88 protein-coding genes (2 of these 88 cut by a window edge) are annotated in these 115,343 nt (G+C 67.9%); 30 read left to right on the top strand and 58 right to left on the bottom strand.

Annotation, left to right across the window (positions count from 1 at the left end; translation table 11 throughout):
* Positions 1–273: the 3' end of an SDR family NAD(P)-dependent oxidoreductase gene (locus tag EV649_RS32015; protein ID WP_130387390.1), read on the top strand. The gene continues 438 nt to the left of window position 1, outside the view; 273 of the gene's 711 nt are visible here — the last part of the coding sequence; its start codon lies off the left edge, out of view; it ends in the stop codon at positions 271–273.
* On the opposite strand, the gene EV649_RS32010 is transcribed toward EV649_RS32015, so the two are convergent.
* On the bottom strand, positions 236–2,134 hold the full coding sequence (locus EV649_RS32010; protein WP_241998925.1) for a hypothetical protein: 1,899 nt from the start codon (positions 2,132–2,134) through the stop codon (positions 236–238). The two genes, EV649_RS32015 and EV649_RS32010, sit on opposite strands and share 38 nt — an antisense overlap.
* Before the next feature lie 84 nt (positions 2,135–2,218).
* Between EV649_RS32010 and EV649_RS32005 the strand changes: the two genes are divergently transcribed.
* From EV649_RS32005 to EV649_RS31985, 5 genes are all read left to right on the top strand, one after another.
* On the top strand, positions 2,219–2,707 hold the full coding sequence (locus tag EV649_RS32005; protein ID WP_130387389.1) for a pyridoxamine 5'-phosphate oxidase family protein: 489 nt from the start codon (positions 2,219–2,221) through the stop codon (positions 2,705–2,707).
* Positions 2,708–2,770: 63 nt separating this feature from the next.
* Positions 2,771–3,409, top strand: coding sequence for a GntR family transcriptional regulator (locus EV649_RS32000; protein WP_130387388.1), 639 nt, complete (start codon positions 2,771–2,773; stop codon positions 3,407–3,409).
* A gap of 33 nt (positions 3,410–3,442) precedes the next feature.
* On the top strand, positions 3,443–4,642 hold the full coding sequence (locus tag EV649_RS31995) for an amidohydrolase (RefSeq protein WP_130387387.1): 1,200 nt from the start codon (positions 3,443–3,445) through the stop codon (positions 4,640–4,642).
* Positions 4,639–5,490: an MFS transporter gene (locus EV649_RS31990; RefSeq protein ID WP_130387386.1), complete on the top strand. Its 852-nt coding sequence runs from the start codon at positions 4,639–4,641 to the stop codon at positions 5,488–5,490. The genes EV649_RS31995 and EV649_RS31990 overlap by 4 nt, the downstream gene beginning before the upstream one ends.
* Positions 5,491–5,654: 164 nt before the next feature.
* A complete protein-coding gene (locus EV649_RS31985; RefSeq protein WP_130387385.1) occupies positions 5,655–8,444 on the top strand; it encodes a glycosyltransferase in 2,790 nt (929 codons plus the stop codon).
* A 12-nt stretch (positions 8,445–8,456) separates the two neighbouring features.
* Here EV649_RS31985 and EV649_RS31980 read toward each other — a convergent pair whose 3' ends face one another.
* From EV649_RS31980 to EV649_RS31970, 3 genes are all read right to left on the bottom strand, one after another.
* Positions 8,457–9,275 carry an aldo/keto reductase gene (locus EV649_RS31980; protein ID WP_130387384.1) on the bottom strand — a complete coding sequence of 273 codons (819 nt, stop codon included), beginning with the start codon at positions 9,273–9,275 and terminating at the stop codon, positions 8,457–8,459.
* A gap of 19 nt (positions 9,276–9,294) precedes the next feature.
* Positions 9,295–11,274 carry a protein meaA gene (locus EV649_RS31975; protein WP_130387383.1) on the bottom strand — a complete coding sequence of 660 codons (1,980 nt, stop codon included), beginning with the start codon at positions 11,272–11,274 and terminating at the stop codon, positions 9,295–9,297.
* Positions 11,275–11,349: 75 nt separating this feature from the next.
* Positions 11,350–11,673, bottom strand: a complete 324-nt coding sequence (locus EV649_RS31970; protein ID WP_130387382.1) for an STAS domain-containing protein — start codon at positions 11,671–11,673, stop codon at positions 11,350–11,352.
* A 128-nt stretch (positions 11,674–11,801) separates the two neighbouring features.
* On the opposite strand from EV649_RS31970, the gene EV649_RS31965 reads away from it, so the two are divergent.
* Genes EV649_RS31965 through sppA form a run of 3 tightly spaced genes read left to right on the top strand, consistent with a single transcriptional unit; the run spans position 11,802 to position 15,217 of the window.
* Positions 11,802–12,134: a hypothetical protein gene (locus EV649_RS31965; protein WP_130387769.1), complete on the top strand. Its 333-nt coding sequence runs from the start codon at positions 11,802–11,804 to the stop codon at positions 12,132–12,134.
* Positions 12,135–12,176: 42 nt separating this feature from the next.
* Positions 12,177–13,532 (top strand): CU044_5270 family protein, encoded by a 1,356-nt coding sequence (locus EV649_RS41310; protein ID WP_198682809.1) that lies wholly within the window; start codon positions 12,177–12,179, stop codon positions 13,530–13,532.
* A gap of 32 nt (positions 13,533–13,564) precedes the next feature.
* On the top strand, positions 13,565–15,217 hold the full coding sequence (gene sppA / locus EV649_RS31955) for a signal peptide peptidase SppA (protein ID WP_130387381.1): 1,653 nt from the start codon (positions 13,565–13,567) through the stop codon (positions 15,215–15,217).
* On the opposite strand, the gene EV649_RS31950 is transcribed toward sppA, so the two are convergent.
* Positions 15,218–15,799, bottom strand: coding sequence for a cob(I)yrinic acid a,c-diamide adenosyltransferase (locus tag EV649_RS31950; RefSeq protein WP_130387380.1), 582 nt, complete (start codon positions 15,797–15,799; stop codon positions 15,218–15,220).
* A 49-nt stretch (positions 15,800–15,848) separates the two neighbouring features.
* Between EV649_RS31950 and murA the strand changes: the two genes are divergently transcribed.
* A complete protein-coding gene (gene murA / locus EV649_RS31945; protein WP_130387379.1) occupies positions 15,849–17,135 on the top strand; it encodes a UDP-N-acetylglucosamine 1-carboxyvinyltransferase in 1,287 nt (428 codons plus the stop codon).
* Between the two features lie 12 nt (positions 17,136–17,147).
* Entirely contained in the window at positions 17,148–18,320 is a 1,173-nt protein-coding gene (fabV, locus tag EV649_RS31940; protein ID WP_130387378.1) for an enoyl-[acyl-carrier-protein] reductase FabV, read from the top strand.
* Here fabV and EV649_RS31935 read toward each other — a convergent pair.
* Positions 18,307–20,808, bottom strand: coding sequence for a DEAD/DEAH box helicase (locus EV649_RS31935; RefSeq protein ID WP_130387377.1), 2,502 nt, complete (start codon positions 20,806–20,808; stop codon positions 18,307–18,309). The two genes, fabV and EV649_RS31935, sit on opposite strands and share 14 nt — an antisense overlap.
* Positions 20,809–20,945: 137 nt before the next feature.
* Between EV649_RS31935 and EV649_RS31930 the strand changes: the two genes are divergently transcribed.
* Complete coding sequence (locus EV649_RS31930; RefSeq protein WP_130387768.1) at positions 20,946–22,169, top strand: SGNH/GDSL hydrolase family protein; 1,224 nt, start codon at positions 20,946–20,948, stop codon at positions 22,167–22,169.
* Between the two features lie 59 nt (positions 22,170–22,228).
* Here the strand turns inward: EV649_RS31930 and EV649_RS31925 are convergent, their stop codons facing one another.
* From EV649_RS31925 to EV649_RS31860, 14 genes are all read right to left on the bottom strand, one after another.
* Entirely contained in the window at positions 22,229–23,848 is a 1,620-nt protein-coding gene (locus tag EV649_RS31925) for an extracellular solute-binding protein (protein ID WP_130387376.1), read from the bottom strand.
* The gene (locus EV649_RS31920) at positions 23,845–24,753 is read right to left on the bottom strand and encodes a carbohydrate ABC transporter permease (RefSeq protein ID WP_130387375.1); all 909 of its coding nucleotides are present in this window, start codon (positions 24,751–24,753) and stop codon (positions 23,845–23,847) included. Before EV649_RS31920 ends, EV649_RS31925 begins: the two co-directional genes overlap by 4 nt.
* Positions 24,750–25,613 carry an ABC transporter permease subunit gene (locus tag EV649_RS31915; protein WP_130387374.1) on the bottom strand — a complete coding sequence of 288 codons (864 nt, stop codon included), beginning with the start codon at positions 25,611–25,613 and terminating at the stop codon, positions 24,750–24,752. The genes EV649_RS31920 and EV649_RS31915 overlap by 4 nt, the downstream gene beginning before the upstream one ends.
* 270 nt (positions 25,614–25,883) lie before the next feature.
* The gene (locus EV649_RS31910; protein WP_157996358.1) at positions 25,884–26,834 is read right to left on the bottom strand and encodes an MBL fold metallo-hydrolase; all 951 of its coding nucleotides are present in this window, start codon (positions 26,832–26,834) and stop codon (positions 25,884–25,886) included.
* 4 nt (positions 26,835–26,838) lie between these two features.
* Positions 26,839–27,615, bottom strand: a complete 777-nt coding sequence (locus EV649_RS31905) for an enoyl-CoA hydratase/isomerase family protein (protein WP_130387372.1) — start codon at positions 27,613–27,615, stop codon at positions 26,839–26,841.
* Positions 27,612–28,799, bottom strand: coding sequence for a CoA transferase (locus EV649_RS31900; protein WP_130387371.1), 1,188 nt, complete (start codon positions 28,797–28,799; stop codon positions 27,612–27,614). The genes EV649_RS31905 and EV649_RS31900 overlap by 4 nt, the downstream gene beginning before the upstream one ends.
* Positions 28,796–29,542, bottom strand: coding sequence for an SDR family oxidoreductase (locus tag EV649_RS31895; protein ID WP_130387370.1), 747 nt, complete (start codon positions 29,540–29,542; stop codon positions 28,796–28,798). The genes EV649_RS31900 and EV649_RS31895 overlap by 4 nt, the downstream gene beginning before the upstream one ends.
* Before the next feature lie 16 nt (positions 29,543–29,558).
* A complete protein-coding gene (locus EV649_RS31890; RefSeq protein WP_130387369.1) occupies positions 29,559–31,391 on the bottom strand; it encodes a right-handed parallel beta-helix repeat-containing protein in 1,833 nt (610 codons plus the stop codon).
* A 5-nt stretch (positions 31,392–31,396) separates the two neighbouring features.
* Positions 31,397–33,256: a right-handed parallel beta-helix repeat-containing protein gene (locus EV649_RS31885; protein WP_130387368.1), complete on the bottom strand. Its 1,860-nt coding sequence runs from the start codon at positions 33,254–33,256 to the stop codon at positions 31,397–31,399.
* Between the two features lie 28 nt (positions 33,257–33,284).
* Positions 33,285–34,079 (bottom strand): ribonuclease activity regulator RraA, encoded by a 795-nt coding sequence (locus tag EV649_RS31880; RefSeq protein WP_130387367.1) that lies wholly within the window; start codon positions 34,077–34,079, stop codon positions 33,285–33,287.
* Between the two features lie 8 nt (positions 34,080–34,087).
* A complete protein-coding gene (locus tag EV649_RS31875; protein ID WP_130387366.1) occupies positions 34,088–36,007 on the bottom strand; it encodes a hypothetical protein in 1,920 nt (639 codons plus the stop codon).
* Complete coding sequence (locus tag EV649_RS31870) at positions 36,004–36,882, bottom strand: carbohydrate ABC transporter permease (protein WP_130387365.1); 879 nt, start codon at positions 36,880–36,882, stop codon at positions 36,004–36,006. The genes EV649_RS31875 and EV649_RS31870 overlap by 4 nt, the downstream gene beginning before the upstream one ends.
* A complete protein-coding gene (locus EV649_RS31865) occupies positions 36,879–37,748 on the bottom strand; it encodes a sugar ABC transporter permease (RefSeq protein WP_198682807.1) in 870 nt (289 codons plus the stop codon). Before EV649_RS31865 ends, EV649_RS31870 begins: the two co-directional genes overlap by 4 nt.
* Positions 37,745–39,022 (bottom strand): extracellular solute-binding protein, encoded by a 1,278-nt coding sequence (locus EV649_RS31860; RefSeq protein WP_130387364.1) that lies wholly within the window; start codon positions 39,020–39,022, stop codon positions 37,745–37,747. Before EV649_RS31860 ends, EV649_RS31865 begins: the two co-directional genes overlap by 4 nt.
* Before the next feature lie 177 nt (positions 39,023–39,199).
* Here EV649_RS31860 and EV649_RS31855 point away from each other — a divergent pair, with 177 nt between their 5' ends.
* From EV649_RS31855 to EV649_RS31835, 5 genes are read left to right on the top strand one after another with little or no spacing between them, the layout of a single operon-like run.
* Positions 39,200–40,315: an FCD domain-containing protein gene (locus EV649_RS31855; protein ID WP_198682806.1), complete on the top strand. Its 1,116-nt coding sequence runs from the start codon at positions 39,200–39,202 to the stop codon at positions 40,313–40,315.
* Positions 40,308–41,075 carry an amidohydrolase family protein gene (locus tag EV649_RS31850; protein WP_130387362.1) on the top strand — a complete coding sequence of 256 codons (768 nt, stop codon included), beginning with the start codon at positions 40,308–40,310 and terminating at the stop codon, positions 41,073–41,075. The genes EV649_RS31855 and EV649_RS31850 overlap by 8 nt, the downstream gene beginning before the upstream one ends.
* Positions 41,072–43,504: a glycoside hydrolase family 95 protein gene (locus tag EV649_RS31845; protein WP_130387361.1), complete on the top strand. Its 2,433-nt coding sequence runs from the start codon at positions 41,072–41,074 to the stop codon at positions 43,502–43,504. Before EV649_RS31850 ends, EV649_RS31845 begins: the two co-directional genes overlap by 4 nt.
* Positions 43,501–46,251 carry a hypothetical protein gene (locus EV649_RS31840; protein ID WP_130387360.1) on the top strand — a complete coding sequence of 917 codons (2,751 nt, stop codon included), beginning with the start codon at positions 43,501–43,503 and terminating at the stop codon, positions 46,249–46,251. The genes EV649_RS31845 and EV649_RS31840 overlap by 4 nt, the downstream gene beginning before the upstream one ends.
* Before the next feature lie 2 nt (positions 46,252–46,253).
* Positions 46,254–46,715: an HIT family protein gene (locus tag EV649_RS31835; RefSeq protein WP_130387359.1), complete on the top strand. Its 462-nt coding sequence runs from the start codon at positions 46,254–46,256 to the stop codon at positions 46,713–46,715.
* Between the two features lie 15 nt (positions 46,716–46,730).
* On the opposite strand, the gene EV649_RS31830 is transcribed toward EV649_RS31835, so the two are convergent.
* Positions 46,731–47,465: an SDR family oxidoreductase gene (locus EV649_RS31830; RefSeq protein ID WP_241998924.1), complete on the bottom strand. Its 735-nt coding sequence runs from the start codon at positions 47,463–47,465 to the stop codon at positions 46,731–46,733.
* A gap of 79 nt (positions 47,466–47,544) precedes the next feature.
* On the opposite strand from EV649_RS31830, the gene EV649_RS31825 reads away from it, so the two are divergent.
* Positions 47,545–47,922 carry a helix-turn-helix domain-containing protein gene (locus EV649_RS31825; protein WP_130387358.1) on the top strand — a complete coding sequence of 126 codons (378 nt, stop codon included), beginning with the start codon at positions 47,545–47,547 and terminating at the stop codon, positions 47,920–47,922.
* A gap of 117 nt (positions 47,923–48,039) precedes the next feature.
* Here EV649_RS31825 and EV649_RS31820 read toward each other — a convergent pair whose 3' ends face one another.
* The 5 genes from EV649_RS31820 to EV649_RS31800 form a co-directional block, all read right to left on the bottom strand.
* Positions 48,040–49,644 carry an HNH endonuclease signature motif containing protein gene (locus EV649_RS31820; protein ID WP_130387357.1) on the bottom strand — a complete coding sequence of 535 codons (1,605 nt, stop codon included), beginning with the start codon at positions 49,642–49,644 and terminating at the stop codon, positions 48,040–48,042.
* Between the two features lie 77 nt (positions 49,645–49,721).
* Entirely contained in the window at positions 49,722–52,622 is a 2,901-nt protein-coding gene (locus tag EV649_RS31815) for a glycoside hydrolase family 2 TIM barrel-domain containing protein (RefSeq protein ID WP_130387356.1), read from the bottom strand.
* The gene (locus EV649_RS31810; protein ID WP_130387355.1) at positions 52,619–54,649 is read right to left on the bottom strand and encodes a beta-galactosidase; all 2,031 of its coding nucleotides are present in this window, start codon (positions 54,647–54,649) and stop codon (positions 52,619–52,621) included. Before EV649_RS31810 ends, EV649_RS31815 begins: the two co-directional genes overlap by 4 nt.
* Before the next feature lie 96 nt (positions 54,650–54,745).
* Positions 54,746–55,753, bottom strand: coding sequence for a LacI family DNA-binding transcriptional regulator (locus EV649_RS31805; RefSeq protein ID WP_130387354.1), 1,008 nt, complete (start codon positions 55,751–55,753; stop codon positions 54,746–54,748).
* Between the two features lie 27 nt (positions 55,754–55,780).
* The gene (locus EV649_RS31800; RefSeq protein ID WP_130387353.1) at positions 55,781–57,166 is read right to left on the bottom strand and encodes a glycoside hydrolase family 28 protein; all 1,386 of its coding nucleotides are present in this window, start codon (positions 57,164–57,166) and stop codon (positions 55,781–55,783) included.
* Positions 57,167–57,326: 160 nt separating this feature from the next.
* Between EV649_RS31800 and EV649_RS31795 the strand changes: the two genes are divergently transcribed.
* Genes EV649_RS31795 through EV649_RS31785 form a run of 3 tightly spaced genes read left to right on the top strand, consistent with a single transcriptional unit; the run spans position 57,327 to position 61,439 of the window.
* Positions 57,327–58,727 (top strand): glycoside hydrolase family 28 protein, encoded by a 1,401-nt coding sequence (locus EV649_RS31795; RefSeq protein WP_198682805.1) that lies wholly within the window; start codon positions 57,327–57,329, stop codon positions 58,725–58,727.
* Between the two features lie 10 nt (positions 58,728–58,737).
* Positions 58,738–60,168, top strand: a complete 1,431-nt coding sequence (locus EV649_RS31790) for a glycoside hydrolase family 28 protein (protein WP_130387352.1) — start codon at positions 58,738–58,740, stop codon at positions 60,166–60,168.
* Complete coding sequence (locus tag EV649_RS31785; protein WP_130387351.1) at positions 60,165–61,439, top strand: glycoside hydrolase family 28 protein; 1,275 nt, start codon at positions 60,165–60,167, stop codon at positions 61,437–61,439. The genes EV649_RS31790 and EV649_RS31785 overlap by 4 nt, the downstream gene beginning before the upstream one ends.
* Positions 61,440–61,441: 2 nt before the next feature.
* Here the strand turns inward: EV649_RS31785 and EV649_RS31780 are convergent, their stop codons facing one another.
* Both EV649_RS31780 and EV649_RS31775 read right to left on the bottom strand, forming a co-directional pair.
* Positions 61,442–62,683, bottom strand: coding sequence for a hypothetical protein (locus tag EV649_RS31780; protein WP_130387350.1), 1,242 nt, complete (start codon positions 62,681–62,683; stop codon positions 61,442–61,444).
* Between the two features lie 6 nt (positions 62,684–62,689).
* The gene (locus EV649_RS31775; protein ID WP_130387349.1) at positions 62,690–65,128 is read right to left on the bottom strand and encodes a pectinesterase family protein; all 2,439 of its coding nucleotides are present in this window, start codon (positions 65,126–65,128) and stop codon (positions 62,690–62,692) included.
* A gap of 179 nt (positions 65,129–65,307) precedes the next feature.
* Between EV649_RS31775 and EV649_RS31770 the strand changes: the two genes are divergently transcribed.
* Positions 65,308–66,327, top strand: a complete 1,020-nt coding sequence (locus EV649_RS31770; RefSeq protein ID WP_130387348.1) for a LacI family DNA-binding transcriptional regulator — start codon at positions 65,308–65,310, stop codon at positions 66,325–66,327.
* Between the two features lie 183 nt (positions 66,328–66,510).
* Here EV649_RS31770 and EV649_RS31765 read toward each other — a convergent pair whose 3' ends face one another.
* Positions 66,511–69,225, bottom strand: coding sequence for an alpha-L-rhamnosidase (locus EV649_RS31765; protein WP_130387347.1), 2,715 nt, complete (start codon positions 69,223–69,225; stop codon positions 66,511–66,513).
* Entirely contained in the window at positions 69,222–70,934 is a 1,713-nt protein-coding gene (locus EV649_RS31760; RefSeq protein ID WP_130387346.1) for a beta-L-arabinofuranosidase domain-containing protein, read from the bottom strand. Before EV649_RS31760 ends, EV649_RS31765 begins: the two co-directional genes overlap by 4 nt.
* A 123-nt stretch (positions 70,935–71,057) precedes the next feature.
* On the opposite strand from EV649_RS31760, the gene EV649_RS31755 reads away from it, so the two are divergent.
* Genes EV649_RS31755 through EV649_RS31745 form a run of 3 tightly spaced genes read left to right on the top strand, consistent with a single transcriptional unit; the run spans position 71,058 to position 74,628 of the window.
* On the top strand, positions 71,058–72,065 hold the full coding sequence (locus tag EV649_RS31755; protein ID WP_130387345.1) for an alcohol dehydrogenase catalytic domain-containing protein: 1,008 nt from the start codon (positions 71,058–71,060) through the stop codon (positions 72,063–72,065).
* Positions 72,062–73,333, top strand: coding sequence for a RuBisCO large subunit C-terminal-like domain-containing protein (locus EV649_RS31750; RefSeq protein ID WP_130387344.1), 1,272 nt, complete (start codon positions 72,062–72,064; stop codon positions 73,331–73,333). The genes EV649_RS31755 and EV649_RS31750 overlap by 4 nt, the downstream gene beginning before the upstream one ends.
* 2 nt (positions 73,334–73,335) lie before the next feature.
* Complete coding sequence (locus tag EV649_RS31745; RefSeq protein ID WP_198682804.1) at positions 73,336–74,628, top strand: four-carbon acid sugar kinase family protein; 1,293 nt, start codon at positions 73,336–73,338, stop codon at positions 74,626–74,628.
* Here the strand turns inward: EV649_RS31745 and EV649_RS31740 are convergent.
* The 12 genes from EV649_RS31740 to EV649_RS31685 are packed head-to-tail and all read right to left on the bottom strand — an operon-like array spanning position 74,600 to position 91,502.
* Positions 74,600–75,751, bottom strand: a complete 1,152-nt coding sequence (locus tag EV649_RS31740; protein WP_130387343.1) for a glycoside hydrolase family 28 protein — start codon at positions 75,749–75,751, stop codon at positions 74,600–74,602. The genes EV649_RS31745 and EV649_RS31740 overlap by 29 nt on opposite strands.
* Positions 75,744–77,816, bottom strand: coding sequence for a hypothetical protein (locus EV649_RS31735; RefSeq protein WP_130387342.1), 2,073 nt, complete (start codon positions 77,814–77,816; stop codon positions 75,744–75,746). Before EV649_RS31735 ends, EV649_RS31740 begins: the two co-directional genes overlap by 8 nt.
* A complete protein-coding gene (locus tag EV649_RS31730; protein ID WP_130387341.1) occupies positions 77,816–78,991 on the bottom strand; it encodes a DUF5605 domain-containing protein in 1,176 nt (391 codons plus the stop codon). The genes EV649_RS31735 and EV649_RS31730 overlap by 1 nt, the downstream gene beginning before the upstream one ends.
* Positions 78,988–80,391 carry a DUF5060 domain-containing protein gene (locus tag EV649_RS31725; protein ID WP_130387340.1) on the bottom strand — a complete coding sequence of 468 codons (1,404 nt, stop codon included), beginning with the start codon at positions 80,389–80,391 and terminating at the stop codon, positions 78,988–78,990. Before EV649_RS31725 ends, EV649_RS31730 begins: the two co-directional genes overlap by 4 nt.
* A complete protein-coding gene (locus EV649_RS31720) occupies positions 80,388–81,452 on the bottom strand; it encodes a sialidase family protein (RefSeq protein ID WP_198682803.1) in 1,065 nt (354 codons plus the stop codon). Before EV649_RS31720 ends, EV649_RS31725 begins: the two co-directional genes overlap by 4 nt.
* A complete protein-coding gene (locus EV649_RS31715) occupies positions 81,449–82,936 on the bottom strand; it encodes a hypothetical protein (protein ID WP_206751595.1) in 1,488 nt (495 codons plus the stop codon). Before EV649_RS31715 ends, EV649_RS31720 begins: the two co-directional genes overlap by 4 nt.
* Positions 82,937–82,964: 28 nt before the next feature.
* A complete protein-coding gene (locus tag EV649_RS31710) occupies positions 82,965–83,972 on the bottom strand; it encodes an oligopeptide/dipeptide ABC transporter ATP-binding protein (RefSeq protein WP_130387337.1) in 1,008 nt (335 codons plus the stop codon).
* A complete protein-coding gene (locus EV649_RS31705; RefSeq protein ID WP_130387336.1) occupies positions 83,969–84,967 on the bottom strand; it encodes an ABC transporter ATP-binding protein in 999 nt (332 codons plus the stop codon). The genes EV649_RS31710 and EV649_RS31705 overlap by 4 nt, the downstream gene beginning before the upstream one ends.
* Before the next feature lie 9 nt (positions 84,968–84,976).
* Positions 84,977–86,119, bottom strand: a complete 1,143-nt coding sequence (locus EV649_RS31700; protein ID WP_130387335.1) for an ABC transporter permease — start codon at positions 86,117–86,119, stop codon at positions 84,977–84,979.
* A gap of 6 nt (positions 86,120–86,125) precedes the next feature.
* Positions 86,126–87,124 carry an ABC transporter permease gene (locus tag EV649_RS31695; RefSeq protein WP_130387334.1) on the bottom strand — a complete coding sequence of 333 codons (999 nt, stop codon included), beginning with the start codon at positions 87,122–87,124 and terminating at the stop codon, positions 86,126–86,128.
* Positions 87,124–89,094: an ABC transporter substrate-binding protein gene (locus tag EV649_RS31690; RefSeq protein ID WP_157996357.1), complete on the bottom strand. Its 1,971-nt coding sequence runs from the start codon at positions 89,092–89,094 to the stop codon at positions 87,124–87,126. The genes EV649_RS31695 and EV649_RS31690 overlap by 1 nt, the downstream gene beginning before the upstream one ends.
* Positions 89,095–89,126: 32 nt before the next feature.
* Entirely contained in the window at positions 89,127–91,502 is a 2,376-nt protein-coding gene (locus EV649_RS31685; protein ID WP_130387332.1) for an Ig-like domain-containing protein, read from the bottom strand.
* Between the two features lie 229 nt (positions 91,503–91,731).
* Between EV649_RS31685 and EV649_RS31680 the strand changes: the two genes are divergently transcribed.
* Positions 91,732–93,489 (top strand): beta-L-arabinofuranosidase domain-containing protein, encoded by a 1,758-nt coding sequence (locus EV649_RS31680; RefSeq protein ID WP_130387331.1) that lies wholly within the window; start codon positions 91,732–91,734, stop codon positions 93,487–93,489.
* A complete protein-coding gene (locus tag EV649_RS31675; protein WP_130387330.1) occupies positions 93,486–96,329 on the top strand; it encodes a glycoside hydrolase family 2 TIM barrel-domain containing protein in 2,844 nt (947 codons plus the stop codon). The genes EV649_RS31680 and EV649_RS31675 overlap by 4 nt, the downstream gene beginning before the upstream one ends.
* A 13-nt stretch (positions 96,330–96,342) precedes the next feature.
* Here EV649_RS31675 and EV649_RS31670 read toward each other — a convergent pair whose 3' ends face one another.
* From EV649_RS31670 to EV649_RS31595, 16 genes are all read right to left on the bottom strand, one after another.
* Entirely contained in the window at positions 96,343–96,972 is a 630-nt protein-coding gene (locus EV649_RS31670) for a glyoxalase superfamily protein (RefSeq protein ID WP_130387329.1), read from the bottom strand.
* Between the two features lie 117 nt (positions 96,973–97,089).
* Complete coding sequence (locus EV649_RS31665) at positions 97,090–99,195, bottom strand: DUF6351 family protein (protein ID WP_198682802.1); 2,106 nt, start codon at positions 99,193–99,195, stop codon at positions 97,090–97,092.
* Positions 99,196–99,294: 99 nt separating this feature from the next.
* The gene (locus EV649_RS31660; RefSeq protein WP_130387328.1) at positions 99,295–100,281 is read right to left on the bottom strand and encodes a methyltransferase domain-containing protein; all 987 of its coding nucleotides are present in this window, start codon (positions 100,279–100,281) and stop codon (positions 99,295–99,297) included.
* A gap of 396 nt (positions 100,282–100,677) precedes the next feature.
* On the bottom strand, positions 100,678–101,109 hold the full coding sequence (locus tag EV649_RS31655; RefSeq protein ID WP_130387327.1) for a DUF2550 domain-containing protein: 432 nt from the start codon (positions 101,107–101,109) through the stop codon (positions 100,678–100,680).
* Positions 101,110–101,209: 100 nt separating this feature from the next.
* On the bottom strand, positions 101,210–101,611 hold the full coding sequence (locus tag EV649_RS31650; protein WP_130387326.1) for a F0F1 ATP synthase subunit epsilon: 402 nt from the start codon (positions 101,609–101,611) through the stop codon (positions 101,210–101,212).
* A 1-nt stretch (position 101,612) separates the two neighbouring features.
* Entirely contained in the window at positions 101,613–103,067 is a 1,455-nt protein-coding gene (gene atpD / locus EV649_RS31645) for a F0F1 ATP synthase subunit beta (protein WP_130387325.1), read from the bottom strand.
* 5 nt (positions 103,068–103,072) lie between these two features.
* The gene (locus EV649_RS31640) at positions 103,073–103,984 is read right to left on the bottom strand and encodes a F0F1 ATP synthase subunit gamma (RefSeq protein WP_130387324.1); all 912 of its coding nucleotides are present in this window, start codon (positions 103,982–103,984) and stop codon (positions 103,073–103,075) included.
* 6 nt (positions 103,985–103,990) lie between these two features.
* A complete protein-coding gene (gene atpA / locus EV649_RS31635; protein WP_130387323.1) occupies positions 103,991–105,628 on the bottom strand; it encodes a F0F1 ATP synthase subunit alpha in 1,638 nt (545 codons plus the stop codon).
* 92 nt (positions 105,629–105,720) lie between these two features.
* The gene (locus tag EV649_RS31630; RefSeq protein WP_130387322.1) at positions 105,721–106,518 is read right to left on the bottom strand and encodes a F0F1 ATP synthase subunit delta; all 798 of its coding nucleotides are present in this window, start codon (positions 106,516–106,518) and stop codon (positions 105,721–105,723) included.
* Complete coding sequence (locus tag EV649_RS31625; protein WP_130387321.1) at positions 106,518–107,090, bottom strand: F0F1 ATP synthase subunit B; 573 nt, start codon at positions 107,088–107,090, stop codon at positions 106,518–106,520. The genes EV649_RS31630 and EV649_RS31625 overlap by 1 nt, the downstream gene beginning before the upstream one ends.
* A gap of 30 nt (positions 107,091–107,120) precedes the next feature.
* Positions 107,121–107,342 carry an ATP synthase F0 subunit C gene (gene atpE, locus EV649_RS31620; protein ID WP_198682801.1) on the bottom strand — a complete coding sequence of 74 codons (222 nt, stop codon included), beginning with the start codon at positions 107,340–107,342 and terminating at the stop codon, positions 107,121–107,123.
* A gap of 94 nt (positions 107,343–107,436) precedes the next feature.
* On the bottom strand, positions 107,437–108,219 hold the full coding sequence (atpB, locus tag EV649_RS31615; RefSeq protein ID WP_130387319.1) for a F0F1 ATP synthase subunit A: 783 nt from the start codon (positions 108,217–108,219) through the stop codon (positions 107,437–107,439).
* Positions 108,220–108,349: 130 nt separating this feature from the next.
* Positions 108,350–108,565, bottom strand: coding sequence for a hypothetical protein (locus tag EV649_RS31610; protein WP_130387318.1), 216 nt, complete (start codon positions 108,563–108,565; stop codon positions 108,350–108,352).
* A 90-nt stretch (positions 108,566–108,655) separates the two neighbouring features.
* A complete protein-coding gene (locus EV649_RS31605; RefSeq protein ID WP_130387317.1) occupies positions 108,656–109,120 on the bottom strand; it encodes a hypothetical protein in 465 nt (154 codons plus the stop codon).
* Positions 109,121–109,324: 204 nt separating this feature from the next.
* Complete coding sequence (locus tag EV649_RS31600; protein ID WP_130387316.1) at positions 109,325–110,443, bottom strand: MraY family glycosyltransferase; 1,119 nt, start codon at positions 110,441–110,443, stop codon at positions 109,325–109,327.
* Positions 110,443–111,291, bottom strand: coding sequence for an L-threonylcarbamoyladenylate synthase (locus tag EV649_RS31595; RefSeq protein WP_241998922.1), 849 nt, complete (start codon positions 111,289–111,291; stop codon positions 110,443–110,445). Before EV649_RS31595 ends, EV649_RS31600 begins: the two co-directional genes overlap by 1 nt.
* Positions 111,292–111,400: 109 nt before the next feature.
* On the opposite strand from EV649_RS31595, the gene EV649_RS31590 reads away from it, so the two are divergent.
* The 3 genes in view from EV649_RS31590 to EV649_RS31580 are tightly spaced (at most 19 nt apart) and all read left to right on the top strand, a layout consistent with a single transcriptional unit that may run on beyond the window.
* Positions 111,401–112,426 carry an adenosine deaminase gene (locus EV649_RS31590; protein ID WP_130387315.1) on the top strand — a complete coding sequence of 342 codons (1,026 nt, stop codon included), beginning with the start codon at positions 111,401–111,403 and terminating at the stop codon, positions 112,424–112,426.
* Between the two features lie 17 nt (positions 112,427–112,443).
* Complete coding sequence (locus EV649_RS31585) at positions 112,444–115,251, top strand: BTAD domain-containing putative transcriptional regulator (protein WP_130387314.1); 2,808 nt, start codon at positions 112,444–112,446, stop codon at positions 115,249–115,251.
* 19 nt (positions 115,252–115,270) lie between these two features.
* Positions 115,271–115,343, top strand: the start of a protein-coding gene (locus tag EV649_RS31580; protein ID WP_241998920.1) for a hypothetical protein. 848 nt of this gene lie beyond the right edge of the window; the window shows 73 of its 921 coding nt (coding positions 1–73); the start codon lies at positions 115,271–115,273; its stop codon lies off the right edge, out of view.

The following is a 115,343-nucleotide window of genomic DNA, read 5'->3' as shown; positions in this document are numbered from 1 at the left end:
GCCGCGTTCTCGCTCACTCAGTCGCAGCGGGCACTGCTCGCTCCGCGGGGTGTCCGGGTCCACGCCGTCCTCACCGGCCCGACCGACACCGAGATGTCGCGGGACCTCGACCTGCCGAAGGCGCCGCCGGCGTCGGTCGCGCGGGCGATCTTCGACGGCGTCGCGGCCGGCGAGGAGGAGATCTTCCCGGATCCCCTGTCCGCGGGGCTGGCTCCGAGCTGGGCAGGCGGTCCGGTCAAGGTGCTCGAACGTCAGAACGCCGCGCTGCTCTGAGGGCGTAGACGAGGGCCCAGTCCTGGTCGTTCGCGAGCGGGTCTGCGATGTGGGCGGGCTGCCCGTTGACGCAGCTCGGGTACACGAACGCGCAGGTCGCCGATCCGTCCGCGGCGAAGCTGACCAGGTTCGCGCGGAGGATCGCGTCCTCCGCGCGATCCAGCCACGCGGCCTGCTCGGGCGTCACGAGTTCCCGCGGCCAAGCGGCGTACACGACCGCGCTCAACGCGGACCAGTAGTGCGGGAAGACATCGCCCCACAGGCGCAGCCGGCCGAACCAGTAGCCGTCCCAGTGCCGGATCGCCACGTGCCGCAGCCGTACGTCGGGCTGGTCGGCGGCGAATGCGGTCAGCCACGGGAGGCGACGGGTCAGCTCGGCGCCGTCGATCTGGTCCGGCGCGATTTGGTATGCCGAAACGAGCAGCTCGAGAAGCGGGGCGACCATCGACTGCTCGTAGTTGACCTCGTGCGGCGGCAGCTCGTCGCCGTACCCGATGAAGGTCTTCGTGTGCCGGACGAGGTGCTCGTGCAGGCCGAGTTCGCTCAGCAGCGGGCCGAGGTCGAAGGCGAGGAAGTGGTCGCCGCCGAGTTCGTAGTACCGGTTCAGGATGCGGGTCGCGCCGGCGCGATCGCCCTGGCCGAGCAGGAAGCGCGCGAACCACGGGAAGTTGTAGAGCCGTACGGCGTTCTGGTGGATGCTGTCGTCCTGGATCGTGCCTTGCTCGTCGAGCAGATGCTCGCGGACGAACTGCTCGTAGCCGGCCAGCGCCTCGTCCAACTCAGCACGGTCGCCCCAGCCGCGGTCGCGGACCTCCTGCAGGAGAAGGGCCATCCCGACACGCTCGCGGGCATCGGACCAGTCGCGCCAGGCGCTCGACAGGACGGTGAGACCGCTCTCGTTGTCGTACGGCACGAACGCGTACTGACGGCTGTCGGGAAGCTCCGGTCGCCGTTGACGGTCGAGGACGAAGCGGACGCGGCGCTCGGCGATCGTTCGCAGCGGCTCGTGGAAGAGGACCGCGATCCGGGACCTGCCGTCGGGCGCCTCGACGTACTTGAGGCCGGGCTCGGTGCTGGTGATCTCGCGCCCGTCGTGGAGCTGGATCGTCTCGTCGACCTCGGCGGCGAGGCGGTCGGCGTCGATGAGCGGTGTGCGGTCCGCGTGGAAGGCGGGCAGGTCGTCGTACCAGGCCAGCTGCCAGGTCCAGCGGTACGACGCTCCCGGTGCGAGCGTGATCGCCGGTTGACCACCCATCGCGTCGGGTACCCGTGCGTGGTCGGTGACGTGGAGGTAGAGGTGGCCGCGGATGTTGCTGCTCGTGCCGGGCTCGCGGGACTCGACCGAGTACGCCCAGAGCTCGCCCTCCACGAGCTGCAGCCCGAGCCCCGGTCCGCTGCCGTCCATCGGCACCGCCCAGACCCACGCGTCCGCCCCGCCGGTCCAGACGTGCGCGTGCACCGCGCCGGTCAGACTCTCCCGGCTCGACGTGTAGACATCCCGGTACGGCGTACTGATCGCGAGGGATCCGATCTCGATGGTGTCTTCGCTCGTGTTGCGGAGCTCGTACGTCTCGGTCCACTGCTCTCCGAAGCGACGGCCGACGCGGAGCTCCAGGCCGCCGAACCGGTACATCAGGTCGATGCCGCTGCTCCGCCACCGGGTGAACGCCGGGGCGTCGAACCGGTGCGCGCCGCGGCCGGTGATCACGAAGCCCTTGCCCCAGGCATGCAGGCTGTCGTGCACTGCACCATCAGCGCCCTCATCCAGCAGCACGCGGCGCCCGTCCGGGTGCAGCACCTGCGCGACCGACCCGTCGTCGGCGAGCTGGACCGTTCCGCGACCGAATTCAAAACTTTCCACGATTCGCCAACCTATCGATGTCGAGAACCGTGCGGCGGCTCCGTCCCCCTGATGAGAACCAGCCTCCTCAGATTGGAAACCGAGATGAACCAGCAGCAGATTGCCGAGATCCTCGCCAAGCCGTACGCGCAGCAGCTCCTGAACGGCTCCGAGCCGGCCCGCTTCGCGTACGACGGCCTGGACGGCGACCCCCGCGTGATCCCGATCGGGTTCTGGGTCGAGGGCGACCAGATCGTCATCGCCACCGTGCCGAAGGCCGCCAAGGTCGCCGCGCTCCGCAAGAACCCGAAGGTCGCGCTCACCATCGACACCGGCGCGTTCCCGCCCAAGGTGCTGCTGCTCCGCGGCACCGCCGAGCTCACCACCGTCCCGGGTGTCCCCGAGGGCTACCTCATCGCCGGCCACAAGGTCATGACCGACGAGCAGTACCCGGGCTGGGTCGAAGGCGTGAAGGCCCTGTACGACGAGATGGTCGTGATCACGGTTACGCTCACATGGGCCAAGCTGCTCGACTTCGAGACCACGATTCCGAAGGCCGTCGAGGACCTCATCAAGGAGAAGTCGGCCGGCTGATTCGCCCGGCCGGCCGTCGGTACGCCATCCTTGGAATGGCATACCAAAAGCTGGAGAGGGTCGATGAGCGAAAGTCGGGAGTCCGAGACCGAACGGGTCACGCGGCAGCTGCGGGGCGAGATCCTCGACGGCGTACGGCGGCCCGGTGAGCGGCTCGTCGAGCGGGAGTTGGCCGCTGCACTGGACGTCAGCCGGGTGCCGGTGCGGGAGGCCCTGAAGGCGCTCGTCAGCGAGGGCTTGGTGACGTTGCGGCCGCGCTCGTGGGCGGTGGTGCGGACGTTCACCGACTCCGACATCGCCGATCTCACCGAGGTCCGGGAGGCGTTCGAGCCGCTGACGTTCCGGCTCGCGGCGGAACGGCGTACCCGGGAAGGACTCAACCGGCTGCGGGCGGTTCTGGACGAGCAACTGACCGCGGCGCGGGCCAAGGACGCCGTCGTCGCGCGGCGGAAGGCGGCCGACTTCCACGAGATCGTGACCGAGCTGGCGTCCAACGAGTTGCTGGTCGAGATCGAGCGTCCGTTGCGCAGCCGGATGCGCTGGCTGCTGACCCAGCACGACGACCTGATCGCGGTCGCCGGCCAGCACCTGGAGCTGTTCACCGCGATCGCCAACCGGGACGTCGCGGCCGCCGAACGACTCGCGACCGAGCACCTCGCCCAGTCGCACGTCCTGTTCCGGAGCAGCCGCGGCATGGACTGAAGAGCCCTCTCAGTTTGGTATACCATTCTCGGCATGACCTCTTTGCTGCTTGCTGACGTGCGCCCTTGGGGCGGCGACGCGGTCGACGTGACGATCATCGACGGCCTGATCTCGGACCTCTCTCCCGCCGGGAACAGCACAGACAGCAGCACGGAGACCGAGCAGCGCATCGACGGGCGCGGGCTGCTGGCGCTTCCGGGGTTCGTCAACGCGCACGCGCACGTCGACAAGAGCTGGTGGGGCCAGCCGTGGGTGTCGTACGGCGGCCAGCCGACCACGCAGGGCCGGATCGCCCACGAGCGCGCCGAGCGGGACAAGTACGGCATCCCGAGCGTGGACGGGGCGAAGGCCGTGCTGCGTGAGTTCCTCCGGCACGGTACGACGGCGACACGCACACACGTCGACGTCGACCTCGGCGTCGAACTACGTGGCATCGCGAACGTTCTCGAGGCCGCGGCGGCGCTGGGCGGCGCTATCGACGTGGAGATCGTCGCGTTCCCGCAGGACGGCGTACTCCGGCGGCCCGGCGTACTCGACCTGCTCGACAAGGCCGCGGCCGAAGGGGCGACGAGCATCGGCGGGCTTGACCCGGCGACGATCGACCGCGACCCGGTCGGCCAGCTGGACGCGCTGTTCGAGATCGCGGCCCGACGCGGGGTCGGGATCGACCTGCACCTGCACGACCACGGCGATCTCGGCGCGTTCCAGTACGAACTGATCGCCGAGCGAACCGTGCAGGCCGGCCTGCAGGGCAAGGTGAACGTGTCGCACGGGTTCGCCCTCGGCGAGCTGGCCCCGGCGCGACAGAGCGAAATGGTAGACCAACTCGGCGAGGCCGGGATCTCCTGGACCACGGTCGCTCCGGCCACCTCGGCACCGCTGCCGTTCCGCGAGATGCGCGCGGCGGGCGTCCCGATCGGTCTCGGCACCGACGGCATCCGCGACCTCTGGTCGCCGTACGGCGATGGTGACCTGCTGCAGATCGCCCGCGGGTTCGCGCGGCTGCACGGGCTCCGCACTGACGAGGACCTGACGTACGCGGTCGAGCTCGCGACGACGTACGGCGCCTCCTTCGTGCACCGCGAGAACCACGGCCTCACCGTGGGCGCTCGCGCCGACATCGTGCTCCTCGACGCCGAGAACGCGCCGGACGTGCTGGTCCGCGCACCGCGTCGTGAGTACGTGATCGCCGGCGGGCAGGTCGTCGTCCGCGACGGCGAACTCCAGGTGTGAGTACCGGCACTGCTGTCGGGCGGACGCTGGGCTCGCTCCGGGACAACCGGGCGTTCCGGCTGTTCTGGTTCTCGAACCTGTTCTTCTTCGGTGGCGTGTGGACGCAGACGCTCGTGCTCGGGTGGCTCGCCTGGGAGGCCACGCACTCTGACTTCCTGGTCGCCGTCTACACGGCGGTGCGGTTGGCTCCGTTGCTGCTCGGTCCGTTCGGGGGTGCCTTCGCGGACCGGCACAACCGGGTGCGCCTGCTGATCGTCGCGGCGTCGTGGGCGCTGGTGGCGGTCAGTGCCGTTGCCACGCCGGCGTCGCTCGGCAAGGCGTCGTACTGGGTGCTCGTGGTCGGCGGGCTGGCGATCGGGCTCGCGCAGTCGCCGTCGCTAGGGCTGAACGCGGCCGGACTGGGATGGATGCTGACCTGCGCCGGCGTCGGCGGGCTGACCGGTTCGCTGGTGATCGCCTGGCTCGGCGACTTCCGGTTCAAGGGCGGCATGTTCGTGGTGGGTACGGCGATCTGGGGCACGCTGTGGTCCCTGTTCGCGCTGTCCCACGACACGGTGGTGTCGTTCGTGCTGATGACCGCGATCGGGGTGATGAGCGCGGCGTTCGGCGTACTGCAGACGACGCTGCTCCTGATGACCACCGACGAGTCTCTGCACGGCCGCGCCCTGGGCGTGCAGGAGTTGGCGATCGGCATCATGCCCATCGCCTCCCTGGCCATCGGCGCCTTCGCCGAGCACTACGGCGTCGGCATCACCACGCTCGTGAGCGCCGTACTCCTGGTCGCCGCCGTCGCCACCCTCGGCCTCTGGACGCCCGCCCTCCTGCGCTACAGCGGTGCCCTTCGGTAACAAATGGGCATTCCTGGCAACCAACTGAGAGTCCCACTGCATCTATAGGTTGAGTCCGGGGGGACTCGGAACAACCGCACAGGCCATGGGAGTGGTCTGTCCTAATACCGGTCTAGTCCTTAAAAGTCAAGACTGGACAGGCGATCTGGTGGGGGGAAGACACTGTGGATCGGAACTCGGACCCGCGCGACGGAATGCCGGCGCGGCTCGACGCACCCGTCCGGCTGCTCGTTGGTCCGGCCAACTTCGCGGGTCAGGGCACTCGGTGGGCCCGCGCGCTCGAGGAGCGGGTGCCCGCCACGAAGGCGACCTCGTTCGCCTTCTTCAAGGGAGTGCTCGACTACAAGGTCGACTACGGCGTGCCGGCGCGCACGTACCGGCGCAATCCTCGGTGGCGGCTGAACTTCTACAACCATGTCGTGCGCAACTACACGCACGTGCTGCTCGAGGCGGCCAGGCCGATCTTCGGTCCCTTGCACGGACCGGACGGGTCCTTCGAGATCCCGCACCTGCTCGCCAAGGGTCTGCAGGTGGGGCTCATCGCCCACGGTTCCGACGTGCGCATTCCCAGCCGGCACGCGGAGACCGAGCCGTGGTCACCGTTCCCCGACCTCGACGACGAGACCGTCGAGCTGCTCGAACGCAATTCCACCCGTGCCGTCGAGCTGTTCACGTCGTACCCGGGCCGCGTGTACGTCTCCACGCCCGACCTCCTCGACTACGTCCCCAACGCGGTCTGGTGCCCGGTGATCGTCGACCCCGACACCTGGCGCAGCGACTCCCCCGTGCTCGAGCACAAGAAGCCGGTCGTGGCGCACGCGCCGAGCAAGTCGGCCATGAAGGGTTCCGAGCTGATCGACCCGATCATGGAGAGCCTGGCCGAGCGGGGCCTGATCACCTATCGCCGCGTCGAGGGTGTCGACCCGGCGGACATGCCGGCCGTCTACCGCGACGCCGATATCGTCCTCGACCAGTTCCGCATCGGCAGCTACGGCGTCGCCGCGTGCGAGGCCATGGCGGCGGGCCGCATCGTGGTGGGGCACATCGCTCAGGACGTCCGGGATCGCGTGACCGCGGACACCGGGCTCGACCTGCCCATCGTGGACGCGACCCCCGACACCGTCGAGCAGGTCGTGCTCGACCTGATCGCGCACCCGGAGCGCGGCCGCGAGATCGCCGCGCGCGGACCGGACTTCGTCGAGCTGGTGCACGACGGCAGCTGGTCGGCCGACGCGCTGGCCGCGCTTGTCGAGCAGTCGAGCCAATCAAGTCCAGTGCCGGTCGACTGGAAGCCGTCGTGGATCCGGCCGAAGGTCGTGATGATGGCCGGCAACGACATCGTCGTCGACGCCCGCGTGCTCAAGTACGCGCAGACGGTGGCCAACTGGGACCTCGACGTCACCTGCATCGGCCTCCCCGGACGCCGCTTCAGGGGCCTCCGCTACTTCGGCAAAGTGCAGGTGTTGTGCCCGGTCATCCCGTCGAAGGTGCTGTTGACGGGGTGGCGCAAGCGGCTGGCCAACCTCAAGACCAACCTGAGGCCGTGGTTCAGGACCGAGGCCGAGTACATGCTGGCCTACGGCCGTTGGCAGTACGCGAGTCGCGAGCTGCGCGGCGACCGCGGCCGCGACCGCCGTGACCATGAGCGCGCCGGCGGCGAGTCCGGGCCCAAGCGGTCCTTCCTCGATCGGCTGCAGCGGGCGATGCGCTGGCGGTCCCTGCGACTGCACCGCGCGATCCTGCAGGCCCGCGCGTACTCGTTCCGGCGTACCAAGCGCGCCGTCGACATCACCGACCTGGGCATCGGCAAGCGGCGCGAGCGGATGCTCAGGCTCTATCGCTACTTGCCGTCGGGCCGCTGGCGCCGGGTGATGCCCGAGCTGGTCGACCAGGAGCTGACGCTGGGCCCGCTGCTCGACCGCCTCCTGATCGAGGTCATCCACGTGCACGACGTGTTCATGCTCGGCATCGCGGCGCGCGCGGCGCACCGGGCAGCCCTCGACGGGCGGACGATCAAGATCATCTACGACGCCCACGAGTACATCCCGGGTGTGCCGGTGGTGGCTCCGCGGCGAGTCGCGGCGTACAGCGATCTCGAGCGCGAGTTCATCCGCGACGCCGACCGCGTCATCACGGTGTCCGAGCCGCTGGCGCAATGGCTGAAGCGCGACCACAAGCTGGCGAGCCTGCCCGACGTCGTGCTCAATGCGCCGGTCGAGCCGCCCGAGGACGCCGAGGTCATCGGTCTGCGCGAGCAGCTGCGGCTGCCCGAAGACGTACCGCTTTTGGTGTACGGCGGCGGCGTCAACCGTGCCCGCGGCGTCGGGACGGCTGTCGAGGCGCTGACCCAACTGCCCGGCGTACACCTCGCGATCGTCGCGCGGCCCAACTCCGTCACCGTGGAACTGGAGGCCCGTGCCGTCGAACTGGGCGTGGCCGACCGCGTGCACCTGGCGCCGTTCGTCGCTGCCGAGGTCGTGCCGCTGTACCTGCGCTCGGCCACCATCGGCCTCAGCCCGCTGCTGCACGCGCCGAACCACGACATCGCGGTGACGAACAAGTTCTGCGAGTACATCGGCGCGGGGCTGCCCATCATCACCAGCGACACCCCGGCGCAGGCCGACCTGGTGAAGGAGCTCGACCTCGGCGCGGTCTACCCCGCGGGCGACGTCGACGGCCTCGTGCTGGCAGTCCGGACGGTGCTGGCCGACCGCGACCGGATCGCCCAGCGCATCGCCGACGACCCCGAACTGCAGCACCGGTTCTCTTGGGCCGCGCAGGCCGAGGTCCTCCGGTCGGTGTACGCCGACGTGCTGGGGACCCTGCCCGGCGCCGCGTGGGCTCCCGGCGCCACCGTCGTACGCAAGCTCCTCCCCGGCCCGCCCGAAGTGCCGGAGACGAAGTGGCGCGCCTTCAGGGAGAAGATGGCGAAGAGCAGGAGCTTGCTCGTCTGAGGCGTGCCGTGATCAGGACCACCACTTGCCGCTCTGGGACAGGGCGTCCGCGGTCAGGTTCGTGGTGTCGAGCGCGTCGAGGTCGGCGACCGCCGCGTCGTCCAGCTCGAAGTCGAAGACGTTGAAGTTCTCGACGATGCGGTCCTGGTGGATGGACTTCGGGATGACCGAGAGGCCTTTCTGGATCGCCCAGCGGATCAGGACCTGCGCGGGAGTGTGGTCGGTGGCTTCGGCGATCCGGGCGATCACCGGGTCGCCGAGGTGGCGGCCGGTGCCGAGCGGGCTGTACGCCTGCGCGACGACATCCGCCTCCTCGCAGGCCTCGACGAGGTCCTTGCGGTACTCGAACGGGCTGAACTGGATCTGGTTCGCGGCCGGCTGAATGCGGGCGATCTTGCCCAGTTCCTGCAGCTCGGCGGCACTGAAGTTGGAGATGCCGATGCCCTTGGTGAGGCCAGCGTCCACGGCCGCTTCCATGGCCGGCCAGGCCCAGGTCGGCCCGCCCTGCGGCCAGTGGATCAGGTAGAGGTCGAGGTAGTCGGTCCCGAGCCGCTCGAGGCTCTTCTCCGCCTCGACCCGCGCGTCCTTCCCGCCCGGGTAGAACTTCGTCGTCAGGAAGATCTCTTCGCGCGGCACCCCGCTCTCCCGGATCGCCTTCCCGACACTGGCCTCGTTCCGGTAGGCCTGCGCGGTGTCGATCAGCCGGTAGCCGGCCTCGAGCGCCCAGGTGACGGCGCGCTCGCACTCCGCCCCGTCATCCACCTGCCAGACCCCCAGCCCAAGCACCGGGATCTCAGTTCCATTGGACAGCTGCCGAGTATTAGCGGTCATGCATTCCTTCTACCACGCCCTACAACTTGTTGGCGTGGCGTATCACGTCGACGACGTCGGACATCATGCCGGTGAGGTCGTAGTCCTTGGGGGTGTAGACGGCGGCCACGCCGGCGGAGCGGAGCGAGTTGGCGTCGGCTTCGGGGACGATGCCGCCGACGACGACCGGAACGTCTTCCAGGCCGGCCTCGCGGAGGCCTTCGACCACCTGCGGGACCAGTTCCATGTGGGATCCGGACAGGATCGAGAGGCCGACACAGTGGACGTCCTCGGCGACGGCCGCGGCGACGATCTGCTCGGGGGTGAGGCGGATGCCTTGGTAGATGACCTCGAAGCCGACGTCGCGGGCGCGGACCGCGACCTGTTCGGCGCCGTTCGAGTGGCCGTCCAGGCCGGGCTTGCCGACCAGGAAGCGGAGGCGCCCGCCCAGCTCGGAGGACGTGGCGGCGACTTTCTCACGGACCGCGGCGATCTCGGCGCCACCACCAGATACCCCGACGGATCCGGCGACACCGGTCGGTGCGCGGTACTCGCCGTACATCTCCCGCAGTACGCCGGCCCATTCCCCGGTCGTCACGCCGGCGCGAGCGCACTCGAGCGTCACGGGCATCAGATTGTCGGTGGTCTTCGCAGCGGCACGCAGCTTCGCGAGCGCCGCCTCGACCGCCGACGCGTCGCGAAGGCTGCGCCACTTCTGCAGTGACTCCAGCGCAGCCGATTCGGCCGCCGGGTCGACGGTCTGGATCGCGGTGTCGAGGTCGGCGGTCAGCGGCGACGGCTCGGTGTTCTCGAACTTGTTCACCCCGACGACGATCTGCTCGCCGGACTCGATCCGCTGCCGCCGCTCGGCATGCGATCCGACGAGCGCCTGCTTCAGGTATCCGCTCTCGACGGCGGCGACCGCACCGCCCATCGCCTGCACGCGGTCGATCTCCTCCTGCGCGCCGGCGACCAGTTCGTCGACCTTCGCCTCGATCACGTGCGACCCGTCGAAGATGTCGTCGTACTCGAGCAGGTCGGACTCGTACGCCAGCACTTGCTGCATCCGCAGCGACCACTGCTGGTCCCACGGTCGAGGCAACCCGAGCGCCTCGTTCCACGCCGGCAACTGGACCGCCCGTGCGCGCGCGTTCTTCGACAGCGTGACCCCGAGCATCTCGAGGACGATCCGCTGCACGTTGTTCTCCGGCTGCGCCTCGGTCAACCCGAGCGAGTTCACCTGTACGCCGTACCGCAGCCGCCGGGCCTTCGCGTCCGTCACGCCGTACCGCTGCAGCGTCAGCTCGTCCCAGAGCCGGACGAACGCACGCATCTTGCACGTCTCCTCGATGAACCGCACACCGGCGTTCACGAAGAACGAGATCCGCTGCACCACGTCTCCGAACCGCTCCGGCGCGACCTGCCCGCCGTCCCGCACCCGGTCGAGTACGGCGATCGCCGTCGACAGTGCGAACGCCAGCTCCTGCACGGGCGTCGCGCCGGCCTCCTGCAGGTGGTAGCTGCAGATGTTGATCGGGTTCCACTTCGGCATGGTGGCGACCGTGTACGCGATCAGGTCGGTCGTCAGCCGCAGCGACGCGTCCGGCGGGAACGCGTACGTCCCGCGCGACAGGTACTCCTTGACGATGTCGTTCTGCGTGGTCCCGGTCAGCTCGTCCGGCAGTGCACCCTGCTCCTGCGCGGCCACCTGGTAGAGCGCGAGCAGCCACATCGCGGTCGCGTTGATCGTCATCGACGTGTTCATCTGCGCGAGCGGGATCTGGTCGAACAACGCCCGTACGTCGCCCAGGTGCGCGACCGGTACGCCGACCTTCCCGACCTCACCCTTCGCGAGCGGGTGGTCCGCGTCGTACCCGGTCTGGGTCGGCAGGTCGAACGCGACCGACAGCCCGGTCTGGCCCTTCGCGAGGTTCCGCCGGAACAGCGTGTTGGACTCCGCCGCGGACGAGTGGCCCGCGTACGTCCGCATCACCCAGGGTCGATCCTTGTCGGTCGCCATGTACCCGAGAGTAGGACTCTGTGCCCTTGTGAGTCGCCACCTCGTGACTGGTGTCACCAGGGGCGTGGATCACACTCACGCACTGATGGGCAGGGGTGTTCTCTCGACATTGAGGACGCGGTGCAGGCGGGTGACCGCGAGGATGCGGACGACCGACGGCATCGGGTGCCAGAGGACCAGTTGCCGGCCGAGCGTCTGGGTGCGGCGGTGGGTGGCGACCAGGAGGCCGAGGCCGGTCGCATCGACCGCGTCGACCTCTTCCAGGTCGACGATCACGTCGCCGTCGGAGGCGTCGATCAGGTCGTTGAGAGTTTGACGGACGTCGCCGACAGTGCGCACGTCCAGGATGCCGGTCAGGTGTACGACGTTGTCAGGCTTGCTGTGGGTCGGTGCGAGCATGTCCGTGCCCTCCCGCTCTTCCGGCGGCCCCCGAGTTGATCGGCCGCGTGGCAGCGTCTGTGATGGTAAAGACTCCCCGGAGACACGGAAGGTTGCCAAGAGCTCAGGATCTTTTGTTTCGCGAGACAATGGTGTCCGTGTTCGCCGAGGATTACTTCCTGTTCCCGGTGGTGGCCATCGCCCTGGCCGGTCTGATGGTACTGCTGTGCCGCTGGGCCTTCTCGAAGGCGAAGGGCGGGTCGCTCGTACGCCGGGTCGACCATCGCCCGGCCGACCGGGACGCCTTCGGCCTGCTCATCGACATCCGCACCGTGCCGAACTACAACGACGCCCGCGTCCTGGTCAGCCGCCTGAGGGACTTCGGCATCAAGGCCACCGCGGCCCGCACCACCGACGGCTGGACGGTCTATGTCTGGCCGAAGGACGAGGCCGCCGCCCGCGGTCTGCTGGAAACTCCTTGAGCACCTTGTCCTCCTGAGAGCGGTCTCAGGCGTCACTCCACCATGACGTCAGAAGCTGGGCTCGCGTTTCCGTGGCGCGACGTCGCACCCGCACAGACGGACGACGGATGGGTGCTGGAGGCGTCGGTACGCGAGCCCGAGCGATTCGCGGTGATCTTCGACCGGTACTTCGGTCAGGTGCACGGGTACGTCGCCCGGCGGCTGGGGACCGATGTCGCCGACGATCTGGCGGCGGAGACGTTCCTGATCGCGTTCCGGCAGCGGGACCGGTTCGACCGGCGAAGCGGGGTTGTACGGGCGTGGTTGTACGGGATCGCGACCAACCTGATCCGGCGGCATCGGCGTGACGAGGTACGGGCGTGGCGGGCCGCCGCGAAGCTGCCGGCGCCAGTACCTGCAGGAGCGCACGAGGACCGGGTGGCCGCCCAGGTGACGGCACAAGGCGCCTCTCGTGAGCTTGCGGCCGCGTTGGCGAACCTGAACGCGAAGGACCGGGAAGTCCTCTTGCTGGTGGCGCTAGGACAGTTGACGTACGACGAGGTGGCAGACGCGCTCGGGATCGCGTACGGGACAGTGTGCTCACGGCTGTCGCGTGCCCGCCGGGCGGTTCGGGCAGGGGCGCTGGTGCTGGGCCGGGACGGGCAGGAGGGTGCGGTGCCGGTTGGGCCTGCGACTACTACTGCGCCGCGGTTGACGGCTGCGGCCGAGGTGTTGATAGCGCTCGCCGTACGGCAGGAGAAGGACGAGAAGGTGTCGGGCAAGTACTTCCGTGTGCGGAGCCTGCAGCTCACGACGGGGAAGTACGCGCGCCGATCGATTACCGAGAGCTGGATGCCGATGAAGCCGGGCGTCGCGTCCTGGTTCGGCTGGGTGGATCTGAACGACAGGGGTTCAGTACCTGTGGTGAACAAGATGTCGTTCCGCGACGTCCCGCCCGGGTACTACCTGACCGGTGACAAGCCGCTGAGCGCGAAGCAGATCGCTGCCCTGCCGACCGATCCAGCAGCGCTCCGCAGGGCCCTCCTGACGCCAGGACTGAGCTCAGCCGACCAGGACTTCGCTGTCTTCTCAGCAGCCGGACGACTCCTGTTCGAGATGCCGTCGCCACCGAAGCTCCGCGGCGCCGCACTGCGGGTACTGGCTGCGCTACCAGGCACTCAGATCCGCACCGGTGCCAAGGACCCCATCGGCCGCACCGGTACCGAGGTCAGCACCACCACGAGCCACATCAGGCCCGGCACCACGAGCTTTGGAACCGCGGTGACCTACATCATCGACCCCGCCAGCGGCCGCCTGCTCAGCTCCACGGTCCGCGGACTCAAGACGGGCTCGACGGTCGTGCTGGAGTCCGGCTGGACCGACGACAAGCCGACACCGCCCTCTACTGCCGTCCGCTAACCGGCACTTTGGTGTGGGTCTAGGGTCGGGGTATGGGGACTCTGCTCGAGCTGGACCTGACCCGCGGCGTACTCGAGACGCCGCCCGCTTCGCCTGTGGCGGCGTTCCGTGCGCGCCACCTGCCGACACTGCGCGAGCTGGTGGGCGCGCTGCGGAAGGGGGCCCGTGACGACGGTGTGGTCGGCGTAGTGGCCCACATCGGCGGCAACCGGCTGTCACTCGCCCAGGTGCAGGAGCTGCGTGAGGCGGTGGCGGACTTCCGTACGTCGGGCAAGGCGGCCGTCGCGTGGACCGAGTCGTTCGGCGAGACCGGACAGGGCACCGTGCCGTACTACCTGGCGACGGCGTTCGACGAGATCTGGCTGCAGCCGTCCGGCGACCTGGCCATCACCGGTGTGTCCGTGCAGGCGGTCTTCGTCCGCGGCGCGCTCGACAAGGCCGGTGTGATCCCCCAGTTCGGCAAGCGGCGTGAGTACAAGACCGCTGCGGACACGTTCACCGAGCGGGAGATGACCGCGCCCGCTCGCGAGATGGCGTCGCGGCTCGCGGAGTCGGCGTACGAGCAGATCGTCGAGGGCATCGCCGTGCGGCGGCGTCTGGACAGTGCACGGGTCCGAGAGCTCGTCGACAGTGCGCCACTGCCCGCACAGGACGGCCTGGACGCCGGATTGGTCGATCGCCTCGGCTACCGGTCGGACGTGTACGACGAGCTCGAGAAGGAGCTCCAGTACGACGACAGGCTGCTGGCCGAGCGGTACATCCGGCGTGGTCCGCGGACGCTCGACGAGGTACGCAAGAACCTCCCGTGGCCGCAGAAGCCGCTGGTGGCAGTTGTCCGCGTGACAGGTGGCATCTCGGTCGGCCGCAACTCCAACAGCCCGATGGGTGGTCCTGGCTCTGGCTCCGACACGGTCGGAGCCGCACTGCGGGCTGTGTCGGACAACGAACGCGTCAAGGCAGTAGTGCTGCGAGTCGACAGCCCAGGTGGTTCGTACGTCGCCTCGGACGCGATCCGCAACGAGGTACTGCGGCTGCGCTCAACGGGACGACCCGTGATTGCGTCAATGGGCGGTGTGGCCGCATCCGGTGGATACTTCGTCGCGATGCCGGCCGACGTGATCGTCGCGCAGCCCGGCACGATCACCGGGTCGATCGGAGTCCTCACCGGCAAGGGCGTCGTACGTGATGCGCTGGGGCGGATCGGCATCTCCCGCGAGGCCGTGTCCGAGGGCGCGAACGCACAGATGTACTCGGCGCAGGAGGAGTTCACCGACGAGCAGTGGGCGCGGTTGGAGGAGACACTCGACCGCATCTACAAGGACTTCGTCGCCAAGGCCGCACAGGATCGCGGCCTGCCCGAGGAGCAGCTGGAGTCGCTCGCCCGCGGACGGGTCTGGACCGGTGCCGACGCGCACAGCCACAAACTGGTCGACGAGCTGGGCGGCTTCCAGCACGCGCTGACGCTCGCCTGCAACCGGGCCGGTCTGGACCGCGACGAGATCGCCGTGACCGCCGTACCGCACCGCAACCTGCTCAGTCAGCTGAAGGCGCCTACGACGACCGATGATCTGGCTGTCAGTGCGGCGCCGTTGACGCTCGACGGCCTGACCACCGGTCTCTACAGTGCGCTGGGTTTGCCGCCGGCCGGCGTACTCCGGATGCCCTTCAGCTGGGAGATCAACTAACTAACCGCGCTCGCCGCCCGGGACCCAGAGGACGTCGCCGCCGGAGGACAGGTTCGCGACGCGGCCGAGGATGAAGAGCAGGTCGGACAGCCGGTTCAGGTACGTGATCGCAAGCAGGTTGACCGACGGGCCGTGCGCCTCGACGGCGGCCCAGCCGGCCCGCTCGGAGCGGCGGACGACCGCGCGGGCGACGTTCAGGTACGCCGCGCCCTCGGTGCCACCGGGCAAGATGAACGAGCGGAGCTTGGTCAAACGACTGTTGTAGTCGTCGCACCAGCCCTCGAGCCGGTCGATGTAGTCCTGGGTGATGCGCAGGGTCGGATACTCCGGATCGGGCGCGATCGGGTTGCACAGGTCCGCGCCGACGTCGAACAGGTCGTTCTGGACGTGGGTCAGCAGGACCACGAGCGCAGTGTTCAGGTGCCCGGCCGCGATGGCCACGCCGATCGCGGAGTTCGCCTCGTCCACCTCGCCGTACGCCGCCAGCCGCGGATCCGTCTTCGAGGTGACGGAGTTGTCGCCGAGGCGGGTCTCGCCCGCGTCTCCGGTGCGGGTGTAGATCCGCGTCAAGTTCACAGCCATGCCAGGACTCTACGCAAAGCCTCGGGCGGTCAAACGCTACAGTCGACCGGTGGAACGGTTTCGGATCGCGGGTGAGGCACGGCTCGACGGCACTGTCGAGGTGGCCGGAGCGAAGAACAGTGTGCTCAAGCTGATGGCGGCAGCGCTGCTGGCAGAGGGTACGACGACGCTGCGGCAGGTGCCGGGCATTCTCGACGTCACGTTCATGGCGCAACTCCTGGACACCCTCGGGTGCGAGGTGACCGTCGACGCGGAGCAGCGGCTCGCGACGATCGCCGTACCGGGCACGATCGGGCACCAGTGCGACTACGACCTGGTCCGCAAGCTGCGCGCGTCGATCTCGGTGCTCGGTCCGCTGCTGGCCCGCTGCGGTCAGGCGGAGGTCGCGCTGCCGGGCGGCGACAACATCGGTTCCCGCGGCCTGAACATGCACGTCGCGGGCCTGGAGTCGATGGGCGCGAAGGTGCACATCGAGCACGGCTTCGTGATCGCCGAGGCCCCGCAGGGGCTGCACGGCGCCGAGGTCTGGCTGGACTTCCCGAGCGTCGGCGCGACCGAGACGATCATGATGGCGGCCGTGCTCGCGCGCGGCACGACGATCATCGAGAACGCCGCCCGCGAGCCGGAGATCCAGGACATCGCGGCGATGCTGGTCGAGATGGGCGCGCAGATCGACGGTGCCGGCTCGCCGCGGATCGAGGTCACCGGCGTGAGCGGCCTGCTCAAGCCGGTCGACCACGTTGTCGTCCCGGACCGGATCGTGTCCGGCAGCTGGGCGTTCGCGGCCGCCATCACCAAGGGTGACATCACGATTACCAACGGGCACGCGGAACACCTCGAGCTGCCGCTCGACAAGCTGCACAAGGCCGGCGCGGAGATCACCGTGCTGAACCCCGGCTTCCGGGTCCGGATGCACGACCGGCCGAAGCCGGTGGACGTGGTCACGCTCCCCTACCCCGGGTTCGCCACCGACCTGCAGGCGTTCGTGATCGCGCTGAACGCGATCAGCGACGGCGCGGCGATGGTCACCGAGAACCTGTTCGAGGGCCGGTTCACGTTCGCGCAGGAGCTGACCCGGCTGGGTGCGCAGATCCAGACCGACGGGCATCACGCCGTGGTTCGCGGCGTACCGCGGCTCTCCGGCGCTCCGGTGGTCGCCTCCGACATCCGCGCGGGCGCGGCGCTGGTGCTGGCCGGTCTCGCCGCCGAGGGCGAGACGCTCGTGTCCGCCGCCCACCACGTACACCGCGGCTACACCGACTTCGCCGGCAACCTCCGCCGCCTCGGCGCGGACGTCGTGGTCGAGCCGGACGATGCGGAGATGTACTGGAGCTAATAGGGTCTCCGTATGACTGAGCGTGTGGTGAAGCCGGTTGGGCGGGGATTCCTGTTTCTCGATTCGCATCCTGCGGGGTGTGCGCGGGTGGTGCGGGAGATGGCGGCGGAGGTCGAGCGTCGTACGCCGGAGCGCCGTACGGCGCTTGTGATCGGGTCGAGTTCGGGCTACGGGCTCGCGACCACGATCGCCGGCCTCGCGCGGTACGGGATCGACGGCATCGGCATCTGCTTCGAGAAGGCTCCGACGGCACGACGTACGGCGACCGCCGGGTGGTACCGCACCGCGGAGACCGCCGCGCTCGCCGCCGAACTCGGCCGCTCGTGGAGCTTCGTGAACGCGGACGCCTTCGCGGACACCACCAAGGACGAAGTACTCGACCTGGTCGCCGAGCAGCTCGGCGGGATCGACCACCTCGTCTACAGCGTCGCCGCACCGCGCCGCACGGACCCGCGCACCGGCGAGACGTACCAGTCGGTGCTGAAGGCCATCGGTGCCGAGCACACAACGAAGAGCCTCGCGTTCGACGACGGTGCGCCGGTGCTTCAGGAGGTCGGCATCGAGGTCGCGAACGACGACGAGATCGCGCAGACCGTGAAGGTGATGGGCGGCGAGGACTGGACCCGGTGGATCACCGCGCTCCAGGACCGCGACCTGCTCAAGCCCGGCTTCAACACCGTCGCCCTCACCTACATCGGCTCCGAGCTGACCGGTCCGCTCTACCGCCAGGGCTCGATCGGCGCGGCCAAGGCGGACCTGGAGCAGACCGCGCTGAAGCTTGCCGCGGACGGGGTGACCGCGATGACGTCGGTCAACGGCGCCGCCGTCACGCAGGCGTCGTCCGCGATCCCGGGCATCGGCCTGTACGTCAGCCTCCTCCACAAGGTGACCGGCCTGCAGACGCCGGTCGAGCAGTCGATCGCGCTGTGGGACCAGCTCACCGGCGAGTCCCCGCTCGACCTGGACGACGAGGGCCGCATCCGGCTCGACCGCTGGGAACTCAACGACGACGTACAGTCCGCCGTCCGCACACAGTGGGAGTCGGCGACCCAGGACAACATCGCCGACGTCGCCGACGCCGCGTGGTTCCTGACCGAGGTACGCCGCCTGTACGGCTTCGACGTACCGGACGTGGACTACGCCGCTGAGACCGAAGTCGACGTGGAGTGGCCTACAAAGGCTTGAAAGACACCATTTCAAGAACTAGTTCGCCGGCCTCGTCGGAGGCGTTGAGGTCGACGCTGGCGGTGATGCGCCAGTCGTGGTTGCCTTCGGGGTCGTCGATGATTTGCTGGACTTCCCAGTAGCCGGGGTGCTCCTCGACCATGAAGAGGGCGGGGCCGCGGGCGGCGGGGCCGGTGCCTACGACGTCGTGCTCGGCGTAGTACGCCGTACCGGCCTCGGCCCAGCGGCCCGCGTCCCAGCCGGCTGCGTTGTCTAGCTGCCCGAGTTCGGCCCAGCGGTGCAGGGCGAGTAGCTCGACGCGGCGGAACATGGCGTTGCGGACGAGGACGCGGAAAGCCCTGGTGTTCAAGGTGATCCGGCGCGGACCCGCTGGGACCACCTCGGCCTGCGGGACGTCGGTGGGGTTGGTCAGCTCCTCCCACTCGTCGAGCAGGCTGGAGTCGGTCTGGCGGACCACCTCACCGAGCCACTCGATCAGGTCGGTGAGATCCTCGTTCACCTTGTCCGGCGGGACTGTCTGCCGCAGCGCCTTGTACGCGTCGCTCAGGTAGCGAAGGACGATGCCCTCCGAGCGCGCGAGGCCGTAGTACTGGATGAACTCGCCGAACGTCATCGCCCGCTCGAACATGTCCCGTACGACGGACTTCGGCGACAGCCCGGCCTCGGCGACCCACGGGTGCGTCTGCCGGTACATCTCCAAGGTTGCCTCGAGCAACTCTTCGAGCGGTTTCGGCCAGCTGATCTCGTCGAGCAGCTCCATCCGCTCCTCGTACTCGATGCCGTCGGCCTTCATCCCTTGCACGGCCTCACCCTTGGCGTGGTGCAGCTGCGCCATCAGGATCGCGCGCGGATCCTCCAGCGTCGCCTCGACCACCGACACCACGTCCAGCGCGTACACCGGGTCCTCGGGGTCGAGCAGGTCCAGCGCGGCCAGCGCGAAGGTGGACAGCGGCTGGTTCAGGCTGAAGTCCTTCTGCAGGTCCACGGTCAGCCGCAGCGACCGGCCGTTCTCGTCCGGCTCGTCGAGGCGCTCGACGACACCGGCGGTGAGCAGCGTCCGGTAGATCTGGATCGCGCGGCGGATCAGCCGGATCTGTGCCCGGGAGTCCTCGTGGTTGTCCTGCAGCAGGTGCCGCATGCTCGCGAACGCGTCGCCGTCGCGGGCGATCACGTTCAGCAGCATCGCGTGACTGACCCGCATCCGCGACTGCAGCGGCTCGGGGTCGGCGGCGACGAGCCGGTCGAAGGTGTCCTCACCCCAGGTGACGAACCCCTCCGGCGGCTTCTTGCGCTGGACCCGGCGCTGCTTCTTCGGGTCGTCGCCGGCCTTCGCGAGCAACCGGACGTTCTCCACGACGTGGTCCGGCGCCTGGACGACGACGGTTCCGGACGTGTCGTACCCGGCCCGGCCGGCGCGGCCGGCGATCTGGTGGAACTCGCGTGCCTTGAGGATCCGCTGCCGACGTCCGTCGTACTTGCTCAGAGCGGTCAGCAGGACGGTGCGGATCGGCACATTGATGCCGACACCGAGGGTGTCGGTGCCGCAGATGACCTTCAGCAACCCCGCCTGCGCCAGCTGCTCGACCAGCCGCCGGTACTTCGGCAGCATGCCGGCGTGGTGGACCCCGATCCCATGCATGATCAGCCGCTGCAGCGTCCTGCCGAAGCCCGGGCTGAAGCGGAAGTGCCCGATCAGCTCCTTGATCTTGTCCTTCTCTTCCTTCGTGCAGACGTTGATGCTGGTCAGCGCCTGGGCGCGTTCCAGGGCAGCGGCCTGCGTGAAGTGCACGACGTACACCGGGGCCTGGTGCGTCACCAGGAGCTCGGCGAGCGTCTCGTGCAGCGGCGTGGTGACGTACTTGTAGATGAGCGGGACCGGGCGCTCGCCGGACGCGACGATCGCTGTCGCACGGCCGGTACGGCGGGACAGGTCGATCTTGAACCGCTCGACGTCACCGAGGGTCGCGGACATCAGCACGAACTGCGCCTTCGGGAGCTCGAGCAGCGGCACCTGCCACGCCCAGCCGCGATCCGGCTCGGAGTAGAAGTGGAACTCGTCCATCACCACCTGGCCGACGTCCGCGTCCGCCCCTTCGCGCAGGGCGATGTTCGCCAGGACCTCCGCCGTACAGCAGATGATCGGCGCGCCCGCGTTGACGGAGGCGTCGCCGGTCAGCATGCCGACCTTCTCCGCGCCGAACACGTCACACAGCGCGAAGAACTTCTCCGACACCAGCGCCTTGATCGGCGCCGTGTAGAACGTCCGCTGCCCGTTCGCCAGCGCCGCGAAGTGCGCGCCGGTCGCCACCAGACTCTTCCCCGAGCCGGTCGGCGTCGACAGGATCACGTTCGATCCCGTCATCACCTCGATCAACGCCTCTTCCTGAGCCGGGTACAGCGAGATCTCCTGCTCCCCCACCCACCCCTGAAAGGCATCGAACAGGTCATCAGGCCCAGTAGTCCCCGGCAACATCTCGGTCAGCGTCATCATTACCCATTGTCCCTGACCAGCCAATCCACCCGCCGCCCGGGATATCTACCGTTCGGCTCGCGGTGCGGACCGTTCGGCGATGAAATCTGTGCAAACGATTGCAAGCATGTCTATTCGGGGGTGACTTGATGGGCATGAACCTTTCGTGGCGCCGGATGGGCGCGAGTTTGCTGGTGACGGCGGTGGGTGCGGCGGGTCTGGTGGCGGCCGCACCGGACGATGCGGCGACGACCGGAGGTGGAGGTGGGCTGGTTACGACGTGGGGTGCGGCGGACGATATCGCCGGTGGGTCGTTGAGTGACATGACGGTGCGGAACGTGCTGCGGACGTCGGTGGGCGGGAAGGACCTGCGGATCCGGATCTCCAACGCGAACGGAGATCAGCCGTTGGTGTCGGACTCGGTGTACGTCGGGCGGCAGGACAGCGGCGCGAGTGTGGTGCCGGGGTCGAGCCGGCGGTTGACGTTCAGTGGCAGTACGACGGTGACGATCCCGCCCGGTGCGATGGCGATCAGCGACCCGCTGCCCGGTGTGGTGCCGGCGCTGACGAGCCTGACGGTCAGCCTGCATGTGGTCGGGACGACGGGCGTGATCACCGCGCACAACCGGGCGATGCAGCACAGCTACAAGTCGACATCCGGCGATCACGCGGCCGACGAGTCGAGTACGGCGTACCAGACGGAATCCTCGGCGTGGTTCTTCCTGAACGCCGCGATCGTCGAGGCGACGCGGGACGTGGCGACGGTCGCGACGCTCGGCGACTCGATCACGTCGTCGGTCGGTACGACGATCGACACCAATCGGCGGTGGCCGGACATCCTCGCGGCCAGGTACGCGCGACTGCCGGAGCCGGCGCGGCTGGCGATCTCGAACGAGGGCATCTCGGGGAACCGGGTGCTCGGCGGGGTCGCGAAGGCGGGCAGTGCCGGGGCGAGCGCGCTGGCCCGGCTGGACAAGGACGTGCTGACGAAGCCCGGCGTACGGACGGTGCTGGTGCTGGAGGGGATCAACGACATCTACGCCGGGGCGACCACCGAGCAGTTGGTCGCCGGGTACCGGCAGTTGATCGCACGGGTGCACGCGTCCGGACGCTGCATCGTCGGCGGGACGTTGACGCCGATGGGCAGCTCGTTCGTGTACACACCGGAGAAGGAGGCGATCCGGCAGGCGGTGAACACGTTCATCCGCACGAGCGGTGAGTTCGACGGCGTGGCCGACTTCGACGCGGCAACCCGCGACCCGGCAGACCCGTCCCGGCTTGCAGCGGCGTACGACGGCGGCGACGGCCTGCACCCGAACGACGCCGGCAACCAGGCGATGGGCGACGCGCCGAACCTCGACTCCCTCCGCTGCGGCTGACAGGCAACCGCCGTACGCATCGCTTCGCGGGCGGTGCGTACGGCGGTTGTTGCCTCCGGCTACTTCCGGCCCTGGGCGGCCATTGCTTCTTCGTACTCGTGACGGATCGCGTCGCCGGTCGACTTACGCCAGTTGGCCACCGCCTTGTCCCAGTCCGACAGATCGGAGCGGCCGAGCTGGATCTCCTTGACCAGCGAGTCGAAGTCCTTGTCGGCGACCTTTCCCTTCGTCGAGTCGGTCGAGGAGTAGAGCCCGTACGTCGGCTGCAGGATCGCGGTCGGCAGGATCGCCTTGAGGTGGTTGTACGCGACATCGACCGCCTCGGGATGACCCGGGAAGTAGACCGGATATCCACCGTCGGCGAGGTACTGGATCGGGAACTCCCCGAGGCAGACCTCACTGCTGCCGTCCTTGGTCAGGACCGGGTCGGTGCCCTTCAGGGTGTAGTGCCGCCCGGGCAGGCCGAACTTGCGGAACAGGTACTCCTCGGTGCCGAACGGCGCGGCCATCCAGTTCAGCACCCGCAACAGCATCTTGGTCCGCTCCGGCGAGCTGGGCCTGATCGCCGAGATCGAGTTGTTCGGCGAACCCAGCAGGAACCGGCCGACCTTCCCGGCGCTGTCCCGGACGACCGGCAGCGAGATGGCGAAGTTCTTCGTCACCGCGCGGCGGTAGAAGCTCTGGATGGACGAATAGGTGTCCTGCGTCATCACCGCCGACCCCTGACTGAACCACACCTTCTGGTTGTTCTTCGCCACGCCGTCGGGATGGATCAGCCCGTCGGCCTGCATCTTCGCGGTGATCGCGAGCATCTCCTTGTGCTCCGGGAGCTCCCGGCTGTGCACCAGGCGGCCGTCGCGAACCTCCCAGAAGTTCGGCAACCCCAGCATCGCGCTCACCGCCGCCTGAGGTGGGACCGCGAACGCCCAGCGGTTCTTCTTCTGGTCCGTGACCGCCTTGGCCACCGCGTTCAGCTCGTCGATGGTAGGTGAGCCGAGCTCGACGCCGAACTGGTCGAGGAGGTCCTGCCGCGCCAGCAGCAAGGTGGACGACATGACGCCGCGCTGGATCGGGACTGCCCGGATGCCGCCGGAGAACACGCAACCGCGCCAGGAGTCGGGTGACAGGTTGGCCAGGAACGGGTACTCCAGGATCGCGTCGCCGGACAGGTACTCGGTCAGGTCCTGGGCCCGGGCCTCGAGGAACTGGGGCAGATAGGAGAACTTGCCGTCGACGTTGAACAGATCACCCAGCGTGTCTCCGGCCACCGACGTCGCGAACTTGTTGGTGAAATCGGAGCCGGTGGCCGAGGTGATCGTCAGCGACAGCGGCGAACCGATTCTCCGGTTCAGCTCCTGCCAGTACAGGTTGCGATCGGCGGTCGGCGGAATCGGGTTCGACGTCGGCACCGAACCGGACAGGTCGCTGCCATCGGCCGGTGCGCCGTCGGTGACCTTTGCCGGGTGCTCCGGGAAGCGGTAGAAGCAGTCCGGCATCAGCGGATGGCTGCGTGGCAGGTCCGGTTTCGGGCCGTCGAAGCGTTTGTACGTCGGGAGCGCGACCGGCTTGTTCAACGCCGCGATATCCGTCGACCTGGTCACGGTGGAGCAGCCACTCAGGCCGACGGCCGCGGCGGCCAGCGATCCACCGAGGAGCGTTCTTCTGCTGATCCCGGTCATCCCTTCACCGCCCCGGTCAGCATGCCCTTGGCGAAGTGCCGTTGCAGGAACGGGTACACGATCAGGATCGGCACCAGCGATACCACCAGGATCGCCATCTGGATCGATTCCTGCGGCGGCAACTGGTCGGCCGACGCGCCGCCGAGATCACCGCTGCTCAGCTCGGTGTTGTTGATGACGTACGTCCTTAAGACCAGCTGCAGCGGCCATTTCGCGGTGTCGTTGATGTAGAGCATCGCGTTGAAGAACGCGTTCCAGTACCCGACCGCGTAGAACAACCCGACGACCGCCAGCACCGCCTTCGACAGCGGCAGCACGATCGACCAGAAGATCCGGAAGTCGCCGGCGCCGTCGATCCGGGCCGAGTCGAGCACCGAGTCCGGGATGCCCATGAAGAACGAGCGCAGCACAATCACGTTGAACCCGCTGATCGCCGTCGGCAGGATCAGCGCCAGCAACGAGTCGAGCAGCCCGAACTCCTTCACCACCAGGTAGTTCGGGATCAGGCCCGGGCTGAACAACAGGCTGAACAGCACGATCATCAGGATCGGTCGCTGCCCGAAGGAACCCGGTCGGCTGAGCGAGTACGCGAGCATCGTGGAGCCGGCCAGGCTGATCAGCGTGCCGAAGGTGGCGATCACGACGCTGATCAGCAGCGCCCGCTGCACCACGCCGCCGTTGAAGATCGCCTTGTACGCGTCCAGGTTGAGCCCGTCCGGCCAGAGGACGAACCCACCAGAGTTCGTCACATGCTGCTGACTGGCGATGCTGGTCGCGACCACGCCGATGAACGGGATGATGACGACCGCACAGCAGACCAGCAGTACGACGCCCTTCACCGCCCGCGTCGGCATCCCGGGACCGTCGTCGATCCCCTTCTGCACCGTGAGATTGGGTGTTGTCATCTCTTGTACACCCCCGCTTCTCCGAAGATGTGGGCGATCTTGTTGGCGCCGAGCACCAGGGCGACGCCGACCAGGCCCTTCACGAGTCCGACCGCGGCCGAAACGCCCCATTGGCCGGCCAGTACGCCGTTGTTGTAGACGTATGTGTCGAGGACTTCGCTCGCCGGTCTCCCGACCAGGTTCTGCTGCAGGATGATCTGCTCGAACCCGACGGTCAGCGAGTCGCCGAGCCGCAGGATCAGCAGCAGGATGATCAGTCCGCGGATCCCGGGCACCGTGACGTGCCACAACTGCCGCCAGCGGGACGCGCCGTCGACGCGCGCGGCCTCGTACAACCCCGGGTCGATCTGCGTCAGCGCGGCCAGGAACAGGATCGTCCCCCACCCGGTGTCCTTCCAGATCACCTGACTGGTGAGGAGCGCTATGAAGCCGTCCGGGTTGCCGAGGAAGTCGATCGTGCCCATCCCGTGCTCGCGGAGGAAGTTGTTGATCAGGCCGCTGCCGCCGAGGATCTGCTGGAAGATCGCGATCACGATCACCCAGGACAGGAAGTGCGGCAGGTAGAGCACCGACTGCACGACCCGCTTGATCCGCTCGGACAGCAGGCTGTTCAGCAGCAGCGCCAGCGCGATCGGCGCCGGGAACACGAAGATCACCTGGACCAGCGTGATCAGCAGCGTGTTCTTGAGTGCGTTCAGGAACTCCGCGTCGCCGTTGAAGATCACCGCGAAGTTGTCCCACCCGACCCACGCGCTGCGGCCGAGCGGCACGAACGGCAGGTACTCCTGGAACGCGATCAGGTTCCCGAGCAGCGGCAGGTAGTGGAACACCAGCAGCAGCGCCAGCCCGGGCAGGGCCATCAGCAGCAGGATCTTGTCCCGCCGGGCGCGCGCCCACCAGGACAGCGGCTTACCCGCCGAGCGCCCCGAGGATCTACTGTCCGTAACGGTGCCCGGCGGTCCGGAGCCCGTCGGTTTTCCGGCCGTGGTCTGTCGGCTGGGGATTCGTTCTGTTTGAGCCACGCGACACTCCCAGGTCGTAGCCCCCCACAGGTGGAGAGCGCTTTCCCGTTCTCCTTTGTTCGACTGTGTCGCGTCTTGGGGAGTCACGCAGCTTTGGTCGGAGTGTCTTTACTGAAACCGGTCAGCGGGAGGGTGCCAGCGGGTCTCGGCGCCGCCGCGGCGGGCCAGGTGTTCGAGGTGCGCCCGGGCCATCCGGACGGTCTGCAGGTTGATGCCGCCGTACGCTCCCAACTCGGTGCCGATGGCATCGGCCAGGTCACGGACAGTCAGCGAACCCTTGCTACGTAGCAGGCCGATGGTGAGCTCGTCGACGCCGGCGACCCACTCGAGACTCTCCTCGATCAGTTTCCGGCCGGCGGTGGCGTCCATCGCGTCGCCGTGCGACGGGACGAGCGCGTCGAAGTCCAGCTCGAGGAGCCGGGTCAGACCGCTCGTGTACCGGGTGACGTCGGTGTAGAGCGGCGCCAGCCAGAGCTCGCTGTCGAGGTACGGGCGCCCGCGGCCCTGCACGTCGTCGAAGGTGAACAGGGTCCGCGAGGTCTCGTCGAGTACGGCGATGTGCCCGGGACTGTGGCCGCTGGTCGTGATCACCTGCAACGGCCGCTCACCGGGCAGACGGTCCCCGTCGCGCAGCAGGACGTCGATGCGAACTCGCTCGTCGAGCATCTCCAGCAGCTCGGTCCGCTCGGTCTCCGACAGGTCCAGCGCGTCCGGATCCGAGCCCCACAGTTCGGTCAGCAGCCGCTCGTTGTCCTCCAGCCACCCGGCCTCCAACGCGGGCGCCGCGAACCGTGCCCCGCTGTGCTTCCGCAGTACGGCGTTGCCGCCCATGTGATCGGGATGGGCGTGGCTGTTGACGACCAGGGTGAGATCGGACAGCCCCAGCCCGACGTCGGCGAGCTCCGGTGCGGTCGACGACTCGGGCGTGGACGCGATGCCCGCGTCGAGCAGCACCAGCTCGGAGCCGGCGTCGATCACGTGCAGCCAGAGCGGCAGTCCACACACGTGCGGGTAGTCGGTCGCCAGCCGGTGGATACCCGGAGCGATCTCTTCAGCCACAACCTCACCGTCCTTCGAAGGTTCCGGTACGTCGTTCCGCGAAGGCTGCTCGTCCTTCGGCGGCGTCCTGCGTGCCGAGGGCAACGGCCTGCAGCTCGCGCTCGTACTGAATGGCGGCCTCCAGTCCCATGGACCAGGCCGCGCGCAGGTTCGCCTTCGCCGCAGCCGCCGCGACCGGTGGGCGGGCGGCGATCCGGTGCGCCAACTCGGTTGCGGTCGGCAACAGGTCCTCAGGATCCACGATCTCGCTGATCAGCCCGATGCGGAGCGCCTCGACGGCATCGATGGGATCGCCGGTGAGCAGCATCATCGCCGCATCGCTCGCCGGCACCGACGCCGCGAGGAGCGCCGTCACTCCCCCGCCGCCGATCCACCCGAGCTTGATCTCCGCCGCCGCGAAGCTCGCGGTCCCCGAGGCCAGCCGGATGTCACACGACAGCGCGAGCTCCAGTCCGCCGCCGTACGCGTACCCGTTGACCGCCGCGATCACCGGCGTCCGCAACGAGCGCAGCGCGTCGCAGTAGTCCCGCCGGTTCCGGAAGTGCCACGGGCCGTCGTACCGGTCGAGCTCGCCGATGTCGCTGCCGACCGAGAAGGCACGCTCGCCCGCTCCGGTCACCACGACCGCACGGATCGACGGGTCCTCGTCGATGCGCGGGATGAGCTCGAGCAGCTCGGCGCTCATCGACCGGGTGGCCGCGTTCAGCTTCGCGGGACGGTCCAGGGTGAGTACGCCGACGTACCCGTCCTGCTCGAAGCGGATCTGCCCGTCCGCCGTCACGGGGCTACCACCGCGCCTTGGTCCAGCAGCGCCTGTCGTTTCGCCGGTGAGACACCGAGCTCGGCGAGCAGCTCATCGGTGTGCTCGCCAACCAGCGGAGCAGGACGATGTACGTCGGGAGGCGTGCGGCTGAAGCGGTACGGGAACCCAGGTGTCGTCACAGTGCCCTCGGTCGGGTGCTCGTACGTCACGAACGACTCGTTGTGCAGCACCTGCGGGTCCGTGCGCACGTCGTCGTACGAGAGCACCGGACCGCACCACACGCCGCGCTCACGCAGCTTGAGCATCCAGTGCTCGGTCGTCTCTCGTCGTAGCGCAGCAGACACCGCAGCGGCAATCTCGTCGCGGCGTGCGAACCCGTCCCGCTCCGCGTCCAGTCCGGCCAGCTGTGGCGCGTCCAGCACCTCGGCCAGCACAGGCAGGTTCGCGAACGCCAGTGAGATGTACCCGTCCGCAGTGGTGAAGATTCCGTACGGCGCACGGATGTAGCTGTGCGCATGCACCTCCTGCGACCGCGTCTGCGGTACGCCGCCAACGGTGTGCACCGACAGCTCCTGCATCTGTAGGGCGATCACCGCGTCCAGCATGTTCACCTGGACGAGCTGTCCCTCACCAGTCCGCTCCCGATGCAGCAGAGCGGCCAGCACACCTTCGAACGCGCTGTACGCCGTGACCGCATCAGCTAGGAAGTACGGCGCGGCGACGGGTGGCTCGTCCGGTCGGCCGGCGCTGAACAGGGCACCGCTCATCGCCTGCACCAGCAGGTCCTGTCCGGGCCACTCGACGTACGGACCGCTCTCGCCGTAACCAGAAATCGACACGTAGACCAGCGAGGGCTTCAGTGCGCGCAGGGTGTCGTAGTCGACGCCGAGGCGTGCAGCTACACCAGGCCGGTAGTTCTGCAGGAACACGTCCGCTGTGCGCACCAGCTCGTACAGGAGCTCGCGGCCCGCGTCGGACTTGAGGTCGACGGCCAGACTGCGCTTGTTGCGGTTCAGCGACAGGAAGGACGCGTTGACCTGATTGCCGGTCGCGCCACCGGCGGCCGTGTGGCGTTGCCATTCACCGGTGACCGGCTCGACCTTGACCACGTCCGCGCCGAGGTCGCCGAGCCGCATCGCCGCCAGCGGCCCGGCCATCGCCACCGACACGTCGAGTACTCGGTAACCGCCCAGGATGTTCATTGTGCCGTCCAGCCCGCGTCGACCGGCAGGATCGCGCCGGTGATGAACGAGGCGTCGTCGCTCGCCAGGAACGCGATCGCCGACGCCACTTCGGCCGGCTGACCGATCCGGCCGAGCGCGTGATGCCGGTCGACCATCGCCTGCATCGCGCCCGGATCGTCCGCGCCGCTGACCTTGCCGTTGCGGATCAGCGGCGTGTCGATCAGCCCGGGCGCCACGCAGTTGGCGCGGACGCCGGCCGGTCCGTGGTCGAGGGCCATCGCGCGGGTCAGGTTCTCCACGCCGGCCTTCGCCGCGCAGTACGCCGACCTGTTCCGCTCCCCGACCGTCCCGATCGCCGACGAGATCGTGACGATCGCACCGCCGCCCTGCGCGACGAAGCGCGGCAGGACGGCCCGGCACGAGTTGTAGACACCGGTCAGGTCGACGTCGAGGATCGTCCGCCATTCGTCGGGCGTCGTGTTCGGCACGGTGTCGCAGACGTCCACGCCCGCCGCGCTGACCAGGACGTGCACGTCGCCGACCGCCTCTACTACCGCCAGCGTCCGATCCAGGTCGGTCACGTCCAGTTCGTACCCCTGGCCGCCTAGTTGCGCGGCCAAGTCGACTGCGGCGGCGCCGTCGCGGTCACAGATCACCACGGCGCCGCCCTCGTCCGCGATCCGGCGGGCGGTGGCCGCGCCGATCCCGGAGGCACCTCCGGTGATCAGCGCGACCTTGCCCTTGAACCTCTCGATATCCATAGAACTCTCAGAACCCTCAGGGCTTCTCGTAGGGGAAGGACGGCAGTACGCCGATCTGGTCGTACTGCATCTTGGAGTCGTCGAACCCGGCCTCCCAGCTCACGTTCGCGAACGTGTCGCACGGTCCGGCCGACGGTCCGTGGTACGGGTCGCTCTCGGTGTTCGTCACCTTGATGTCCGCGAACGCGAACCCGCAGCCGCCGAAGTCCATGTGCACGCCGTACGGCTTCGCGTCCGGCATCGACGGATCGGCGTTCGCGTCATCGATGATCAGCTGCGACACAGAGGCGTCCGGCGTGTACGGCGGCTCGTTGCGGACGCCGTACGCGTACAACGGACCGGTGTCGCCGCTGTCCTGCGCCAGGTGCGACAGCCGGACGAACTTGACCGTGTTGCCGCCGGTGTAGTTGTCCGCGTTCGGGATCTCCGGCCGCGACTCGATGCTGATGCCGTACCGGGCGCCGTGCTCGACGACGGTGTGGCTGACCTCGTTGCCGCCGCTGTTCATGATCTCGACGCCGGCCGAGTCGCCGGGCACCAGCTCGCCGATGTGATGGATGTAGTTGTTGGTGAACGTGTTGCCATGGGCAACGTCACCTTCGCCGGGCCAGCCGCCCTCGATCTTGATGCCGTCGTTGCCGAGATGCTCGAGCAGACTGTCCGAGACCGTGGTCTTCTCGTTCGCGAACAGCAACTCGATCGCGGTGAACCCGGTCTGCTGGATGTGCAGCCTGGTCAGCTTCACCCCGCGGGTGTTGGTGAGCGTGATCGCACCCCACCGGTTCCGCGGCAGCTCGATCTGGGTGTCGTACTTCGGGTACTTGTGCTTGTGGCCCGAGTCGCCCGTCCCGTTCCAGCCGTACCGGTACCAGTCCATGAAGTCGGTGTGCTGGATGGTCAGGCCGTCGAGGGTCAGGTTCTCCACCCGCCGGTTCGGGGACGCGCCCTCGATCGAGAACACCTGCGTCTGCGTCGGCCGGTAGACGTTGACACCGTCCATCGTGCCGCCGGCCGGCTTGTAGTAGAGCGTCTTCGCCGGGTAGTCCAGGTAGTACTCACCGGCCTGGTCGAGCAAGCTCAGCGAGTTCTGCACGTAGTACCGCGAACCGCCGCCGGAGTTGATGAAGCCGTACCGCGCCGGGTACACCAGCGTGGTCCGCTTCTTCGTGAAGTTGATGTCGAGCATCGGGATCGTGTCGGTGAACCACGACCACGAACCGCCCGACCACACCGTCACCTGCGCGGGCCACGACGTACCGAGCCGAAGGTCCCAGGACGGGTCGATGTCGCCGGCGTTGAACCCGATCTGGTCGCGCACCGCTTCCTTGGTCGGGTCGAACAGGATCGACCGCAGGTACGGCGCCCACTTGTCGTCGGACTCCCGGTTCGGGTAGCGGGCCGTCGTAGCACGCTTGCCGTCGGCGTACAGGCTGTAGAACGGCTGGCTGACGTCGACCGGCGCCTTGAAGATGCCGTCCTTGTACGGCGTCCAACCGGTCACCTCCCGCCCTGCCTCGAAGACGGCCTTGCCCGGCCCGTCCGCGCTCCGGTACGTGACACCGGAGTCCCGGTCGTCGAACGTGATCGTCTTGTCCACCTGGTACGTCCCGGCCTTCAGGTTCACCACCGTGGTGCAACCGGCGTGCGCCCTGATCCGCAGAGCGTCCCTGGCGTGTTCGACGGTCTTCCAGGGCTTCCGCTCCGTCCCCGCAGCAGAGTCGTCGCCGTCGGGCGACACCCAGAAGCCCTCACAGGCTGCGGCGTCCTTCTCCGGCCCCGCACCCAGCGCCGTACCGGCGCCTATGACCGCCAGGGCAACACCGATGACCACTCCACCCAGCAGCTTCATCCGGTTCACCGGCCCGCGACGTCGTACGGGAAGGTGGGGAGTACGCCGATCTTGTCGTACTCCATCTTCGACGCGTCGAAGCCCTCGACCCAGTCGGCGTTCGTCACCTCGTTGCACTGGTACGACTGGTACTTCTGGTCGGTCACCTTCCCGACCTGCACGTTGCTGAACGCGAACCCGCAGCCGCCGGCGTCCATGTGCACGCCACGGGTACCGCCGGCGTCAGGCATCGACGGGTCCGGGATGACGTCCCCGATCACCAGCTGGTCGACGGTGTTCTGCACCGGGTGCGGATCCTGGTTGTCGACGCCGTACGTGTAGAACGCGCCCATGTCGCCGCTGTCCAGGCCCATCTCCTCCAGCTTGATGTACTTGAACGTGTTGCCGCTCGCGTACTGGTCGCCGTCCTTCACCTCCGGCCGCGACTCCAGGCTGATGCCGTAGCGGGCGCTGTGCTTCACCTCGACGTTCTGGATCGTGTTGTTGCCGGTGTCCATCAGCTCGACGCCGGACGAGTCACCTGGGACCAGCTCGCCGATGTGGTCGATGAACACGTTGGAGATCGTGTGGTGGTTGCTCAGGTCGCCTTCACCGGGCCAGCCGCCCTCGACCTTGATGCCGTCGGCACCGATGTTCTCCAGCAGGCTGTCGGTGATCCTGGTGTGATCGTTGGCGAAGAGCAGGTAGATGCCGGTGAACCCGGTGTCGGACAGGTGCAGCCGGCTCAGGTCGATGTTGCTCGTGTTGGTCAGCGTGATCGCGCCGAACCGGTTCCGCGGCATCTCGATCTGCCGGTCGTACTCCGGGTACTTGTGCTCGAGACCCGCGTCACCGCCGGCCACCCAGCCGTTGCGGTACCAGCTGACGAAGTCGGAGTACTGCACACCGATCCCGTCGAACGTGACGTCGCGCAGCCGGTCCTGCGGTGACTTGCCGGCTAGGTTCAGCACGGTCTTCACGGTCGGCCGCAGTACCTTGACGCCGTCCATGGTGCCGGCGCGTGGCTTGTAGTAGACCTCACCGGCCTTGTTGTCGACGTAGTACTCCCCCGCCTGATCCAGGAAGCTCAGCGAGTTCTGGAAGAAGTAGCGGGAGCCCCCACGGCTGTTGACCATCGCGTACCGGGTCCAGTACTTCAGCGTCGTCTGGGTCTTCTTGAAGTTGGTGTCCAGCAGCGGAATGGTGTCGGTGAACCACGACCAGGAGCCACCGGACCAGATCGTCACCGACGCCTGGCTCATGTCCCACGTCGGGTCCCAGTCCCCCGGAGTGCCCCACAGCCAGTTGCGCACATCCATCTTGTCCTCTTCGTAGAGGATCGACGTCATGTACGGCGACCAGGTGTCGTCGGTGCCCCGGTTCGGGTAGCGGGCGTTCGTCGCGCGCTTGCCGTCCTCGAAGAGCGTGTAGAACGGCTTGGACGCGTCGAACTTGGTCTTGTAGATGCCGTTCGCGGTCGGCGTCCAGCCGGTGAGCTCCTCGGCGCCCTGGAGCTGCGCCTTACCGGGGCCGTCGACGCTGCGGTACACGACCCGGTGGCCGTTCTTGCCGGAGTCCTGCTCGTTCAGGTCGATCGTGGACGCGACCGGGTAGTTGCCGGCCTTCAGGTTGACGGTGATGTCGCAGTTCATCCGGTCGTTGAGATCGTTGTTCCGGATCTCGTCGCGGGCCCGGGTGACGGTCTTCCAGGGCTCCTTCTCGGTGCCCTTCGCGGAGTCGTTGCCATCGGGGGCGACCCAGAAGTTGCTGCAGTCGACCGCACCGGCGGGTTGGGCGTTGAATTGGAGGGCCGCGACGGTCACCAGGGCAGCCGCGACCACCCCGGCGCCGACGCTGAGCGTCGTACGCCTGGTTCTTCTGGACATGTTGGGCGGGGGTCCTCTCTCGGAGGGATCAGTCGCCGGCGTTGCCGTTCCGGCTGCGCCAGCGCTCGTACTCGAGACGGGTCTTCTCGGTCAGGGGGTAGTAGTCACGCAACGGGGCGCCTTCGTCGATACGGCGCCGGCTGAACTTCTCCCACTCGTCGTGCTCGGCGGCCGCCTGGATGACGGACTCCGCACGCTGACGGGGTACGACGACGGCACCGTCGTCGTCGGCGAGCACCAGGTCCCCCGGCAGCGTGAGGACGCCGCCGACCGCCACCGGGACGTTGTACGCCCACGGGAACAGTTCGGACTGGGACGCGTAGTGCGGGGTGGCTCCGGTGGACCAGATCGGGACGTCGAGCTCCGACACCCGCGGTACGTCGCGGATCCGGCCGTCGACGACGATGCCGGCGCCGCCGCGGAGCTTGAAGTAGCGGACCAGCATGTCGCCGAAGCAGCCGGTGGTGTGGCTGCCGTACGCCTGGACCACCAGGACGTCGCCGGGCTGGATCTCGTCGAGCACGGCCCACAGCGCCGTACTGCGCTCGATGTACTCCTGGGTCTGCCCGTCGGCGATGTCCTCACGCTGTGGCATGAACTGCAGGGTCAGCGCGCGGCCGACCACCTTCTTGCCGGGGAACATGCTGGTCGGACCGTCGACGAAGGTCCGGCGGATGCCCTGGTTGTGCAACCGGGCGCAGGCGGTGGCCGACCCGATCTCGGACAGCCGCGACACCAGGTCCGGATCCGGCGCCGGCGGGGTGTCGCCGCGCACCGGAAGGTCCCAGACCGGCTTCACCGGAGCTTGTTCCGTGCTGCTCATATGTCTCCTCAGTCAAGCGCCAGATGTGCGGCGCGGTAGGTGTTTCTGGTCAGCCGAAGGTCCAGCCGGATCGTTCGGCCAGGCGGCATCGTCACTTCAAGCCTGTTGCCGCCGACAACGACCGTCCGGCTTCCAGGTGTTGGTGGGGTCGAGGTGTACGCCGGTGACGGGCCGGGGTACTCACCTGTGGCGGTGGACACCGTGGCCTCGTCGATCCGGTCCGTGCCGAAGCTCCCGGCCTGAACGATCACGCGGCGCGTCTGGGTCGCGGACAGGTTGACCAGCTGCAGACCGGTCCGCTCCGGCTCCACTGTGTCGACCAGTGCGGCGACGTCAGGTGGTAGACCGGGACGGCCGCGGTCCGCGTCCAGATAGAGCACTCGCAGTGGCAGTAGACCGCCGTTGTAGAGCAGTTGCGGCGTACCTGTGGTCAGCTGCAGCAGTGCCTCGGTGGCGACCGGGTTGTGCCGTTGCCAGTGGTGGATGTTCATTTCGGCCGGGTCGACGGTGTCGACGGCCATCAGGTCCATGCGGCGCTGGACCTGCGACAGTGCGACGCCCAGCATTGCCTCCGGATAGCCGGGGTTGTCTCCGGCCAGGTAGGCGAGCCAGGGTGCCTCGTGGCCGGCGTCCTCCTTGTTGCGGAAGTCGCGGACCGTACGCCAGTCGTAGCCGCTGAGCTCACGCAGTTTGCTCAACCGGTCGCGGTCACCCGACTCGAAGGATGCCTGCCACAACCACATCGGCAGTCCCAACTGTGGTGGCTGGTAGTCGAACCACCCGTCGTCGCTGTGCCGGTTCGGGATCAGCAGGGTCGGGTTGGCGCAGTCGTCCCCGAGCTCGGCCTGCCACCGGTCCCGGATGCTCATATCGGTCTCGTCGACCGCACCGCTGACGCCACGGTCGTACAGGTGGTCCAGCAGCTGCCGAGCGAAGTCCAGCCGCTTCGAGTCGCCTGTGAGTACGACGCCGTTCAACGCCGCGACGCAGGCGGCCGAGCCGACGCTGTACACACCGTGCGGCCAGTTCCAGCCGTACTTGCCGCCGTACCAGCGGCCGTCGTGGAGCTCACCGACGATGCCGTTCGGGCCGACGTTGTCGGGCAGCAGGCCGCCGTTCGCCTTGGCCCGCTCCTCCCACGCGTCCAGGTACTCCAGCGTCCACGCGGCGAACCGGTCGCTGTGGTCGTACAGCCAGGCGTTGGCAGTCAGCGTCGTCGCGGCCAGGTTGACTGCGGTGTCACCAGCACCGAGTCGGCGGATCATCTCCGCACCCATCAGGTCCGCGTTCGCCGGGTCCTTCAGGTCGTCCCAACCGCTGATCCCAGGTACGCCGGACAGCGGCAGCCCGAAGATCCGCATCCGCTCCTGGTTCGCGCCGAACGTCCGCCACTCGTCGTTGATGCCCCACCGCGGACCGCCGGCGCCGTTGTGCGGCGCGCGGATCGTCCGGGTCGCCGGGTCGTAGTTGGCCGCCGGCGATCCCGGCAGATACAGCTCGGCGAACCGGTACGCGCGCTCCCGGAACACCTCGTCCGTCGGGTCGGCCGCGCACAGCGAGTAGAAGAAGATCATCGACTCGCCGATGTGGAACCAGTCGTACCCGCGCTCGAACTCGTCGACCAGGAACCCCAGGTCGGTGAGCTGCCGGGTGACGCCTTCCCAGTGCCACTTCGACACGTCGATCAGGTCGTCCGCACCACCGAGCTGGTAGAGCACCGGCCAGTTCACGAACGCCTCGTAGAAGTCGTCCGCACCGTCGCGGCTCTGCACCGGACCGGCGTACCGCAGGCTGCCGTCGGGGAGGCAGTAGCGTTCGCGGAACAGCCACCAGCCCTCGTCCATCACGTCGAACAGGCGGCGCTGCATGATCGCCCAGGCGGGCGGCGCGCCGATCGGAGTCTCGGCAAGAATGGTTGTGGTGGTCATCCCTTGGTCGCTCCCGCGGTCAGGCCGCTGATCACGTGCCGCTGGAGCAGCACGAAGACCACCAGCAACGGAGCCACTGCGAGCAGCAGCGTCGGGAACACCACCGTGTAGTCGGTGGAGTACTGGCTCACCGCGGCGTACACGCCGGTCGTCACGGTGTAGAGACCGCTGCCCGGTCCGAGGATGATCTGCGGGTTCACGAAGTCGTTCCACACCGAGAAGGTGTTCAGGATGACCATCGTCACCACGGCCGGTTTCATCAGCGGGAACACGATCGACCAGAACACCCGGTGTTTACCGGCCCCGTCGACCGCGGCTGCCTCGTCCAGGCTGGCCGGGATCGTCATGATGTAGCCGGCGTACAGGAAGATCGAGAACGGCAGCGTCAGCGTGGTCTCGAAGAGCACGAACCCGGGGATGGTGCCCATCAGCCCGAGGAACTTCAGCGTGTAGACGACCGGGATCACCAGCACCTGGCTGGGGATGAACGTCCCGGCCACGAACAGCAGCAGGAGCATCCGGTACCGGCGTTCGCTGCGCCGCGCGATCACGTACGACACCGGGCCGGCCAGGGCGACGGACAGCACGTTCACCGACACCACGAACAGGATCGTGACGGCGTACCCCTTGAGGATGTTGAAGTCTGGGTTCGTCGCGGCCTTCCGCAGGTACTCCATGGTCAGCTGGTCGGGCGAGAGTGAGAACGGGTGCTGCAGGATGTCCTGCTGCGACTTGAACGCGCTGATGATCAGCAGGTACATCGGCACCAGCATCAGCACGCTGGTCACGACCAGGAACGCGATCCGCCCCCAGCCTTTTGCTTTGAACGGTTTGAACTGCACGCTCGCCACCCGTGGCATCCGGAGCGCGCTCATCCCTGCACCCCTCGGTCAGCACGCGCTCGCAGCCGAGCGACGGTCAGAGCGAGACCTGCGGTGATGAGCATCAGTACGACGCTCTGCGCCGAGCCGAACCCGAGCGCGTTGTTGTGGAACGAGTCCCACAGGATCAGGTACGCCGCGGTTTGGGTGGACCCGGCCGGGCCACCTCCTGTCAGCGACACCACGAGGTCGTACGTCTTGAGCAGCGTCACGAGCGACAGCACGAGGTTGACCGTCACCACGGGTGCCAGTGCGGGCAGCGTGACGTTGAAGAACGTCTGCCGCTTCGATGCACCGTCAATGTGCGCCGCCTCCAGCAGGTCCTTCGAGACCGTCTGCAGCCCGGCCAGGTAGAGCACTACGTTCACACCGAACCCGGCCCAGACCAGTACGGCGATCAGACTCGCGAGAGCCCACTTCGGGTCGGAGAGGAACGGCAGTACCTCGGCGCCCTTCGACGTGAGCCAGCCGTTGACGACACCCGACGTACCGAGCACTGCGCTCCACAGGAAGCCGACGACCAATGCGCTCAGCACGTGCGGGTAGAACAGCACGATGCGGAAGAACGCGTTCAGCCGGGACGCACCGTTCACCAGCAGGGCGAACCCGAGCCCGAACACGCTGAGCAGGACAGTGCCGACAGCCGCGATCAGCAGCGTCACCCAGCCCGCCCGGATCGCCTCGGCGCTGTGCGTCAGGCTGACGTAGTTCTTCAGGCCGACGAACGCCGGGTTCGCGCTGTAGCCGTCCCAGTCGGTCAGGCTGAGGTAGAGCGACAGACAGACCGGGACGACCAGCATGACGACGAACAGCACCAGCGCCGGGCCGACCATACTGAGGGTCGTCAGACGGGCTCTCACGACTTCGAGCCCATCCAGCTGTCGATGCGGGTAGCGACGGCCTTCGCACTCTTCCCCGTGTAGAGGCTCTGGACCGCCTTGTTCCATTCGCCGTTGAAGCCCTGCGGCAGCGTGTTGGCGCCGTATCCCTCACCCTGGGCGACCTGCTTCGGCGCCTGGTCGAGGATGTCCTGCACCTGCTTACCGAGCGGCGACAGCTTGTCGGTGTAGCCCTTGCGGAAGTTGCCGTCCTGCGCGAGCTGGCTCTGGACGGCGGTCTTGTCCGTGACCAGCCACTGCACCAGCTTCACCGAGAGGTCCCGCTGCTTGGTCGACTTCAGCACCATGTACGGCGCGGCCATCGTGACACCCTGCGGACCCGGCGACGGCTGACCCGCTTCGGTCGGCGCCGCGAACACGCCGAGGTCGAACTTCGGCTTCGCGTCGTCGGCGGTCCGGACGAACCAGCTGCCCATGATGTACATACCGGCCTTGCCGGACAGGAAGTTGGTCTGCGCGCCGACGTCCTTCAGACCGAGCGCGTTCTTGTCGACGTACCCGTTCTTGATCCAGGACTCGTAGCGCTCCAGCAGCGGCAGCATCGTCTCGCCGACCTTGGCCTGCTTGGAGCTGATCTGCTGGTACCAGTCCGGGTACTTGGTGGCGATCGACGGGTCGCTGAGCTGCAGCAGCTGCAGACCCGTCACGTAGTCGCCGGCGGTCTGCAGCGGCAGGTAGCCGGCTGCCTTGAGCTTGCCCATGGCCGCGGTCAGCTCGTCTAGGTCCTTCGGCGGGGCGCTGATGCCGGCCTTGATGAAGGCGTCCTTGTTGTAGAACACCAGCGACTGCGCCTGCTGGCCGACACCAACCGTGTACACCTTGCCGTCGAGCGAGGCCTGCTCGACGAGCGGGGTGTCCTTGGTCCACGCCTGGTCGGTCAGGTCGAGCATCTGCGGCGCCAGCACCTTGTCGGCCATCAGCGTCTCGACGACATCCGGCGCGTTGCCGGCCGCGAGCAGCTGCGGCAGCGTGTCCTTCACACCCGAACCGGTCGGCGCCTCGATCTTCACGTCGACACCAGGGTTGGCGTCCTCGAAGGGCTTGACCAGGCCCTCCCAGTAACTCTTGGTCAGGTTGGGGGTGATGTTGACCAGCATCCGCACTTCGCCGGTGCTGTCACCAGCAGCACCCTTGTCGTCACTGAAGCCGCCACCGCAGCCCGCCGCGCCCACCAGGATCACAACGGATGTCAGCAGGCCGAGCTTGCGCCCTGGTTTGCGTACCGAACGAGCCATTTCCGGGTCCTCCTCGGATCGTCCCGGCGTCGGGGGCGGCCGGGCGTCGTTATCGAGTGACGATGCAGAGCGCGACGCTCAAGTGTCAACGTTTAAACGGCAAAGTGGACGTTCTGAGTCAGAAGTCCGCGCCATATGGGGTTGGCAGAACGCTGTGAACCGGGTCACCATGCAGCCATGCCCGATGCCGGAAGACCGAAGTCGCCGCTGACACTGTCGGTGGCCGAGCGGACCGCGCTCAGCCAGCTCGCGGCCGCCCCGCGGACCAGTGACGCGATGCGGCTGCGGGCCCGGATCGTGCTGGCCAGCGCCGAGGGACGCTCGAACAAGGCGGTCGCGGACCTGCTCGAGGTCACCCCGGGCACGGTCGGCAAGTGGCGCCGGAGGTTCCTCCGGATGGGCATGGCCGGTCTCGACGACGGGATGCGCAGCGGACGACCGCGGATGGTCGACCGGGTGCAATTAGGTGCCGTTGCGACAACATCGATGGCCGATTCCGGACAACGCCCCTCAACCCGCGAACTGGCGGCGGCGTACGGCGTCTCGCAGTCGACGGTCTCGCGGCGGCGCCGGGAGGAGGTCCAGCACTACCGCTCCGGTGCTGGACTGAGTGTGGCGCCCAGCCATCCCGCTCCGCCGCCGCCCAGTGACCCAGAGTTGCTGTCCGACCGCGTGCACGAGGCGATCCGCGGCTGGATCCTGTCCGGCGAGCTGGCACCCGGGATGCGCGTGGTCGAGTCCGAGATCGCCCGGGTGCTCGGCACCAGCCAGACCCCGGCCCGGGAAGCGGTACGGCGGCTGGCGCACGAAGGGCTCGTCACGTACCGGCCGCGGCTGGGGAACTTCGTCACCGAGATCTCGCAGGTCGAGGCCCGGGAGGCGCGGGAGGTCCGCGTACTGCTCGAGTCCGCGGCCGCGCGCCGGGCGACCGGCCACGCGCCGCCGGAGGAGCTCGACCTGCTCCGGATCGAGGTGCAGCGGATGATCGAGGCGGCCGGCCACCACGACATCGGCGCGTTCCGCGAGGCTGACCTGCGGTTCCACCGGCAGGTGCTGGCGACCAGCGGCAACTCGATGCTGCTGCGCGTGTGGCGGACCCTCGAGCCGGCGCTGTGGAGCCTGCAGGTGGTGTCGAACGCGATGTATGCGGGCGACTGGGGCCTGATGGCACGCCGCCACCTGGACCTGATCGAGGTGCTCGCCGGCACCGACCCCGAGGACTCCGCCCGCCTGTTCGCCGCCCACGCCCGCGGCGAAAGCTCCATCACCAGACCGGCCGGACACCATGATTGACGCCCACATCCACGTCTGGGACCTGCCCCGCCGCCGCCTCCCCTGGCTGGCCCCCGACCACCCCCTCCGCCGCAACTTCACCCTCTCCGACCTCGCCGACCTGCCTGACCTTGTGCTGGTGCAGGCCGATGCCGACCCAGCTGAGGTGGACGACCTGCTGGCGGTGGCTCAGCAGAACCCGGCTGTGCTTGGTGTGGTCGGCTGGTTCGACCTCCTCGATTTCCCGGACCGCCTACCCGACGACCCGCTTCTTGTCGGCGTGCGCAGTCCACCGGTCGACCAGACCGATCCCGATCTGCTGACAGCTCCCGCGCATCTGCGGGGCGTGCGGGCCGCCGCCGACGCCGGCCTCGCTATCGACCTCCTGCTCCGCCCCTCCGCCCTGATCGGCGCCGCCCGGCTGGCTTCCGCCGTACCGGACGCCCGTCTCGTGCTCGACCACCTCGGCAATCCGACAGCTGCGACTGCCGAGTGGCGGTCCGGGATGCAGGCACTCGCCGAGTGCCCGAACGTGACCGTCAAGCTCTCCGGCACCGCCCATCTCGCGACCGACGACCTCGGTGCACTGGTCGACGTCGCCCTCGAACTCTTCGGCAGTGAACGGTTGCTGTTCGGCTCGGACTGGCCCGTGTGCACGCTGGCCGCCACCCGCGCCGAGGTGATCCGCCGTACCACCGCACTGCTGCCACCTGCCACGCACAACGACGTGTTCCGTGGCACCGCCCAGCGCATCTACCGCTCCAGGGAGACCGCCCCATGACCGAGTACACCCGCCGCCAGGTCCTACGGACCGCCGGCGCCGCAGCCGGCACCGCAGTCGTCGCCGGCTCGCTCACCAACCCCCTGACCGCCGGCGCCGTCGACTCACCGCCCGGCAGCGACACCAACCCGCTCAAGCTCTGGTACACCCAGCCCGCCACCGAGTGGCTCCAGGCACTTGCTATCGGCAACGGCCGCCTCGGCGCCATGGTGTACGGCGGCACCGCGACCGAGCAGCTGCAGCTGAACGAGGACTCGATCTGGGCCGGCGGTCCACACCAGTACGACGACCCGGTCGGCAAGGACGTCCTCCCGGAGATCCGGCGGCTGATCGCCGAGGAGAAGTACCTCGACGCGCAGAACCTCGCCGACGAGCACTTCATGGGACTACCGCACGAGCAGATGCAGTACCAGCCGGTCGGCTACCTTTCGCTGGCCTTTCCGGGCATCGACGCGACCGCGGTGACGGCGTACCGGCGGGAGCTCGACCTGACCACGGCGATCACGTCGGTCAGCTACGAGCACGCGGGCGTGCGCTACACGCGGGAGGTGTTCGTCAGCCATCCCGCGCAGGTGCTGGTGATGCGTCTGACGGCCAGCCAGCGCGGTGCGCTCACGTTCGACGCGACGTACAGCACGGAGCAGGCCGCGACACCTGCGGCGTACGACAAGCAGACGCTGGCGCTCAACGGGATCAGCGGTGACGCCGAGGGGTTGACCGGTTCGGTCAAGTTCTGCGCGCTGCTCCGCGCCTTCACCGAGGGCGGCAGTACGACGGTTGCTGACGGCAAACTCTCGGTCGCCGGCGCGGACGAGGTCACGCTGCTGTTCTCGGTCGGCACCAGCTACCGCAACTACCTAGACGTCGGCGCGGACCAGGTCGCTCGCGCCGTAGCACCGCTGACCGCGGTCGGACGCCCGTCGTACGGCGCACTGCGGCACCAGCACGTTGAGGACTACCAACGGCTCTTCGGCCGCCTCGATCTGGACCTCGGTACGTCGGACTCGATCGCGCTGCCGACCGACCAGCGAGTCATGGCGTTCCGCAACGGCGGCGACCCGCAGCTGGCCGCGCTGTACTACCAGTTCGGCCGGTACCTGCTGATCTCCAGCTCCCGCACCCCGGGCCAGCCCGCGAACCTGCAGGGCATCTGGAGCTACAAGATGCTGCCCGAGTGGCAGTCCAAGTTCACGCTGAACATCAACGCCGAGATGAACTACTGGCCGGCCGGACCGGCCAACCTGGCGGAGTGCTGGGACCCGATGTTCCAGATGATCAGCGAGCTGTCCGAGTCCGGCGCGCGTACTGCGGCCACGATGTACGACGCACCGGGCTGGGTAGCGCACCACAACACGGACGGGTGGCGCGGGACCGCACCGGTCGACTTCGCGTACTACGGGGTCTGGCCGACGGGCGGTGCGTGGCTGTCGCTGCTGTTCTGGGAGCGGTACGAGTACACCGGCGACCTGGAGATGCTGCGGAAGTACTACCCGGTCCTGCGTGGCTCTGTGGAGTTCTTCCTCGACCAACTGCAGACCGACGCGAAGACGGGGTGGCTGGTGACCAGCCCGTCGCACTCCCCCGAGGTCAAGCACCACGACTACGACAACGTCGGCGTGAGCATGTGCGCAGGACCGACCATGGACACCGAGATCCTGCACGACCTGTTCAAGGTGTTCGGGCAAGCGACTGCGGTGCTTGGTGTCGACAGCGTGATGGCCGCGGCCGCCGCGGACGCACGGTCGAAGCTGGCACCGATCCAGATCGGGTACCTCGGCCAGATCCAGGAGTGGCTGATCGACTGGGAGGAGGCCGCGCTGGAGTCGAGTCGACATGTCTCACACCTGTGGGCCGTCTTCCCGAGCGACCAGGTGACGCCACGCAGTACGCCGGAACTCGCCGACGCGGCCCGCAAATCGCTGGAACTGCGCGGTCCGGCTGTCACCGCCGGCTGGTCGCTGGCGTGGAAGCTCAACCTCCGCGCCCGGCTGCTCGAGCCGGACAACGCGTACAAGCACCTGACCCAGCTGCTGGCTCCGGGTCGTACCGCGCCGAACATGTTCGACCTGCACCCACCGTTCCAGATCGACGGGAACTTCGGCGGCGTCTCCGGGATCACCGAGATGATCATGCAGAGCCACTCCGGCGAGGTCGCGCTGCTCCCGTGCCTGCCGACGGCGTTCCCGGCCGGGAGCGTGCGGGGCATGCGTGCCCGCGGCGGCTTCGACCTGGAGTTCTCGTGGTCCGGCGGGAAGTTGACCAAGGCAACGGTTCGGTCGCTGCTCGGCAACCGGCTGCGGCTGCGGACCGGCGCTTTGGTGGATGTCAGGTCGTCCATCGGCCCGGTGGCGTTCGCCCGCCCGGAGGACGGCGTGGTCGAGTTCCGCACCCGCCCCGGCGTCGACTACTTCGTCGAGGTGCGCGCATGACTGGTCTTCGGCTGACACTGCCGTTGCTGGCCGCGCTGCTCACTGTGGGCGCCGCCTCTGTCCCAGCTGCCAGCAGTACGCCTGCTGAGCAGGGGAAGACCGCCTGGCATGACGGTGCGCTGCAGGGCGACACTGCAGGGCTGGTGTCGCGGTCCGACCTCGTCCAGGAGGGCCCTGCGTGGCGCTCGTACCAGGCGATGCCGCTGGGGAACGGTGTCCTCGGTGCTTCGGTGTGGGCCGAGAAGGGTTACAGCGCTCAGCTCAACCGCGTGGACACGTTCCCGGACCTCAAGTCGGCCGGGCGCCTCGTCGTACCCGGTCTGGACTCTCTGATGCGTGCTGACGACTACAGCGGGCGGTTGGCGCTGTACGACGGTCAGGTCGTGCAGAGCGGGGGCGGTCTTACTGCGCGCTCCTATGTGCGTGCTGACTCCGACCAGTTCGTTCTGGAGGTGACTGGTGCGGATCCTTCGCAGGTGCAGACCGCTGACCTGAAGTTGTGGGCCGGTCGTACGCCGGCGGTCAGTGCCGCCGATGGCATTGCTGCGCTCGCGGAGACGTTCCACGACGAGGCGTCCGGCAGCATCACCGGTGCGGTTGCTGCGCTGACGGCACAGGCCCAGGGCGTCACCGCGTCGGTGGTGGACCCGCTGACGGTGCGGCTGACGTTCCGGCCTCGGGCGGACGGCAGTTTCCGGCTCGTGGTCGGCGTACCGTCGTACCGCGGTGGAGAACTGCGGTCAGCTGCGCGACGTGCCGTGGTCGAGTCGCCCAGTCACCACCTCGAGTGGTGGCACGCGTTCTGGGACAAGGCGGCGCCGATGCGGATCACGTCGGCTGACGGGTCCGGTGAGTACGTCGAGAACCTGCGGACGCTGCAGCTGTACACGATGGCCGCGTCGATGCGCGGCGACGTACCGAGCACACATGGTGCGGTGGTACGGATGTTCTCGTCCTCGGGAGACCAGGCGGACTGGGCGCAGGACTCGTACTGGCACTTCAACCTGCGGATGCTGGTGTCCGCGAACCTCGGTGCGGGCATCGGTGAGCTCAACTCGCCGTACTTCAAGTTCTACTTGGACCGCGCCGAGCTGATGCGCGAGTGGACGCGAACCCACTGGATCGGCGGCGAGGGACTCTGCCTGCCGGAGTTCATGCGGTACGACGGCACTGGCGACGGCTGCGACAACATGCAGGAGCCCAGCTGGACACGGCGGATCCTGACCAGTGGGCCGGAGCTGGTGAACAACATCTGGCAGCAGTACCGGTACACCAGCGACACGGCCCTGCTGAACCGGAGCTACCCGCTGATGCGGGACGTGGCGCGCTTCTACCTGTCAGCCATGACCACCGGTGCCGACGGCTACCTGCACCTCGAGCATGTGAACGCTCTGGAGGTGCAGTGGGACACCACCGACCCGGTGCCGGACGTGGCGGCGATGCGGGTCATCTTCCCGCTCGTTGCCAACCTGGCGACGGCGCAAGGAGATACAGCGTTGGCCAAGCAGTTGCGGGACGCGGTGAGCAAGCTGCCGCCGTTCCGGACCGTGCAGCGTGGCGGCGAAGAGGTGCTGGCGTGGTCCGGTACCGACGAGGAGTCGCACAACACGCAGAACCCGGAGATGGAGGCGCTCTGGCCGTGGGGCGTGTTCGACGAGACGTCCAAGCTGATGCAGGCGACGTACCGGCAACGGGTGTATCCACAGGACAAGGACTGGGGCATGGACTCCACCTGGGCCGCCCGGCTCGGGCTCTCGGACGAGGTGAAGCGCCTGCTGCTGAAGGGGATCGCGGACTTCCAGATCTACCCGAACGGCTTCACCGTGCACCGCACCGGCCAGGAAGCAGTCCGGAACCGCAGCTTCTACAACGAGTGGGGCGGCGTACTCACCACCGGCCTGCAGGAGGCCTTGGTCCAGTCGTACGGCGGGACTGTGCAGGTCGCGCCGGCGTGGCCGCGTGACTGGGACGTCTCAGGGTCTGTGCAGATCGAGGGCGGGCACCGGATCAGCACCGAGGTGCACGACGGCGTACCGAACGTGGTCGGCATCCAGGCCGGCAGTCGCGACACGCTGAAGCTGCGCAACCCGTGGCCAGGCCAGCAGGTCCGCGTGGTCGACTCTCACGGACAGGTTGTCGTCGGTGGAACCAGCGCCGACGTCGTCACGCTGCCGACGGCTCTTGGTGGGTCGTACACGCTCGAGCGCGTCGCCGTACCGCTGTCGTCCTTCACCTTCGCCCCGCTGACCGGTCAGCCGGCGTCTGAGGTCAAGACGGTCGGCAACCGGGTGCTAGGCATCACGCGGAGCGAGCCGCCGCTGCTGAGCGACCTGGTGTCGGTGCAGGCGCCGGAGAAGCTGAGCAACCTGGTCAAGGCTCAGGTCGGTGCACCGATCTACGTGGATCGCAGCTACACAGTCACTGAGCTGCCTGGGGCGTTGAACGGTCAGGCCTTGGTACAGGGCTCCAACGACGACTCCAAGGCAACCACACCGCCCGACTACCTGACGTTGAGTTTGACCCGGCCGGCGACCGTGTACGTCGCCTTCGACCCGCGCGGCGAGAGCGTGTGGTGGCCGTCGTGGCTGTCCTCGTTCACTCGCACTGGTGAGACAGTCGGTACGACGGACCAGCGCCTGGTCCTCTTCAAACGCGACGTACCCGCCGGGCAGGTTTTTTTGGGCCCGAACTCAGGTGTGGCAGGCAAGGGAAACTCCACCTACATCACGTTTGTGGTACCACGCTGAGCATGTTCAACCACGCACCCGACGGCTACGACTGCCCGTTCTGCCGACTGGCCGCCGGCGGCGGGGACCACCTCACGGCGCAGCACGACATCGTGCTGCGCCGTGAGCACGCACTCGCCTTCGTAGCCTCCCGCTGGTGGCCCAACAACAAGGGCCACGTTCTCGTGGTCCCGACCGCCCACCACGAGAACCTGTACGACCTGACTCCCGAATCCGGCCACGCCGTCCACGACGTCGTCCGCGAAATCGCCATCGCCATCCGCAGCACCTACAACTGCGAAGGAATCTCCACCCGCCAACACAACGAACCCGCCGGCTACCAGGACGCCTGGCACTACCACGTCCACGTCTTCCCCCGCTATCCCAACGACAACCTCTACAACACCCGCCATCTGGAGACCCCCGCCACCCCCGAACAACGAGCCCCCTACATCGACCGCCTCCGCGGGGTGCTCAGCAACTGACGGGCTCGCGTGCCATCAGGAGGTCTTGTGGCGGGCGCCGCCCTCGAGGTGGACTGTCTCGCCGGAGATGAAGCCCGCGCGAAGTAGCCACATCACCGTGTCGACGACGTCGTCGGACTCGCCGTACCGTCCGACCAGCGTCCCAGCGGCACTCTTGCTCAGCAAGCCGGCCTTGCTGTCGCCCAACCGGTCCCAGGCACCCGAGTCGACGACCCCGGGCGAGATGGCGTTGACCCGTATCGGGGAGAGGTCTGCCGCGAGGTGGCGAGCGACGTACTCGACCGCACCGTTGGTCACTCCCTTGACCAGCGAGCCCGGCCCCGGCCGCCACCCGACGACCCCGGAGAACAACACGATCGATCCGTTCGGCCGCAGCACCGGCGCGAAGTGCTTGGCGACCAGCATCGGTCCGATCACCTTCGCCGTGAACGCGGCCATCAGCTTGTCGTGATCCAATTCAACAGCCCGAACATCGTGCGGCGCCGAGCCGGTCGACACGATGTGGTCGATCCCGTCCGCGAGCCGTCCGGCCGTGGCCGCGATCGTCGTCTCGTCCTGCAGATCGATGCGGACCGCGGTCGCGCCGATCTCGGCAGCGTGCGCCTCGGCGGCAGCCAGATCACGTGCACCGATCACCACCTCGTACCCGTCCTTCACCGCACGCCGCGAGACTGCCGCCCCCAGCGCCCGTGCACCGCCGATGACCAGGATCCGTTCCACTGTCGTCCGTTCCACTGTCGTCCGTTCCACTGTCGTCACTCCCTCTCGTAGGATCGGATCTCACGGTATGGATTTGATACCGGTATCTTCAACGGAACTGGGAGCACCCATGGGCAAGGCGTACAACGTGATGGCGGCGACCTGTCCGAGTCGAACCGTGCTCCACCGCATCGGCGCCCGCTGGACCGTGTTCGTCGTCAACGCCCTCGCCGACGGCCCGCGCCGCTTCACCGACCTGAAGGCACACATCCAGGGCATCACCCCGAAGGTCCTGACCGAGACCCTCCGTTCCCTCGAAGTCGACGGCCTGATCAGCCGGCACGAGTACGCCGAGAACCCGCCACGTGTCGAATACGCCCTGACACCCCTAGGACGTTCCCTCCTCGTTCCGCTTCGCGCGGTACGGCTCTGGGCCGAACAACACGTCCCCGACATCGAAGCCGCCCGAGCCCGTCACGAGAACCAGACGTACGCCGACACGGTGTGAACGACGAGACATCCTGGGCCCAGCCACGTCCCGGCACGCCACGTCCCATGCACGGCGCGCCCCGGACGCGCGCGACGGGGCTGGCGGCCAGCCCGAGGATCATGCACGCCCGGTGGGTCAGATCGTCGCGAAGGATGGCGGGCCGGCACCGGAGTCGTTCGGGGCGCGCTCACCCCAGACCGCGAACCGGGCCGCTTCCGCGCGGGTCAGTTCGTCGGCGTGCCAGCGGCTCGGTCTGACACCCGGCACGCCGGTTGCGGGCGCGGCGGTCTCACCCCACGGATCATCTTGTGGGGTTGAGATTTGGGGCTTTGGCTCTCCGGTGGACGTGGGTCCGCCGTCCGATGGCTCCGATGGGTCCGAGGGCGTGGGGGACTCGCCCGGTGGTTTGTGTGGATGGCGGGGTGGTGGGTCGGCCCAGGTGGGTCTGGTGACGTGGACTTGGCCGTTGGTGATGGTGACGGTCCAGTGGCCGTGGTGCAGGTCGGTGTGGTGGCGGCGACAGACCAGCGCCAGGTTGTTGAGCTTGGTGTCGCCGCCGTCGATCCAAGAGATGAGGTGATGCGCGTCGCACATGACTGGCGGTGCATTGCAGACCACGCAGCCGCGGTCGCGGGTGTTCAGGGCGCGGCGCATCGCCTTGGTGACGAGGCGTTCGCAGCGGCCGACGTCCAGAGGTTCGGAGTTGGAGCCGAGCACGATCGGGATGACCTTGGCGTCGCAGGCGAGGCGGCGGATGGTGGCCGCGGACAGTCCGTTGCCGTAGACGGTCTGTCCGATCGCGTCCGCGGTCGCTGCCTTGAGGTCCTGGAAGTCGATGGTGACGGTGAGGTTCGCCTTCGACCCGAACCCAGGCACCACGTCACCACCCACGCCACCGGCCCGACCGCCTACCGCAGCACCCTCTGCTCCACCGTCCGGAGAACCAGTAGAACCGGCCTCCGTAGAGCTGGCTGGTTTGGTGGTGGGGCGGAGGATGGTGGGTGAGGGGGTGCCGGCGTCGAGGGCGGTGGCGGCCAGCGTCAACGTGGTGCTGAGGGCGTCGGCCTGGCGCTTTTCGCGGGAGCGGGGGTCGCGCTCACCATCGATGGTCTTGTGCGGGCGGGCGCCGGTGAAGATGAGCGTCCGGAGGAGTTCGGCGTTCTCGTTGGCGAGGTAGCCGGTGAACTTCACGCCGCGGTCCGCGGTCTTCAAGGTCAAGGTTTCGCGGGCGGCGGCCTTGTCTTCTTCGGGTTCGGGGCCGTCGGTGTCGAGGATGTCGCGGGACTGCTCGGCGGCCGCACGAAGATCGGCCGGCGACAAGTGCCGGCCGAGGCGGACCAGTTCCTCTTCGGCGAACTCCAGATCAGCGACCGGCACCGTTGTCGGGACCTTTTCGAGGGCGGTCACGATCGCTTCGGCTTGCGCCGGCCGCAACAGCACCTCAGGCACCGAACCGTCGTCGGGCACATCGGGGTCGGGCAGCGCGGCGACGACCGCCGCATACTTGGGCAGGACACGGGCCAGGCGGACGTCGCGGTAGGCGCGGGAGTGGTCGAGGCGGTAGCGGAACTCCACGTACTGGACCATGTCCCGGGCACCGACCCGTTCGGCGTACCCGGACTTGTCCATCGCCGCGATGATCCGCAACCGGCGAGTCTCGATCCGGGCCAGGTCGGCGTCGGCCTGGTCGAGAGCGCGCTCCAGCTCCGCATCGCTCATCAACTCAGCCAGCTTCTCCATGCATCAAAGCCTAGACACCCCCACCGACAGTTTTCAAAGCCACAACCCCTTATTTTCAAGGAGATTCGGTGCAGCTCTCAACTGTATGGGTGGAACCTGAGCGTGAAGGTGTACGGCGCTACTTCGAGGGTGTCTTGCTGGGTGGCGGGTGGGCCGCAGGAGGCTGAGCCCAGGCCGTTCTGGGCCAGGTCGAGGTTCAGGTAGATGTGGTCGCGAGGCGTGAGATCCGAGCGGTGACGGGCGCGTTCCAGGTCCTCGGTGGTCCAGCGGCGGGCGGTGAGCTGGAAGTGCGGCGTACCGGTCACGCGGAAGCCGTTGCCGTTGGCATCGGTCAGTTCGGCCCAGCGTACGTCGATGCGGGAGCCGTTCTCCTGCGGTACGACGTACGGTGTCTGCAGCTCGTCGACGGTGCGTGCGTACCGTCCCACGCGGGCCGCCTCGCGGCTGTCGGCGTACGCCTCACCGGGACCGCCGCCGTACCACTGCACGTTCTCCAGCTCCTTGGGCAGCACCAGCCGTACGCCGACGCGCGGCCAGCTGCCGCAGCGTGGGGTGACCGCTGTGCCGGCCCACTCGCCCTCCGGCTGTACGTCGACGGTCAGTTGGAGGCTGTGTTCGTTTGCGGTCCAGCGGTACGTCGTACGCACGCTGACGCCGAGGCCTTCGGGGGCGACTCTCGTGCGCACGATTAGCTCGTTGTCCTGCACATCCACGGCGTCGACTCGGTGTAGCAGTCGGTCGAGGCCGGCGGCGCGCCATTCCTGGGTTACGCCGTTCCGGCCGCCCTGGCCGTTGTCGTTGTCGGTTGGGGCACGCCAGAGGTCCAGCTCGGGTCCGTCGACGACCTGCCCGAACAGGCGGATTAGCTTGCCGGTGCGACGGTCGAACTCACCCCCACCGAGTGTCAGCACGTCTCCGGTGTCCACCACGGGAGCGCTGTGCACCACAGGAGCAGGTTCCTCGGCGGGTTGGTCCAGCACGAATTGCGCCCAGGCGACCTCATGCCCCGCAGTCGCCCACGCCTCGTCCTTCGCCAGCACCGCACGCAAGGTCAGCACCCGCTCTCCATTAGAAGGTGCCGCAGAAACAGCACTTGCAGTGGGTGGGAGGGGGATGGTGGTGGATTGGCCTGGGGGGATTGGTAGGAGGGGGAGGTGGCCGGTGGATAGTTCTTGGCCGTCCTGGGCGAGAGTCCAGTGGAATTGGAGGTCGGTGGTGTCTGTGTAGGTTCGGTGGTTGTGGATGGTCAGGGGGTCGGGGCCGGTTATGCGTACTGGTTCCAGGACCTTCTTGTATTCGGTGAGGCCTGGGGACGGGGTTCGGTCGGGGAAGAGGAGGCCGTCGATGCAGAAGTTGGTGCCGTGGAGGCGTTCGCCGAAGTCGCCGCCGTAGACGTGGTCGGTTGCGCCGGGCAACAGCAGGCCGTGGTCGATCCACTCCCAGAGGAAGCCGCCCTGGAGGCGCGGGTAGTGCTCCAGGATCCGCTGGTAGTCGGCCAACCCACCAGGACCGTTGCCCATGGCATGGGCGTACTCGGCGAGGATGAACGGCAGGGCGCGCCGCCTGGCCTCGAGCGAAGGGTGTTCCGCGGTCTCCTCCGGCACGTCCTCCGTCCGCGTCCCGATCGCCTCGAGGTCCTCCAGCAGCGGGTACATCAGGCTGTAGAAGTCCGAGAACTCGTACGTCCGGTCCCGCTCGTAGAACACCGCGCGCTCCGGATCCCGCTGCCGCGTCCAGGCTGCGAGCTCGCCGAAGTTCCGGCCGCGGTGGCTCTCGTTGGCCAGCGACCAGATCACCACGCTCGGATGATTCTTGTCGCGCTCGACCATCCGGCGCATCCGGTCGAGCATCATCGGCCCCCAGTCCGGGTCGTCGGCCGGGTTGCCGCGCCAGTCGGTGTAGATGAAACCGTGCGTTTCGATGTCGCACTCGTCGATGACCCACAGGCCGAGTTCGTCGCACAGGTCCAGGAACGCGGGATGTGGTGGATAGTGCGCGGTCCGTACGGCGTTGATGTTGTGCTGCTTCATCAGGACGAGGTCCTGCCGCATCGCGTCGACCGTCATCGCCCGGCCGCGCCGTTCGTCGTGTTCGTGCCGGTTCACGCCGCGGAAGAACAACGGCTGTCCGTTCGCGGTGAACAGCCCGTCGACCATCGCCACGGTTCGGAACCCGATCCGCAGCTCAACCGTCTCCCCCGGCACCTCAACCGTCGCGTCGTACAGCCGCGGCAGCTCGGCCGACCACGGCTCGACCCCACTGATCGTCACCGGCACCCCAGGCTCAACGACCACCCCAAGCTCCGGCACCCGCACAACCGCACCCGGCGCGGGTCCCGACGCGACGTCGACTCGCAGTGTCCCGGCGCCGGTCAGGTGGTCGTACGACGCATGTACGAAGACGTCGTCGATCAACGGCCGCGCGAGCAGAGTCACGTCCCGGAAGATGCCCGGCAACCACCACATGTCCTGGTCCTCGAGATACGAACCAGACGACCACTGGTGGACCCGCACGGCCAGCGTGTTCCGTCCCGGCCGCAGCAGGTGGCCGACCGTGAACTCGCTCGGCAGCCGGCTCCCCTTCGCGGTCCCGGCCTCGACGCCGTTCACCCAGACCTTGAAGCACGAGTCGACGCCTTCGAACCGCAGTACCGCGCCGTCGATCGGCCAGTCGTCCGGCAGCTCGAACGTCCGGACGTGGTCGCCCGTCGGGTTCGCGTCCGGCGCGTACGGCGGATCGATCGGGAAAGGGAACGCGGTGTTGGTATACCGCGGTCGGTCGTGTCCCTGGAGTACCCAGTGCCCGGGAACGGTCAACTCGCCCCAGTCCGCCTCGACCTTTGGCATACCATCCGGCGCGCTCTCCCAGAGCTTGAAGTTCCAGCGCCCGTTGAGGCTGAGCCGCGGCCGGGACGACCGCAACCACGCCCGCGGTTCCCGCGCCCCAGTGCTCGGAGTCAGATCCTCGAAGTACCTCACTGCGCCTCCTTGAGCACCCGAACATCCCACGGCCCCAACTCAACCCGCGCCAACGTGACTTGCCCCGACTCCACGGGCACGAGCGGCACAACAGCCATCGGCGGCTCGACGACCACCGCCGTCCCCGACCAGTTGTGGACGAACCACAGTCGCTCCCCCGCCGCGTTCACCGCCGACAGCGCGGTCACCGACGGAGCCCACAACCGCGACTCCCCGTACAGCGCCGCAGCCAAAGCACGATCCGGCACCGTCCCGACGTACGTCACCCGCCCAGCACCGAACCGCTTGATAGTGACGATCGGCCGGCGTCCAGTCGGATGCTCGTACGACGCCAGTACGTCGGCATCGCCCACGAGCAACGTCTCCGCCCACCGTGTGGCATGCCCGTCCAACCCGCTCACCGGCATCGCCGACTCCAGGTTCTCGAACTCCTGGTATGCCATTCCGGCCGCCTCCCGCAACCGCGGCGGCGCAACCTCAGCGCGCGGGCGAGCCTCCAGATCCGCATACCCGGTCCGTGGCCCGACGATCAGATGCCCGCCGTCCCGCGCGTACGAGACCAACCGATCCAGCACAGCGTCCGACGCGACGTAAAGCCCAGCAGCAACAACCACCGGAGCCGCCAACGCAGCCTCGAGCCGCTCGACCGGAACGACCCCGGGCCGCAACCCGGCATCCAGAATCCCCGTGTAGAAGGCCTCCACGATCGTCCGGTACGACGCCTTGTCCGGTATACCGCCCCGCGTCGCCAACGGCGGCTGGCACTGCATCGCCCAGTCGCTCTCGTTCGACCACAGCACCGCGACGTCCACATCAGGCGTCAGATCCACCACCGACGACCCGGCCGCCGCCAACTCGGCTCCGATCGCAGCGATCTCGCGGTATACCCGACCTGGCTCCAACCCGTGCCCGAGAATCCCGCCCCAGAACGTCTCCGCCCCGTGATGGATCGAGTGCCAGTGCCAGTACTCGACCATCCGTGCACCCCGCGACACCATCGCCCATGCGAGCTGCCGGAGCTGCCCGTCGTACGGCGGCCGGTTCTGGTGCGAGCCGCCGATCGACGTCGCGTTCGTCTCGGTGACCAGGAACGGCTCCCCGCGCGACCCGTAGACCCGATCCGCGGCCAGGAACAGTTCGGCAACACTCCGCCCGATCCACCCAGGCTCCACCCGCGACGGATCCCCAGGCCGCGCCAACCCGTCCTGGACGTCGACATAAATGTTGCCCGCCGCAACGTCCAGCTGCGACGTCAGCGGTACGTCGGCCACCGCCGGCCGGTCGTACGCGAGACACGTCGTCACGAATTGCCCCGGCCGCCGCAACCCCCGCAGCAACGAGGCCTGCCACCCGATGAACTCAGAAGTCCGCGCCGCCTGGAAGCGCCGCCAGGCCAGGTCGTACGACGGCGTGCTGTTCCCGTCCGGCCGCCACAACTCGGACCAGTCGCTCAACCGATGGGACCAGTACGTCAACCCCCACGCCTCGTTCAGCGCCTCGACCTCGCCGTACGTCCGACGCAGTCGAGCCACAAAGTCCGAGAACGCGGCCGAGTTGTGGGCCAGCAGAACACCGGGCTCGTTGTCGACCTGGTACCCGATCACCGCCGGATGATCGCGATACCGCTCCACGATCCGCCGCACCATCCGCTCCGCATGGAACAGGAACGCGGGCTGCCCGTAGTCGATCTCCTGCCGGATCCCCCACGGCACCGGTACGCCGGTGTGCCGCTCGGCCGCGATCTCCGGGTGCGCGCGTTGCAGCCACGGCGGTACGGCGTACGTCGGCGTACCGAGGATCACGCCGATCTCGCGGTCGCGAGCATCGTCGAGTACCGGGCGGATCCATTCGAGGTCGAAGACGCCGTCCCGTGGTTCCCAGGTCGACCAGACCGACTCACCGACACGGATGGCGGTGATGCCGGCCGCAACCATCAGGTCCAGGTCGGTCGGGACCCGATCACCGAGCGAGCGCGGCAGGTACTCCGGGTAGTAGGCCGTCCCCAGCACGACATGTGGCGGCAGCATGCGCCAACGCTAACCGACGCAACGACACTCGTGCAATCGTTTGCACAAAGGCAATTGCGCGCAGAGGCCAAACGCGACGAGTTGGCGCGCAGGGCCTCAGCTCGCCCGGATCCGGGCCCGCCGCCGAGCCGGGCCGGTGCTGGCACGCACCACGAGCTCCGGTGTGAGCAGGTCCGGCGCGGGCCAGTCGGCGCCGCCGAGCCTCTTCGTCAGCTGCTCCCAGGCCAGTTCGCCCAGCTTGGCCCGCTCGTTGCGCAACGAGGTCAACGGCGGCCGCGAGTACGCCGCGATCGGAATGTCGTCGTACGACGCGACCGACAGCTCGGACGGCACCTCGACGCCGTTGTCGTACATCCAGCTGAGCAGGCCGATCCCGACCAGGTCGTTGAACGTGATCACCGCGGTCGCCCGGCTGTGCAGCACGGTCGGACCCGCGTCGTACCCGTGGTTGCCGGACCAGCCCCCGTCGACCTCGTCCAAAGTCACATCAAGTGCACGCGCCGTACGACGCAACGTCCGACGGCGCTCCCCGTCGGACCACGAGGTGGCCGGACCGCCGACATAAAGCACCCGGCGATGGCCGAGACCAGTGAGATGCTCGAGCAGCAATCGCGAGGCCGCGCGGTAGTCGATGGCGACCACGCCGGCGTTCTTCACGGTGCGGTTGATGCAGACCACGGGCACCGGTTGCGCCAGCGCCTTCTCCAGGCCGGCCCGCGTCAGTCGCGAACTGCAGAGCACCAACGCGCCGGAGTAGTCGACGAGCTCGTCAACGAGTCGCAGCTCCTCGGCCGGGTCCTCACTGCTCTCGCCGATCAGCAGCCGGTACCCGCCGGCGCGGGCGGCGGCGTTGAGGCCCTTAAGGACCTCGGAGAAGAACGGGTTCGTCAGGTCCGGCACCGTCACGCCGACCGTCAGCGGGCGGCCGAGCTTGAACTCCTGCGCCCGCTTGTCGGCGCGATACCCCAGCTGGCCGGCCACCGCGCGCACATGTGCGACCACCTCGGGCGAGATCAGGTCCGAACCGTTCAGCGCCCGCGACACCGTCGAGACCGAGGTGCCGGCCTCGCGTGCGACGTCGATCAACCGAACCCGTTCCGCCACTGTCTTCCCCTCAGCCCTGTGATCCCTTTACGTCTGGCCGATCCGCACGTTCCGGATCGTCACGTCGTCGGCGTACTGTACGACAGCTTCCGCCGCGACCTCGTCGAACCGGCTGTCGGTGATCGCCACCGAGGTGATGTGCTTCGTCTCCGCTCCCACGATGCGGTACGCCCGCTCGGCGCGGGCCACCCGGACCCGGTCGAAGCGGATGTCGCGCACGTCCGGGAACAGCGACTGGTCGCCACCTCCCTGGTAGCTGAAAGTAACCTCCAAAGGACGATACATCCAGGCCCGCGAATCCACGTCGCGGACATCGACATTGTGCACATAGCCACCGCGGGTCGAGGTCGACTTCACGCAGAGCAGCCATTGCAGGTACGCCTCGTCCGCGGCCGGATCGGCCGGCGCGTACAGACGGCGTACGAACACGTCCTCGACGCCGCCGCTCATCTCACTACCGACAGCGACCGCGGCGCCACCGCTGAGAAACGTGCAGTCCTCCACGATGATCCCTCGCGACGGCAGCCCGAGCCGGCGGCCGTCGGAGTCCCGGCCGGACTTGATCGCGATGCAGTCGTCGTGGGTCGCGAACGTGCAGTCGCGGATCAGTACGTCGGTGCAGGACTCCGGATTGCAGCCGTCGCCGTTCGGGCCGAGGTTGCTGACCGTGACGCCCCGGACAGTCACGTTGCGGCACTCGAGCGGATGGATCGTCCACATCGGCGAGTCCTTGACGGTCACGCCCTCGATCAGCACGTTCGTACACCGGAACGGCTGGATGAAGCTCGGACGGAGGTAGTGCCCCGCGCCGAAGACACGCTGCTCGACCGGGACCTGCTCATTGTTCATCCGCTCCAGCTCGCCCCAGTCAGCGCGCTGGTTCGGCAGGCCCGTGTGCCAGCCGTACTGACCGCTGCCGATCAGGTACCACCAGTGCTCGTTGTCGCCGGCGCCATCGAGCGTGCCCTTACCCGTGATGCCGATGTCGGTCTGCCTCTCGGCGCGGATCAGCGACGAGTAGTTGTACACCTCGACGCTCTGCCAACGGGTCCGCACGACGGGAAGGTACGCCGCCGGGTCGGTGCTGAACCGCAGCGTCGCGCCTTCCTCCAGGTGCAGGTCGACGTGACTCAGCAGGTTGATCGCACCGGTCTGCCACACCCCCGGCGGTACGGCGACATGCCCGCCGCCGGCGTGATGGCAGGCGGAGATCGCCGCGGCGATCCCGGCTGTCGCGTCGTCGGGCGTCGCGCCGTACGCCGTGATCGGGAACCAGGCGTCCCGGAACCGCGGCGGCCGGATCCGCGATCTGACGAGAGCCTCCTGATCAGCGGCGGCCGCGGGCAGTCCGATGCCTGCAGCAACCACTCCTCCGAGTGAGACACCTAGCAGCTGACGACGAGTGGGGCGCATGGGCGGAGAACCTTCCTCAGGGACGGATGAGGTAAAGCTTTGCCCGCAAGTATCCAAGAGATTTCGGGGCGGTCAAAGTCTTTGTCCACAGCCACCCGTTGACAGTCCAACGCGCGACAGGCACGATCGGTTGCAATCGTTTGCACTCAAGGAGCCGCGGATGACCGCCCCCGTTAGTCGCCGTACTGTCCTGCTCGCCGGTGGAGCTGCTCTCGCCGGTGGATCCCTGCTCGGCGGCGGTACCGCCCCGGCCGCCGCCGAAACCGCACCGGACGCGCAAGTGGTCGCGATCCTGCAACGGATCTGCCCGCCGCGCTTCCCGGACCGCTGGTACGACGTGACCGACTTCGGCGCCGTCGGTGACGATGCGACCGACTGTACGGCGGCACTCCGCGCGGCGATCGAGACCTGTCACCGGCGCGGCGGCGGACACGTCGTCGTACCGGCGGGTGACTACCGGACCGGCGCCGTACACCTGCTCAGCCGCGTCGACCTGCACCTGGAGGCCGGTGCGCGACTGGCGTTCAGCCAGGACCCGGCGGCGTACCTCCCGGTCGTCGCAACGCGCTACGAGGGGACGGAGTGCTACAACTACTCCGCCTTCGTATACGCGTACGGTCAGCGCGACATCGCGGTCACCGGTCAGGGCGTGCTCGACGGACGCGCCGACGCGACGCACTGGTGGGACTGGACCGGCGGACCGCCGCCGAACGAGGGACCGGACAAGACGCTGCTGATCCAGATGGCCGCGGCGGGCGTTCCGGTCGAGGAGCGGGTGTTCGGCGCGGGTCACAATCTCCGGCCGAACCTGCTGCAGTTCAACCGCTGCGAGAACGTGCTGCTCGACGGCATCACGGTCAAGGACTCGCCGATTTGGAACATCCACCCGGTGCTCTGCCGCAACGTCACGATCCGCGGCGTCACCGTCGACAGCCCGGACGGACCGAACAACGACGGCATCGACCCGGAGTCGTGCACCGACGTACTGATCGAGAACTGCACGATCTCCACCGGTGACGACTGCATCGCGTTCAAGTCCGGCAAGGACGCCGACGGCCGGCGGGTGAACGTACCGGCCCGGTACGCCGTCGTCCGGAACTGCGAGATGGCTGACGGGAACGGCGGCGTGACGGCCGGCAGCGAGACCAGCGGCGGCGTGATGGACATCTTCGTCCGCGACTGCCGGATGAGCAGCCCGCACCTCGAGCGCGCGATCCGGATCAAGAGCAACCCGGCCCGCGGCGGGACGATCACGAACATCGACGTACGCCGGGTGACGGTCGGGCAGGCCGCCGACTCGGCGATCGAGATCGTGCTCAACTACGCGAACGTGACGACCGGGGCGTACCCGCCGGACGTGCACGGCATCACGATCAGCCAGCTCACCGTGGCGTCCGCGCCGCGTGCCCTGAACCTGCTCGGCCTCACCGACGACCCGCTACGCGACATCCAGCTGCACCAGTGCCGCTTCGACGCGATCACCGAGGACAACGTGATCGAGAACGTCGAGGGACTGCGCCTGGACCAGGTCTGGATCAACGGCGCCCGCGTCGACAACTGAAGGAGCCCCCATGGACAACTTGAGCCGTAAGAACTTCCTCCGCATGAGCGCCGCAGCAGCAGCGGCGTCAACCGCAGGCCTCGCCACCGGCGCCGCCCCGGCGGAGGCAACCACCGCGGGCGAGGTGGCGGCCGCCTCTGATCCCGGCCCGGGCTGGGGGTACGTCGGTGAGATCCTGCGTATCACCCGTCCACCGCAGTTCCCCGCCCGCGACTTCTCGATCACCACCTTCGGGGCGATTGCCGACGGCACGACCCTCGCCACGGACGCGATCGCGAAGGCCATCGACGCCTGTCACCGCTCCGGCGGCGGACGCGTCGTCGTACCCGCCGGCACCTTCCTGACCGGTGCGATCCACCTGAAGTCCAACGTCAACCTGCACGTCTCCGACGGCGCCACGCTGCTCTTCAGCACCGACCCGGCGCAGTACCTCCCGGTCGTACTGACCCGCTTCGAGGGCGCCGAGTGCATGAACTACTCGCCGCTCATCTACGCCCGCAACTGCGAGAACATCGCCGTCACCGGCAACGGCACCCTCGACGGCGGCGCGACCTGGGACAACTGGTGGTCCTGGGTCACCCCGTCCGGCCCCGACGCCCAGGCGCTGCAGCAGATGGCGGCGGACGGCGTACCGGTCGAGGACCGCGTGTTCGGCGCCGGCCACCACCTGCGCGCCGCGTTCATCGAGACCCAGTCCTGCCGCAACGTGCTGATCGAGGGCGTCACGATCCTGCGTTCGCCGTTCTGGGAGGTGCACCCGGTGCTGTCGCGCAACATCACCGTGCGCGGCCTCCACATCGACAGCCGCGGCCCGAACAACGACGGCGTCAACCCGGAGAGCTCGCAGTACGTCCACATCCACGACTGCACGTTCAACTGCGGCGACGACTGCATCGCGATCAAGTCCGGCCGCGGCGCCGACGGTCTGCGCGTGAACGTGCCGTCGGAGAACATCCTGATCGAGAACTGCACGCTGAACATCCGGTACGGCGCGATCACGATCGGCAGCGAGATGACCGGCGGTGTCCGCAACGTGTTCGTCCGCAACTGCACGATCGGCAGCCCGAACCTGTACTTCGGCCTGTACATCAAGACGAACTCGGTCCGCGGCGGTTTCGCCGAGAACATCTACCTGCGCGACCTCGACATCTCGAACCTCACCAAGGAAGTCGTGTCCTGCAACTTCTACCGCAGCGAGGGCGACGTCGGCCCGCTGACACCGCGGGTGCGGAACGTCGAGCTGCGCAACGTCAACGTCGGTCACGCCCGGAACGCGTTCTCGATCTTCGGGTACCCTCGGTCGCCGATCCAGGACTTCCGCGTGATCGACTGCACATATACCAGCATCGATGCCGCGAGCTCGATCCAGGACACCGAGCTGACGTTCCAGAACTTCCACGTCAACGGTCAGCTCATCACGGATCCGGCGCAGCTCACGTGACCGTCGGCTGGGCTGAAGTCGATCGCATCCTGGCCGACGTCCGGCCACCCGCCTTTCCTGCCGTCGACTTCCCGATCACGTCGTACGGCGCGGTCGAAAGCGACGCCGGTCCCGGGATCGCGGCCGCCATCCAGGCCTGCCACGAGTCCGGTGGCGGTCGCGTCGTCGTACCGCCCGGCAAATGGCATACCAAAAAGATCCACCTGCTGTCGTACGTCGAGCTGCACGTCAGCGAGGGCGCCACGCTGCTCTTCAGCACCGATCCGGCCGACTACCTGCCGGTCGTGGAGACCCGGTACGAGGGTCTCGAGGTGCTCAACCACTCGCCGATGATCTACGCGAACGGCTGCACCGACATCGCGATCACCGGCACCGGGACGCTCGACGGGCAAGGATCGTGGGACACGTGGTGGCAGTGGTTCCACGAGTGCGACGAGGACTTCAAGCGACTACGCGAGCAGAGCTGGTACGGCGTACCGCTGGCAGACCGTGATGCCGGCGACCGGCTGCGGTCGTCCTTCGTGCAGCCGTACAACTGCACCAACGTGCTCATCGAGGGCGTGACCGTCGTCCGTTCACCGTTCTGGCAGATTCACCCGGTGCTCTGCCGCAACGTGACGATCCGCGACCTGGTCATCGACTCGCAGGGACCGAACAACGACGGCATCGACCTCGAGTCGTGCCGCTCGGTCGTCGTCTCCGGCTGTGTCATCGACGCCGGCGACGACTGCATCGCGCTCAAGTCCGGTCGCGAGGCGGACGGCCTACGGGTCGACGTACCGACCGAGGACGTGCTGATCGAGGACTGCGAGCTGCGGGTCAAGTACGGCGCGATCACGCTCGGCTCGGACCTCACCGGCGGCATCCGCAACGTGTACGTCCGCAACTGCCGGATCGGCGGACCGTACTTCGCCTTGTACATCAAGACCAATGCGGTCCGCGGCGGCTTCGTGGAGAACGTCTACCTGCGCGACATCACGGTCTCCGATGTCCTGAAGGAAGTTGTCCAGTGCAACTTCCACCGCGGCGAGGGTGATGCCGGACCGCTCACGCCGTACGTCCGAAACGTCGAACTGCGCGGTGTGAAGGTCGAGCACGCACGTAATGCGCTGCTGCTCCGCGGCTACCGGAACTCCCGGATCGAGGACTTCCGGCTGGTCGACTGCACCTTCACAGTCGACCAGCCGAGCACGGTCCACCACGCGGCTCTGTCCTTCGACAACGTGACCATCAACGGGAAGCCGGTGAAGGACGTTCACCAAGTCCGCTGACCTTACGGGAGGTGCGCGCAGTTGGTGTCCAGGTCCCACAGGATCACCGACAGCGCGTACGGGCTGATCGTGTGGTCGCCGTGGGTCGCGTCCTCCAGCAGCTCCCAGTGGCCGTTCGACTCGTTGCTCACCGCATCGGTCCCGATCACGGCGATCCGCTGCCGCACCGCGGCCTCGTACGACCGGTGCCCGACGCCGTTGAAGCAGCAATCGTCGAACCGGTTGAGGATCTGGATCTGCCGCCGGTTCCGCCCGACCGACGCGAGCGCGTAGAAGTCCGGGAAGTCGGCCAGCCCGTAGAACCCGGGCTGCATGTCCAGCCGCTGCTCCCAGTCGCCGCGCGTCGGGCTCGGCTTCGGCGACCCAGGCCGAACGAAGAACGGCAGCGAGCCGGCAGTCGGGTACGACCGGGTGATCCGCGTGTCCAGCGCCGGGTACACACTCGTCGCCCAGCCACCGCCGGACAGCCCGATCATCTGCACCGACGACGGCTGGTACGTCGCCTGCACGTAGTTCATCGCCACAGCCAACGGTGTGAGGAACAGTGCTAGCGGTGAGTACGTGTCCGAGGCCCACAGCGGCAGGTCGTTGTGCGACGGCTGCAGCTGCTTGGTGGGGTCGGCCGGGTCCTGCAGCGTCTTCGGGTTCCAGTGGTAGAACGGCATCGCGAACAGCAGCACGGTGTACCCGTGGTCGAGCAGGCCCTGTGCGACCCGCTGCATCGTGTCCAGACCCTCGCCGTGCCCGTTGTGGTAGAACGCGACGCGCCGGTGCGTGCTCAGCGTCGGCTCGAGTACGAACACTGTGGCGACGTACCCGAACGGCATCGCCACGTCCAGCTTGTCGTAGCGCCGTACGCCGGTGAACTCGGGCAGCACGGCTGGTACACCGACGTCGCGGGTCACCGTCGGCAGACCGGTCGGCAAGACGCCAGTGTCCTTCCACACCTGTGCGACCAGCTGCGGCCGCAGCGCGTCCGCGTCGGCGGCTGTGTGGATCTTCATCAGCTCTTCGACGTCCACCCCGACGACGACCTGCGGCAGCGTCTTGTACGTCGCCGCGTGGGCAGCCGCGATCTCAGCGTTCACCGGCGCAACGGGCCGCGGTGCCGGATGCGGCAGCACACCGCCCGCCGGGACTTCCGTCGCGGCCGCATTGGCGGCGTTGAGCGGCCATCCGGTCGCACTGCCGGCTGTCACGGCGAGAGCACCTCCGAGAATGGCCCGACGGTTGACGTTCTTCATGATGGATCACCTTTCGAGGCGGGGAACAACCGGGTGCCATCCGCCGAACACGAACGACGGGTCGCGCAGCTGTGCTGCCTCCTCGTCGCCGAGCTGCCGGGAGCAGGCCAGTCGTGTGGTGGTGTCGAGCGGCTGACCGGCCAGGTCGGTGCTGTGGTACTCCCAGAACCGGATCTGGCCGGCGGCCGCGCAGTCGTTGGGGCTGGTGATCTGCCAGCCGGTCTTCTTCACGTGGCTGTCCATCGCGGAGTCGATGAAGACGGCCTGGCTGGTCGGGAACCGGCTGAGCTCGGCCCGCGCGAGGAACACGCTGTCGTCGGCCACCTCCGGCGCGCGGGTCAGCCGCACCCGCACGAAGATGTTGCCGGGCCCGTTGTCGATGTTGCGGACCTGGTTGTAGTAGCCCTCGTGCAGCGCCTTCAGCTCCGAGTCCTGCATGAACACACCGCCGGTCCCCCAGACGAAGTCCACGTCACCCTCGACGTAGCTGTTCGTCACGAACGCCTGTCCTTGCAGACGGAGGCTGTCCTGGTATCCGAGGATGCGAACCCGCGCCAGCACGATCCAGCTCCCGTTTCCGAAGAACGCCTCGGCCTGCGACCGGCGGTACGGCGTGAGGTTCTGCACGGTCACGTCCGTCATCGTGAAGTCGTCGGCGAACACGCCCATCGCGGACCGCCAGCAGTTGAACCGGTCCGACTGCGGGATGACGCGGCGCTGACAGTACGACTGCTCGATCGGGACGCTCCCCATCGCGGAGTCGCCGTTCAGCAGGTTGTTGTTCGGGTACCCGATCACGGTCTTGCCGGCGCCCGCACCGCGGATCGTGAGACCGGGTTTGGTCGGCGGCACCCAGACGAGCTCGCGATACAGACCGGGCGCGACGTCGATCGTCGCCTGGTGCCCCTCGCCCACGAAGTCGATCGCTGCCTGCACCGTACAGAAGTCCTTGCCAGGTCCTACGGTCAGCTGGGCGTCTGAGGTCGGGTCCAGGCGGGTGCGGATCCGCCAGCCGTCGGCCTTCGTGATCCCTGGGTCGCCTTGCACGAACCCGGGATCGACAGTGACGTAGTACACCTGGCCGGCTTTGAGCCGCTGATGCGGATAGATCTTGACCGTCCGTCCGTCCACCACGACCGCCTGGTACGTCCAGGTGTGCAGCTCGCCGTAGTCCGTGCGGGCGTCCCCGACAGTCCGGTGGTACGACGTGAGGTCCGCGAGGCTGATCGTGTCGACGACCTCGCCGTCCGCCGCGTGGATGTTCAGTTTGCCGGTCACACCGAGGCGGACCGGTCCCTGGTACGTCAGGCTGAGCGGGGTGTCCGAGCACGTCGCGTCCTCGAGACCCTGCGGCGCGAGTTTCGGCGTACCGCTGGGTCCGGTGGACCAGCCGGTCAGACGTTTCAGCACCGCGGTGAGTTTGGCCGCGGCGACCTCGTGGCCTTGCACGCTCGGGTGCGTGCTGCCGTTGAAGTCGTTTGGTCCGAGCCAGCCTGTCGTGTCGACGTACGCGATGCGGCGGTCCTGCGTCGCCGCGACCGCTGCCTTGATGTCGTCGGCGTGCGTGCCGTTGAAGGGGCGCAGGGCAACGATCAGCGCTTGCGGGTCGGCCGTGCGGACCTTCTGCAGATAGGCCAGGTACGCCGGGGTGAACTCGGCGCTCGTCGACGCCGCGTCGTTCGTGCCGAAGTTGACGACGACCGCGCCGGGGTCGAAGGGTGCGGCCGGGAAGCCGGCGAGGTTCCAGCCGAACGACTCGGACGCCGTACCGACGTTGCCGTGACCTGGCTGGATGATGCCCTGCTTGCCGAAGCCGACCTGGTTGGTGTCCGCGCCGAACGCCGCCCCGACCAGGTGCGGGTACGCCTTGGTGCCGTCCGCGCAGTCGGTCCCGAGCTCCGCACAGAGCGCCATCACGCCCTGCGTGATCGAGTCGCCGTAGAACTCGATGCGGTGCTCGGCGGTCGTCTGCAGCGGAATGAGCTTGGCGTCCGGGGCGAGCTCGATCTTCTCCAGGACGACACCGGTCTGCAGCGGGACGTTCCAACGGTTCTCGTACTCGTCGACGTCCTTGACCACGATCTCCGCGGTGTGCGCGACGGTCGGGTCGAGGTCGTCGGCGAACACCTTGTGGTCCGCGTCCGCCTTGTGCAGTACGGGCGCCTGGCCGTCGATCGCGACGTACAACTGGGCCGGGACGGTGATCGACGCGGTGTCGAGCAGTGCGCCGAGGTGCGAGCCGGTGAACCTGAAGCGGACCGAGGACCCGGAGTTGACGGTGATCGCGACGTCGTCGTCACGGCCCCAGTGCCCGTCGAGCTCGATCCGCGGGTCGAACGGTCCGTACGTCGCCGGGTTCGCTGCCGTTGCTGTGGTTGCCGACATCGTCAGGAGGCCGGCTCCGGCGAGCAGGACCAGACACAGGCTCAACAGGCGATTTCGCACGGTGTTCTCCTCGCGCGGACCGCCGCAACAGAGCCCGGGGCGGTGGGCGGGTAATCCTTTTCCTCGTTACCGTCGCAGCGTCGCGCGGTGACGTCAAGGGTTCGCCGCAGGAAATCGGGAAAAGGTTTACATCGCTCTACCGGCAGCGATCTGCGCCGGGATCATGGTCCAATGGGCCGGTGAGACGGTATCGATCTTCGGAGCCCGCTGCGGACCGTGCTGCCCGCGCCACGATCCACGACGTGGCGCGGCTGGCCGAGGTGTCGACGGCGACCGTGTCGCGGGTGCTGAGCGGCGGCAAGCCGGTGTCGCCGGAGGTCGCCGACCGGGTCCGCGTCGCGGCCCAGGACGTCGGCTACCGGCCGAACCCGGCGGCCCAAACGCTGTTGCGCGGCAGCAGCCGGACTGTCGGCGTCGTCGTACCGGACCTCGGCAACCCGTACTTCGCCGAGATCCTCAAGGGCGTCGCCGCCGAAGCAGCCGCCACCGACCATCACACGCTGGTCGCCGGCACCGAGGAGGACCCGGAGCAGGAGTACCGCTCCGCGATCGAGCTCGCCCGCTGGGTCGACGGGCTGCTGCTGTGCGCGCCACGGATGAGTACGCCCCGCTTGCGCGAGGTCGCCGAGGCCGCGCGCCGGCTCGTCCTGATCAACCGGGTACTGCGGCATTCCGCGGTCGGCTCGGTCGTGGTCGACTACCACCTCGGCGTCCGCGCACTGTGCGAGCACCTCGCGTCACTCGGCCACAAGCGGATCGCGTACCTGCAGGGCCCGACCGCCGCCTGGTCCGATCAGCAACGCCAACGCGGCTTCCGCTCACCGGAGGCGTCCGGTCTCACGATCTTCCGGGTGCCCTGCGGCTCGACGCTCGTCGACGGACGGGATGCGGTGGACGAGGCGCTGACCTACAAGCCCACCGCGATGATCTGCTTCAACGACCACGTCGCCGTCGGCGTCCTCAGCCGCCTCCGCGAACTCGGCCTGTCCGTCCCCGGCGACATCTCCGTCGCCGGCATCGACAACGCCCCCATGAGCGCCCACACCGACCCCGGCCTCACGACGTACGCCGTCTCCACGGTCGAACTGGGCCGCCAAGCCTGGGAACGCTTCACCCCTCGAGTCACCACTGCCACCACCCACGTCCAAGGCGAACTGGTAATCCGCGCCTCCACAGCCCGCCCACCCAGCCGCCGCTGACCCCGCTGACCCGGCCGCCGCTACCCGACCCTGGCCCCCGCTCCGCCGGTGCGGTCTCATCTGGTGGGTATACCCATCAGATACAGGGTTCGCGGCCGAGATCCCCGGCGCTAACCCTGCATCTCGGACGTCAACCCACGAGATGCAGGTGGGTTCGCAGGGGTGCGGCGGGTGGGTTGGGGATCAGGCGGGGGTGGTGAAGTGGTAGGTGCCGGATTCGGTGCGGCAGATGGTGGTGTCTGGGGTGGGGTCGAGGAGGGTTAGGTCACTCGCCTGGGTCAGGGGGCGGCCGGATTCCTCGGTGGCGTTGGGGTTTGTGGTGGGGATGTGGATGGTGGCGTTGACGCCGGGTGGGATGGTGACGTCGAGGGTGAGGGTGCCGTCGGACTGTTGCCAGCGGGTGGTGACTCGGCCGGTGGGGGTGTCGTACGACGCTTCGGCCCAGTTCAGGCGACCGCCGGGGCGGGGTTTGATGACGAGGTCGCGGAAGCCGATGGACTCGGGCGACTGGCTGATGCCGGCGACGTCGCCGTACAGCCATTCGCCGACCGAGCCGAGCGAGTAGTGGTTGAACGAGTTCATGGCGACCGGCCCGAACCCGTTTTCCTCCGTCCACCCGTCCCAGCGCTCCCAGATGGTCGTCGCGCCGTGCTTGATCGAGTACCCCCAGGACGGATACCGGTCGTCGTGCAAGAGGTCGTACGCCAATTCGGTGTACCCGTACTTCGTCAGGATCGGGCACAGCAGCGCCACCCCGGCGAACCCGGTCGTCAACGATCGCCCGCGCAGCTCGAGATCCGCGACCAGATGCTTCACCGCCGCCTGCTCGGCCTGCTCGGGCAGCAACCCGAACGCCAACGGCAACAGGTACCCGGTCTGGGTGTCGCCGCGAACCTTGCCCTCGGCATCGACGAACTCCGCCACGAACGCCGCCGCGATCGTCTCGTGCAGTTCGCCGTACGCCGCTGCCTCGTCCGCCAGCCCGAGCACCCGAGCGGCTGCCGCCGTGAACTCCACGCTCCGCGCGAAGTAGGCGGTCGCGAGAACATCCCGATCGGTCTGTACGCCGACCTGCAGCCAGTCGCCGTAGTGACCACTCGTCCGGTTCCGCCAGATCAGGTCGGGGTTGGCGCGGTGCACGTAGTCGACCCAGCGCCGCATCACCGGCCACGCGGTCCGCAGTACGCGCTCGTCGCCGTAGATCCGGTACAGGGTCCACGGCACGATCGTCGCCGCGTCGGCCCACGCCGGCGTACCGTGCCGACCGGTGATCACGTGCGGGATCACATCCGGGATCGCACCATCATCGGTCTGCGCCACCGCGAGATCCGCGAACCAGTTCTCGAAGAACGTCAGGACGTCGGCCTGGTACGCCGCTGTGGGCAGGAAGATCTGTGCGTCCGCCGTCCACCCGAGCCGTTCGTCGCGCTGCGGACAGTCCGTCGGAACGCTGACGAAGTTGCCCCGCTGCCCCCAGCGGATGTTGCTGAGCAGCTGGTTGACGCCCGGATCCGAACACTCGAACCGCCCCGCGACCGGCGTGTCCGAGTGCAGCACCCGCCCGGTCACGTCCTCCGCGGTCAGCTCACCCGGATAGCCGTCGATCTCGACGTACCGGAAGCCGTGCACGGTGAAGATCGGCTCGAAGAACTCCTCGCCCGCGCCTGCGCTGACGAAGTAGTCCGTGGCATCGGCCGTGCGGAGGTTGGCCGTGTACAACTCGCCGTCCGCCTGCAGCATCTCGCCGTGCCGCAGCCGAATCCGGTCCCCCGCCTGAGCGCCACGCACCCGCAACCGGACGCGACCGGCGACGTTCTGCCCGAGGTCGACGATGAAACGTCCTGGTTCGAGCGCGGTCACCGCGGTCGCCGCGACGTCCTCGGTCACCCGCACCGGGTCGGTCGTCGCCGCGATCAGCGTCGGCACGTCACCGCCGAGATCACCGGCAGGCGCCCAGTCGCCGGCGTCGTACCCCGGGCTGGACCACGCGCCGAGCTCGTGCCTGGCGTCGTGCGACTCGCCCATCAGCAGGTCGGCGAACCTGATCGGCCCGACGCGTTCGACCCAGCGGCCGTCGGTCGCGACGACGGTCCGCGAACCGTCCGGGTGATCGACGACGAGTTGCGCGAGCAACTGCGGCTTCTTGCCGTAGTGGTGCGCATGGCTTCGCGTGTCCCACCCGACATACCCGGACCACCAGCCCTCGCCGAGGACGGCACCGATCACGTTCTCGCCCTCGTGCAACACCTCGGTCACGTCGTACGTCTGGTAGGCGACGCGCTCGCGGTAGTCGGTCCAGCCCGGTGTCAGCTCGTCGTTGCCGACCCGCTGACCGTTGGCGCTGAACTGGTAGAGCCCGTGGGCAGTCGCATAGACCCGCGCCCTGGTGACCGGTTGGGTCAGCTCGAACGAGCGCCGGTAGTAGCGGGGCGGCGCGATGGTTGCCTGCCGCACCGTCCGCGGCTCCGCGCGATCGACTGGCGGCTCGAAGTACGGATCGGTCTCGTAGTCGTGCTCGATCCAGTGCGCCTCCCACTCGTCGTCGTGGAAGAGACCGGTCGCAAAGGTCGCCTCCGCAGACGAGACCTGTCCGGCCGCGTCCCGCACCGAGAGCTGCCACACGTAGTCAGTCTGCGATGTCAGCGGAGCACCACCGTGGTCGACGTACGTGTCCCGCTCGCTCCGCCACCCGCTGTCCCACACCTGTACGGCGTCGCGCAGCACCTGCACGCGGAACGCATCCTGCCGATCGCCACGGGTCGGCGACGCCAACCGCCAGCTCAGCCGCGGTCGCGCCGTACCGATCCCGAGCGGATCGACACGGTGCTCACAGCGCAGGTCGTACGCCGTCAGCGCCGTCGCACTCGGCGGCTCGGACAGCACCCAGTCAGTTGTCACCAGGACCACTCCGTCTCGGGTCGGTGGAGCTCGTACTCACGGAGGCCGCCGGCGTGTTCCGGGCGGTCGCCGTACATCGGGCGGGACGTGCCTGGCGGGTCGATCGCGATCACGTCGTCGCCACGCCAGGTGGTCCGGAACTCGTTGCCGGCCGCAAGCTCTGTGGTGGTCTGCTCGACCATCGGGAACGTCACGGTGATGCGCTCGCCCGGCTGCGGCCTCGGAATCGACAGGTAGCCGTCGGGTGCCCAGATCCGCTCGGCCCCAGTCCACTCGTCATCTCCGCGCTGCAGCCTCAGCCGCGCGTACCCGGCCCAGTCGGGGATGCGCACGCGGAGCTCGTCCATCGGCTCGTTGACGTGCAACTCGACCTTCCCCTCGACCGGCAGGTGGCTGATGACGTCGACCCCGTGGTGGCCGCGCGTGAGTAGCAGGTTGACTCGCGTCAACCGGTGGTCACCGGTGACGATGCTGTTCCACGCCCAGAACAGTCCACGGACGCCGGAGCCGACACAGCACGCCTGTACGTCGTTGGTGTGGCCGCGCCCCAGTGGTACGTCGGACACGTAGTCGTTCGGGGCGCCGTACCCACAGAAGGCACCGAGGACGCGCTCGCCCACGTCGACGTACGTCCGCCAACCAGGCTCGTCCTGTGAGCGGTCCGGTGCGGACTCCACCCAGCTGACGTCCTGCAGTTGCGACGCGGCCAGGTGGTTGCGGACGAAGCGCTCGACGACCGCCCAGTACTCCGTGAGTCCGTTGCCGGCCAGCGTCGTACCCAGACCGATGAGGTCGACGAGGGAACAGGTCTCGTGCTCGTACTGCTGGTCAGCAAGGTCACCCGGTGTCCAGCCGAACCGGGTCGCCTCGCCGAGCACCCAGTCGTAGCTGCGTCGCACGAACTCGGTCAGCCCGTGATCACCGGTGTGCCTGGCCAGCCGGGCCAATCCTTCCAGCGTCCCGACCCGCGTGTGGAAGTGGCCGCTACGGTACGCACGGGCCGGGTTGAAGCTCCCGTCAGCGTTGAAGACACCGCTCTTCTCGACGATCAACCGGGCGAACCACTCGCACAGCTCCAGCGCGTCGGTGTTGCCGGTCGCCTGGTGGTAGCGCAACAGCGGCATGATCAGGCGGCCGGAGAACGAGGCCGGGTCGGGCGCGAGATGCAGGTCAATCGCGTTCGACGACGGCCAGCCGTCCTTCGTGTACTCCGACGCCGGGTAGAACCAGACGTCGCGCTCCTTGATCGCGATCCGCTTCAGCGCGGCCACCTGGCGGTCTGCGGCCCGCTGTGCCTGCGGATCGTCGGCTGCGACCACTGCGGTCGTCATGGCGAGCAGGGTGGCGCGCTGGTCGATCAGGTTGGCATTCGGCAGCCAGTGGCCCTTGGGGTGCGTCTGACGGTAGGTGAGGCCGTCGTCGGCGAGCAGTGCGAACAGCCGCTGCCGGTAGCGATCGGCGATCGTGTCCCAGCGCGGGTCCCAGTCCTTGCCGCCGGTCATCTGGCGGGTCAGCAGGATCGCATCGGTGAGCCGGCCGTGACTGGAGCCGTAGTCCCAGTCGCCGTGGTCCATGCGGGCAGGACGGGCCAGCAGGTTCGCACTGAAGAACGGGATGCCGTCCAGGTCGTCGTCGGCCAGGCCGGTCACCGCGTTCATCGCCAGCGCGGCCCGGTCCTCGAGCAGCAGAGTCGCAGGGATCGTCGCCATGAGGTAAACCTTTGCCTCCTGCGCCCGCGAAGTCAACCGGCTATCCACAGGCTGGCAGATCCGCCTTGTTTTCTTGAGGTTTACTGGCGGAGACTGGTCGGACCCGAGCAAGGAGAGTGCCTGATGCGAGCAGCCGTTCTGGAGGCGCCACGGCAGGTTTCGGTGACCGACGTACCGGATCCGGTCGTGGGCGACGACGTGCTGCTCAGGATGCGTGCGGTCGGGCTGTGCGGCTCCGATCTACATACCTGGAGCGGGCTCCATCCGTTCCGCAAACCGCCTGTGGTGTTAGGGCACGAGGGCGCCGGCGAGGTGGTGTCGTCGGGTGATCCACGCTTCCGCGCAGGCGATCGCGTCGCCGTACTGCCGGCGTTGTCCTGCTGGGAGTGCACGCGGTGCGAGGCCGGTCATCCTCATCTCTGCAAGCAGAAACGCGTGCCCGGCCTGGGCTGGCCGGGGATGCTGAGCGAGTACTTCGTCGCGCCGGGGCGCGTGCTGATGCCGTTGAACGACGAGATCGGGTACGGCGAGGGCGCGATGATCGAGCCGGTCGCGGTGGCGTGGCGTTCCACGTCGGCGGTGCGGGCCGGAGATGCCGTCGCCGTCCTCGGTGGTGGAGCGATCGGAAGTCTTGCGGCGGCGGTGAGTCGGCACCGTGGAGCGCGGACGGTGCTGGTGAGCGACATCCAGCAGCACAACCGTGAGTTCCTCATGTCACAAGGCGTTGAGACCGTGGTCGATCCGCGCTCGGCGGATCTCGTGCCGCTCGGGATCGAGGTGAGCGGTGGGGACGGGTTCGACGTGGTCGTGGTGGCGTCCGGGCATCCGAGCTGCCTCGCGGAGGCCTTGACGTTGTGCAGACCGCGCGGGCAGGTGGTGCTGCTGCCGATGTTCGGCGGGGCGTTGACGGTTGATCTGAATCCGGTAGTTCTCAAGGAGGTCACAGTGCAGGGTTCGACGATCTACACACCTGCCGATTTCGCCGCGGCGGCGCGGCTCGTCAACACGCGGACTCTCGACGTACGCCCGTACATCTCCGACGTGGTCCCACTCGGCCGAACACCGGAGACCCTGTTGGCGATCGACGGTGGGGCCGCGCACCTCAAGACACAGATCGACCCGACCCGATGAGCGCCGCAGAGGTCGTCGCCACGTACCTGGTCGAGACCTACCTCCCACTGGAACAGGCCGCCGAAGCCATAGCCGGCGAACAGTCGACGGGCACCTTCACGGCCGTCGCCCGGGAAACTCCCGAACTCCGCGAACGTTTCGCCGCTCGCGTCCTCTCCGTCGAAGAACTCCCGCCCACCGGTAACGCCGACCTGCCAGGCACAACCCGGTCGCGGGATGCTGGGAAGCGGAGCGCTCGGGTGCGGATCGCGTTCGGGCTGGACAACTTCGGGCCGTCGTTGCCCAACCTGCTCGCCGCGGTGGCCGGCAACTTGTTCGAGCTCCGGCAACTCGCCGGAATCCGGCTCCTCGACCTCGACCTTCCGGCGCCGTTCGCGCAGCGCTACCCCGGTCCGCAGTACGGCGTCCGCGGGACCCGCGAACTGCTCGACCGGCCGGACGGCGTCCTGCTCGGCACGATCGTGAAGCCGAGCATCGGGCTGCCTCCCGAAGAACTCAGGCTCGTCGTCCGCGAGCTCGCCGAGGCGGGCATCGACTTCATCAAGGACGACGAGCTGATGGGCAACCCGCCACACTCACCACTCGCCGACCGGGTCGCGGTCGTCACCGAGGAACTCGACAAGGCCGCCGCCCGCACCGGCCGGCGACCCATGTACGCGTTCAACATCACCGACGACCTCGACCGCATGGCCGCCAACCACGACCTGGTCCACGCGGCCGGCGGCACCTGCGTGATGGTGTGCGTGAACCTCGTCGGCTTCAGCGCCCTCGCCTGGCTGCGCGAACGCTGCGCCCTACCGATCCACGGTCACCGCGCGATGACCGGTGTCTACACGCGAGCGCCGCAGCTCGGCATCGACTACGTCGCCTGGTCCAAACTCGCCCGGCTTGCCGGGGCGGATCATCTGCACACCAACGGCCTGTCCAACAAGTTCTACGAAACCGACGAGGAGGTCCTCCGCTCGATCACCGCCGTCCGCACACCACTCCTGGGAGGCTATGAAACCCTGCCCGTCCTCTCCTCCGGCCAGACACCTGGACTGGCCCCGGAGACATACCGCCGCACGAACACAACTGATCTCCTGGTACTCGCCGGCGGCGGCATCCACGGCCACCCGAGCGGCCCAAGCGCCGGTGTCACCGCAATGCGCGCCGCCTGGTCCGCAGCCACCTCCGGCACTCCCCTGGAAGCAGCCGCCGCACAAGTCCCCGCACTACAAGAAGCCCTGAACAAGTTCGGCTCGCCGTACACCAGGGTCCAGGAGTAGTCGTGGTTGAGGCGGCGTTCTACGGGGACGACTTCACTGGGTCGACGGATGCGATGGTGCAGTTCGCTCGGGTCGGGCTGCGGGCGGTGTTGCTCGTGACGTTGCCGTCGGCACCTGAGTTGCGGGAGCTGGCCGAGCGGTACGACGTGATCGGGGTCGCTGGAATCGCACGATCGCTGCCGCCGGACGAACAGGAGACCGAGCTGCGGCCGGTGCTCGAGGCGTTGCGGGATCTTGGGCCGCGCGTACTGCAGTACAAGGTCTGTTCGACCGCCGACTCCTCCCCCACCCGCGGCAGTATCGGACGCGCTCTGGAGATCGGACGTGAGGTCTGTGGTCCCGGTGTCGTCCCCATCCTCATCGCGCAACCGGAGCTGGGCCGCTACACAGTCTTCAGCCATCACTTCGCCGCCGAAGCCGGCACCATCCACCGCCTCGACCGCCAGCCCACCATGTCCACCCACCCCTCCACCCCCATGCACGAATCCGACCTCCGCCACCACCTGGCAAGCCAAACCACCCTCCACCTGACCGCCCTCCACCTGACCGCCTACCCCAACCTCCCCACCACCTACACAGCCCTCACCAACCCCCAACCCACTCGACCCACTACCCACTCTCCTGTTACGACCGGTGGGGTTGGTGCGGTGGTGTTGGATGCGTTGACTGACGAGGATCTGCGGGCTCTCGGGAAAGTGATTCTGCGGGACAGAACCGCGGCCGAAGTCACGTTTGCTATCGGGTCGGGTGGGCTGTCTCGGGCGTTGGGGTTGGCCCTTCGGCCTGGTGGTGGGGCTGTTGGCTCGGGTACGTCTGGCGTCGGCGGACCGGTGTTGGTGGTGTCGGGTAGTCAGTCGAGGCGTACTGCCGAGCAGATCGAGCATGCGCGGGCTGCCGGGTGGACGGTGCTGCCGCTCGGCGAAGAGGCCTCGGTGCGGGCGGTTGCTGCGTTTTCGGCGGGTGCTGAGGGTGTCGTCGTACACACGAATGAGCTCGGTCCCGATGAGCTCCGGCGGGTGCCGAGTGCGCTGGCCGAGGTCGTTCGGAGCGTGACTGCGGGCGCCGGCGTACGGCGGGTTGTTGTGGCTGGTGGGGATACGTCTGGTCAGGTGCTGCGGCAGCTCGCGATTAGTGCGCTCGAGCTCGCTGGGTCTCCGCGGCCCATCTCGCCAGGGGTGCATCTGTGTCGGGCGGCTTCTGCGGTGCCGGCCCTTGATGGCCTGGAGGTGTTGTTGAAGCCGGGACAGCTGGGCGACATCGACCTGTTCACGGAGTTTCAGAGGTGGTCAGGGTGAAGGATTCGACGCGTGCCTGGGGAGTGTCGTGGATCTCGACGGTTCGGGGCGCTGAGCGTACGGCGAGGTTGGTGACGGTGATGTCGCGTACGACGGGAGCGTGGCCGCCGAACTGTTCCGGTTCCGCGTGCCGGGTGGTGATGAGGATCGCGGAGGTGGTGACCGCGTCGGCGACGACGTTCTCGACGATGACGTGCTCGATCACACCCCCACGCAAAGAGTTCGTCTTGATCCGCAATGCATGGTCAACCCCCGCACCAACAACCGGCCCACCCGCGGGGGTGGTGATGTGGAGGTCTCGGGCTTGGATGTTCGATGCTCCGGCGGAGGCTTCGCTGCCTATGGTCAGGGCTCCGTGGCCGGTGGTGAAGCGGCAGGATTCGATGAGGATGTTCCGGGACGGGCGGCCTACGCGGCGGCCGTCGGCGTCGCGGCCGGACTTGATGGCGATGCAGTCGTCGCCGGTGGTGAACGAGCAGCCGGTGATGACGACGTTCTCGCAGGAGTCGGGGTTGCAGCCGTCGTTGTTCGGGCCGAGGGAGTCGACGGTGATCCCGCGGACGAGTACGTCGGTGCAGAAGACCGGGTGTACTACCCACATCGGGGCGTTGACGATCCGTACGTCTTCGATGCGCACGCGACGGGAGGTGTGCGGCTGGATGAAGCTCGGGCGGAAGCCGTGACCGGGTTCGAAGATGCGGTCCTCGACGGGTACATCGGCTTCGACCATGCGGAGCAGGCGCTCCCAGTCGGTGCGTGGGCGGGTGTTGCTCCACCAGTTGTCTGTGCTCGCACCGCCGTCGAGGGTGCCGGTGCCGGTGATCGCGATGTCCGATTCGTCGTACGCGTAGATGAGAGGTGAGTGGCTGAAGCACTCGATTCCTTGCCAACGGGTGCGGACGATCGGGTACGCCGTCGGGTCGGTGTGGAACCGGAGCGTCGCGCCGGCGGACAGATGCAGTTCGACGTTGCTGCGAAGCCGGATCGGCCCGGTGACGAATTCACCGTCGGGTACGACGACGCGCCCGCCGGTCAGCGCACACGCGTCGATCGCCTTCGCAATCGCCGCAGTGCAATCGGCGTCGGCGCAGCCTCCGTAGTCGGTGATCAGGTAGTCAGTCATCGGTCGGTTCAAGCGACTGGACTCGGAGGGCGTTGGCCAAGGGCACGGCGATTACCCAGCTGGGGTTCCAGGTGTTGGTGTGGCCTCGGCGTTGCCAGTGGGTCTGGAAGACGGCTTCGCCTTGTTCGCCGGGGAGGGGGAAGTTCCAGTCATTCGGGGCGGTGGCCACACTTTGGCTCAACGCGTGGAGGGTGGTTCGCGCGGCGGCGACGTACGCGGGGCGGTTGGTGCTCAGGCCGAAGGAGAGGAGTTCGTACGTCGGGAAGAAGGCGTCGAGGTGGTGGTTCTGGACGCTGACGGTCGGCCAGCCGATCGCGTTGAAGCCTGCAGCGTGGAGGGGTGAGTCCTCGTCCTGTTCCGGGGACCAGACGTACACCCACGTGAGGAGCCAGTCGGCGGCTACTTCGCACCAGGTGGCGTACAGCGGGTCTCCGGTGCGGCGGAAGAGTTCGTAGGCGGCCATGAAGTAGTACATGCCGGCTTCTTTGTCCTCGCAGGCCGCGTCCAGGGTGGAGCGGGAGAACGGGCGGTCGAAGGTCCGCGCGTGCTGGTCGTGGTAGCGGGACAGCCAGATGGTTGCCTCCGCCAACAGCTCGGCAGAGTCGAGGACTGACGAGGCCTTCAGAGCAGCTAGTACGCACGGGATGCCCGCCGCGGAGATCGTCGTCGCAGCCGGGGTGCCGTCGAGTCGCCATCCCACCGGGAAGGTCCCGTCAGCCAACTGAGCGGTGCCGCGGAGGAAGGTCATGGCTTCTTCGAGGGCGTTGAGCCAGGAGGGTGGGACGGGTTCGTCGTGGTCGCGGAACAGGGTGATGACGTCGGCCAGGTCGCTGATGGTTTCGCCGTACGCTCGGCTGGAAACCATTGGGCGATTGCCGGTGCGGAAGCTGGTCCAGCGGCGGGTGCTGACCTGGTACGCGTTGTGGCGTAGGCCCGGAGTCGGTGTCGGGCTGCCGGCCAGGTAGAACTCGACGGCCGCGCGGCAGCGGTCGATGCGCAGCCGGTCCCGGGTGTTGAAGCCGACCTGGGCGTCGCACCACGCGAGCTTCAACGCCTGACCGGTCCAGCCGTACATGAAATGCCGAGACTTGCGCGGCCCGTTGCCGGGGATGTCGCTGAACTTGGTGTAGCCGGCCACGGTCCCGGACTGGCACCACCGGTTGTCCAGGGCAACCGTCTTCAAGGTGATGAGCTCGTCGAGAGCCAGGCCGCGTGCACCATCGGCGGTGAAGAGCGTGCGGGCACTCTCAACGAGGTGCCGGAACGCGTGACCGCGGAGCTCCTGGGGTCCCCAGTCGAGGACCAAGCGCTGGGCGTAGACCTCACCGGGCCGCAGCGTGAGGTACCCGTCGTCGGTCGCCTCGGTCTCGGCCTTGCTGACGTACCGCACGTCCTGCTTGCCGTCGAACATCAGTACGCCGCTGAGCGCGGCGATCACCGGACCGTCCTGCCGGATCGCGCCGAGCGAGCCGTACCGGACCTGGCCGTCGCCCGAGCGGCGTGCTTGCGGGCGCGAGATGACGGACAACCAACGGCGTTCGCGACCCTCGCGCCATTCGAGGTTGACGCCGGGGATCGGGAGCCGGTCCTCCTCGGCGACGAAGCCGCCGCCGGGGGTGGGCCCGATCCGCGGTACGGCGCGGGCCGGGTCGGCGGACGGGTTGTCGTTGTAGATCAGGCCGGGGATGGTGAGCTGGCTGTCCTTCACCCGGCCGAGGTCGAGCAGCAGCCCGACGGCGAGGTCAGCCACGCGGCGCTTGCTCGTGTTGCGCCACCGGAGCTCGAGATCCAGCCGGTCGCCGTCGTCGAACGCCAACCGCACCTCGACTGCGAGCGGTCCGGTCCGGCAGCCCGCCCGGTGTTCGCCCGGCCGCCGCGAGATCCACCACCCGTCGGGAGGCGCCAGCGGGCTGGGCTGCCAGGGGTGACCGGCCGAGCAGGTGAGGAGGTCGCCCAGCGCGCGTTCCACGTAGAGCGGCCCGTCGACCTGGCCGAGCTCCAGCACCACACCGTCCGGTGTGCGACGCAACGAAGCCTGGCGCGGACCAGACGTCAGCGCGGGCATCAGGACGTCCGGCGGATCTGAATGGCCTGGTACTGCGTGCCGGGCAACCGAACCGTCAACGTGCCAGCACCAGCGACGCTCTCGCGAGTACGGCGTACCGAGTGGTTCCACACGTCCAGTACGTCGACGTCGTACTCGCCCTCGGGCAGCGAGAACGTCCGGTCCGGGAACTGGTGCTCCCCGAGGTACTGGAGGTAGTACGAGCCGGGTACCGCCAGCGTCGGAGCGTCACGGTAGTCGTCAATAGGCTCCACACCATCGGGCAACTCGTCCAGCACCTCCCGCAACAGCCGCAGCCGTTGCGCGACGACGCCACGAGGCCGGCTGCCACCGTCCGACCACGGCACCAGGCTCACGGACGACGGGTCGACGTACCACTCGCCGTGCGTCACGTACGCTCCGCGAACCGTCCCTTCCCAGATGCGGGTCAGCATCTCCTCAGGGCGGAGACTGGTGTCGGGGGTGGTGCCGTTGCCTTCGTGGCCACACGCGTCGACGAAGACAGGTTTGTCGTGAGCCAGGCGCAACGCCGACACACCACGGAGGTTCTCCAACCGGACACTCAGGTGGGTCAGCCAGGGCGGTCCCGGATCGGTTGCCTCATGCATCGAGATCAAGTGATGGCTGGAGTCGAGTTCAGCGATCAGCTCGGCCAGCTCCCGCGACTTGTCAGCGGACTCCAGGCACCAGGTGACGTTTCGGTAGGCGGCCAGCCGATTCACCGCAGCACGAACAACAGACGAGTCCGTCGGCAGGACGATGTCAGCGACGATGTCTGCGGCCAGCAGGTCACGGACCTGCTCCTCGATGCCGTCGGACACCCGCAACCGGACGCGGTTGAACGGCGAGGCCGCGAGCGCGGGGCGGGCAGCGGCCCACTGCTGCGGGTCGCCGAACCACGCGGTCGTGAGTGGGCGGTACGGCGTACCGTCCGCCCACCGCAGCGTGGTGCCGGCACGCCGGACAGGACCACGTGAGGTCGCGGGCGTGCACTCCAGCGAACCACCGTCGTACGACCAAACGCCTTCCAGAGAGGGGCTGTAGCGGACAACCCACCCGTCACCCGACTGGAACGGTTCGGCGTAAGCGGTGGCGCCGGACGCGTGACGGAACAGCACGCCGGCCGGACCGGGCACAGGTAGTTCGAGCACGTCCCAGCGTGCTACTGACGTCATCGGGTCCCTCTCAGGGCGAGGTACGGGGTGGCGGGCAGTGGGATGTGGCTCGGGCCGGAGTACTCGGCCAGCGGGGTGATGGTCATCGCCCGCGTGTCGATCAGGTCGAAGTGGAAGGGGGAGCCGTCCGGCAGATCCAGCTCGACCGCGGACGGCTGGCGGTCCCCGAGGTAGTGCAGGACGCAGCGGTCCGCGTCGACCTCGCCGTCCGATTGCCGCGGCAGTCCGGCGAACACGGCCCGGAGGAAGTCGATCCGCTCCGGACTGTCGCCGTACAGCCGGCCGCCGATCGAGATCCACGCGCGGGTCTCCCGGTCGACGAACGACTCGCCGTGCCCGACGTACCCGCCGAGCGACATGCCCTGCCAGAACCGGTGCACCATCTCGTCCGCGGTCAGGTTCCCCCAGCGGCGGCCGGCGTTGCCCTCGTAACCGATCTCGTCGATCACCACCGGCTTCGGGCAGTCCCGCCAGGCCGCGACCTCGGCGCCGTCCCAGTGCTGCACGCTCTGATGGGTGATCCACGGCTTGCCGAAGTCGTACGGCGTGAAGACCTCGTACATCTTGGTCCCGTTGTGGATCGACCGCAGCCGCTGGTACGGGTCGTACCGCTGCACCAGCTGCAGCAGCCGGTCCCAGTCCGCGATCGTCTTCTCGTGGTTGAAGTCGTACTCGTTCGACAGCGACCACCAGACGTTCCGGTACGCCGCCAGCCGCGCGACGACGTACTGGAGATACGCCGCGTCCTGCGCCGGCGTCATCCGGTCGAAGCCCCACACGCCGCGGTCGTACGGGTGGAACAGGATCAGGTCCGCCTGGATGCCCATGGCCAGCAGGTCCGCGACCCGCGCCTCGAACTCCTGGAAGAACACGGGGTCGTACCGATCCACGTCGACCGAACCAGGCGTCGATCCGGCGAACGGCGTGCGCTCGGGTCGCATCCCGTCCGTGGGGAGCAGACACATCCGGACCTTGTCGAAAGGTGCCGAGCGCAACGACTCCAGCGTCAGTTCCTGGAGCTCTTTCGACTCGTACGTCCAGTGGTAACACGTCGTACCGATGCAGTCGTACCGCGTGCCATCGGCGTACGAGAAGTGGTGCCTGCCGAGTACGTCGACCGGTCCGTGGTTCCCGGGCCCCGGCGGGGTGCACACGAAGCTCCCGCGCTGGCCGTCGAGCTCGGGAGCGGAGCTCGACGTGATGTACGACCACTCCCCCTCCCGGTCCGGCGAGAACCGCGCCCGGTACGTCCCGTCGCCGTCGTAGAAGCCGTCGACGGTCACCATCCGGTTCCGGAACTGGTACGTGACCTGGAACTCCAAGGCGAACGGGTTCCCGCCAGACAGTTCAGCAGGCCCAGACAGCGTGAGCTCGTGCAGGCCCCACTTCTCGATACTCATGGCAATCGGTCTCCTGCCTGGATCCACTCGGGCGCCAGGATCACGTGCTTGATGGTCTTGCGCAGGTACGAGTACGCGACGTGCAAATGCCCGTCGCGGGTCTGCAGCAGCGTCGGGTACGAGTAGCCGAACTCGTTCTCGCGGTACTCCTCGTCCTGCACCTGCAGGTTCCGCCAGTACGGCCAGGTGGCGCCGTCGTCCTCGGACAGTGCCAGCGTGAGCGGGGTCCGCAAGGTCTTCCGCCGTACGCCGCCCTTGCCGTCGTCGACCCAACGGAACTGGTCGCGATCCGCCGACGAGTCGTTGAACACCATCACGAGCCGCCCGTCGGCCAGCCGGAGCACCTGGACCGCCGAGTTGTTGTTCGGCAGGGTGGTGCGCTCCGGCGAGGTCCAGGTCCGGCCGTTGTCCTTCGACACCGACCGGTGGATGCGGTCGGCGGCACGGCTGCGGAAGTACCCCAGGAGTTCACCGGGCGACAGCTCGACGACGCTCATCTGCACCTGGCCGACCGCGTCCGGCAAGTCCACTGTCGACCACGTCTCACCGCGGTCGGTGCTGAGCTGGAGAACGGTCCGCTCGGCGGTCTTGTCGCAGTCGTACGCCGGCAGCAACCAGTCACCGTTGCTCAACACAACGACCGGGTTGCGGATGAAGCTGCCGAGATGGTCGAACAACACCTCGCTCCGCTCCCACGACAGACCACCGTCGTGGGACACGCGGCGGATCACCCGTGAGGTCGACTGGTCGTGCGGCTCGTTGGACGTATGCAGCAACCAGACGTCGTCGTCCGGAGTAACGAACAACAATGGGTTCTGTTCGGAGCGGCGTGGGTCGGAGGACATGGGCTCGGGTGGCAGCCAGGTGTCCATGCCGGCGGGGAGGCGGGACAGGACGATGTTGGTGTCCGGCTCGCCCTCCCCCGGGCCGTTGAACCAGGCGCACAGCAGGTCGCCGTTCGCCGTCTCGACCAGCGTCGCGGCGTGGCTGTCGCCCGGATGGATGGTGGGCAGGAGGGCCGCACCCTCGCGGATGCGGCCGTCGAACCTGGGGTCGTTCACCATGTGAGTCCGCGGGCGACCTGCGCCTTGATGTAGTCGGGGATGTCCTGCGTCTCGGTGACCAGCAGCGACGAGTCGACGTCCATGCCGTCCTTGAGCACGTGCTGCCGGAAGACCTTGTAGAGCGGGATGTCCCAGTACTCGGTGTTCTGGTAGTTCTTGATCACCGCGTTCTCGCCCCAGTACACGGCCGACGTGTCGATGGCCGCCAGCTCCGGGATCGCCGTGCCGAACGCGTTCACGACGGCGTCTGTCTTCAGCACTCCCTTCATGCCGTACGACGAGATGCGGGTCTGCATCTCCTCCGACACCAGGTACTTGACCACGTCCAGCGCCTGGGACTGGAGCTTCGACTGCGGCGGGATGAACGCCGCGCGGGTGTCCGGCTGGTAGATCGTGTTCGAGCCGCGGGACAGCACCGGCATCGAGGTAACGCCGATCTTCACGCTCTTCGCCCACTCGGCGAACTGCGCGGCGTCGTCCTCCTCGACGTAGTAGGAGCTGAGCGCGTACGCGTTCAGCTTCGACAGGTTGTTCACGGCCATCGCCAGGTGGCCGGGGAAGCTCATGTCGCCCTTGAAGAAGTCGTCCACCGTGGTGAAGTTGTTCCGCGGGATCATCAGGAACCGGTGCAGGTTGTTCGCGACCGACTTCCACTCCGCGCTCGTCAGGTTGACCTTGACGTCCTCGGGCGCCGGCTGCTCGCTCGAACCGGGCACGAACGGGTAGAGCCCGAGCTGGTTCATCGCGAGGTAGTTGTCCGGGTGCTGCATGTAGCCCTTGTAGTGGTCGATCCCGACCTGCTGGGTGAGCTTCTGGGCCAGCTTGTAGATGTCGTCGTACGTCGACCCGGAGGTCGGGTACCGCACCCCGAACTTGTCGAAGATGAGCTTGTTGTAGAACAGCAGGCTCTCGTCGATCCACAGCGGGACGCCGTACAGGCCGCCGTCGGAGCGGGACTTGATCTGCTCGACCGAGCCGACGTTCAGCTTGGTCAGGTCGATGCCGGCGCCCTGCACCAGCGACGTGATGTCCTGCGTCCAGCCGAGCGGCTCGAGGTCCCGGTCGATCCGCAGCCGCGGGTCCTCCAGGATCAGGTCCGGCACCCGGCCGGCCTTGGCGATGTCCTCGTACCGGATCGGGTAGTCCCAGGTCGCGTACTTCAGCTTGATGTTCGGGAACTTGGCCCGGATGGCGTCCCCGAACACGGCGTCGAAGTACCGGTGCGCCTCCCGCCCGTCGTCGTTGCCGCCGAGCTCGAACGGCTTGAAGTTGGCGGCGAACACGAACAGTTCGTCGTCGGCGACCGAGAACGGCACGTTGTACTTGTTCGGGATGTCCACGACACCGGCCGCGGACTGAGCAGCTGCGCGCGGGATCGCACTGGTCGAGCTGGCGGCCGCGGGGGATGTTTGCAGAGCACCGCCGAACGCGGCGAGTCCACCGATCAGGGCGCCATTGCGTAACAGTCCACGACGGGACATGTTTCCTTCAGACATGAGAAGACCTCTCTTACGGGGCGGTGGTGGCCGTGAGGACACCCATCAGATCCAGCTGCTCGGCAAGGTGGCACGCGACTTTGCGGCCACCGATCTCGCGCAGCTGCGGGACTTCGGACGCACACCGGGCTTCGGCGTACCCGCACCGGGGATGGAACGGGCAGCCGGCCGGCACCCTGGACGGATCCGCGATCTCGCCGAGCAGCTTGATCCGCTCGCGTTGCCCGCGGGAGGCGGGGTCGGGATCCGGTACGGCGCTCAGGAGCGCCTCGGTGTACGGGTGCAAGGGCTTGGAGTAGAGCTCTTCGGTCGACGCGCTCTCGACGAGCTTGCCGACGTACATCACCGCGACGTCGTCGGCGACGTGCTCGACGATGCCGAGGTCGTGGGACACGAACAGGTAGGTGAGGCCGGACTCCTCCTGCAGATCGCGCAGCAGGTTGAGGATCTGGGCCCGGACCGAGACGTCGAGGGCGCTGACCGCCTCGTCCGCGACCACCAGCCGCGGCTCGGTGGCGAGGGCCCGCGCGATCACGACGCGCTGCCGCTCGCCGCCGCTGAACGCGTGCGGGTAGCGGTGCGCGTACTCCGCTCGCAGTCCGACGCGCCGTAGCAGCGAGGCAACCTTGTCGTCGATCTCGTCGCGCGAACCCGACTCCTGGACCCGCAGCGGCTCGGCGATGATGTCGCGCAGCGTCGTGCGTGGGTCGAGCGAGGAGTGCGGGTCCTGGAAGATCAGCCGGACCTGCGCACGGTACGGCTTCAGCTGCTTCTCGCTCAACGGCGCCAGGTCGACACCGTCGAACATGATGCTGCCCGAGGTCGGCTCGTACGCGCGGACGATGCAGCGGCCGAGCGTCGTCTTGCCGCAGCCCGACTCGCCCACCAGCCCGAGCGTCCGGCCGGCCTTGATCGACAGGTCGACACCGTCGACAGCCTTCACGAAGCCGCGGTTCCGCCCGAGAAACCCGCCGTGCAACGGAAAGTGCATGGTCAGACCCTTGGTTTCCAGCAAGCTCATCGTTCCTCCTCGCCGTACAGCAGGCAGGCGACATCGATCTCGTCGCTACGCACACGGACAGGCACAGTCACGTCGCACTTCCCCGCCATGAACGAGTCGCACCGCGGATGAAAGCGGCATCCAGTCGGACGCTCGTACGGCGGCGGCACGGTTCCCCGTACGGCGACCAGCCGGTCCTTCCCGCGCAGACCCAGCCGCGGCACCGACCGCACCAATGCCTGCGTGTACGGATGTTTGGGATTACTGAGTACGGCGGACGCGGGGCCCTGCTCGACCACTTCGCCGAGGTACATCACGGCGACCTCGTCGGCGACCTGCGCAGCGACCCCGAGGTCGTGCGTGATCAGCATGATCGCCATCCCGAACTCCTGCTGGAGATCCTGCAGCAGGTCGAGGATCTGCGCCTGCGTGGTGACGTCGAGCGCGGTCGTCGGCTCGTCCGCGATCAGCAGCCGCGGACGGCAGGACAGCGCCATCGCGATCATGGCTCGTTGCCGCATGCCACCACTGAGCTGGAACGGGTACGAGTCGACGCGGCGCTTCGGGTCCGGGATCCCGACCCGGTCGAGCATCTCGATCGCGCGGTCGCGGGCGGCCTGCTTGCCGACGTTCTCGTGCAGCCGGACCGCCTCGATGATCTGGTCGCCGATCGTGTGCACGAGACTCAGCGACGCCATCGGCTCCTGGAACACCATCGCGATATCGGCCCACCGGACCTGCCGCAGCCGCTTGTCCTTCGCGGCCAGCAGGTCGAGCGGCTTCGTGTCCGGCGCGTCGTCGTACAGCAGGATCTCGCCGCCGACGATCCGGGCCGGCTTCTCCACCAGCCGCAGGATCGACCGCGCGGTCACGCTCTTGCCGCACCCGGACTCACCGACCACGGCCAGCGTGCGGCCGCGGGGTACGGACAGGCTGACGCCGTCGACGGCCTTGACCACACCGTCACTGAGCTCGAAGTGGGTCCTGAGCTCGCGAACTTCGAGAAGAGGTTGCATGTCAGGTCCTCACTTGTAGGGATCCGCGGCGTCGCGGAGACCGTCGCCGACGAAGTTCATGGCCAGTACGACGACCACGACCGCGAGGCCCGGGGTCAGCAGCCACGGGGCGGTGGCGACCGCGCGGATGTTCTGCGCGCCCTCGAGCAGCACACCCCAACTGACCGCGGGCGGCTGCAGACCGAGGCCGAGGAACGACAGGCTGGTCTCGGCGAGGATCATCCGCGGCACCGCCATCGAGATCGACGCGATGATGTGGCTGGCGAACGACGGCACCATGTGACCGAAGATGATCCCGGTCCGCCCGACGCCGTCGAGCCGGGCCGCCATCACGAAGTCCTCCTCGCGCAGGCTGAGGAACCGGCCGCGGACGTCCCGCGCCAGTCCGGTCCAGCCGATCAGCGACAGGATCACCGTGATCGCGAAGTACCGCGTCAACGGACCCCAACTGCCGGGCAGCGCCGCCGACAGCGCCATCCACAGCGGCAGCGTCGGGACCGACATGATGAACTCGATGATCCGCTGGATGATGTTGTCGACCCGGCCGCCCACGTAACCGGAGATGCCGCCGATCAGCATGCCGAGCAGGAAGCTCGCGAACACGCCGACGAGACCGATCGACAGCGACACCCGGGCGCCGTGGATCAGCCGGGACAGCAGGTCCCGGCCGGACTGATCGGCGCCGACCAGGAAGAACGCCTCGCCGGCCTTCGTCGGGCCGATCAGGTGGATGTTCGACTTGATCGGGCCCACGACCGAGTACTCGTCGCCGCGCACGAACCACCCGACGTCGACGATCTTCGACTTGTCGACGGTGAAGGTCTGCTCGAACGTCTCCTGGTTACGCGTCGACGAGTACCCGTACACGAACATCCCGTGCTCGGCCGAGATGTGCACCCGCTGCGGCGGGGCGTACGGCAGCGCGGTGTGCGCGGTGTCGGCGCTGGACGGCGCGAAGAAGCCGGCGAAGACCGCCATGAAGTAGATCGGGATCAGCACGATCAACCCGATCAGCGCCAGCCGGTGCCGGCGGAACTGCCGCCACATCAGCCGCCACTGCGGCAGCGCGCCGTGGTCGCGCAGGCTCTTCACGACCTCCGGTGGGGCCTCGTGCTGCGTATCGGGTGCGATCGCCTCGGTCTGCTGGACCATTCAGATCTATCCCTTCTGGAACCGGGTGCGGATCCGCGGATCCCACCAGGCCAGTGCGAGGTCGCTGAGCATCGTGCCGATCACCGTCAGCGTGCTGAGGATGAGCACGAAGCTGCCGACCAGGTACATGTCCTGGCTCTTCACGGCCCCGAGCAGCAGCGGGCCGCTGGTCGGCAGGCTCATCACGACCGACACGATCGTCTCGCCGCTGATCAGGCCGGGCAGCAGCCAGCCGACCGTGCTGAAGAACGGGCTGAGCGACATCCGGACCGGGTACTTGAGCAGCAGCTTCCACTCCGGCAGGCCCTTCGCCCGGGCGGTCGCGACGTACGGCTTGTGCAGCTCGTCGAGCAGATTCGCCCGGGTGATCCTGATCAGCCCCGCCGTACCGGCGACCCCGACCACCACGATCGGGACCCACAGGTGGGAGATCAGGTCGAGCAGCTTGCCCAGGTTCCAGGCCGCGTCGGCGTACTCCGGTGAGAACAGTCCGCCGACGCTCTGGCCGAAGTACCGGAACCCGATGTACATCATCACCAGCGCGAGCATGAACTCCGGGACGGCCATCCCGATGAAACCGAGGAAGGACGCCAGGTAGTCGCCGCCCGAGTACTGCTTCAGCGCGCTGTAGATGCCGATCGGGAACGCGATCGCCCAGACGAACAGCAGGCTCGCTATCGACAGCACCATCGAGAGCAGGACCCGGTTGCCGATCAGGCTGGCGACCGATTGGTTCCAGGCGAACGACTGCCCGAGGTCGCCGTGCAGCACCACCCCCTTGATCCAGGTGAAGTACTGCACCAGGAACGGCTTGTCGAGCCCGTAGTGCCGCTTCAGCTCGGCGATCTGCGAGTCCGGGATGTCCTGGCCGCGGGCCTCCGCGTTCGCGATCACCGTGGTGGTGTAGTCGCCCGGCGGCAGTTTGATGACCACGAAGGTGACGAACGAGATCGCCGCCAGCGTGATCACCATCCAGACCAGCCGCCGGGCCACGAACCGCAGCATTACTGACCGATCGCGAACTGCTCGGGGTGGACGATGCCCGGGGCGACCGACTCGCTCATCTTCTCCGGCACGTTGTGGAAGTCGTTCTTCACGACGCCGTACGTGTTCGGCACCGAGCTGACGCCGATGTAGTAGAACTGGTCGGCGGCGATCTGCAGGATCTGCTTGCCGAGGTCGAGCGTCTTCGCCGGGTCCGGCTCCTGCCGCGCCCGGGTGAACAGCTCCATCTGCTTCTGGATCTCCGCCGGCGGCTTCACGCCCTCCTCGCCCTTCGACTGGTACCACTGCGCCCAGCCGATGCCGTACCGCGCGCTGCCGTCGTTGGTCGGCACCCAGTAGTGGTCACCACCGGTACCGGTCGGCAGTACGAACGTGCCGCAGGTCCAGGTCCCGGCGTCGTGGTCGTTGCCCTTGACCCGTTCCTTGTAGAGGTCCTCGCTGACCGCCTGGGTGCGCAGTTCGATCCCCACCGCGGCCCAGCGCTTCTTGACGAACTCGATCGCCTCGACATGGTCCGGGAACGATTCGCTCACCAGTACGGTGACCGAAACCGGCTTCCCGTCGGCGCCGAGCCGCTTGCCGTCCGCCGACTTCTTCGTCAGCCCGGCCGCGTCCAGGTGCTGGTTCGCCTTGGCCGCGTCGAATTCCAGGAACTGCGTGGCCAGCTGCTCGTTGTAGTACGGCGAGTCCTTCGGCGGAGCACCCTGCCAAGGCTCGCCCTGACCGGCGTAGACCGCGTCGATGACCTCCTTGCGGTTGATCGCGTGCGAGAGGCCGGCCCGGAACTCCTTGTTCGAGAACAGCGCCCGCTTCACCGGGTCCTTGTGCGTCAGGTTGAGGCCGAGGACCATCGTGTTGGTCAGCTGGGTCGGAACTTCGAAGAGCTTGTAGCCGCCCTTCTCCCGGTTCTGCGCGACGACCGGCTTGTTCTGCGGCGTACCGAAGTTCCGGTACTGCATGCCGAACTCGCCGTTCATCACCTTGAGCAGCTCGACCTGGGCGTCCTGGACGACCTCGACGCGGCAGTTGTCGATGTAGGGCAACTGGCGGCCCTGGTCGTCGACCTTCCAGTAGTACGGGTTCCGGGTCAGGGTGACCGCGGAGCCCTTGCCGAGCGCGGTGGTCACCTTCCACGGCGCCAGCGTCGGCTGCTCCGCGTTCGTCCACGGGTTCTGCTTCTGCGCGAACAGATCGGTCCAGCTGCCGACACCGGCCTTCTTCGCCAGTGCGTTCGCGTTCTTGTTGTACTTCAGGTGGAACTGCTGGAAGTAGTGCTTCGGCAGCAGCATCCCGTAGGCGCCTTCACGCTCGAAGATCGCGTCGGCGATCTGCACGAGCAGCGACGGCTGCGGCGAGGTGTAGGTCATCTTGATCGTTCGCTCGTCGACCTTCTCGATCTTCGCGATCTTTTCGGTGTCCGGCGACGTGAAGGCGTCGTACAGGCCGTCCGGGTGCAGCCCCGTGTCGCACTGCACCTCGAGGATCGTGAACATCAGGTCGTCCGCCGTACACGGCTTGCCGTCGGACCACTTCAGGCCCTCGCGCAGCGTGAACGTGTACACCTTGCTCTCGGCATCGACCGTGTACTCGGCGACGTTCGCCTCGATCTCGTCGTACCCGGGTTTGCCGACCTTGTCGGGCTTCCAGCGCAGCAGCGGCTCGTACCGCATCGCGTACCACAGCCACTGGGTGTCCTCCTGGGTCAGCATCGCCGACCGCCAGGTTCCGCCGTACTGCGCCTTGCCCGCGAGGGGCTTGATCACCGGTGGGTTCTTCGGCAACCGGTCCGCCAGTGGGGGCAGCGATCCCTTGTCCACCAGGGCTTTCAGCATCGGCGACTCTTTCTCGCCGACCGCTGCGGCCTGCGCGCCGGAGCCGGCCGGCTTGGTGTCGAAGAAGCCGCACCCAGGGATGGTCGCCACGGCCAGCAGGCCGAGACCGCCCTGCAGCAGCCTGCGCCGGTCGATCATGCGTTCTGACCTATTAGACATAGTCTTCTACCTCACTGCTGCTCGAGCGTGATATTGCTGAACTGCGCGGTCCCGTAGTCGACGAGGGCGTTGTCGACCCTGCCGCCGTCGATCGCGAAGCCGATGTAGAAGGACCGGCTCGGCATCATGATCTTTTCGTAGCCGAAGCGGTCCCACTTGACCTGATCCGTGGAGATGAAGGCCTCGAACTCGACCTCCCGGGCCTGCGGGCGCTCGCGCCGGAGCAGCCGCAGCCAGTACACCTTCGTGGGGTCCAGGTAGCTGTCGTCCCACGGCCACGGGCCGACACTCGGCACCGACCCGTCGGTCTGGATCCGGATCGCCTGCGCCTTCATGCCGCCGTCGTCGGTGGCGGTCGGCGCGGCGCTCGCGTTGTCGTTGACCGTGCCGTACCCGCCCGCGACACCGAAGCCGATACCGCCGTACATGTACGGCGCGGCCGGGTCCAGCGAGTCGCGGATCATCAGGCCCGCGGTGAGACCGTTGGCGATCTTGCTGATCTGGTCCAGCCGCGCGGTGATCTGCGAGACCGCACCCGCGCCGCCGACCTGGAGCTTGCGGTACACGTAGTGGAAGTTGCTCGTCCGCCCGTAGATCCGGCCGGAGCCCTTGATGGTCAGCACTCCCCCGTCCAGGCTGCCTGAGCCCGGCACCGGCGGCTTCCCGATCGACGCCGACGTCCAGCCCGTCGTACCGGCCTGCCGGTTGACGTGCACCTGGACGGCGGTCGACTGGGTCGCCGTACCGTTCTTGTCGGTGGCCCGTGCGGTGATCCAGTAGGAGCCGTCGGCAACGTTCGTCCATTGGACCTGGTACGGCGCCTGTGTCGCGGTGCCGATCACCTGGTCTCCGTTGAAGAACTCGACCTTGGCGAGCTGCCCGCCCTTCGCGGGGGACGCGTCGGCCTTGATCGTGACGGTCGGCGCGGTGCGACCGGCGACCGTCGTGTTCTGCGCCGGGCTGGTGATCTGTACGGCCGGGTTGCCGACCGGGTCCGGGACCAGCGAGTTGAGGTAGTTCTCGAGGTAGGTGTAGCCGTTCGGCGCGATCTTCTGCGCGTCCGACGGGTCGTTGGGGTCGAGGCCGTTGGCCTTCTCCCACCAGTCCGGGATGCCGTCGTGGTCGGAGTCCACCGGCGCCTCGGTCTGCACGAGCTCCGGGTAGCCGCCGACCTGCTTCTGCGAGTTGATCAGCCGGCCGGTGCCGTTGCGGACCTCCTCGACGACGCGGGCGTCGGCGGCGTCGCGCTTCGGCAGGATCGCGCCGGCCCCGGCCAGCACCGCCTCGTACGCCGTGCTCGCCGCCTGCAGGTCGCCGCGGCCCGGGATCGGCTGCGGCTCGGCCAGCTCGACGATCCCGCCGATCGGGTACCGGATGCCGCGGCGGTTGTGCGCGGTGACGTCCGGGTAGCCCTCGACCTCGTTGCCGGCGACGTACCACTGGCCGCCGCGGTTCGCGCTCACCACGACCGGTGCGACCTCGTCCAGCGTGGTCGGGCCCGGCTTGTAGAAGTTGTTCATGATGTTGATGCCGTTGGCCCACTCACCGCCGTACACCGACGTGTACCCGTGGTCGTAGACCACGTTGTTGTAGTAGTCGACCTCGAGGTTGATGCCCTCGGTGTAGCCGAAGCGAGGCTGCCGTCCACCCTGGTGGGCGATCAGGTTGTGGTGGTAGGTGTTCCGCTCACCACCCCAGATACCGCCGTACCCGTGCCGGTTCTTCGGGTGCGTGGACAGCGCCAGGCCCTCGGAGACGATGCACCACTGGACGGTGACGTCGTAGTTCCCGTACGGCGACAGGCACTCGTCGACCGCCCAGCCGAACGAGCAGTGGTCGATGATCAGGTTGCGGATCTCGGGGCTCACCGAGCCCGGCACGTTGGTCTCGAACGCGTCGCCCACCACCGAGGTCAGGTCCCCGAGGCGGAACCGCAGGTAGCGGATCACGATGTCGTGCGCGCCGCCCTTGATCCCGGTGCCGTGACCGGCCACGCAGATCCCGCCACCAGGCGCGGTCTGTCCGGCGATCGTCAGGTTGTTGCCGGAGATCATCAGGCCGGTCTCGAGGTGGATCGTCCCGGAGACCCTGAACACGACGGTCCGGTCGGAGGCGGAGACCGCGTCCCGCAGCGAGCCGGGTCCGGAATCGGCCAGCGTGGTCACCTCGTACACCGAGCCGCCGCGGCCGCCCTTGGCCCACTTGCCGGCGCCCTCGGCACCGGGGAAGGCAGGCAGCCGGTCGTCGTTCACATTCGTGCCGACGGCGGTCCTGGCGCTCGCCGTCGGCGTGATCCCCAGCGACGCGACACCGATGGCGGCCGCAGTGGTTCCGACGAATCCACGCCTGGACCAGCCTGGGGATTCGCCCGGAAGAGTTTCGGTCATCGTCCATGCCTCGCAATCGGTGCGGTGGGCGGCTGCTGAATTGCGCAGTCTGAATATCTAGTCACGTCCGAATGGAACGACCGGCCCTCATGGTCACGGAGGTTACGAGGCGATGTCAAGAGCGTGACACCGACAAAACCGCAATCGTTTGCACGAAGTGATTATCGTGGCCGCAATCGTTTGCACGAAGTCTTGCCTCGGCGTCCGCGACGGTGGTTACCTTGCCACCATGCCTTTGCGTGCACTCCCCCTCGGCTCCACCGTTCTCACCGGCGGGTTCTGGCCGGACCGGCAGCGGATCAACCGGGAGACGACCATCCCGGCCGCGGCGCAGCGCCTCGAAGAAGTCGGTACGCTCCACAACTTCCGCCGGGCCGCGGACGAGCAGACAGGCGGCTTCGAAGGGAAGTTGTTCGCCGACACCGATGTCTACAAGTGGCTCGAGGCGGTTGCCTGGGAGCAGGCCCGCGAGCCGTCCACCGACCTCGCTGACCGGCAGTCCGCTGCGAGCGCTCTGGTCGCCGCGGCGCAGGACCCGGACGGGTACCTCAACACCTACACGCGGCTTGCGCTCGACGGGCAGCGGTACGGCGACCTGGAGAAGGGGCACGAGCTGTACTGCGCGGGACACCTGCTACAGGCGGCAGTGGCGCAGGTACGGGCGACTGGCGATCGCACGTTGCTCGACGTGGCGTCCCGGTTCGCCGATCATCTGTGCAAGACGTTCGGCCCCGGGCGGCTGGAAGGAGTCGACGGGCATCCGCTGATCGAGATGGCGCTCGTCGACCTCTACCGCGAGACCGGTACGGCGGCGTACCTCGAGTTGGCGTCGTACTTCGTCGAGGCGCGCGGGCGCGGGCTGCTCACTCCCCCGGGTCACCACGGTCCGGCGTACTTCCAGGATCACCTGCCGGTGCGTGAGGTCCGCACGATCGCCGGGCACGCGGTCCGGGCGCTCTATCTCACGTCCGGTGCGACCGACGTCGCGGTGGAGACCGGCGACGACGAGCTGCTCGACGCGTTGCAGGCGACGTGGTCGACCATGGTCGAGAGCCAGACGTACCTGACCGGTGGCGTCGGAGCGAGGTGGTACGGCGAGGCGTTCGGCGACCCGTTCGAGCTGCCGCCGGATGCGGCGTACTGCGAGACCTGTGCCGCGATCGCGAGCGTGCAGTGGAGCTGGCGGCTGCTGCTCGCGACGGGTGAGAGCAAGTACGCCGACCTGATCGAGCGGACGCTGTACAACGCGGTGATCTCCGGGGTGTCGCTCGACGGTGACCGGTTCTTCTACGTGAACACGTTGAAGGTGCGGAACAACGCCTTCGCCGACGATCAGCGTTCCGCGGTGGGTGGGCGGCAGCCGTGGTTCGGTACGGCGTGCTGCCCTCCGAACGTGATGCGCACGCTGTCGTCACTGGATCAGCTGGTCGCGACCTCGGACGACGACGGGGTGCAAGTACAGCTGTATGCGCCGGCCTCGGTGAGGGTCGGGCCGATCGGCTTCGATGTCGAGACCGAGTATCCGTGGCACGGGACTGTCCGGGTGCGGATCACCTCGACGCCGGACACGCCGTGGACGCTGGGGTTGCGGATCCCCGCGTGGGCGGATAGTCATCGGCTGACGGTCAACGGGTTCGAGGGACCGCTGCGGCGGGTGTGGGAGGTGGGCGACGAGGTCGTGCTGGAGTTGCCGGTCGCGGCCCGCCGTACGACGCCCGACGAGCGGATTGACTCGGTGCGTGGCTGCATCGCGATCGAGCGCGGCCCGTTGGTGTACTGCTTCGAACAGCAGGACGCAGACGTCGTACTCGACTCGGCGGCCGTGGTCGCGGGCGAGCTGATCGAGCGCGAGCAGCCGGACCTGCTCGGCGGTGTGACGACGGTCGACGTACCGACACGGGACGGCACGCTGACCGCGATCCCCTACTACGCCTGGGCGAACCGGGAAGTCGGCCCGATGGCCGTGTGGATCCGGGAGGACGCGTGAACTATTGGGAAGATCCGGGTCCGGGGTACGGCGTGCTGCCGCCGCGGGCAGCTGTGCGATCGGATGCCCCTCGGATGAGTCTGAACGGGCAGTGGCGGTTCCGGCTGTCGCCTTCAGTGGGCGAGACCGGCTTCGAGGACATTGACTTCGATGACTCGGACTGGGATGTATTGCCGGTGCCTTCGTCGTGGCCGATGCATGGGTATGGGAGTCCGGCGTATACGAACCAGAAGTATCCGTTCCCGGTCGACCCGCCGTACGTGCCGGACGAGAACCCGACCGGCGACCATCGGTTGACCTTCGAGCTGCCGGAGTCGTGGAGTGGTTCGACTGTACTGCGGTTCGACGGAGTGGACTCGTGCGCGCGGGTCTGGCTGAACGGGGTCGAGCTCGGGGTGACGCGAGGTTCGCGCCTGCCGGCCGAGTTCGCGGTCGGCGGCGTACTGCGGCCGGGACGGAACGTCCTGGCGGTGCGCGTGCATCAGTGGTCGTCCGGTTCGTACCTCGAGGACCAGGACATGTGGTGGCTGCCGGGGATCTTCCGGGACGTCACGCTGATCGCCCGCCCGGTGGACGCGGACGTGTTCGTGCACGCGGACTACGTCGACGGTGCCGGTGTGTTGATGGTCGAGTCGGTGCCGGGTGCGGTGGTGCGGATCCCATCGCTGGATGTGGTGGTGCCGTGCGGGGAGACGGTGACGATCCCGGGCGTCGATCCGTGGTCGGCCGAGGTACCCCGGTTGTACGACGCGGTCGTGGAACTGCCGGGTGAGCGGGTCGCGCTGCGGATCGGGTTCCGGACGGTGGAGATCGTCGACGGCGTACTGCGGGTCAACGGGCGGCGGATCCTGTTCCACGGGGTGAACCGGCACGAGCACGATCCCGTGTTCGGTCGCGCCGTACCTCTTGAGCGGCTACGTGAAGAGCTGCTGGTGATGAAACGGCACAACATCAACGCGATCCGGACCAGTCACTACCCACCGGACACGCGGTTGCTGGAGTTGTGCGACGAGCTCGGGTTCTGGGTGATGGACGAATGCGACTACGAGTCGCACGGGTTCATGCTGCTCGACTGGCAGGGGAACCCGGCCGACGACCCGCGGTTCCTGGACGCATCGCTGGACCGGATGCGGCGGACGGTGGAGCGCGACAAGAACCACCCGTGCGTGGTGATGTGGTCGCTCGGCAACGAGGCCGGCGTCGGGTCGAACCTGACCGCGATGGCCGCGTGGACGCGGGATCGGGATCCGTCGCGACCGCTGCACTACGAGGGCGATCTGTCGTGTGCGGATGTGGATGTGTACAGCCGGATGTACGCGTCGCACGCCGAAGTTGAGGCGATCGGGAAGCGTGCGGAGAAGCCGTTGGAGGATCCGGTGCTGGATGCGCGCCGGCGTTCGATGCCCTTCGTGCTGTGTGAGTATTCGCATGCCGGAGGCAACGGTCCTGGCGGGTTGTCGGAGTACGAGGCGCTCTTCGACACCTACGAACGCTGCCAGGGCGGGTTCCTCTGGGAGTGGATGGAACACGGCATCCTGCGAGCGGACGGTTCCTACGGGTACGGCGGTGACTTCGGCGAAGAACTGCACGACGGTACGTACGTCCTAGACGGCCTGGTCTTCCCCGATCTGACCCCGCAACCGGTGCTCGCGGAGGTCCACAAGGTCTATGAGCCGGTCCGCCTCTCCGTTGCCGGTGACGTCCTCACGATCACCAACCGGTACGACGTACTGGACACTTCGCACCTGTCCCTCCACTGGGAGGTCGCCGACGAAGGCGAGGTAGTTGCCCGCGGCCCCCTCGACCTCCCGGTGATCCCGGCCGGCCAGTCCGCGACCGTACAACTTCCCGAACTCGCGGCGCTCCAGAACCGCGAACGCTGGCTGACAATCCGCGCCGTACTCACCAACGACAGCGCCTGGGCCCCAGCCGGCCACGAGGTCGCCTTCACGCAATCACAGCTCGCACCGGCTGAGCCCACCAAACCAACTATCTCCCCTCTCGCGAATCGGGGTGGAGTGGTGATCGTGGGGCCGGGGCGGTTCGACGAGCGGACTGGGCGGTTGGTGGGGCTCGATGGATGGGCGATCGAGCATGTTCCGCTGGAGTTGTGGCGGGCGCCTACGCAGCATGACGCCCGGACCTGGGATGCCACGACGCTCGACCGGAAGACCCGGTGGGCGAACGCCGGGCTGGATCGGTTGCGGTACCGGACCGTGTCCGTCGAGGCCTCAGGTGATCAGCTGGTTGTGGCGACGATGGTGGGGGCCGCGGCGACGGATGCTCGGGTGCTGACGACGTACACCTGGAGGACCGACGGCGGGCGACTGATGGCGGAGGTCGAGGTAGAACCGTTGGGTGAGTGGACGGTGCCTTGGGCTCGGCTCGGGGTGACGTTCGGTGTGCCGGCGGGGTTTCACGGCCTGACGTGGTTCGGGCTGGGGCCAGGGCAGGCCTACCCGGACTCCCGCTCGGCGGCGCGGATCGGCCGCTATACAAGCACGATCGACGACTTCCAGGTGCCGTACTTGTATCCGCAGGAGAACGGCGCCCGCGGTGACGTTCGCTGGGCCGAGCTCTCCGGGGCGGCCGGCAAGCTCCGGCTGACCGGCGATCCACACTTCGCGCTGACGGCACGCCGCTGGACGACAGCCGACCTGGCCGCCGCCGAGCACCCAGCGGACCTGCGCCCGAGTGACCGGGTCTGGATCACGCTGGATGCCCTGCAGCACGGCCTAGGAAGTCCTACGAGCGGCGCGCCGATCCTGCCGCCGCACGACCTGCAACCGCAGAAACACGCCTTCAGGTTCAGCTTGGGAACCGCAACCGGTCGTGCCTAGGCCGCGTCGAGTCTCAGCCGACGAACGCGATCGCGTTGCCGTCCGGGTCGCGCACGATGAAGTCGGTGCCGCCCCACGCTTGTTTGGTCAGCTTCTGCACGATCTCGGCGTCAGCTGACTGATACTCCGTGTAGAGTTCGCGGACGTTCGGCGCATCGACGAACGCCATGATGAGCCCCTCGCGTTCGGCGGCACCGGCCGCGAACACCGGCTCGTCGACGAGCTTCAGGTGCAAGGTCGCGCCGTCGCGCGACACCGATCCGTAGAACGGCGGGTTGCCGTGCAAGAAGTCGATCCGGAAGCCGAGCTGGTCCCGATAGAACGTGGCCGAGGCATCGACGTCGGCGACGTACAGCACCGGTTTGGCGCTCGCGACTGCCGTGTCCTGAGTCTCCGGCTGCTCGCTGGTGGGCGGGGCCTCTTCCGTGCTCGCCTTGAGTTCGGCCCAGCTGGCGAAGCCCGCTTCGAGGGCGATGATCTCTTGGGCTTCGGTGAGCGGAAACTTCAGCGCGAGTGCTTCGCGGTCGGACAACGTGCGATAGCGCTCGAGCTGTCGGATGCGACCGCCGATCGAGAAATTCTCTCCGCGGTGCCAGCGAACGAGCAGTTTCGCCTGCTTCTTGTAGGTTTCGAGCTTGGGCATGGCGCTCCCTCTTCGGTCTTGAAGTAGGTGGGCCTTGCCCTTTCGGCTTGCTGCCGCTGCGCCCTACGACCGGGTTCGAACCCGCGCCTGCGACGTCGAGATTACCACAGCGCATTCTCAGCTTGGGAAGCTGATCCACGTGCCGGCCAGCGGCTGCTGGCCGATCCCCGGCTTCGACCAGTCGCACACCCCGCCGGGGAAGATCGTCAGCAACTTGTTCCACTGCGCGTCGGTGAACCCCGGGTACTCCGACCGAACCGGCTCACGCAGCTTGCACTTGATCACGTCCGCCGCCACCCCGGCCCCGGCCACCTCACGCGGGAACGATGCGGACGGGAACAGCTTCTCGCAGCGCGACGCCGGATCGCGGTCCAACGGCTGCGCGACGAAGCCCTCGGGAGCACGGCACCCTTCGACCAGCCCGGACGGCCGCGCCGCCACGATCTTGTCGATCCGCGGCCGCGATGTGGTGTCCGCGGTCAGTTGCGTGAGCCAACGATCCATCTCGTCGACCGCGTGCTGCAGCAGTGGGCTCGCGGTGCTGAACAGTCCGTACGTCGCATCCTCGAGCAGGCTCACCTGGTTGGCCGCCGTACCGTTCGACTTCTGCAGCCGGGCGCGCATCGAGAACGTGTGGTATCGGACGTGGATGTCGCCGTACGACTGGGTGTCGTAGTACGCCCGGTAGTCGATGATCGGCACGTCCTTCAGCCCGCCCCCGCCGTACGTCAGCCGCCCGGTCCGGTACGCCGTACGCGTGGCCTGCGGATCCGCCACGGTCCGGGTCGGCACCAGGTTGGCGTCCGCGTCGAACCCGCCGACCCGCTCGTTCAGGTCGAGGAACTGGGCCGGCGTGATCACCCCGGATTTCAGCGCCTTCAGCCCGTACTGGACGCCGACGTTGTCGAGCGGCCGACGGGAGAACCCGGTCGACGGATCGGTGCCGTACGCGTTGATCGTGTGGTCGAAGACGTCGCAGCGGGCGCCGCGTGGGTTCGTCGCGGGGTCGTAGCGCTGCTCGACCGGAAGGTGCGAACAGTTGAGCCGCGGGTCGATCCGGTTCGCGCTCACCGCCATACTCGGCAACGTCGCGTACGTCTGGAAACCGGCGACCTGACGCTTCTGCTCCTGCGTCCACTGAAGGCTCGACTTGGTGAAGTACGAGTCGAGCAGCCACGAGTCGCTGATGAACGAGACCGTGCCGAACCCGACCTCCGGGAACGAGCAGCCGACGATGATGCCGTCGAAGATGCCCGGGTAGTTGTCGGTGATCTGATGCGCCTGGTACGAGCCGCCGGAGCACCCGAAGCCGACCGTGAAGTCCGGGCGTCCGTAGTGCTCGACGAACAGTTCTTTCGTCATCATCGCGGACTCGGCCGCGGTCAGGTCGTTGCAGTTCTGGCCGAACACGTTCAGTGACGACGACATCAGCGCGTACCCGCGACCGAGCAGGAACGCGTCCGTCACCCCGCCGGTCGTCGTACCCGACCGGTACCAGCCACCGGCGCACCCACCGCCGAGCGTGAAGATCGCCCGGCCGTTCCAGCTCGGCGAACGCCGCGTCGGGGTCGGCGCCGCCGAACGCAACGGGTCGTGCAGCATGCTGGTCTGGACCACGGCCCGGTTCGCGCTGCCGGTCTCCATCCGCACGATGAACGGATCACCAGAGTCCGTCTTCGCGAGATCCGCCGGGTACGACGTGGCACCGGCCGGCCACTTCACGAACTGGCCCGCGGTGGTCCGGTAGAAGTAGTCGACCCGCGGCGCGACCGTGCAGTCCGCGTCCAGCGGAGCGCCGAGCGTGCCACCGATCACCGGGATCGTGAACTTGGCCGTCTCACACAAGAACGGCTGCTCGTGCGGCCCCGAGAACACCGGCCCCTGCCGCGGGTAGTTCTGCACCTCCAGCGTCGTACCCCGTCCTTCCGTCTCGGCGCGGAGGAGGTTCGAGCCGAGCCGCAGGTTCCCGACCAGTCCGGTCAGACCGGTGCCGTCAGCAGTGAACACCGACGACACGTCCTTGCCGTTCAGCGTCACCTGGACAGGCTCGTCGGCATCCGGTACGGCGACGTGCACAAGCGCATCGCCGCCGGTCACCTTGTCCGGCCGGCTCGACAGGACCTCCAGCGTCACCTCCCGCGACGCCAACGCCGGAACCGCAGGAATCACGAGCGCACAGGCAAGTAGCGCGACGATCAGACGAACCGGTCGGGAACGCGTCACAGGTCCTCCAAGGCTCAGGCGGCAACAACCTCGCAGACACCGGAAAGCATGTGCTTGTTTATACCCAGATTCGGTGAATGTGTTTCATACAATCCGATATCAACCGCGCGACACCTCCGCGACGACGATGACCGGGTGCCGCCCCGCGACGGTGACGTCGTACCGCGCCTGAACCCGCCAGCCGCGGCCCAGTCGGGTTGCCTGCTCCGGCGTGAGGATCGCGACGAGCCGCCCGTCGAGCACCCGTCTCCAGGCTCTGAGGTACGGCGCGAGGTCGCCGATCTGGACCCGCCTGTTCCACGGCGGGTTCGTGATGATGCGGTCCGCACCGGTCGTGAGCCTGCGGGTGTCTGCGCACCTCCACTGCATCCGTCTGCCGGCAGCGTTTGCTCTGGCCGCGGCGATCGCGGCCGGGTCATGGTCCAGGCCGACGTACTCCGCCTGCGGCTCGAGTTGGTGTGCTTCGAGGAGCAATGTTCCGGCTCCGCAGAACGGGTCTACGACGTTGTGGTCGGGTGCAAGGTCCGCGAGGCGCGCCATTGCGGCGGCTACGGGTGGGTGGAGGCTTCCTCGTACTGTCTGCTGGCGCCACGTCCGCCGATGGAGTGGTACGGCGTACGGGCGCAGGGCGACCCACAGGGTCTTTCCGTCCAGTACGACGCGCCATTCGGAGCGCTCGTCCGGTGGGGCGACGCCCTGTCGTCGTGAGTGGTAGCGGCCGCCGGTCAGGTGGGACAGCTGCTCCCCTACCAGGTCTTCGACGTCGTAGCGGTTGAAGTTTCGCACTCCTACGCAGGACGCCGACACGGCGAACGTGCTGCGATCACCTGGCGACTCCAGTACCCGGCGAAGCTCATCGGCCGCCCCGGCAAGCGCGGCCTTCGTATGCCCAGGATCCGCAATCGCGGCGTACACAACGAACAGGTCGTCCGCCAACCGTGGCGGCGACCCGGCGATCGACTCGGACGCGGGCTCGACGACAACCTGTCGCTTGCCGACCTCGACGACCCGATGCCCGGCGACGGCCAGTTCCTCGGCCGCCAACCACTCCAAACCCGTGACGGTCCGCACCAGCACCAACTGCATGGAGAATCTCCCGGATAGCACCCGGGAACAACCAACCGGTCACTCCCGCATCGCTGACCGCGGGAAACCTCGAACAGGCCAGCGGAAGCTAGCCCACGCGGAAGAAGTATGTCTCCATGGCGGAGATGATGACACGCGCCGAACGCCGGCGCCCACCGAATTTCGGTCTCTCCCGCTCGACGTACGGGTGATGCGGGCGGTGGTTTCCGGAACAAATGTGCCAGCAGGTGACGAAAATGTTCCGGAGACCATGCGTGCGGGATCCGGCGCGATCGGCCAACCACGGATACAGCACACCAGCAGATAACCCCTCCTCTGTGGACCTGGCCCGTTCCCGTGCTTCATCCGATGTCCCTCAGGTCACCGACTTCGGCGAGGGGTGTCAGCTGAGTCGGCTCAGAGGTAGGTCTGGGTGCTCGGTGGGGCGGATTCCATCCAGGCCAGAACGCCGGTGAGGGCTTCTTCGGTCATGGCGAAGTGGACGGTGCGGTCGCGGAGGTCGGCGTCCACGATGACGTGGCCGGCGTACGTGACCAGCGGCTCGTTGCCCATCGGGCGGCGGGTGGTGACGCCTTCGAGCTGGCGGCGGTTGACGACGAGTTTCGGCCACCAGGCGAGGCTGAAGACGCGGAACCACTGCAGGTCGTCGCCGACGTAGCGGGCCAGTCCGAGCGCCCAGCCGCGGCCGTGTTCCTTCTGCGCGAGCTGCAGGCTGCAATCAAAAGTTCCGCCGTCCCTGGACAACCAGCGACGGCGGAACGCGACAAGAGCGATGAACAGTACGGCGGCAAGCAGACAGACCCCGACGACATCGAGGACTATCCTCATACCTTGCCGACCCCATTTCCGGTGCCCGTGTTCTGGTACTGCTCCGGGCACCCCGGAGAACCGTACTGCCAGTGACGATATTCGATTATGGCAGGTCGAGTCAGGACGTCTGCTCGGCGGCCCGAACCCTGGCCTCGGCGAGTCGCACCTCGTCGGCGTCGGCGTCGTCCAGGCCGGCCGCCATCGCCTGATCGAGCTCGCGACGCGCCTCTTCGAGGTCGATGTCGTGACCCATCTCGGCGTTCTCGGCCAGGATCGAGACCCGGTCGTTCGCCACCGAGATGAACCCGTCCGGCGCGGCCGCGACGAAGTACTCGTCGTCGACGGTCCGCACCTGGACGGTGCCGCCCTGCAGCAGGCCCAGCAACGGCGCGTGGCCGGGCAGGATACCGACGTCACCGTCGGTGGTGCGGGCGATGACGATCCTCGCCTGCCCCTGCCAGACCGTCCGCTCCGCCGCGACGAGGGCTACCTCGAGGTGCTTCGCGGAATCGTCGGCCATCTCAGTTTTCCTTCTGCAGCTCGGCCCACTTGCGCTCGACGTCGTCGAGCGAACCGACGTTGAAGAACGCCTGCTCGGCGATGTGGTCGCACTCGCCGTCGGCGATCTTCTTGAACGACTCGATGGTGTCCTTCAGCGGCACCGTCGAACCCGGGATGTTGGTGAACTTCTCCGCCATGTAGGTGTTCTGGGAGAGGAACTGCTCGATCCGGCGCGCCCGCGCGACGGTGATCTTGTCCTCTTCGGAGAGCTCGTCGACACCGAGGATGGCGATGATGTCCTGCAGTTCCTTGTTCTTCTGCAGGATCTGCTTCACCCGGACGGCCACGTCGTAGTGCTCCTGGCCGATGTACTGCGGGTCGAGGATCCGCGACGTCGAGGTCAGCGGGTCGACGGCCGGGTACAGACCACGCGACGCGATGTCGCGGGAGAGCTCGGTGGTCGCGTCGAGGTGGGCGAACGTGGTCGCCGGCGCCGGGTCGGTGTAGTCGTCCGCGGGTACGTAGATCGCCTGCATCGAGGTGATCGAGTGACCCCGGGTCGACGTGATCCGCTCCTGCAGCACGCCCATCTCGTCGGCCAGGTTCGGCTGGTAACCAACCGCCGACGGCATCCGGCCGAGCAGCGTGGAGACCTCGGAACCGGCCTGGGTGAACCGGAAGATGTTGTCGATGAAGAGCAGCACGTCCTGCTCCTCGACGTCGCGGAAGTACTCCGCCATCGTCAGCGCCGACAGCGCGACCCGCAGGCGCGTGCCCGGCGGCTCGTCCATCTGACCGAAGACCAGCGCGGTGTCCTTGAAGACGCCGGCCTCGTCCATCTCGGTGATCAGGTCGTTGCCCTCACGGGTCCGCTCCCCGACGCCGGCGAACACCGACGTACCACCGAAGTTGTGGGCGATCCGGTAGATCATCTCCTGGATCAGAACGGTCTTGCCGACACCCGCACCGCCGAACAGACCGATCTTTCCACCCTGCACGTACGGCGTGAGCAGGTCGAGCACCTTGATGCCGGTCTCGAGCATCTCGGTCTTCGACTCGAGCTGGTCGAAGGCCGGCGCCTTGCGGTGGATCGGCCAGCGCTCGGTGATCTCGAACTCGGACTCGTCCTGACTCAGGCACTTGCCGGTCACGGACCAGACCCGGCCCTTGGTGACGGCGCCGACCGGCACGGAGATCGCCGCGCCGGTGTCGCGCACCTCGGTGCCGCGGACCAGGCCGTCGGTCGGCTTCATCGAGATCGCCCGGACGATGTTGTCGCCGACGTGCAGCGCCACCTCGAGGGTGATCGTCTGGGTCAGGTCGCCCAGGGTGATGTCCACCTCGAGCGCGTTGTACATGTCCGGCATCGCGTCCGCTGGGAACTCGACGTCGACGACCGGGCCGATCACCCGGGCGACGCGACCGATGCCGGTGGCACCCGCCTCGTTGTTCTTCTCGGTAACCGTGGCAGTCATCTCTCTCACTCGCTCCCGGCGTTCGCGTCGGCCAGCGCGCTGGCGCCACCGACGATCTCGCTGATTTCCTGGGTAATTTGGGCCTGGCGGGCCTGGTTCAGGTCCCGCGTGAGCTTCTCGATCAGGTCCTGCGCGTTGTCCGTCGCCGACTTCATCGCCCGCTGGCGGTTGGCCAGCTCCGACGCCGCCGCCTGCAGCATGCAGAAGTGGATCCGGCTGGCGACGTACTTCGGCAGCAGTCCGTCGAGCACCTCTTCGGCCGACGGCTCGAACTCGTACAGCGGCAGTACGTCGTCGGCGGCCGGCGCTTCCTCGCCCTCGACGACCTCCAGCGGCAGCAGACGGATCACGTCCGCGCGCTGGGTGAGCATCGACACGAACCGGGTGAAGACGATGTGGATCTCATCCACGCCGCCCTCCTCGGTCGGGGTCAGGAAGGCCTCGATCAGCGCGTCGGCGATCTCCCGCGCCCGGGCGAAGCTCGGGTTGTCGGAGTCACCGGACCACGACTGCGCGACCTCGCGCTGCCGGAACGTGTAGTACGCGATGCCCTTGCGGCCGCTGATGAACGGAACGATCTGCTTCTCGTCCTCGCGGAGCAACTGGTTCAGCCGCTCCCCTTCGCGGATCACGTTGGCCGAGTACGCACCGGCCTGACCGCGGTCGGAGGTGATCAGCAGCACCGCGGCGCGGCGCGGGTTCTCCTTCTCGGTGGTCAGCGGGTGGTCGACGTTCGAGAACGTCGCCACCGCCGACACGGCACGGGTGAGCTCACGCGCGTACGGACCGGCCGCCTGGGCGCGCTGCTGCGCCTTGACGATCCGGGACGCCGCGATGAGCTCCATCGCCCGGGTGAGCTTCTTGATCGTCGAGACCGAGGCCTTGCGATCGCGAAGCTCCCGCAGATTGGCTGGCACGGTCGATCAGCCCCGCTTCTGCCGGACGATCTGCTCCTGCTCCACGTCGCCCTCGTCCATCGCCTCGGCTTCCGCCTCGGTGCCGAGCAGCGTGCCCTCGGAGGTCTGGAACGTCGGCTTGAACGCCTTCAGCGCGTCGGTGACGGCCTGTGCCTCGTCGTCGCCGAACAGCCCGGACTCACGGATCGCGTCGAGCACCTTGCTCTCCCGGCGCAGGTAGTCCAGGAAGTCCCGCTCGAAGCGGAGCACGTCGTTCACCGGTACGTCGTCGAAGTGGCCCTTGGTGCCGGCCCAGATGGAGACGATCTGGTCCTCGACCGGGTACGGCGAGTACTGCGGCTGACGGAGCAGCTGCACCAGGCGCTGACCGCGGTCCAGCTGGCGCCGCGAGGTGGCGTCCAGGTCGGACGCGAACATCGCGAAGGCCTCCATCGCGCGGAACTGCGCCAGGTCGATCTTCAGCGAGCCGGACACGTTCTTCATGCCCTTGACCTGCGCGGCGCCGCCGACGCGGGACACCGAGATACCGACGTCGATGGCCGGCCGGATGTTGGCGTTGAACAGGTCGGACTGCAGGAAGATCTGGCCGTCGGTGATCGAGATGACGTTGGTCGGGATGAACGCCGACACGTCGTTCGCCTTGGTCTCGATGATCGGCAGACCGGTCATCGAGCCGGCGCCGAGCTCGTTGGACAGCTTCGCGCAGCGCTCCAGCAGGCGGCTGTGCAGGTAGAAGACGTCACCCGGGTACGCCTCGCGGCCCGGCGGGCGGCGCAGCAGCAGCGACATCGAGCGGTAGGCCTCGGCCTGCTTGGTCAGGTCGTCGAAGACGATCAGGACGTGCTTGCCCTGGTACATCCAGTGCTGGCCGATCGCCGAACCGGTGTACGGCGCGACGTACTTGAAGCCGGCCGGGTCGGACGCCGGGGAGGCGACGATGGTGGTGTACTCCATCGCGCCGGCCTCTTCGAGCGCACCGCGGACCGACGCGATCGTCGAGCCCTTCTGGCCGATGGCGACGTAGATGCAGCGGACCTGCTTCTTCGGGTCGCCGGAGTCCCAGTTCGCCTTCTGGTTGATGATCGTGTCGACCGCGATCGCCGTCTTACCGGTCTTGCGGTCGCCGATGATCAGCTCGCGCTGGCCGCGGCCGATCGGGATCATGCCGTCGATCGCCTTGATACCGGTCTGCAGCGGCTCGCGGACCTCCTGGCGCTGCATCACGCCGGCGGCCTGGAGTTCGAGCGCGCGGTCACCGTCGATGCCCTGGATCTCGCCCAGGCCGTCGATCGGCTTGCCCAGCGGGTCGACGACGCGGCCGAGGTAGCCCTCGCCGACCGGCACCGACAGCACCTGACCGGTACGGCGGACCTGCTGGCCCTCCTCGATCCCGTCGAACTCACCGAGGACGACGACACCGATGTCGCGGACGTCGAGGTTCAGCGCGATACCCCGGGTGCCGTCCTCGAACTCGAGCAGCTCGTTGGTCATCACCGAGGGCAGCCCCTCGACGTGCGCGATGCCGTCACCCGCGTCGACCACGGTGCCGACCTCTTCGGCGGCGGTGTCGGCCGGTTGGTACTCGGTGACGAACCGATCCAGGGCGTCCCGGATCTCCTCCGGCCTGATCGTGAGCTCAGCCATTGTGTTTCCTGCTTCCTTTGACCCTTGCTGGCCTGTTGTGGCTCTAAGAGGCTTTCCCGACCCTTAGCGCCGCTGTATGTCGTTAAGGGGGTTCAGCCCGCGATGCGCCGTTGCGCGTCGTCGAGCTTGGCCGCGATGGTTCCGTCGATCACTTCGTCGCCGATGTCCACCCGGACGCCGCCGACCACGTGCGGGTCGACGATCACGTTCAGCTGGATGTCCCGGCCGTACTGCCGTCCGAGGGCCGTCGCGAGCCGGGTGCGCTCCGCCTCGGTCAGGTCGGTGGCCACCCGCACGGTCGCGATGCTGGCGTTCCGCCGGGCCGCCGCGGCGACCTGGTAGGACCGCATCGACGCCGCGAAGGAGCGGCCGCGGCCGTCCACGGCCCGCTCGGCGAGCCGCACCGTGGTGGCGTCGGCCTTGCCCTGCAGCAGTCCGCGGATCAGCTCCTGCCGGTGCTCGGCCGGGATGCCCCGGTCGCCCAGCTTCTCGGCCAGGGCGCGCTCGGCAGCGACCACCCGGTCCAGCCGGAACAGCTCGTCCTCGAGTTCGTCCAGCTTCCGCCGGGTGTCGGCGTAGGCCACCTCGGCCTCGACACTCAGCTGGTCCAGGGCGTTGCCCAGGTCCCGGCCGCTGACCCAGCGACCGGACACCGCGACGGACAGGATCTCCAACGCCTGGGGGGAGATCTTGCCGCCGAACAGCTGCTCGGCCAGTGCGGCCTTGGTCCGGGCCGGCCGCGCCGGGTCGGTCAGGGCGCGCCGGAGCGCGCCGCTGCCGTCCAGCAGCTTGGCGATCGAGAACAGCTCGCCGCCCAGCCCTTCGGCCGGGGTCGCACCCGCCAGGGCCTGCTCGGCCCGGGCGAGTGAATCGTTCGACGCGCCGCGCATCAGCCGTCCGTTCCGACAGCCTGACGGGCGGACTCCGACTCTTCCAGCTCGGCCAGGAACCGCTCGACGGTCCGGCGCTGCCGGGCCTCGTCCTCGAGCGACTCGCCGACGATCCGGCCGGCCAGCGTGGTCGCCATCGTGCCGACCTCACCGCGCAGCGAGGCAACCGCCTGCGTCCGCTCGGCGTCGATCTGCGCGCGGGCGTGCGTGACGATCCGCTCGGCCTCGGCGTTCGCCTGCTCGCGCATCTCCGCGATGATCTGGGCACCCTGCTCGCGGGCGTCCTCGCGGATCTTCGCAGCTTCCTGCCGGGCCTCGGCCAGCTGCGCGTTGTACTTGTCCAAAGCCGCCTTCGCCTCGGCCTGGGCCGCCTTGGCCTCGTTCATCCCGCCTTCGATCGCCGCGGTCCGATCGGCGTACGCCTTCTCGAACTTCGGTACGACGACCTTGGCGAAGGCGATGGCCAAGAGGACCAGGAAGACGAAACCGAAGATGATCTCGGCCGTGTGCGGCAGCAGCGGGCTCGGCGCCTCGTCCGCGGCCTCTGTCAGCGGCAGAAGTAACGTCAGCATGTCTGGGTCCTGTCAGTCAGGGGGAAGGGGTCAGCCCTTGAACACGAAGGCGAGGGCGATACCGATGATCGCGAGCACCTCGGTGACGCCGAAGCCGATCCACGCGATCGACTGCAGCTTGCTCTGAGCCTCGGGCTGACGCGCCGTGCCGTTGATCACGGCGGCGAAGATCAGGCCGACGCCAACACCCGGGCCGATGGCAGCGAGGCCATAGCCCAGAACGGCGATGTCACCGGTGATTGCGAGAGCCATGTTGCTCACCATTGCGGTGTTTCCTTTCAGTACGGATAGCGGCTATCCGGGATTCCGTTACTACCGGTCTAGGGGTACTGCGGGGTGGTGCGGATCAGTGCTCGTCGGCGATCGCGCTGCCGATGTACTGCGCGGTGAGGACGACGAAGATGTAGGCCTGGATGGCCTGGACGAACAGCTCCAGCCCGGCGATCGCCAGCGCCATCAGGAAGGTGATGATGCCGACACCGCCGATCGCGATGCTGCCGGACTCGAAGACCATGTACTCGCCGCCGAGCACGAACACCAGCAGCAGGATGTGACCGGCGAACATGTTCGCGAACAGCCGCAGGCTCAGCGAGATCGGCCGGACCAGGATGTTCGAGATGAACTCGATCGGGATCATCAGCGGCATCAGCCAGATCGGCACGCCGGCCGGCATGGTCTGGTGCTTGAAGTAGCCCCACAGGCCCTTCTTCTTGATCCCGACCGCGTTGTAGATGACCCAGCTCATGATCGCGGCCACGTACGCCCAGCCGATGTGGCTGAACGTCGGGAACTGGATCAGCGGGATCGTCGCGGCGACGTTGTTCAGCAGGATGAAGAAGAACAGGCCGGTCAGGTACGGCACGAACTTCATGTAGTCCGCGCTGCCGATCGCGTCCCGGGCGATCGAGTTCCGGACGAAGTTGTAGCCGAGCTCGCCGGCGAACTGCAGCTTGCTCGGCACGATCGCGGCCTTGCGGGACGCACCCCAGAAGAACCAGACGATCACCACGACGGACAGCGCGGCCACCAGCACGGGCTTGGTGAACCAGTCGACACCGTGGATGATCGGGGGGGTCTCGAAGTTCTGTGGACCGGGTGGATTGAACTCGGTCGGAACGCCGGCGGTCACCGGGTCTCCTCTCGCGTCGTGCTCAAGTCGGACGCCTGGAAGTCAGGGGCAGGGCGGCTCAGGGCAGTGCAGCTCAGGGGGCGGTCAACAACGTCAGACCCGGTCAAGATCGTAGGGACCAGATCCGAGGTCAGGACCGCGACCCGTACCGGAAGTGCAACATCAAGATGGTGAGCCCGGCACCGAGGACGATGCCCACCGGAAGCAAGAATTCGGTGCCGAAGAGGCGATCCAGCCCGAAGCCGATGCCCCCGTAGACCAGGACACCGCCGATCAAGTAGGACAGGACCCGCCAGCCGTCGCCCGAATTCGGGGGTGATGGCTTCGGATCCTGATGCTCGCTCATTGGCACCCGAAACGTACCAGTTGGTGACATCGACGGTCACATCGGGCCCCGTAATCTCCACCACAGCAGGGAAATCGTTACCGAGGGTGCTCACGCCGTCACCTCTTTGTCGAGGTCGTAGATCGGCACGCGGAGCCGGGACCAGGCCCAGATCTCGCCGGCCATCCAGCCCATCACGACAACCATGGCAACCAGGCCGAGCACGGTCAGATTCACGTGCCTGGCCAGGCCGTCCGAGTTCAGCGCGAGCGCGAGCAGACCACCGAAGATCGCGATCCGGCCGGTGTACGACGCCATCGCGACGGCGAGCTGCATGGTCGGGGAAGTCTTACGGGAAAGGTGCAGCGCGATCAGCCCGGCGCCGGAGAACACGACGACCGTCAGCATTCCCAGCAGGGCACCCAGGAGGCCGGGAACTCCGGCGGCGACCGTGGACACGGCGGCGGCGTTCACGCCGACGACCAGCGCGGCGACCAGAGCGCCACGCAACATCGCCAACGCCGGGTGCTTGGTCGCTTGTCCGGCGATTTTCGGGCTGTGGGCCGAAGGAGCCATCTGGTGGTTCCGTCCTGCTGGCGTGCTGGTCTCGCGGCCAGCTCGTCGGGTGGGCGGGGTCAGGGGTGTCGCTGATCTTTGCTGGTGCTTGTGAAAACTAGCACAAAGTCTGCATGGTCAGCAAAACGAGGTCCCTGCCGCTGTACAGCCACACCTTATCGGTAGGCCACACCGACGAGTGGTCTGGTCCCTCTCAGCGGGGACTCAGACTTTGGCGAGCGGTTTCCCGGATCGTCTCGGCAGACCGGTCGTGAGCAGGACCGCGGTGACCGCGACGGCCAGGACGACGAGGGCGGTCCACCAGGTCAGGACGAGGCCGAGGACCACCACGCCGTACGCGATCAAGGCGGTCCACAGGTACATCAGCAGGACCGCCCGGCGGTGCGAGTGGCCGCGTTGCATCAGGCGGTGGTGCAGGTGCTGCTTGTCCGCGGCGAACGGTGACCGGCCGGCCTTGGTACGGCGTACGTAGGCCATCGTCAGGTCCAGCGCGGGGATCGCGAGGATGGCGATCGGCAACACCAGTGGCAGCAGTGCGGGCAGCAGGCTGGAGCCGCCGACCTCGTACGGGACCGCGTTCGGGTCCATCTGGCCGGTCAGGCTGATCGTCGACGCGGCCAGCATCAGGCCGATCAGCAGGGCGCCGGAGTCGCCCATGAAGACCCTTGCGGGGAAGAAGTTGTGCGGCAGGAAGCCGAGGCAGGCACCGGCCAGCGCGACCGTGATGAGAGTCGAGGTGGTGGCGCGGTCGAGGTTCTCGTGAACGTTCAGCAGGTACGAGTAGACGAAGAACGCGGTCGCGCCGATCGCGGTGACGCCGGCCGCGAGACCGTCCAGGCCGTCGACGAAGTTCACCGCGTTGCAGGACACCAGCAGGATGCCCGCGGTCAGGACGGCGAGCTGCGCGGGCGACGGCGAGATCACGCCGCCGGGCAGCGGGAGCCAGTACAACTGGATGCCTTGGACAACGAGTACGCCGACCGCGAGCACCTCGCCGGCCAGCTTGGTGATCGCGTCCAGCTCGTACAGGTCGTCGACCACGCCGACCGCGCAGATCACCACGCCGCCGACCAGGATCGCCCGGGCGTCGTGCGCGACCTGCAGGCTGTTGCCGAGGAACGGCAGGCTCGAGGCGACCGCGAAGCCGGCGATCAGGCCGCCGAGGATGGACAGGCCGCCGAAGTACGGGATCGGGACCTTGTGCACGTCCCGGGCCCGGACCTTCGCGACCGCGCCGTACCGCAGCGCGATCTGCCGGGCCACGCCGGTCAGCAGGAAGGTCGTGGCCATCGCCACGAACAGGACCAGCAGGTACTCGCGCACTAGTCGGCAGGCCTCACATCGGGATCGGTCTTCGCCTCGTCCTCCTTGGACGCCACAACCGGCTCCTCAGTTGGCTCCGCCTTCTCGTCGGCCTCGTCCTCGACCTTCTCGTCGGCCTCGTCCTCGACCTTCTCCTCAGCCGTCTCGTCGAGCTTTTCGTCGAGGGTCTCGTCCGGCTTCTCGTCGGGTTCGGCGGGCGGCTCGTCGGATTCGCCGGCTACCTCGGGGACTACTGCGCGGAGTTGTTCGAGGGTGAGGGCGCCGACGCGGACCACGCGGGGGGTGTCGCCGGTGAGGTCGACGATGGTGGACGGCTGTCCTCCGGTTGCCTCGCCGCCGTCGAGGTACACGGCGACCGACTCGCCCAGTTGCTCCTCGGCGTCGTACACGTCCAGCGCCGCCGGCTGCCCGGACTTGTTCGCGGAGCTGACCGCGAGCGGCCCGGTCCGCGACAACAGCTCGCGGGTGTTCTCGTGGTCCGGCACGCGGAGCGCGACCGTGCCCTGGGTCTCCCCCAGGTCCCACATCAGCGACGTCTGCGCGTGGCAGATCACAGTCAGCGGCCCCGGCCAGAACTCCTCGCAGAGTTTGCGGCCGTTGTCCGGCACATCGGTGGCGAGCGCGTCGAGCGACTCCACCACCGAGATCAGCACCGGCGGCGGCATGTCCCGGCCGCGCCCCTTGGCGTCCAGCAGCCGCTGGACCGCGTCGGCCTTGAAGGCGTCGGCGGCAAGGCCGTACACGGTGTCGGTCGGCAGCACGACCAGGTCGCCGGCCTCGATGGCGTCCACCGCTGCGCGGTACGCCGGTGCCAGTTCGTCCCCGGTGAAGTCGAAGCGCTCACTCACGGAGTGAATCGTGCCACTCACGCAGGCCCGGACCCTAACCGGGTCGTTACTGACAAACGATTGTCAGCTTTGCACCCGAACGGCCGAGGTTCTCTTTAAGATCCCCCGCATGACTGTGTCGCGTGAGTTCCTTGCCGGGTTGCCGAAGGCCGAGTTGCACGTCCACCACGTCGGGTCCGCGTCGCCGCGGATCGTCGCCGAGCTCGCCGCCCGGCACCCCGAGTCGCCGGTGCCGACCGATCCGGCCCTGCTGGCGGAGTACTTCAGGTTCAGCGACTTCGCCCACTTCATCGCGATCTACCTGAGCGTCGTCGAGCTGATCAAGACGCCCGAGGACGTCCGGCTGCTGACCTACGAGATCGCCCGCGAGATGGCCGAGCAGCAGAACCTGCGGTACGCCGAGCTGACCGTCACGCCGTACACGTCGGTGGTCCGCGGGATCGCCGCCGAGGCGTTCTGCGAGGCGATCGAGGACGCGCGGGTCGCGGCCGAGAAGGAGTTCGGCCTGGTACTGCGGTGGATCTTCGACATCTCCGGTGAGGCAGGCCTCCCGGCCGCCGACGAGACGCTGCGGATCGCGACCAAGATCCGCCCCGAGGGCCTGGTCGGGTTCGGGCTCGGCGGGCCGGAGATCGGCGTACCGCGGCCGCAGTTCCAGCCGCACTTCGAGGCGGCGGTCGCGGCCGGGTTGCGCAGCGTCCCGCACGCGGGCGAGACGACCGGTCCGGAGACGATCTGGGACGCGGTGCGGCTGCTGAAGGCCGAGCGGATCGGCCACGGTACGTCGACGATGCAGGACCCGGCGCTGGTCGACTACCTCGGCGAGCACCGGATCCCGCTGGAGGTCAGCCCGACGTCCAACATCGCCACCCGCGCGGTCGCGTCGTACGACGAGCACCCGCTGCGCGCGATGGTCGACGCCGGCCTGGTCGTCACGATCAACTCCGACGACCCGCCGATGTTCGGGACGGACCTCACCAACGAGTACGCCGTCGCGGCGCGGCTGCTCGACCTGGACGAGGCCGGGGTCGGCGAGTTGGCCAAGACCGCTGTTCGGGTGTCGTTCGCCGAGGACTCGGTGAAGTCGGCCCTGCTGTCCGAGATCGACACCTACCTAGGTGAGAACGCGGTGTAGCTGACAGACTGTCTTCCGTGACAGAGGACCTGCGGCTCGACCTGCTGGGTCCTCTGCGCGGCTGGTCGGGCGACCGCAGGCTGGAGCTCGGACCGCTGCGCCAGCAGGCCTTCCTGGCTGTGCTGGCGCTCCGTCCGAACCAGGTGGTTCCGGCCGACGAGTTGGTCGACCTGGTGTGGAACGACGCGCCACCGAGCAGCGGGACCCGGATCGTTCCGACGTACGCGTATCGGTTGCGGCAGTTGCTGCCGAAGGACGTGCTGGTCAGCTCGCGGGACGGGTACAGCCTGCGGCTCGCTCCGGACGCGCTCGACCTGACCAGGTTCGAGCATCTCGTCAGCGCCGCGCATGCGACCGACGACCTCGACGAAGCGGCGGCGAACCTGTCGGAAGCCCTTGCGTTGTTCAAGGGTGAGCCGTTGGGCGGCCTGCCCGGGCACTACGTCGGTGTCGAGCGGCACCGGCTGACGGAACGCCGGCTGAAGGTGCTGGCGGAGCGGATCGACCTCGACCTGGAGCGCGGCCGGTACGGCGACCTGGTACCGGAGCTGGTCGCGCTGGTCGAGGCTGATCGCCTGCGTGAGCAGTTCGCCGGACAGCTGATGCTGGCGTACTGGCGCAGCGGCCGGAGTTCCGAAGCGCTCGACACCTACACCCGGACACGGGAGGAGCTGGTCGAGCAGCTCGGTGTAGAGCCCGGTCCGTCGCTCCGGGCGATCCACGAACGCATTCTGCGCAACGACGAGCCGGTTGCCCGTCCGGTGCTCCGCGACGAGCTGCCGTACGACGGTGCGGCGTTCGTCGGCCGTGACGACGTACTGAGCCAGGTGGTCGACGCACTGCGCACACCAGGACCTGCGGTCGTTGCGATCGACGGTATGGCGGGTGTTGGCAAGACTGCGCTCGCTGTACGCGCTGCACGTCAGCTGGCGGACGTGTACCCGGACGGGCGGCTCTTCATCGATCTGCACGGCTACACGCCCGGCAACGAGCCGGTGTCGGCGCTGCAGGCCCTGGATCGCTTGCTGCGCACGCTGTCCGTCCCGGCGGACCGCATCCCCGCTGACCTCGAGGAGCGGGCCGCACTGTGGCGTTCTGAGCTGGCTGGCCGGCGCATCCTCGTAGTACTCGACAACGCACCCGACAGTGCCGCAGTACGGCCGTTGCTGGCCGGGAGCCCGCAGTGTGGCGTGCTGGTGACCAGTCGGCGACAGCTGACCGGTCTGGACGCGACTGCTCGGCTGGCACTCGACGTACTGCGGCCTAAGGACGCACGGGAGCTACTTGCAGAGATCGTCGGACCGGACCGTGCTGGTGACACAGCTGCTGCGGCACAGGTGGTCAGCCAGTGCGGGCACCTCCCGTTGGCGATTCGGGTGGCTGGTTCGCGGCTGCGGCATCGGCCGAGCTGGACGATCGAGCACCTCAGCAAACGACTCGCCGCCGAGGACAGGCGGCTGGCCGAGCTCAGCACTGACAGCGGTGGCGTCTCCCCCGCGTTCGCCTTGTCCTACGAGCATCTGCCGTCCGACCAGCAGCGCCTGTTCCGTCTGCTCGGTGCCATGACCGGTCAGGACGTCGACATGTACGCCGCTGCGGCGCTGGCCGATGTGGACGCTGTTGACGCGGAGGACCTGCTGGAGCAGCTCGTCGACGCCAACCTGGTGTTGCAGCTGCGTCCTGGCCGTTTCCAGTTCCACGACCTGCTGCGGCAGTACGCGCGCACACTGGACCCCGAGCCGGACGCAGTACGCCGTTTGCTCGACTACTACCTCTACGCGACGTCAGCCGCGAGTACGGCGATCTTCAGCAGCCAGCTGCAACCGCTGCCGGAGCCGGTGCCGGTGCGGTTGCCTGAGTTCACGTCGGCGTCCGACGGACTCGAGTGGATCGATACAGAGGGTGCGAACGTGCTGGCGACGATCCGGTTCGCCGAGTCGAGTGGTGCGTCCGAACACGCGTGGCGGCTCGGTCTGGCCGTGGCGTCCTGCTTCTTCCAACGCGGGCGGGTCTACGAGATGGACGAGGCGCTGGAGCTCGCGCTGCGTGCCGCTCCGGACGCCTCGGTAGAGGCACGGGTGCTGTTGTCGATCGGCAGCCTCGGGCGCTACCGCCTCGGCGCTGAGGCGAGTCTGCGGACACTGCAGGACGCACGCGACAGGCTGCCGCAGGACGCGGATCTGGCGTTGCGGGCACGGCTGCTCGCGTCGATCGGCTACAGCCTGGCGAAGCTGCATCCCGACGAGGAGGCGCTCGGCGTACTCGATGAGGCGTTGAAGGTCGCTCGGCAAGCTGGTGAGGTCGGCATCGCATCACGGGTGCTGGCGTACCTCGGGGTGACGTACGGCGACCGCGGGGAGTTCTCTCGGGCGCTGTCGGCGTACCAGGAGTCGCTGGAGCTGGGTGATCCCGCCGTACGGGGAGAGGTGCTGAACGGGATCGGTGAGTGCCTGCTCGAGCTGGACCGCGTGGACGACGCTGTGGCGGCTCTGACGATAGCCAGGGACCTCGGGGTGGAACGGGGAGCCGACTACAGCCTCATCTACACGTACGCGTTCCTGGGTACGGCGTACGCACGGCAGCGCCAGTGGGCCGAGGCGATCGACGTCGGACGCAGGTCGCTGGAGCTGGCGTTGGAGAGCGACTCGAAGCAGTCGCAGCAGAACGCGTACCTGCGGCTGGCCGAGACACTGCTGGCGAAGGGCGATCTGACACAGGCACGACCGCATTTTGCGCGTGCACTGGAGCTAGCGCTCGACGAGGGACCGGAGTCGATGGTGTTGCGCGCCGCCGGTGGACTTGAGCGGACCGCCGCCGCCGCTTGAGGTGTGATTGGCTGGTGCGGTGCGGAAAGTCTGTGGGGCGCTGGCCGTCGTACTGCTAGGTCTGGTGGCGTGTAGCGACGACAAGCCCGCAC

Origin of the sequence: Kribbella sp. VKM Ac-2569 (assembly GCF_004216905.1) — a bacterium.
In the GTDB taxonomy this organism is placed as follows: domain Bacteria; phylum Actinomycetota; class Actinomycetes; order Propionibacteriales; family Kribbellaceae; genus Kribbella.
The sequence above is the reverse complement of the archived record's forward strand: the minus strand, read 5'-3'. Positions and strand labels throughout refer to the sequence as shown.

Coding starts and splice junctions, on each gene's coding strand:
- EV649_RS32005 (WP_130387389.1), top strand. CDS start 2,219: ATGAACCAGCAGCAGATTGCCGAGATCCTCGCCAAGCCGTACGCGCAG.
- EV649_RS32000 (WP_130387388.1), top strand. CDS start 2,771: ATGAGCGAAAGTCGGGAGTCCGAGACCGAACGGGTCACGCGGCAGCTG.
- EV649_RS31995 (WP_130387387.1), top strand. CDS start 3,443: ATGACCTCTTTGCTGCTTGCTGACGTGCGCCCTTGGGGCGGCGACGCG.
- EV649_RS31980 (WP_130387384.1), bottom strand. CDS start 9,275: ATGACCGCTAATACTCGGCAGCTGTCCAATGGAACTGAGATCCCGGTG.
- EV649_RS31975 (WP_130387383.1), bottom strand. CDS start 11,274: ATGGCGACCGACAAGGATCGACCCTGGGTGATGCGGACGTACGCGGGC.
- EV649_RS31970 (WP_130387382.1), bottom strand. CDS start 11,673: ATGCTCGCACCGACCCACAGCAAGCCTGACAACGTCGTACACCTGACC.
- EV649_RS31965 (WP_130387769.1), top strand. CDS start 11,802: ATGGTGTCCGTGTTCGCCGAGGATTACTTCCTGTTCCCGGTGGTGGCC.
- EV649_RS41310 (WP_198682809.1), top strand. CDS start 12,177: ATGACGTCAGAAGCTGGGCTCGCGTTTCCGTGGCGCGACGTCGCACCC.
- sppA (WP_130387381.1), top strand. CDS start 13,565: ATGGGGACTCTGCTCGAGCTGGACCTGACCCGCGGCGTACTCGAGACG.
- EV649_RS31950 (WP_130387380.1), bottom strand. CDS start 15,799: ATGGCTGTGAACTTGACGCGGATCTACACCCGCACCGGAGACGCGGGC.
- fabV (WP_130387378.1), top strand. CDS start 17,148: ATGACTGAGCGTGTGGTGAAGCCGGTTGGGCGGGGATTCCTGTTTCTC.
- EV649_RS31935 (WP_130387377.1), bottom strand. CDS start 20,808: ATGACGCTGACCGAGATGTTGCCGGGGACTACTGGGCCTGATGACCTG.
- EV649_RS31930 (WP_130387768.1), top strand. CDS start 20,946: ATGAACCTTTCGTGGCGCCGGATGGGCGCGAGTTTGCTGGTGACGGCG.
- EV649_RS31925 (WP_130387376.1), bottom strand. CDS start 23,848: ATGACCGGGATCAGCAGAAGAACGCTCCTCGGTGGATCGCTGGCCGCC.
- EV649_RS31920 (WP_130387375.1), bottom strand. CDS start 24,753: ATGACAACACCCAATCTCACGGTGCAGAAGGGGATCGACGACGGTCCC.
- EV649_RS31915 (WP_130387374.1), bottom strand. CDS start 25,613: ATGGCCCTGCCCGGGCTGGCGCTGCTGCTGGTGTTCCACTACCTGCCG.
- EV649_RS31900 (WP_130387371.1), bottom strand. CDS start 28,799: ATGAACATCCTGGGCGGTTACCGAGTACTCGACGTGTCGGTGGCGATG.
- EV649_RS31895 (WP_130387370.1), bottom strand. CDS start 29,542: ATGGATATCGAGAGGTTCAAGGGCAAGGTCGCGCTGATCACCGGAGGT.
- EV649_RS31890 (WP_130387369.1), bottom strand. CDS start 31,391: ATGAAGCTGCTGGGTGGAGTGGTCATCGGTGTTGCCCTGGCGGTCATA.
- EV649_RS31885 (WP_130387368.1), bottom strand. CDS start 33,256: ATGTCCAGAAGAACCAGGCGTACGACGCTCAGCGTCGGCGCCGGGGTG.
- EV649_RS31880 (WP_130387367.1), bottom strand. CDS start 34,079: ATGAGCAGCACGGAACAAGCTCCGGTGAAGCCGGTCTGGGACCTTCCG.
- EV649_RS31875 (WP_130387366.1), bottom strand. CDS start 36,007: ATGACCACCACAACCATTCTTGCCGAGACTCCGATCGGCGCGCCGCCC.
- EV649_RS31870 (WP_130387365.1), bottom strand. CDS start 36,882: ATGAGCGCGCTCCGGATGCCACGGGTGGCGAGCGTGCAGTTCAAACCG.
- EV649_RS31860 (WP_130387364.1), bottom strand. CDS start 39,022: ATGGCTCGTTCGGTACGCAAACCAGGGCGCAAGCTCGGCCTGCTGACA.
- EV649_RS31855 (WP_198682806.1), top strand. CDS start 39,200: ATGCCCGATGCCGGAAGACCGAAGTCGCCGCTGACACTGTCGGTGGCC.
- EV649_RS31850 (WP_130387362.1), top strand. CDS start 40,308: ATGATTGACGCCCACATCCACGTCTGGGACCTGCCCCGCCGCCGCCTC.
- EV649_RS31845 (WP_130387361.1), top strand. CDS start 41,072: ATGACCGAGTACACCCGCCGCCAGGTCCTACGGACCGCCGGCGCCGCA.
- EV649_RS31840 (WP_130387360.1), top strand. CDS start 43,501: ATGACTGGTCTTCGGCTGACACTGCCGTTGCTGGCCGCGCTGCTCACT.
- EV649_RS31835 (WP_130387359.1), top strand. CDS start 46,254: ATGTTCAACCACGCACCCGACGGCTACGACTGCCCGTTCTGCCGACTG.
- EV649_RS31825 (WP_130387358.1), top strand. CDS start 47,545: ATGGGCAAGGCGTACAACGTGATGGCGGCGACCTGTCCGAGTCGAACC.
- EV649_RS31820 (WP_130387357.1), bottom strand. CDS start 49,644: ATGGAGAAGCTGGCTGAGTTGATGAGCGATGCGGAGCTGGAGCGCGCT.
- EV649_RS31810 (WP_130387355.1), bottom strand. CDS start 54,649: ATGCTGCCGCCACATGTCGTGCTGGGGACGGCCTACTACCCGGAGTAC.
- EV649_RS31800 (WP_130387353.1), bottom strand. CDS start 57,166: ATGCGCCCCACTCGTCGTCAGCTGCTAGGTGTCTCACTCGGAGGAGTG.
- EV649_RS31795 (WP_198682805.1), top strand. CDS start 57,327: ATGACCGCCCCCGTTAGTCGCCGTACTGTCCTGCTCGCCGGTGGAGCT.
- EV649_RS31790 (WP_130387352.1), top strand. CDS start 58,738: ATGGACAACTTGAGCCGTAAGAACTTCCTCCGCATGAGCGCCGCAGCA.
- EV649_RS31780 (WP_130387350.1), bottom strand. CDS start 62,683: ATGAAGAACGTCAACCGTCGGGCCATTCTCGGAGGTGCTCTCGCCGTG.
- EV649_RS31760 (WP_130387346.1), bottom strand. CDS start 70,934: ATGGCGACGATCCCTGCGACTCTGCTGCTCGAGGACCGGGCCGCGCTG.
- EV649_RS31755 (WP_130387345.1), top strand. CDS start 71,058: ATGCGAGCAGCCGTTCTGGAGGCGCCACGGCAGGTTTCGGTGACCGAC.
- EV649_RS31750 (WP_130387344.1), top strand. CDS start 72,062: ATGAGCGCCGCAGAGGTCGTCGCCACGTACCTGGTCGAGACCTACCTC.
- EV649_RS31740 (WP_130387343.1), bottom strand. CDS start 75,751: ATGACTGACTACCTGATCACCGACTACGGAGGCTGCGCCGACGCCGAT.
- EV649_RS31735 (WP_130387342.1), bottom strand. CDS start 77,816: ATGCCCGCGCTGACGTCTGGTCCGCGCCAGGCTTCGTTGCGTCGCACA.
- EV649_RS31730 (WP_130387341.1), bottom strand. CDS start 78,991: ATGACGTCAGTAGCACGCTGGGACGTGCTCGAACTACCTGTGCCCGGT.
- EV649_RS31725 (WP_130387340.1), bottom strand. CDS start 80,391: ATGAGTATCGAGAAGTGGGGCCTGCACGAGCTCACGCTGTCTGGGCCT.
- EV649_RS31715 (WP_206751595.1), bottom strand. CDS start 82,936: ATGTCCCGTCGTGGACTGTTACGCAATGGCGCCCTGATCGGTGGACTC.
- EV649_RS31710 (WP_130387337.1), bottom strand. CDS start 83,972: ATGAGCTTGCTGGAAACCAAGGGTCTGACCATGCACTTTCCGTTGCAC.
- EV649_RS31705 (WP_130387336.1), bottom strand. CDS start 84,967: ATGCAACCTCTTCTCGAAGTTCGCGAGCTCAGGACCCACTTCGAGCTC.
- EV649_RS31700 (WP_130387335.1), bottom strand. CDS start 86,119: ATGGTCCAGCAGACCGAGGCGATCGCACCCGATACGCAGCACGAGGCC.
- EV649_RS31695 (WP_130387334.1), bottom strand. CDS start 87,124: ATGCTGCGGTTCGTGGCCCGGCGGCTGGTCTGGATGGTGATCACGCTG.
- EV649_RS31690 (WP_157996357.1), bottom strand. CDS start 89,094: ATGATCGACCGGCGCAGGCTGCTGCAGGGCGGTCTCGGCCTGCTGGCC.
- EV649_RS31685 (WP_130387332.1), bottom strand. CDS start 91,502: ATGACCGAAACTCTTCCGGGCGAATCCCCAGGCTGGTCCAGGCGTGGA.
- EV649_RS31680 (WP_130387331.1), top strand. CDS start 91,732: ATGCCTTTGCGTGCACTCCCCCTCGGCTCCACCGTTCTCACCGGCGGG.
- EV649_RS31670 (WP_130387329.1), bottom strand. CDS start 96,972: ATGCCCAAGCTCGAAACCTACAAGAAGCAGGCGAAACTGCTCGTTCGC.
- EV649_RS31660 (WP_130387328.1), bottom strand. CDS start 100,281: ATGCAGTTGGTGCTGGTGCGGACCGTCACGGGTTTGGAGTGGTTGGCG.
- EV649_RS31655 (WP_130387327.1), bottom strand. CDS start 101,109: ATGAGGATAGTCCTCGATGTCGTCGGGGTCTGTCTGCTTGCCGCCGTA.
- EV649_RS31650 (WP_130387326.1), bottom strand. CDS start 101,611: ATGGCCGACGATTCCGCGAAGCACCTCGAGGTAGCCCTCGTCGCGGCG.
- atpD (WP_130387325.1), bottom strand. CDS start 103,067: ATGACTGCCACGGTTACCGAGAAGAACAACGAGGCGGGTGCCACCGGC.
- atpA (WP_130387323.1), bottom strand. CDS start 105,628: ATGGCTGAGCTCACGATCAGGCCGGAGGAGATCCGGGACGCCCTGGAT.
- EV649_RS31630 (WP_130387322.1), bottom strand. CDS start 106,518: ATGCGCGGCGCGTCGAACGATTCACTCGCCCGGGCCGAGCAGGCCCTG.
- EV649_RS31625 (WP_130387321.1), bottom strand. CDS start 107,090: ATGCTGACGTTACTTCTGCCGCTGACAGAGGCCGCGGACGAGGCGCCG.
- atpE (WP_198682801.1), bottom strand. CDS start 107,342: ATGGCTCTCGCAATCACCGGTGACATCGCCGTTCTGGGCTATGGCCTC.
- EV649_RS31610 (WP_130387318.1), bottom strand. CDS start 108,565: ATGAGCGAGCATCAGGATCCGAAGCCATCACCCCCGAATTCGGGCGAC.
- EV649_RS31605 (WP_130387317.1), bottom strand. CDS start 109,120: ATGGCTCCTTCGGCCCACAGCCCGAAAATCGCCGGACAAGCGACCAAG.
- EV649_RS31590 (WP_130387315.1), top strand. CDS start 111,401: ATGACTGTGTCGCGTGAGTTCCTTGCCGGGTTGCCGAAGGCCGAGTTG.